The organism is Ensifer sp. 1H6, from assembly GCF_001976035.1.
Taxonomy (GTDB): domain Bacteria; phylum Pseudomonadota; class Alphaproteobacteria; order Rhizobiales; family Rhizobiaceae; genus Ensifer; species Ensifer canadensis.
Genome location: NZ_MOAI01000030.1, coordinates 1 through 85,373, shown reverse-complemented (window position 1 = coordinate 85,373; position 85,373 = coordinate 1). Strand labels below are relative to the sequence as shown.

General features: G+C 62.3%; 71 protein-coding genes, 1 tRNA gene and 3 pseudogenes. 38 read left to right on the top strand and 37 right to left on the bottom strand.

The genetic code is table 11. The features are described from left to right. Together BKP54_RS35440 and xylA are read right to left on the bottom strand one after the other, a co-directional pair. Positions 1 to 139, bottom strand: a pseudogene (locus BKP54_RS35440) (sugar phosphate isomerase/epimerase); the annotation flags it as partial. A gap of 314 nt (positions 140 to 453) precedes the next feature. Next, a complete protein-coding gene (gene xylA / locus BKP54_RS27745; RefSeq protein WP_025424906.1) occupies positions 454 to 1,764 on the bottom strand; it encodes a xylose isomerase in 1,311 nt (436 codons plus the stop codon). Between the two features lie 137 nt (positions 1,765 to 1,901). On the opposite strand from xylA, the gene BKP54_RS27740 reads away from it, so the two are divergent. After that, complete coding sequence (locus BKP54_RS27740; protein WP_025424907.1) at positions 1,902 to 2,261, top strand: nuclear transport factor 2 family protein; 360 nt, start codon at positions 1,902 to 1,904, stop codon at positions 2,259 to 2,261. Positions 2,262 to 2,302: 41 nt separating this feature from the next. Here the strand turns inward: BKP54_RS27740 and xylB are convergent, their stop codons facing one another. The 5 genes and pseudogenes from xylB to BKP54_RS27715 all read right to left on the bottom strand — a co-directional run bounded on the left by xylB (position 2,303) and on the right by BKP54_RS27715 (position 9,066). Continuing rightward, positions 2,303 to 3,757, bottom strand: a complete 1,455-nt coding sequence (gene xylB / locus BKP54_RS27735) for a xylulokinase (RefSeq protein WP_025424908.1) — start codon at positions 3,755 to 3,757, stop codon at positions 2,303 to 2,305. A 73-nt stretch (positions 3,758 to 3,830) separates the two neighbouring features. Then, complete coding sequence (locus BKP54_RS27730; protein ID WP_057225132.1) at positions 3,831 to 4,868, bottom strand: LacI family DNA-binding transcriptional regulator; 1,038 nt, start codon at positions 4,866 to 4,868, stop codon at positions 3,831 to 3,833. 88 nt (positions 4,869 to 4,956) lie between these two features. Continuing rightward, on the bottom strand, positions 4,957 to 5,985 hold the full coding sequence (locus tag BKP54_RS27725; protein WP_162174738.1) for a metallophosphoesterase: 1,029 nt from the start codon (positions 5,983 to 5,985) through the stop codon (positions 4,957 to 4,959). Between the two features lie 203 nt (positions 5,986 to 6,188). Next, entirely contained in the window at positions 6,189 to 7,778 is a 1,590-nt protein-coding gene (locus BKP54_RS27720; RefSeq protein WP_025424911.1) for a DHA2 family efflux MFS transporter permease subunit, read from the bottom strand. Positions 7,779 to 7,847: 69 nt separating this feature from the next. Further along, positions 7,848 to 9,066, bottom strand: a pseudogene (locus BKP54_RS27715) (HlyD family secretion protein). Positions 9,067 to 9,223: 157 nt separating this feature from the next. Here BKP54_RS27715 and BKP54_RS27710 point away from each other — a divergent pair. From BKP54_RS27710 to BKP54_RS27700, 3 genes are all read left to right on the top strand, one after another. Then, the gene (locus tag BKP54_RS27710; RefSeq protein WP_025424913.1) at positions 9,224 to 9,931 is read left to right on the top strand and encodes a TetR/AcrR family transcriptional regulator; all 708 of its coding nucleotides are present in this window, start codon (positions 9,224 to 9,226) and stop codon (positions 9,929 to 9,931) included. Between the two features lie 111 nt (positions 9,932 to 10,042). After that, positions 10,043 to 10,882, top strand: coding sequence for an AraC family transcriptional regulator (locus BKP54_RS27705; RefSeq protein ID WP_025424914.1), 840 nt, complete (start codon positions 10,043 to 10,045; stop codon positions 10,880 to 10,882). Positions 10,883 to 10,995: 113 nt separating this feature from the next. Continuing rightward, on the top strand, positions 10,996 to 11,751 hold the full coding sequence (locus tag BKP54_RS27700) for a TerC family protein (protein ID WP_025424915.1): 756 nt from the start codon (positions 10,996 to 10,998) through the stop codon (positions 11,749 to 11,751). A 363-nt stretch (positions 11,752 to 12,114) separates the two neighbouring features. Here the strand turns inward: BKP54_RS27700 and BKP54_RS27695 are convergent, their stop codons facing one another. Both BKP54_RS27695 and BKP54_RS27690 read right to left on the bottom strand, forming a co-directional pair. Next, positions 12,115 to 12,495, bottom strand: a complete 381-nt coding sequence (locus BKP54_RS27695) for a VOC family protein (protein ID WP_025424916.1) — start codon at positions 12,493 to 12,495, stop codon at positions 12,115 to 12,117. 234 nt (positions 12,496 to 12,729) lie between these two features. Continuing rightward, entirely contained in the window at positions 12,730 to 13,077 is a 348-nt protein-coding gene (locus BKP54_RS27690) for a metalloregulator ArsR/SmtB family transcription factor (protein WP_025424917.1), read from the bottom strand. Between the two features lie 256 nt (positions 13,078 to 13,333). Between BKP54_RS27690 and gltX the strand changes: the two genes are divergently transcribed. Both gltX and lysS read left to right on the top strand, forming a co-directional pair. Then, positions 13,334 to 14,791, top strand: a complete 1,458-nt coding sequence (gltX, locus tag BKP54_RS27685; protein WP_057210080.1) for a glutamate--tRNA ligase — start codon at positions 13,334 to 13,336, stop codon at positions 14,789 to 14,791. A 10-nt stretch (positions 14,792 to 14,801) separates the two neighbouring features. Then, positions 14,802 to 16,298, top strand: a complete 1,497-nt coding sequence (gene lysS, locus BKP54_RS27680; RefSeq protein WP_057225134.1) for a lysine--tRNA ligase — start codon at positions 14,802 to 14,804, stop codon at positions 16,296 to 16,298. 99 nt (positions 16,299 to 16,397) lie between these two features. Here lysS and BKP54_RS27675 read toward each other — a convergent pair whose 3' ends face one another. Then, positions 16,398 to 17,051, bottom strand: a complete 654-nt coding sequence (locus tag BKP54_RS27675) for a hypothetical protein (RefSeq protein ID WP_025424920.1) — start codon at positions 17,049 to 17,051, stop codon at positions 16,398 to 16,400. A gap of 255 nt (positions 17,052 to 17,306) precedes the next feature. On the opposite strand from BKP54_RS27675, the gene BKP54_RS27670 reads away from it, so the two are divergent. From BKP54_RS27670 to mnhG, 11 genes are all read left to right on the top strand, one after another. Then, positions 17,307 to 18,260 carry a nucleoside hydrolase gene (locus tag BKP54_RS27670; RefSeq protein WP_025424921.1) on the top strand — a complete coding sequence of 318 codons (954 nt, stop codon included), beginning with the start codon at positions 17,307 to 17,309 and terminating at the stop codon, positions 18,258 to 18,260. 91 nt (positions 18,261 to 18,351) lie between these two features. After that, positions 18,352 to 19,362 carry a ligase-associated DNA damage response exonuclease gene (locus BKP54_RS27665; protein ID WP_038576510.1) on the top strand — a complete coding sequence of 337 codons (1,011 nt, stop codon included), beginning with the start codon at positions 18,352 to 18,354 and terminating at the stop codon, positions 19,360 to 19,362. A gap of 3 nt (positions 19,363 to 19,365) precedes the next feature. Then, complete coding sequence (locus tag BKP54_RS27660) at positions 19,366 to 20,979, top strand: cisplatin damage response ATP-dependent DNA ligase (protein WP_057210084.1); 1,614 nt, start codon at positions 19,366 to 19,368, stop codon at positions 20,977 to 20,979. Between the two features lie 172 nt (positions 20,980 to 21,151). Further along, positions 21,152 to 21,340, top strand: coding sequence for a DUF3008 family protein (locus BKP54_RS27655; protein WP_025424924.1), 189 nt, complete (start codon positions 21,152 to 21,154; stop codon positions 21,338 to 21,340). A gap of 103 nt (positions 21,341 to 21,443) precedes the next feature. After that, on the top strand, positions 21,444 to 24,113 hold the full coding sequence (locus BKP54_RS27650) for an EAL domain-containing protein (RefSeq protein WP_245317912.1): 2,670 nt from the start codon (positions 21,444 to 21,446) through the stop codon (positions 24,111 to 24,113). A 239-nt stretch (positions 24,114 to 24,352) separates the two neighbouring features. Then, positions 24,353 to 27,280, top strand: a complete 2,928-nt coding sequence (locus BKP54_RS27645; RefSeq protein ID WP_337797751.1) for a monovalent cation/H+ antiporter subunit A — start codon at positions 24,353 to 24,355, stop codon at positions 27,278 to 27,280. Next, entirely contained in the window at positions 27,280 to 27,627 is a 348-nt protein-coding gene (locus BKP54_RS27640) for a Na+/H+ antiporter subunit C (protein WP_025428214.1), read from the top strand. Before BKP54_RS27645 ends, BKP54_RS27640 begins: the two co-directional genes overlap by 1 nt. Next, complete coding sequence (locus BKP54_RS27635) at positions 27,596 to 29,239, top strand: monovalent cation/H+ antiporter subunit D (RefSeq protein ID WP_025424927.1); 1,644 nt, start codon at positions 27,596 to 27,598, stop codon at positions 29,237 to 29,239. The genes BKP54_RS27640 and BKP54_RS27635 overlap by 32 nt, the downstream gene beginning before the upstream one ends. A 3-nt stretch (positions 29,240 to 29,242) precedes the next feature. Further along, positions 29,243 to 29,728 (top strand): Na+/H+ antiporter subunit E, encoded by a 486-nt coding sequence (locus tag BKP54_RS27630; RefSeq protein ID WP_025424928.1) that lies wholly within the window; start codon positions 29,243 to 29,245, stop codon positions 29,726 to 29,728. Continuing rightward, positions 29,725 to 30,006: a K+/H+ antiporter subunit F gene (locus tag BKP54_RS27625; protein WP_025424929.1), complete on the top strand. Its 282-nt coding sequence runs from the start codon at positions 29,725 to 29,727 to the stop codon at positions 30,004 to 30,006. Before BKP54_RS27630 ends, BKP54_RS27625 begins: the two co-directional genes overlap by 4 nt. Then, positions 30,003 to 30,374: a monovalent cation/H(+) antiporter subunit G gene (mnhG, locus tag BKP54_RS27620; RefSeq protein WP_025424930.1), complete on the top strand. Its 372-nt coding sequence runs from the start codon at positions 30,003 to 30,005 to the stop codon at positions 30,372 to 30,374. The genes BKP54_RS27625 and mnhG overlap by 4 nt, the downstream gene beginning before the upstream one ends. A gap of 2 nt (positions 30,375 to 30,376) precedes the next feature. Here mnhG and cobM read toward each other — a convergent pair whose 3' ends face one another. Further along, positions 30,377 to 31,135, bottom strand: a complete 759-nt coding sequence (cobM, locus tag BKP54_RS27615) for a precorrin-4 C(11)-methyltransferase (RefSeq protein ID WP_025424931.1) — start codon at positions 31,133 to 31,135, stop codon at positions 30,377 to 30,379. A gap of 164 nt (positions 31,136 to 31,299) precedes the next feature. Next, on the bottom strand, positions 31,300 to 32,541 hold the full coding sequence (gene cbiE, locus BKP54_RS27610; protein ID WP_107028392.1) for a precorrin-6y C5,15-methyltransferase (decarboxylating) subunit CbiE: 1,242 nt from the start codon (positions 32,539 to 32,541) through the stop codon (positions 31,300 to 31,302). Here cbiE and BKP54_RS27605 point away from each other — a divergent pair. After that, positions 32,510 to 33,294: pseudogene (locus BKP54_RS27605) on the top strand (cobalt-precorrin-6A reductase). The gene cbiE and the pseudogene BKP54_RS27605 sit on opposite strands and share 32 nt — an antisense overlap. Here the strand turns inward: BKP54_RS27605 and BKP54_RS27600 are convergent. The 6 genes from BKP54_RS27600 to ung form a co-directional block, all read right to left on the bottom strand. Then, on the bottom strand, positions 33,273 to 34,037 hold the full coding sequence (locus BKP54_RS27600; RefSeq protein WP_025424933.1) for a precorrin-3B C(17)-methyltransferase: 765 nt from the start codon (positions 34,035 to 34,037) through the stop codon (positions 33,273 to 33,275). The pseudogene BKP54_RS27605 and the gene BKP54_RS27600 sit on opposite strands and share 22 nt — an antisense overlap. Further along, complete coding sequence (locus BKP54_RS27595) at positions 34,034 to 34,771, bottom strand: precorrin-2 C(20)-methyltransferase (protein WP_084815202.1); 738 nt, start codon at positions 34,769 to 34,771, stop codon at positions 34,034 to 34,036. Before BKP54_RS27595 ends, BKP54_RS27600 begins: the two co-directional genes overlap by 4 nt. Then, positions 34,768 to 35,400: a precorrin-8X methylmutase gene (locus BKP54_RS27590; protein ID WP_025424935.1), complete on the bottom strand. Its 633-nt coding sequence runs from the start codon at positions 35,398 to 35,400 to the stop codon at positions 34,768 to 34,770. Before BKP54_RS27590 ends, BKP54_RS27595 begins: the two co-directional genes overlap by 4 nt. Before the next feature lie 2 nt (positions 35,401 to 35,402). After that, complete coding sequence (cobG, locus tag BKP54_RS27585; protein ID WP_025424936.1) at positions 35,403 to 36,776, bottom strand: precorrin-3B synthase; 1,374 nt, start codon at positions 36,774 to 36,776, stop codon at positions 35,403 to 35,405. Between the two features lie 135 nt (positions 36,777 to 36,911). Further along, positions 36,912 to 37,682: a precorrin-6A synthase (deacetylating) gene (gene cobF, locus BKP54_RS27580; RefSeq protein WP_025424937.1), complete on the bottom strand. Its 771-nt coding sequence runs from the start codon at positions 37,680 to 37,682 to the stop codon at positions 36,912 to 36,914. A 128-nt stretch (positions 37,683 to 37,810) separates the two neighbouring features. Beyond that, positions 37,811 to 38,509 (bottom strand): uracil-DNA glycosylase, encoded by a 699-nt coding sequence (gene ung / locus BKP54_RS27575; protein WP_025424938.1) that lies wholly within the window; start codon positions 38,507 to 38,509, stop codon positions 37,811 to 37,813. Positions 38,510 to 38,718: 209 nt separating this feature from the next. Here ung and modA point away from each other — a divergent pair, with 209 nt between their 5' ends. From modA to modC, 3 genes are all read left to right on the top strand, one after another. Then, positions 38,719 to 39,510: a molybdate ABC transporter substrate-binding protein gene (gene modA / locus BKP54_RS27570; RefSeq protein ID WP_025424939.1), complete on the top strand. Its 792-nt coding sequence runs from the start codon at positions 38,719 to 38,721 to the stop codon at positions 39,508 to 39,510. Between the two features lie 101 nt (positions 39,511 to 39,611). Continuing rightward, positions 39,612 to 40,313 carry a molybdate ABC transporter permease subunit gene (modB, locus tag BKP54_RS27565; RefSeq protein ID WP_025424940.1) on the top strand — a complete coding sequence of 234 codons (702 nt, stop codon included), beginning with the start codon at positions 39,612 to 39,614 and terminating at the stop codon, positions 40,311 to 40,313. Next, on the top strand, positions 40,310 to 41,383 hold the full coding sequence (gene modC, locus BKP54_RS27560) for a molybdenum ABC transporter ATP-binding protein (protein ID WP_025424941.1): 1,074 nt from the start codon (positions 40,310 to 40,312) through the stop codon (positions 41,381 to 41,383). The genes modB and modC overlap by 4 nt, the downstream gene beginning before the upstream one ends. On the opposite strand, the gene BKP54_RS27555 is transcribed toward modC, so the two are convergent. Then, a complete protein-coding gene (locus BKP54_RS27555) occupies positions 41,358 to 41,756 on the bottom strand; it encodes a winged helix-turn-helix domain-containing protein (protein WP_025424942.1) in 399 nt (132 codons plus the stop codon). The two genes, modC and BKP54_RS27555, sit on opposite strands and share 26 nt — an antisense overlap. A gap of 186 nt (positions 41,757 to 41,942) precedes the next feature. On the opposite strand from BKP54_RS27555, the gene BKP54_RS27550 reads away from it, so the two are divergent. The 5 genes from BKP54_RS27550 to lpdA all read left to right on the top strand — a co-directional run bounded on the left by BKP54_RS27550 (position 41,943) and on the right by lpdA (position 48,540). After that, complete coding sequence (locus tag BKP54_RS27550) at positions 41,943 to 43,274, top strand: FAD-binding oxidoreductase (RefSeq protein ID WP_057225139.1); 1,332 nt, start codon at positions 41,943 to 41,945, stop codon at positions 43,272 to 43,274. Positions 43,275 to 43,604: 330 nt separating this feature from the next. Next, on the top strand, positions 43,605 to 44,837 hold the full coding sequence (locus tag BKP54_RS27545) for a 3-methyl-2-oxobutanoate dehydrogenase (2-methylpropanoyl-transferring) subunit alpha (protein WP_025424944.1): 1,233 nt from the start codon (positions 43,605 to 43,607) through the stop codon (positions 44,835 to 44,837). Position 44,838: 1 nt separating this feature from the next. After that, positions 44,839 to 45,852: an alpha-ketoacid dehydrogenase subunit beta gene (locus BKP54_RS27540; RefSeq protein WP_025424945.1), complete on the top strand. Its 1,014-nt coding sequence runs from the start codon at positions 44,839 to 44,841 to the stop codon at positions 45,850 to 45,852. Positions 45,853 to 45,854: 2 nt separating this feature from the next. Further along, on the top strand, positions 45,855 to 47,138 hold the full coding sequence (locus BKP54_RS27535) for a dihydrolipoamide acetyltransferase family protein (protein WP_025424946.1): 1,284 nt from the start codon (positions 45,855 to 45,857) through the stop codon (positions 47,136 to 47,138). 7 nt (positions 47,139 to 47,145) lie between these two features. After that, entirely contained in the window at positions 47,146 to 48,540 is a 1,395-nt protein-coding gene (gene lpdA, locus BKP54_RS27530) for a dihydrolipoyl dehydrogenase (RefSeq protein ID WP_025424947.1), read from the top strand. Between the two features lie 194 nt (positions 48,541 to 48,734). Here the strand turns inward: lpdA and BKP54_RS27525 are convergent, their stop codons facing one another. The 6 genes from BKP54_RS27525 to hmgA all read right to left on the bottom strand — a co-directional run bounded on the left by BKP54_RS27525 (position 48,735) and on the right by hmgA (position 55,060). Further along, positions 48,735 to 49,916, bottom strand: coding sequence for an acetyl-CoA C-acyltransferase (locus tag BKP54_RS27525; protein WP_025424948.1), 1,182 nt, complete (start codon positions 49,914 to 49,916; stop codon positions 48,735 to 48,737). Positions 49,917 to 50,076: 160 nt separating this feature from the next. Continuing rightward, positions 50,077 to 50,961 carry a formyltetrahydrofolate deformylase gene (gene purU, locus BKP54_RS27520; protein WP_025424949.1) on the bottom strand — a complete coding sequence of 295 codons (885 nt, stop codon included), beginning with the start codon at positions 50,959 to 50,961 and terminating at the stop codon, positions 50,077 to 50,079. A gap of 165 nt (positions 50,962 to 51,126) precedes the next feature. Next, the gene (gene maiA, locus BKP54_RS27515; RefSeq protein ID WP_025424950.1) at positions 51,127 to 51,765 is read right to left on the bottom strand and encodes a maleylacetoacetate isomerase; all 639 of its coding nucleotides are present in this window, start codon (positions 51,763 to 51,765) and stop codon (positions 51,127 to 51,129) included. A 32-nt stretch (positions 51,766 to 51,797) separates the two neighbouring features. Then, a complete protein-coding gene (locus tag BKP54_RS27510) occupies positions 51,798 to 52,814 on the bottom strand; it encodes a fumarylacetoacetate hydrolase family protein (RefSeq protein ID WP_057221593.1) in 1,017 nt (338 codons plus the stop codon). 12 nt (positions 52,815 to 52,826) lie between these two features. Continuing rightward, on the bottom strand, positions 52,827 to 53,696 hold the full coding sequence (locus BKP54_RS27505; RefSeq protein ID WP_025424952.1) for an MBL fold metallo-hydrolase: 870 nt from the start codon (positions 53,694 to 53,696) through the stop codon (positions 52,827 to 52,829). Then, on the bottom strand, positions 53,693 to 55,060 hold the full coding sequence (gene hmgA / locus BKP54_RS27500) for a homogentisate 1,2-dioxygenase (RefSeq protein ID WP_025424953.1): 1,368 nt from the start codon (positions 55,058 to 55,060) through the stop codon (positions 53,693 to 53,695). Before hmgA ends, BKP54_RS27505 begins: the two co-directional genes overlap by 4 nt. A 175-nt stretch (positions 55,061 to 55,235) precedes the next feature. Between hmgA and BKP54_RS27495 the strand changes: the two genes are divergently transcribed. Continuing rightward, positions 55,236 to 55,703 carry a MarR family transcriptional regulator gene (locus tag BKP54_RS27495; protein ID WP_025424954.1) on the top strand — a complete coding sequence of 156 codons (468 nt, stop codon included), beginning with the start codon at positions 55,236 to 55,238 and terminating at the stop codon, positions 55,701 to 55,703. 24 nt (positions 55,704 to 55,727) lie between these two features. On the opposite strand, the gene BKP54_RS27490 is transcribed toward BKP54_RS27495, so the two are convergent. After that, positions 55,728 to 56,207, bottom strand: coding sequence for an Lrp/AsnC family transcriptional regulator (locus tag BKP54_RS27490; protein WP_025424955.1), 480 nt, complete (start codon positions 56,205 to 56,207; stop codon positions 55,728 to 55,730). 150 nt (positions 56,208 to 56,357) lie between these two features. On the opposite strand from BKP54_RS27490, the gene hppD reads away from it, so the two are divergent. Next, positions 56,358 to 57,470 carry a 4-hydroxyphenylpyruvate dioxygenase gene (gene hppD, locus BKP54_RS27485; RefSeq protein ID WP_025424956.1) on the top strand — a complete coding sequence of 371 codons (1,113 nt, stop codon included), beginning with the start codon at positions 56,358 to 56,360 and terminating at the stop codon, positions 57,468 to 57,470. Between the two features lie 104 nt (positions 57,471 to 57,574). On the opposite strand, the gene BKP54_RS27480 is transcribed toward hppD, so the two are convergent. The 6 genes from BKP54_RS27480 to BKP54_RS27455 form a co-directional block, all read right to left on the bottom strand. Then, entirely contained in the window at positions 57,575 to 58,543 is a 969-nt protein-coding gene (locus BKP54_RS27480; RefSeq protein ID WP_025424957.1) for a glycosyl hydrolase, read from the bottom strand. 1 nt (position 58,544) lies between these two features. Further along, on the bottom strand, positions 58,545 to 59,069 hold the full coding sequence (locus BKP54_RS27475; protein ID WP_244497483.1) for a DUF995 domain-containing protein: 525 nt from the start codon (positions 59,067 to 59,069) through the stop codon (positions 58,545 to 58,547). A gap of 70 nt (positions 59,070 to 59,139) precedes the next feature. Then, positions 59,140 to 61,020, bottom strand: coding sequence for a glycosyltransferase family 2 protein (locus BKP54_RS27470; protein ID WP_113569557.1), 1,881 nt, complete (start codon positions 61,018 to 61,020; stop codon positions 59,140 to 59,142). Positions 61,021 to 61,094: 74 nt separating this feature from the next. Beyond that, complete coding sequence (galE, locus tag BKP54_RS27465) at positions 61,095 to 62,078, bottom strand: UDP-glucose 4-epimerase GalE (protein WP_025424960.1); 984 nt, start codon at positions 62,076 to 62,078, stop codon at positions 61,095 to 61,097. 1 nt (position 62,079) lies between these two features. Beyond that, positions 62,080 to 63,120 carry a UDP-glucuronic acid decarboxylase family protein gene (locus BKP54_RS27460; RefSeq protein WP_025424961.1) on the bottom strand — a complete coding sequence of 347 codons (1,041 nt, stop codon included), beginning with the start codon at positions 63,118 to 63,120 and terminating at the stop codon, positions 62,080 to 62,082. Between the two features lie 622 nt (positions 63,121 to 63,742). Continuing rightward, positions 63,743 to 64,543: a response regulator transcription factor gene (locus tag BKP54_RS27455; RefSeq protein ID WP_025424962.1), complete on the bottom strand. Its 801-nt coding sequence runs from the start codon at positions 64,541 to 64,543 to the stop codon at positions 63,743 to 63,745. A 989-nt stretch (positions 64,544 to 65,532) separates the two neighbouring features. Here BKP54_RS27455 and BKP54_RS27450 point away from each other — a divergent pair. The 6 genes from BKP54_RS27450 to BKP54_RS27425 all read left to right on the top strand — a co-directional run bounded on the left by BKP54_RS27450 (position 65,533) and on the right by BKP54_RS27425 (position 75,227). Beyond that, on the top strand, positions 65,533 to 66,519 hold the full coding sequence (locus BKP54_RS27450; protein ID WP_057225143.1) for a hypothetical protein: 987 nt from the start codon (positions 65,533 to 65,535) through the stop codon (positions 66,517 to 66,519). A gap of 161 nt (positions 66,520 to 66,680) precedes the next feature. Beyond that, a complete protein-coding gene (locus BKP54_RS27445; RefSeq protein ID WP_025424964.1) occupies positions 66,681 to 68,843 on the top strand; it encodes a hypothetical protein in 2,163 nt (720 codons plus the stop codon). A 224-nt stretch (positions 68,844 to 69,067) separates the two neighbouring features. Next, positions 69,068 to 71,284 carry a type I secretion system permease/ATPase gene (locus BKP54_RS27440; protein ID WP_162174740.1) on the top strand — a complete coding sequence of 739 codons (2,217 nt, stop codon included), beginning with the start codon at positions 69,068 to 69,070 and terminating at the stop codon, positions 71,282 to 71,284. Between the two features lie 2 nt (positions 71,285 to 71,286). Beyond that, positions 71,287 to 72,636 (top strand): HlyD family type I secretion periplasmic adaptor subunit, encoded by a 1,350-nt coding sequence (locus BKP54_RS27435; protein ID WP_025424966.1) that lies wholly within the window; start codon positions 71,287 to 71,289, stop codon positions 72,634 to 72,636. A gap of 169 nt (positions 72,637 to 72,805) precedes the next feature. Then, on the top strand, positions 72,806 to 73,300 hold the full coding sequence (locus BKP54_RS27430) for a hypothetical protein (protein ID WP_025424967.1): 495 nt from the start codon (positions 72,806 to 72,808) through the stop codon (positions 73,298 to 73,300). Positions 73,301 to 73,457: 157 nt separating this feature from the next. Continuing rightward, positions 73,458 to 75,227: a GNAT family N-acetyltransferase gene (locus BKP54_RS27425; protein WP_025424968.1), complete on the top strand. Its 1,770-nt coding sequence runs from the start codon at positions 73,458 to 73,460 to the stop codon at positions 75,225 to 75,227. A 28-nt stretch (positions 75,228 to 75,255) separates the two neighbouring features. Here BKP54_RS27425 and BKP54_RS27420 read toward each other — a convergent pair whose 3' ends face one another. After that, on the bottom strand, positions 75,256 to 75,549 hold the full coding sequence (locus BKP54_RS27420; RefSeq protein ID WP_057221597.1) for a DUF2218 domain-containing protein: 294 nt from the start codon (positions 75,547 to 75,549) through the stop codon (positions 75,256 to 75,258). 93 nt (positions 75,550 to 75,642) lie between these two features. Next, positions 75,643 to 76,566, bottom strand: coding sequence for a siderophore ABC transporter substrate-binding protein (locus BKP54_RS27415; protein WP_025424970.1), 924 nt, complete (start codon positions 76,564 to 76,566; stop codon positions 75,643 to 75,645). A gap of 403 nt (positions 76,567 to 76,969) precedes the next feature. Between BKP54_RS27415 and BKP54_RS27410 the strand changes: the two genes are divergently transcribed. From BKP54_RS27410 to BKP54_RS27400, 3 genes are read left to right on the top strand one after another with little or no spacing between them, the layout of a single operon-like run. Next, positions 76,970 to 77,920, top strand: coding sequence for an iron chelate uptake ABC transporter family permease subunit (locus tag BKP54_RS27410; RefSeq protein ID WP_025424971.1), 951 nt, complete (start codon positions 76,970 to 76,972; stop codon positions 77,918 to 77,920). Further along, a complete protein-coding gene (locus BKP54_RS27405; RefSeq protein ID WP_025424972.1) occupies positions 77,910 to 78,878 on the top strand; it encodes an iron chelate uptake ABC transporter family permease subunit in 969 nt (322 codons plus the stop codon). Before BKP54_RS27410 ends, BKP54_RS27405 begins: the two co-directional genes overlap by 11 nt. After that, positions 78,875 to 79,633, top strand: coding sequence for an ATP-binding cassette domain-containing protein (locus tag BKP54_RS27400; RefSeq protein ID WP_025424973.1), 759 nt, complete (start codon positions 78,875 to 78,877; stop codon positions 79,631 to 79,633). Before BKP54_RS27405 ends, BKP54_RS27400 begins: the two co-directional genes overlap by 4 nt. A gap of 10 nt (positions 79,634 to 79,643) precedes the next feature. On the opposite strand, the gene BKP54_RS27395 is transcribed toward BKP54_RS27400, so the two are convergent. Both BKP54_RS27395 and BKP54_RS27390 read right to left on the bottom strand, forming a co-directional pair. Continuing rightward, complete coding sequence (locus tag BKP54_RS27395) at positions 79,644 to 82,742, bottom strand: efflux RND transporter permease subunit (protein ID WP_057225145.1); 3,099 nt, start codon at positions 82,740 to 82,742, stop codon at positions 79,644 to 79,646. Then, on the bottom strand, positions 82,739 to 83,896 hold the full coding sequence (locus tag BKP54_RS27390; RefSeq protein ID WP_025424975.1) for an efflux RND transporter periplasmic adaptor subunit: 1,158 nt from the start codon (positions 83,894 to 83,896) through the stop codon (positions 82,739 to 82,741). Before BKP54_RS27390 ends, BKP54_RS27395 begins: the two co-directional genes overlap by 4 nt. 284 nt (positions 83,897 to 84,180) lie before the next feature. Here BKP54_RS27390 and BKP54_RS27385 point away from each other — a divergent pair, with 284 nt between their 5' ends. Continuing rightward, the gene (locus BKP54_RS27385) at positions 84,181 to 84,780 is read left to right on the top strand and encodes a TetR/AcrR family transcriptional regulator (protein WP_025424976.1); all 600 of its coding nucleotides are present in this window, start codon (positions 84,181 to 84,183) and stop codon (positions 84,778 to 84,780) included. A 473-nt stretch (positions 84,781 to 85,253) separates the two neighbouring features. Here BKP54_RS27385 and BKP54_RS27380 read toward each other — a convergent pair. Further along, positions 85,254 to 85,330 (bottom strand) — tRNA-Met (locus tag BKP54_RS27380). Positions 85,331 to 85,373 lie beyond the last annotated feature (43 nt).

Below are 85,373 nucleotides of genomic sequence, written 5' to 3'. Positions count from 1 at the left end.
TGGTATCCCAGGTCGGCACCTGCACGCCCTTGTAGCCGCAATCGGCAGCCCACTTGGTGATCGCCGCAAACGAGTTGAACGGCGCCGCATCCCCGGCAAACTGCGCAAGAAACAGACCGGGGCCCTTAATCGTTTTCATCGCAAACATCCTCCTGATGATATGGCTACCGGCAGAGCCGGCCGGTTCAGCCAACGACAGGAAGAAGCGGACGAAAGCTTCATTTTCGCTGCAGCTGAAGCACCTGAAACGTTGCAGGCGCCGAAGCTAGCAGATTTTCTGTATGGAGCAACCGGTTGGGACGAGAATTTCGGGAGGCGTCCTCCTGCGTTCACAGGCGCCGAAATGCCAATCCGGAAACTGACTGCGGTGCGCCTCACCGGCACGACGAGGCACCAGTAAAAAAACCGGCCGCAGCGGCGGCCGGTTCTTCAATCAGCGTTGATCGCAGCCGCTCAGACGTAGCGGTTGACGACATTCTCCAGCAGCTCCTGCTTGCCGGACTTCGGTTGCGGGTTGAGGTCGGACTTCAGCACCCAAGCTTCGATCTCTTCCAGCGAGAAGCCACCCTCGAGCATCTTCTTGGCTTCCGGCACCTGCCAACCGGCGTAGCGCTGATCAAGCGGAGCCGACAGCGCCTTGTCTTCGATCATCTGGGCGGCCGCCTTGATGCCGCGGGCGCAGCAATCCATGCCGCCGATATGGCCGATCAAGAGGTCCTCGGGGTCGAGCGACTGGCGCCGCAGCTTCGCGTCGAAGTTGGTGCCGCCCGACTTGAAACCGCCGCCTGCCAGCACCTGATAGTAGGCGAGCGCCATTTCCGGCACGTTGTTGGGGAACTGGTCCGTATCCCAACCCGACTGGTAGTCGTTGCGGTTCATGTCGATCGAACCGAAGATGCCAAGCGCATTGGCAAGAGCCAGTTCGTGCTCGAAGGAATGGCCGGCGAGGATCGCATGGCCCTGCTCGATATTGACCTGGACTTCCTTCTCCAGACCGTACCTCTTGAGGAAGCCGTAGACCGTGGCGACGTCATAGTCATACTGGTGCTTGGTCGGCTCCTGCGGCTTCGGCTCGATCAGGATCGCGCCCTTGAAGCCGATCTTGTGCTTGTAGTCGACCACCAGATTGACGAAGCGGCCGAGCTGGTCGAGTTCTCGCGAAAGGTCGGTGTTGAGCAGCGTCTCGTAACCTTCGCGCCCGCCCCACAGCACGTAGTTCTCACCGCCGAGACGCTGGGTGGCATCTAGGCAGGTCTTTACCGTCGCGGCTGCAAAGGCAAACACATCCGGATCCGGATTGGTGGCGGCACCCGACATATAGCGGCGATTGGAGAAGAGATTGGCGGTGCCCCAGAGCAGCTTGACGCCGGTGTCGGCCTGCTTCTTTGCGAAATAGTCGACGATCTCGTTGAGGTTCTTGGTGTTTTCGACGAAGTTCCGGCCCTCGGGGCGCACGTCGGCATCGTGGAAGCAGTAGTAGGGAACGCCGAGCAGCTGGAAGAATTCGAACGCAACATCCGCCTTCAGCTTGGCCGCATCCATCGTGTCCTTGAACCATGGGCGCTCGAACGTCTGGCCGCCAAAGGGGTCTCCGCCCGGCCAGACGAAGGTGTGCCAATAGGCGACCGCGAAGCGCAGGTGATCTTCCATGCGCTTGCCGAAAACGACCTCGTCCTTGTTGTAGTGGCGGAAGGCGAGCGGATTGCTGCTCTCCGGTCCCTCATACTTGATCTTAGCGATATCGCCGAAAAATCCCGTGCTCACGGTCTGGCTCCTCTCAAGGCTGGTGTGCCGGCGCCGCGACTGCAAAACGCCCGGTCATTACGTGGAAGGTAATTGGTTTCATTCCCTCGTGCGGCGATACCTGCGGCATCGAAACGCCAAGCCAAAGGAATAGTCAGATGAACGATTTCAACCGGATCGCCGAGGCCTACATCGCCGCCTGGAACGCAGAGGTCGGCAGCCGCAGCGTGTTGATCGAAGCGGCCTTTACCGTCGACGTCGCCTATCGCGACCCGATCATGCAGGGTGACGGGCATGCGGGCATCGGCGGCTTGATCGCCGGCGTTCAGGGCCAGTTTCCTGGTTTTCGCTTCACGCTCAAGGGCACGCCGGACGGCTTTGCCGACACGATCCGCTTCTCCTGGGCGCTTGGCCCAGATGGCGACGAATCCGTGATCGAGGGCACCGACGTCGGCCTCATCGAGAACGGCCGGCTGAAACAGGTCACCGGCTTTATCGACAAGGTGCCGGCGCAATAGGCCCGGTCGATCGAAAACAGCCATGGAGGGGCGCGGTGCGGTCACGTCGTCGCGCCCTTGATGGCGGGATAGAGACGCCGATAGCTCTGGTAGGCTTCGTCGTAGGCCGCCACAAAAGCCGCTTCGGGCGCGATCGTTTCCGCCGTTTTCGGTGCATGGCAAATCGCGACTGGGTCGGCGCCGGTCGCCGCGATCAGGCCGAGACGCGCAGCACCGAAGGCGGCGCCGAAATCGCCATCAGCAGGCAGATCGACCGGCAGGTCGAGCGCGGTCGCGATCGACTTCAGCCAGTAGCGCGAACGCGATCCACCACCGATCGCCGTCACCCGCGAAAGCGTCGTGCCGGCGGCACGCAAAGCTTCGAGGCTGTCACGGATGGCGAAGGAAACGCCTTCCATGACCGCCTGCGTCAGCACTACCCGGCTGCTCTCGTGGCCGAGCCCGGCAAATGCGCCGCGGATCGTTGCATCATTGTGGGGCGTGCGCTCGCCGGAGAGATAGGGAAGGAAGGTCACGCCGCTTGGCGCCTTCAGCGTATCGCCGAGCTCGGTGCTGAGGTCGGCGGCGCTGCGACCGGCGATTCCGGAATACCAGTTGAGCGCATCGGTCGCCGACAGAATGACACCCATCTGATGCCAGGTATTCGGCAGAGCGTGGCAGAAGGCGTGAACGGCGCTTTCCGGATTGGGCAGGTAGCTTGCATTGGCGGCAAACAGCACACCCGACGTGCCCAATGAAACGAAAGCATGGCCTTCGCCGACGGTGCCCATACCGCAGGCAGACGCCGCATTGTCGCCCGCCCCCCCGGCAACGACGACGCCGGCATCCATGCCCCAGCGTGACGCCAGCTCGGGCCGGAGCCCGCCCGCCCGATCCGTGCCTTCGACGAGATCCGGCATCTGCCGTTCCTCCATGCCGGTGGCCGAAAGCAGGCTTTCTGACCAGCGGCGCTTGGCCGTATCGAGCCAAGCCGTGCCGGCCGAATCCGACATCTCGGACATATGCTCACCCGTCAGCCACAGGCGCAGATAGTCCTTCGGCAACAGCACCCACCGCACCTTGGCAAAGAGATCCGGCTCGTTTTCACGCACCCATGCGAGTTTCGGCGCGGTGAATCCGGGGAAGACGATGTTGCCGGTGATGGCGCGGAATTGCGGCTCGGCATCGAGCGCCGCTGCCTCGCGAAAACTGCGGGTGTCGTTCCAGAGGATGCAGGGCCGCAGCACCTTGTCGTCGGCGTCAAGCAGCGTCGCGCCATGCATCTGGCCGGAAAGGCCGATGCCGCGCACGGCGGCAAGGGCTGAAGGATGTGCCGCCTTCAGGCCTGATATCGCCTCCTCGGTAGCCCTGATCCAAGCGGCCGGGTCCTGCTCCGACCAACCGGGATGCGGCCGCGAGACGTCGAGTGCGCCGGATGCCGAACCGACAATACGCTGATCGCCATCCATCAGCATCGCCTTGACGCCCGACGTGCCGAGATCCAGTCCAAGATACATGCGTGCCTCCATTGGGCAATTCCGGGGAAAGCGTGCAACGGTTTTCCGTCAGGAATTGTGTAAATTCAAAGCATTACACCGGTTCGACCGGCAGGTTGTCTTTGAGGAAAATGTCGATGCGGATGCGTTCCTGCGCCTCTATCATCGAGAGCCCATCGGCGCGGGCCTTCAGCACGCGAATGGCGCTGCGCACCTCGTGACCGGCATCCTGGTTGAGCAGCGCATCGATGGTACCCGAAACGAGTGCAGCACGACTGTACGGCGTCAATTCGTGCGCGATCGCGCAGATCTCGGACTGACGTCCGGCCTTCTCCAGCGCCGCGATCAGGCCGCGGTTGCCGGCGCCGAGGCTGTAGATGCCGCTAAGGTTCGGATGCGCGGCGAGCAGATCCTGCACCAGATTTTCGACTTCCGACGGGTCATCGTGGCCCTCGACCACGGGCAAAAGCTGCCGCTTGGCGGCACCTTCATTGACGGCAGCGCTGAAACCCTCAAGCCGATCCCGATGGTCTCGCACCAGCATCGATCCGGCGACGATGGCAACGGGCCCGTCGCGGCCGCCGACAAAACGCCGCATCAGACTGCCGGCCGTGCGTCCGGCGGCAATATTGTCGACGCCGGCGAAATGCTCGCGCTCGGAGCCGGTCAGGTCGGACACGAGGGTGACGACGGCAATGCCGTCCTCGCGAAGCCGCCCAACGGCCGCAACCACTTCAGGCGCTTCGACGGCAACGACGGCAACGCCGGCCGGTCCGCGTCGGCGCGCTTCGTCGAGCGCATCGGCCAGCGCCGATGCATCGAAGGCGGGAACGGAGAGGATGCTGACATCGGTCCGCTCGACGGCGGAGCGGGCCATTGCGGACTGGACCTCGGCCTCGAGCCCGCGCATGAAGGCGTTTTCGCCTTCGGGCAAAATGAAGATCAGCGGATAGCTGCGGCTCTTGGCAAGGTTGGCCGCCGCCACGTCCCTGATATAACCGAGCGTCGCGATCGCGCGCTCGACCTTGTCGCGCGTGACCGTCCGCACACCCGGGCGATTGTTCAAAACCCGGTCGACGGTCGCAAGGCTGACGCCTGCTTCTGCAGCGATGTCGTGGACTGTAGGGCGCATCATTTCCTCCCGCAAACTGCCTTAGAGGAATTTTTGATGTACGTAAATCAAAAACACGCAAGGAAAGACCGGCCGCTGTTTTCGCTGGCTAAAAACGCTTGCTGAATGCTTGCGTGAAAGTGACCTCGCCGTGGCCCTTCCCGGCCTCGGCAAGCACCACATCCATGAAGCCGTCGGTCACGCGCACGAGCGCGAAACCGCCCATATAGGCCGCCTTCGGCTTGAACAGATCCAGCCCTTCGCGGCGATAGATCATCGCGGTTTCGTGCTGATGGCCGTGAAAGAGACCGATGACATTATAGCCCTTGACGGCATCAACGAGCGCCTGCCGCTCGCCAGGACTCCACCAATGCGGCGGGCCATTGCCCTGGTCGTCGAAGGTCCTGGCGGCAGCGTCCCAGACCTCCGTCGAGAAGGCATCCCAGCCATAGTGCTGGAACAGGATCACCGGTCGGCCGTCAGCGGCATAGGTTGCCAGATCCTGCTTCAGCCACGGCAGCGCATCCACCGCACCCTTGCTGACGTCGCCACCGAAGCGTTGGAGCTGAACGAGATGCAGCCCGCCCCAATCCCAGGAATAGCAATCCGACAGCGGGTCGTAGTTCGTCACCGGCACCGGAGGCTTGTAGAACACCGACTGCCGATGATTGAGCTCGACATAGTCGCGCAGTTCGCGGCGATACCAGTCGACATGCGGCGGCGGCCCGTCCTGGTCGAGGTCATGGTTGCCGAGCCCGACATAGACGGGGAAGTGCACGCGGTCGGCACCCGGTCCTTCCTGATAGCGGCTCGAAAACTGCTGCAGCTGCCGTCCCTCACGCGGCTGGCGCACCTGTCCGCCGCCGTCATCGGTCACGTCGCCACCGAGCACAAGACCGAGCGGCCGGCCGATCCGCCGGCCGGTGCTGCCGAGCCCGCTTGACTGACCGCCGACGGTTTCCGGCCAGTGCATCGCCGGCAGGGCATTGAGCGCTGCCACGTGGCGAAGCAGATTCGCGTCGGTCTTGCCTTCGGCCGCACAGTTCGGCGCAAGGCCCTCGGTCGAGACGAGGCAGGCGTGGATATCGTTCGAAAACAGGAAGGTAGCATCGATGGGCGGGCGTCCGGCTGCGCGCATGGGCGTGGCCAACAGTGTCGCGCCGATGCCGGCGGCGGCGGCAAGGAAGGAGCGCCTGGAGATGCCGAAGTGTTGGTATGCCCGCATGAACGGCCCCGTTTCCAACCCGGCCAGGTGCCGGATCGTCGATCAGGGTTCGGCCGGACGTTGCTTTCCGGCCGGATTGTGCCGCAACACGAAGACGGCGTAAACCGCGCGTGGGCCTAGTGCCCGCCGCCGCTGGGTCCGACGCCCTGCGGTTTCTTGATCATCATCACACCCAGGATCAGCGACAGGAACAGCACGGTCAGGATGACGAAGATATCGCCGAACGACAGGATCATCGCCTGCTTCTGGGCCATCGCCGCAAGCTGCTTGATGGCGATCGAAGCACCATCGAGACCATGGGCGTTGAAGGTGGCGGCCATGTTGTTGAACCGCTCCATCGCCTCGGGGTTGCCCCACTGGATGTGTTCGGAGAGCCGGGCATAGTGCAGATCCTGGCGCTGGGTCAGGATGGTGTTGATCACCGCCAGGCCAACAGCGCCGCCAAGGTTGCGCGTCAGGTTGAAGAGGCCGGATGCGCCGCGCATGCGTGCCGGCGGCATGGTGCCGAGCGCGATGTTGTTGATCGGCACCATGCACAGCATCAGCCCGACGCCGCGCAGGATCTGCGGAATGAACAGCTCGTAGAAGTCCCAGTCAGCCGTCAGATGTCCCATGATCCAGGTGCCGCTGGCAAAGCTGGCAAAGCCGATGGTCATCAGCACGCGCGGATCGAGTTTGCCCGACAGGAAGCCGGCGACCGGCGCCGTGAAGAACATGGCTAGACCCGAGACAAACATCGTCTCGCCGATCATCAGTGAATCGTAGCCGCGGATGCGCCCGAGATAGAGCGGGTAGAGATAGGTGAGACCATAGAGCCCGATGCCCATGACAAAGGAGAACATCGAACCGAAGGCGAAATTTCGGTTTGAAAACGCCCTGAGGTCGACCACCGGGAATTCCACCTTGAAGGCCCGGTAGAAGAAAATCACCGCGGCGATCACGGTGGCGACGGCACCCATGACGATATGCTCGTCGTTGAACCAGTCGTTGGCGTTGCCTTCTTCCAGGACATATTCGAGCGAGCCGAGGAAGATCGCCATCGAGGCGAGCCCCCACCAGTCGAACTTCTTGAACAGACCAAGCTCCGGCTTGTCGAAATCGATGAAGGTCCAGGTCAGCGTCGCAACGATGATGCCGGGAATGACATTGACCAGGAACAGCCAGTGCCAGGAGAAGGCGTGGCTGAGGTAGCCGCCGACGGTCGGGCCGATGGTCGGCGCGAGCGTGGCGATCAGACCGATGATCGGCGAAACGATGTTGCGCTTCGACGGCGGAAAAATGGTGAAGGCAGCCGCAAAGACTGACGGAATCATGCCGCCACCGATGAAGCCCTGGATCGCCCGGTAGACGATCATCTGGTCGATATTGGTGGCTGTGGCGGCGAGCGCGCTTGCCGCGGTGAAACCCGCAGCCGATACCGAAAACAATACCCGCGTCGAGACGATACGCGCCAGCGTGCCCGAAAGCGGGATCATGATGACTTCGGCAATGAGGTAGGAGGTCTGCACCCAGCCGATTTCGTCGGAGCCGGCCGACAGGCCGGCCTGGATTTCGGCAAGCGATGCCGAAACGATCTGGATGTCGAGGATCGCCATGAACATGCCGACGACCATGGCGAAGAAGGCGATCAGCCTTCTCGGGTCCATATGTTCTTCGACCTTCGGTGCGGCTGCCGCCACCGAGCCTGCTGTTGCCGTTGCGGCCATCTGAGCCACTCCCTGCGTGTAAAGGCGCATCGGCGCGTTCAAAAGAACACGCCGGCGCGTCAGGCCCGATTACTTCGTGGCGGCGACCTTGGTCTCGTCGGGCGCCGTGCGCGTGTCGACATCGACGACGACGCTCAAGCCCGCCCGCAGATGGCCTTCCGCCAGCACATCGGCCGGCAGCGTGATGCGCACCGGCACACGCTGGATCACCTTGGTGAAGTTGCCGGTGGCGTTTTCCGCCGGCAGCAGCGAGAACACCGAGCCGGATGCCGGCGCGATCGAGGCAACCGTGCCTTCGACCGCGTGCTCGTCATAGGCGTCGATATGGACCTTGACCTTCGAGCCGGGGACCAGATGGGCGATCTGCGTCTCCTTGAAGTTGGCGTCGATATAGAGCTGGTCGACAGGCACGAGCGCGGCCAGTCGCTGGCCAGCGGAAACGAGGTCACCGACCTGGACGGCGACGTTGCCGATGACGCCGTCATAGGGCGCCTTCAAGACGGTGAAGCCGAGGTCGCGGTTGGCCTTGTCACGGGCAAGTTCGAGCGAGCGGATCTGGCTTTCCGCCTCTGAGCGCTGCGCCTGCAGCACGGTGATGTTGGCGTTCGCAGCCGCGATGTTGGCATCGGCGCCGGCAAGGTTCGCCCGAGCCTGATCCAGAGCCACGTCGGCATTGTCGCGCGAAGCAACGGTGCCGACGTCCTTGGACTGGAGGTCGCTCGCGCGCTTCTGCGCGAGTTCGGCGCCGCGCACCGTTGCTTCGAGAGCGTTCTTCTGGGCTTCGGCCTGGGCAAGGCTCGCCATCGCCCCTGCGATCTGCGCGTCGAAACGGCTGAGCGCCAGCTTCTGGGTGGCGATCTGGGCTTCGGTCTGCTCGGCCGCGATACGGTAGTCGCCGTCATCGAGCGTGACCATGGGATCGCCGGCCTTCACCTTCTGGTTGGCGACGACGTCGACCTTGGCGACATAGCCCGACACTTTCGGAGAGATCGTGGCAATGTCGCCTTCGATATAGGCGTCATCAGTCGAAACCATGAAGCGGCCATTGGTCCACCAGTCATAGCCATACCAGCCGGCGCCAGCGAGCGCGACAAGGCCGAGAACCGGCAAGATCGGGCTGCGCTTCTTCTTTTTCGAAGCGGCCTCGACAGCAGGCTCTTGCACCGCTGCCGGCGCTCTCGGCAGTCGCCCCCTTGGCCTCGGGCTCGGCCTCATGGGTCTGCGGAACTTCAAAATCCTCGCCGACAGGGCGAACGCGAGCGGCGCTGGACGTTTTGGATGCGGACATGGATACCGGCCTGGTTAATGAGGGGTGACTGAACTGAACCGTTCGGTTCGATCGAAGCTTGACTTAGTCGCTTTGACGTCGCATATCAAGAGGGAATCGAACCGGGTAGTTCGATGGACGAGAATTAATGCGAACGGGACGGGTGCAGACGGCAATCATGGAACCAGCAAAGACCGAGCAAAACGAGACCTTCCGGCCTGATAACGGCGCGGACGACCAGCTTGGTCCCGGCAGCGGACGCCATGCGGCGGGTGAAGACCCTGCCAAGCGCCAACAGATTCTCGAGGGCGCGCGGCGGGTCTTCATGAGCCAGGGCTTCGACGCCGCCAGCATGAACGATATCACCCGCGAGGCCGGCGTCTCGAAGGGCACGCTCTACGTCTACTTCGAAAACAAGGAAGACCTGTTCAAGGCGCTGATCATCCAGGGCAAGACCCTGGTGATCCAGACCGCCAAGCATGCACTCAACGACCACGAAGACGTCGAGGAGGCGCTCTACGATTTCGGCGTCACCCTGACGAGCAGCATCACCTCCGAGGCCACGATCCGCTCCATGCGCATGGTGATCGGCGTGATCGACCGGATGCCGCATCTGGCGGAACGCTTCTTCAGCGAGGCGCCCGAAAACGGCTATACGGTCCTCAAGACCTATCTCGACCGGCAGGTTCCAACAGGCACGCTCGACATCGACAACACGGAAGTAGCGGCCAGGCAGTTCATCGAGATGGCCCAGGCCGGGCTGTTCAAGCACCGCCTGTTCGGCGGAATGTGCTCGGCGCCGCCGCGAGAGCAGATCGAGGGCACGGTTGCCGCGGCCGTCCGCGTCTTCATGGCCGCCTATGGACCGAAGAAGAAGACGGACTGAGCCAAGCCAAGGGGCTCATTCGTTCGGGCTAGCCTTCAATCCAGCAATTGCGATCAAGCACGCCTTGCGGCAAGACCCTATGAGCATGGGCTGTCTGCCACGGGAGTGAACATGAGTGCTATCGGAAGGGCGATCTGGTTCATCGAGAGCCATTTCGCCAGGGATATATCGCTGGAGGAGATCGCCGAGGCTGCCGGCCTTTCGCGCTTTCACCTGTCGCGCGTCTTCGGACTGGTGACCGGTCGCTCCATCAGCGCCTATATCCGTGCGCGGCGGCTGAGCGGCGCCGCACGAAACCTTGCCGACGGCTCGTCCAGCATTCTCGCGGTGGCCCTCGAAGCGGGCTACGGCTCGCACGAGGCTTTCACCCGTGCCTTTCGCGAGCAGTTCGGCGTCACGCCGGAGACCGTGCGCAAGCAAGGGCACCTCAGCAACATCGCACTGACGGAGCCTATCAGAATGGACGACACCCGCCTCCTCAAACTGGACCCACCGCGCTTCGAAGACAGCCCGCCTTTGCTTTTGGCCGGCCTTGCCGAAACCTACGCCTATGGCCGCACCGAAGGCATTCCCTCGCTGTGGCAGCGCTTCAATACCCACTTCGGCAACATCCCCGGACAGAAGGGCAACGTCGCCTACGGCGTCTGCAGCCAGAGCGATGGCGAAGCCGGGACATTTCGCTATATGGCGGCAGCAGAAGTCGACGACGCCGGCGCCCTGCCCGCCGGCTTTACCACCATGAAGCTGCCGAAGCAGCGTTACGCCGTGTTCCTGCACCGCGGCCATATCTCATCGATCGCCACGACGGCGCACCATATCTTCGGCACCTGGCTGCCGGAGTCCGGTCTTCAGCATGGCCAAACGCCTGATCTCATCGAGCGTTATGATGATCGTTTCGACCCGCATTCGGGCATGGGGGTGGTCGAAATGTGGATTCCGATCCAAGCGTAAACGGTAAAGCGCCGCCGCAAATGGCCGGCGGCGCTTGTCACTTTCGCAATGTTGCTTAAATACTGCCGCGATTCTTGCGCGACGACGCGCCACCGAAAAAGGAAAGATCGCCGATGCAGGGGATAATGTCGCTTGCCCAGGACCCAGCCGCCTGGGTCGCCCTCATAACACTGGTTGTCATGGAGGTGGTTCTCGGCATCGACAACCTGATCTTCATCTCCATCCTCACCAACAAGCTGCCGGCCGAACACCGCGAGAGGGCCCGCCGCATCGGCATTACCCTGGCGCTCGTCATGCGCCTCGCCCTGCTCGGCACCGTCGCCTGGATCGTCAAGCTGACCACGCCGGTGTTCGAGGTCTTCGGACACGGCTTCTCGTGGAAGGACATGATCCTGATCGCCGGCGGTCTTTTCCTCGTCTGGAAGGCGACCAAGGAAATCCACCATAGCGTCGATCCGAGCGACCACGGCGAAGACTTCATCGCTTCTTCGGCGATCAACAGCTTCGGCGCGGCGATCGGCCAGATCCTGCTGCTCGACCTCGTCTTCTCGGTCGACAGCATCATTACCGCCGTCGGCATGACGCCGCATCTGCCGATCATGGTCGTCGCCGTCCTAGCCGCCGTCACCGTGATGCTCGTTGCCGCGACGCCGCTTGCCAACTTCATCGAGAAGAACCCGACGATCGTCATGCTGGCGCTCGCCTTCCTCTTGATGATCGGCACGACGCTGATCGCCGAAGGCATGGGCCTGCACGTGCCGAAGGGCTACATCTACGCCGCCATGGCCTTCTCGGCGCTGGTGGAGGTTCTCAACATGGTGGCGCGCAATGCGCGGCTGCGAAAGAAGGCCGCCGGCAAGCTGCACTGAGGCGTTGCCACGAACAAAACTGGAAAGGCGGGGCCACCAGCCCCGCCTTTTCGTTGCGCCGAAAAAAGACCTGCATCACAGGGGATGCAGGCCATCTTGCTGCGGGCGTTTGTGAGAACGCTACAGCGCCGCGCGTCTTACGAGACGCGCAAAGGTCGCTGTCGCGCTTTGTATTGCTGCATGTTTTGATCCTTATATCGAATAGCATTTAAGGAAACATGCAGTGGCGCTCGACTGCCGTTTCGTTGGCCACGGGAAGAAATCGGAAAAATTCCCGTGTTCTCCGCCTTCGTCATGTCCGATTGGCACAGCCCGCGCCTCTCGAACGGATAACGCCTCATCCGGTAAATCGTTCCGGTTGCTTCAGGCGTCGGGACGTTGCCCAATCTCCACGAGGATGTTGCCGGGTATGACCATATAGAAGACATAGGCGCCATGCCGCTCTTCCGGTTCGGTGATGCGGATGCCGCTCGGCAGGATGCGCCGATAGGCATCCTCGACTGCCAATCGCTCGGGCAGCAGGAAGCCGATATGGTAGGTCTGAAGACCGAGGCTGACCTGGTCGCCACCGCCAAGCTTGGCGATCGGCGGGCTGATCACCAGCACCATGCCGGCATCGTCTGCCAGGCGATAAAAGGCATCCTTGCCGCGCGTTTCGACAAGCGTGAAGCCAAGATGTTCGATGAAGAATGTCGCCGTTTCGGTAACGACGGGGCTGTGAAGGTCGAGATGGTTCAGTCGCATATGCAGTCTCCGTGTTTTGAGAAACGCGGCGGACTGCGTCTGATCTGGATACACCCCGCCGCGGACCGATGCGGATGCATCGGAACCACGCCGCGGGTTCGAACGATCAGGTTCGAGCAGAGCTTCGCAACCGCTCGTACGGTGACGAAGGGACCGGGCTTACCATATCCGGTCCTGCCTTTTTCGACACGGGATGTGTAGCGCAGCCAAGCTGCGCCAGCAAGATCGCTGAGATCAGTTTTTCCCGGCGTCCGGATCCACCTTCTGCAACTCCTGCAGATAGGCGTCGAGACGATCAAACTTCTCTTCCCAGAAGCGGCGGTAGCTGTCGAGCCAGCTGTTGACGTCGCGCAAGGGTGCCGCTTCGAGCCGGCAGGGGCGCCATTGCGCCTCGCGGCCGCGGCTGATCAGCCCGGCGCGCTCGAGAACTTTCAGATGTTTTGAAACCGCCGGCAGGCTCATCTCGAACGGCTCCGCCAGTTCGCCGACAGAAGCCTCGCCGAGAGAGAGCCGGGCGAGAATCGCCCGGCGCGTGGGGTCGGCAAGGGCTGAGAGCGTGGTCGACAGGCGATCTTCCGGCATTTCCTAAAAAACCTTTCAGTTAAATAACCTCACGGTTCAATATAACCAGCCATCGGCAGTGTCAACAAAAACCGGCGTGATCCACTTTCCGTTGACATGCTCCATGTTCTATGGTCTCACGCGAGCCGACTGGAATAGCCCGCCGATACCGCTGGTGCGGCACCCCTACGGGCCTTTCCTTCCCATAAAATGCGCGCCCGGCGGCCGGACTTGTCTTCCGGCAAGGGGCGAGAAGCACGTCAAACGGGCAAAGACCATGGCAGATTCAGCAGTTCGGGTACGCATCGCACCCTCCCCCACCGGCGAGCCGCATGTCGGCACCGCCTATATCGCACTGTTCAACTATCTCTTCGCAAAGAAGCACGGCGGCACCTTCATCCTTCGTATCGAGGATACCGACGCCACACGCTCGACGCCGGAGTTTGAGCAGAAGGTTCTGGATGCGCTGAAATGGTGCGGGCTCGAATGGTCGGAAGGCCCTGACGTCGGCGGCCCCTATGGCCCCTACCGCCAGAGCGACCGCAAGGACATCTATCTCGACTACGTTCGCCAGATCGAGAACAACGGCCACGGCTTCCGCTGTTTCTGCACACCGGAACGGCTCGAACAGATGCGCGAGGGCCAGCGCGCCGCCGGCAAGCAGCCGAAATATGACGGCCACTGCCTGAGCCTGACAGCCGAAGAAGTGACCCGCCGCGTCGATGCCGGCGAGCCGCATGTCGTGCGCATGAAGATCCCGACCGAGGGCTCCTGCAAGTTCACCGACGGCGTCTATGGCGACGTCGAGATCCCGTGGGATTCGGTCGACATGCAGGTGCTGCTCAAGGCCGACGGCATGCCGACCTACCACATGGCGAACGTCGTCGACGACTACCTGATGAAGATCACCCACGTCGCGCGCGGCGAGGAGTGGCTGGCCTCCGTGCCGAAGCACATCCTGATCTATCAGTATCTCGGCCTGACGCCGCCGGTGTTCATGCACCTGTCGCTGATGCGCAATGCCGACAAATCGAAGCTGTCGAAGCGCAAGAACCCGACGTCGATCTCCTACTACTCGGCGCTCGGCTACCTGCCGGAAGCGCTGATGAATTTCCTCGGCCTGTTCTTCATCCAGATCGCCGAAGGCGAGGAACTGATGACGATGGCCGAGCTTGCCGAAAAGTTCGACCCCGACAACCTGTCGAAGTCGGGCGCGATCTTCGACATCCAGAAGCTCGACTGGCTGAACGGCCGCTGGATCCGCGAGAAGCTGAGCGACGACGAATTCCTCGGCCGGGTGCTTGCCTGGGCGTCCGAGAACGATCGCCTGAAGCAGGGCCTGAAGCTGTCGCAGTCGCGCATCTCCAAGCTCGGCGAACTGCCGGCCCTTGCCGACTTCCTGTTGAAGTCCGACCTCGGCCTCGAGCCGGCGGCCTTCGCCAAGATCAAGTCGAGCCCGGAAGAACTGGTCGAGATCTTCAACACGGTACAGCCGGATCTGGAAAAGATCCTCGAATGGAACAAGGAAACGATCGAAGCGGAACTACGCGCGATCGCCGACCGCATGGGCAAGAAGCTCAAGGTCGTGCTGGCACCGCTGTTCGTGGCGGTTTCCGGTTCGTCGCGGTCGCTGCCGCTCTTCGACAGCATGGAACTGCTCGGCCGCTCGGTCGTGCGCCAGCGGTTGAAGATTGCAGGCCAGGTCGCCGCCTCGATGGCCGGCAGCGGAAAGTAAGGACAGGACGATGAACGACAAGACCGAAACAACAGCCCTCTCCTCCGATGTGACGGAAGTGCGCGCGCAGAAGCTGAAGCTGCTCCGCGAACAGATCGGCGACGTCTATCCGGCGCATTTCCACCGCACGATGGCCAATGCCGAACTTGCGGCGAAGTACGAGAACCTGGAGCTGGACACCGAGACGCAGGACGTCGTCACCGTCGCCGGCCGCGTCTACTCGTCGCGCAACTCCGGCATGTTCATGGATATCCATGATGCCTCCGGCAAGATCCAGATCTTCAGCCACAAGGACACCACGCCTGAAGACGCACGCGCACTGCTGCCGATGATCGACATCGGCGACATCATCGGTGTCACCGGCGTCGTGCGCCGCACCAAGCGCGGCGAACTGACGATCAACGCGCAGACGATCACCATGCTGACGAAGTCGCTGCTGCCGATGCCCGAAAAATGGCATGGCTTGTCGGATATCGAGCTGCGCTACCGCAAGCGCCACCTCGACATCATGACCAACGAGGAATCGAAGCTGCGCTTCCAGCAGCGCAGCAAGATCGTTTCCGGCATCCGCCGCTTCATGGAAGACGACGGCTTCATGGAAGTCGAAACGCCGATGCTGCATTCGGTCTATGGCGGTGCGACGGCCGAGCCGTTCAAGACTCACCACAACACGCTGAAGCTCGACATGTTCCTGCGCATTGCGCCGGAACTGTATCTGAAGCGCACGCTGGTATCTGGCCTGACCGACAAGGTGTTCGAGATCAACCGCAACTTCCGCAACGAAGGCGTCTCGACCCGGCACAATCCCGAATTCACCATGATGGAATGCTACTGGGCCTATGCCGACTACGAGGACATCATGGACCTCGTCGAGCGGCTGTTTACCAAGCTCGCTCTGTCGATCCACGGCTCGACCGAATTCATGTTCGGCGACAAGGAAATCTCCTTCAAGGGTCCGTTCCGCCGCGTGCCGATGCCGGATGCCGTCAAGGAAGCGACCGGTATCGACTTCCTGGCGATGAAGACCGACGAGGAAGCCCGTGCGGCCGCCAAGGCTGCCGGGTTCGAAGTCGAGAAGGACTGGACCTGGGGCGAGTGCCTCGCCTTCATCTTCGAAGAAAAGGTCGAGCCGACGCTGATCCAGCCGGCCCACGTCACGCATTTCCCGAAGGACATCTCGCCTTTCGCCAAGGAAGTGCCGGGCGAGCCGCGCCTCGTCGAGCGTTTCGAGACCTATTGCAACACCTGGGAACTCGGCAACGCCTTCTCGGAGCTCAACGATCCGGAAGAGCAGCGCGCCCGCATGGTCGAGCAGCTGGAGCAGGCCCATGCCCGCGGCGAAAAGGCAAAGCAGCTCGATGACGAGTTCCTTGATGCCATCGACCAGGGCATGCCGCCGGCAGGCGGCCTCGGCATCGGCGTCGACCGCCTGATCATGCTTTTGACCAACGCGCCGTCGATCCGCGACATCATCCTGTTCCCGGCGCGCCGCAACAAGGCCGACTGATCAAAGTCATAACGGCACAAGACAAAGCCCGGCGCGATTGCGGCGGGCTTTTTTCATTTTCAATGATGGAGTGACAGCGCGCTGCGCGAGAACGGCGCTTCAGTGGCCTGCAGGCGCTTCGGCGCTCTCGACCTTGTGCTCTTGCGCCGTGGCGTCCGGTGCCGCCTCGCCCTCGACGGCGACAGCATTCGGATCGATGCAGGGCGACCGATCGTCCATGCCGGCCATCATGCCGCGGATGTCACCCACGGAAAGATCGATGGTGTTGCCATGAAAGAAGCCGGCCGAGTTTGCCGTGCCGTCATTGTAGGACGCGCGGAACGGTTCATCCATACCGGGCACGCTCTGCGGGCCCGGTGCAAAGAGAACTTGCGCGCCGATCGCCGCACCCCGAACCTGGGCGCGCTCTTCCGGTCCGGCCGCATCGAGAACGACCACCTGGTAAAGCTCGGCATTTTCCGTCTTGGAGAGAGCACCGACCACGCGAAGCGCCGTGCGCATGCGCGCTTCGCCGTCGGCACGATCCGTCTTGATGTGCATGCGGACCCAGCGCTGACCGTGATGGCCGAGCTTGATGGTTCTGACCAGGGTGCATTCGAGGCCGGAGGTGGCGGGCTTGGAAATCCGCTCCATCAATGCGTCGCGGCCGACATAGACGGCGGCAGCACCTGAGGCAGCCGACACGCCGAACGCCGCGGCGAGGATGACGACCAGCCTCTTCGATGGGCGCAGGTTGCCGAGAATAGCCTTCACGAGAATGGCTCCGCTGTCATTTCAGGAACTGTAACAAAAGCCCGAAGGCGCCTTGCAAGGATAGGCGCTGCACCTTTCAGAAAGTTTAAGCGCCGCGCGCCATAGACGAACGGGAAGAACAGAGGAGCTCGCCCAAAAGACATCTTCAGCTTCGACATCGGGCGTGTTCGATAGGGATCGAAGGGTGATTGACTTTCGCAGGCATCTTGCCTCCATTGCGACCCGTCAAACGCAAGAAAAAGAAAAGAAGAACACATGCACAAGGTTATCTTTGATACGGATCCGGGCATCGACGATGCGATGGCCCTCCTCTTCCTCCACCGCCACCCGGATATCGACCTCATCGGCATTACGACGGTCTTCGGCAACGCCTCGGTCGAAACGACGACGCGCAATGCGCTGTTCCTGAAGCGCGAGTGGGGCATTAAGGCACCGGTCGCAAAAGGTCTCGACAAGACCTTCAATCCGGATCGGCCGCATGTCGGCTGGCCGACCTTTATTCATGGCGATGACGGCCTCGGCAACATCGACGTGCCCGAGACCATCGACCTGCCCGTCGATCCCCGCCCGGCGCACCGCTTCATCATCGACACCGTCCGCGCCAATCCCGGCGAAGTGACGCTGATTGCCGTCGGTCGCATGACCAACCTGGCGCTGGCACTGCGCGAAGATCCGGATTTTGCGCCGCTGGTGCGCGAAGTGGTGATCATGGGCGGCGCCTTCGACGTCAACGGCAACATCACGCCGGCCGCCGAAGCCAATATCCATGGCGACCCCGAGGCAGCCGACGTCGTCATGACGGCGCCGTGGCCGGTTACGGTCGTCGGTCTCGATGTCACCACCAAGACGGTGATGACCAAGGCCATGCTCGCCGACATCGCCGCACGCGGCGGAGCGCCGGCACAGCTGCTCTCCGACATCTCGCAGTTCTACATCACCTTCTACGAGCAGCATGTGCCTGACGGTATGGTGGTGCATGACAGCTGCGCCTGTGCCTATGTCGTGGCGCCGGACCTGTTCAAGGTGCGCAGCGGCGTCATCCGCGTCGTCTGCGGCGGCCTTGCCGATGGCCAGACGATCCAGAAGCCCGACAGCCGGCTGTTCCCGCCGAGCCCGTGGGACAACCTGCCGAGCCAGAAAGCTTGCATCGACATCGATGCAGCGAAAACCCTGAAGTTGATCGGCGACACGCTGGCGCTGCACGACTGATGTCACCCCGAACGGACCGGCTTGTCCAACCGTTCGAAAAACTTTGCTGCGATAGCTGGCGGACATGCGTTCGCCGGCTATCTTTATGGCCATGAAACCGGACGCCCTGCTCTATCCAGCCCCGAAAGGTCTCTATTGTGAGATCGGGGATTTCTACATCGACCCGGTGCAGCCGGTCGATCGCGCCCTGATCACCCATGGCCATTCCGACCACGCTCGCGCCGGCCACGGTCAGGTGCTCGCCACCCGCGAAACGCTCGATATCATGCGCATCCGCTATGGCGACGGTTTCTGCGGCACGAGCCAGGCCGTTGCCCTGGGCGAGACGATGGTCGTCAACGGCGTCGAGGTGCGTTTTCACCCCGCAGGCCATGTGCTCGGCTCGGCGCAGATTTCGGTGATGGCGAAGGGCACGCGCATCGTCGTCTCGGGCGATTACAAACGACGCCGCGACCCGACCTGCCTGTCGTTCGAACCGGTTCCATGCGACGTCTTCATCACCGAGGCCACCTTCGGCCTGCCGGTCTTCCACCACCCGGACGACCGCACCGAGATGCAGAAGCTGCTGACGTCGCTGAAGCAGTTTCCCGAGCGCACCCATGTGGTCGGCGCCTATGCGCTCGGCAAGGCGCAGAGGGTGATCGCCCTTCTGCGCGAGCAGGGCTACGACCAGCCGATCTACATCCACGGCGCCTTGCAGAAGCTCTGTGATTATTATCGTGGCGAAGGCATAGATCTCGGTGAAATCCGCCCGGCGACGCTTGCCGCCGACGAGAAGCAGGATTTTTCCGGCACCGTCGTCATCGGCCCGCCCGCAGCCTTCGCCGACCGCTGGGCGCGGCGCTTCGTCGATCCCCTGGCGATCTTCGCTTCAGGCTGGATGATGATCCGGCAACGGGCCAAGCAGCGCGGCGTCGAGCTGCCGCTGGTGATCTCCGACCACTGCGACTGGCCAGAACTGACGCAAACGATCCGTGAGATCGGCCCGGCGGAAGTCTGGGTTACCCATGGCCGCGAGGAGGCGCTGGTGCGCTGGTGCGAGCTCGAAGGCATCGCCGCGCGACCGCTGCATCTCGTCGGCTATGACGACGAGGGAGAGTGAGCGATGAAGGCCTTCGCCGAACTGCTCGACCGCCTCGTGCTCACCCCGCAGCGCAACGCCAAGATCCGGCTGCTGGCGGATTATTTCCGCACTACATCTGATCCGAGCCGCGGCTATGCGCTCGCCGCGATCGCCGGCACGCTCTCGCTTGCAACCGTCAAGCCGGCGATGATCCGTGACCTTCTGCTCGAACGCATGGACGAGGTGCTGTTCCGCTATTCCTACGATTATGTCGGTGACCTTGCCGAGACCGTGTCGCTGGTCTGGGAGCCGCCTGCAGGCGTGGTGCCCGACGACATTCCGCTCGGCGACGCGATCGAAAAGCTGCAGGCGACCGGCCGCGCCAATGTGCGCAGTGTCGTTCGCGACATGCTCGACCGGCTCGACACATCGGCGCGCTTCGCCTTCCTGAAACTCGTGACCGGCGGCCTGCGCATCGGCGTCTCCGCCAAGCTCGCAAAGCAGGCTCTGGCCGAGATGGGTGGAAAGGACGTCAGCGAAATCGAAACTCTCTGGCACGGGCTCGCTCCGCCCTATCTGCCGCTCTTCCAATGGCTGGCGGGAGAGGCGGAAAGGCCGGTGCTTTCGACGCCCGCCGTCTTCCATTCGGTGATGCTTGCCACTCCTGTCGGCGAAGGCGACCTCGACGGGCTCGACCCGAAGGATTTTGCCGCCGAATGGAAGTGGGACGGCATCCGCGTGCAGCTCGCCAATATCGGTGGGACCACACGGCTCTACTCGCGCAGCGGCGACGAAATCTCCGGTGCCTTCCCTGATGTGCTGGAGGCGGCCGACTTTTCCGGCATCATCGACGGCGAACTGCTGGTCGGAGGCACCGCCCGCACCAACCGTGCCACCCGGACCTTTTCTGACCTGCAGCAACGGCTGAACCGCAAGTCCGTCAGCCGCAAGATGCTGGACGAATACCCCGCCTTCATCCGCGCCTACGACGTGCTCTTTGCGGGCGAAACCGACGTTCGGGCGGAGGGTTTCCTGGCACGACGGGCGATATTGAGCGACCTTGTCGAACGGGCCTCGCCGCAGCATTTCGACCTGTCCCCGCTCGTGCCGTTTTCCTCCTGGGAGGAACTCGACCAGCTCCGATCCGATCCGCCCGATCCCGTCATCGAAGGCATCATGCTGAAGCGGCTGGATTCGCCCTATACCGCCGGCCGCGCCAAGGGTCCCTGGTTCAAATGGAAGCGCGCGCCCTTTAACGTCGATGCGGTGCTGATGTATGCGCAGCGCGGCCACGGCAAGCGCTCCAGCTACTATTCCGATTTCACCTTCGGCGTCTGGACTAAGATCGACGGCACGGAAACGCTGGTGCCGGTGGGCAAGGCCTATTTCGGCTTTACCGATGCCGAACTGGAAATTCTCGACCGCTTCGTCCGGGATAATACCATCGAGCGCTTCGGCCCGGTCCGGGCCGTGCGGGCCGAACCCGATTTCGGCTTCGTCGTCGAGGTCGCCTTCGAGGGGCTGAACCGGTCGACCCGGCACAAGTCGGGCGTTGCCATGCGCTTTCCCCGTATTGCACGGCTGCGTCAGGACAAGCTCCCGCATGAGGCCGACCGGCTGGAGACCTTGCAGGCGATGATCGATGGCAGATCGTGATCGACTGCATAATTCCTTAAATCGGATCCGGTTTAAGGATAAAATTATGCAGCAAATTTAAAGCGTTACAGCGTCCTTCGCGCGTCTTATTTGACGCACGGCGCTGTAAAGCGCGGAACCGGCGCGATCGATCGGCGTTTGAGCTATTCGAACGCACGCAAGGAGATGCGACATGCCTGCAAAATCCAAGGCACAGCAAAAGGCGGCCGGTGCAGCCCTTGCCGCCAAACGCGGAGACATGAAGAAATCCGAACTCAAGGGCGCGTCACGCGAAATGGAAAAATCCATGACCGAAAGCGAGCTTGAAGAACTTGCGGAAACCAAGCGCAAGAAACTGCCCGAGCGGAAGACGGCAAAATGACCTCCCGGCAAGCATAAAAGCCGGAACTAAAACACAATTGTTAATACCAATTTGGGATCATCCCGGTCGTTTCGTATCATTCGCACACCGCCGGGGTGATCTTGTGCTTGCCAGACATATCTTCCACCTCGGGAAGAAGAAACTTTCCAGAGTTCTGACGCCGAACTACCTTCCCGCGATCATCGCCTCTTTCGTTGTTCTCGCGGCCGGCATTCTTGCGGACAATCAGAACCAGGTGGTCTCCGAAGCCCGCATGCGATCTCAAGTCGCCGACGAGCTCAACCCGATCCGCTCCAAACTCGAGGCCAGCATCAACGGCAATATCCAGCTCGTACGGGGCCTGATCGGCACCATCGTGACCGAACCGGGTATGGACCAGGAGCGTTTTGCAGCTCTTTCGCGCAGCATCTTCACAGAGCGCTCGCAGCTGCGCAGCATCGCCGCGGCGCCGAACCTCATCGTGCGCATGGCCTATCCCTTGCAGGGCAATGAAAGGGCGATCGGGCTCGATTACCGCAAGAACGATGCCCAGCGCGCCGCCGTCATGAAGGTAAGGGACACCGGCAAGATGGTTCTCGCCGGCCCGGTGGATCTCGTGCAGGGCGGGCGCGGACTGATTGGCCGCTTCCCGGTATCGATCGATGCCGGCGGAGGCAGCAATCGCTTCTGGGGCATCGTCTCTGCCGTCATCGATGTCGATCGTCTCTACAATGACAGCGGTCTCCTCTCTTCCAAGCTGGGCATTGATATCGCGATGACCGGCCGCGACGGGACGGGCAGCAGTGGAACGGCCTTCTTCGGCGACCCCAAGGTTTTTGGTCAGGCGCCGGTTGATATGACCGTCCTGCTTCCCGGCGGCTCCTGGCACATCGCCGCCGTTCCCAAAGGCGGCTGGCCGCACACGCCCCGCAATGCCTGGTTCATCCGCGCGCTGATCGTTGCCGGCGGCCTGATGATCATCCTGCCGATGCTGCTGACGGGCCGGCTGATGAGCGAGCGGCAGAACAATATTCGCGCCCTCAGGCACAGCAAGGCGCAATTGCAGGAACTGTCGCACCGCCTGAAGATCGCGCTCGACAGCTCGCAGATCGGCATCTGGGAACTCGACATCGCCAGCGGCAAGCTGCTCTGGGACGAGCGGATGAAGGAGCTCTACGGAAAGACCGGATCGGTGCGCAAGGCCTATGACGACTGGAAGACGACCTTGCATCCCGACGACATTGACCGCGCGGAAGAGGAGTTCGCCGAAGCCCTTGCGGCGGGCAGCGCCTACAATTCCGAGTTTCGAATCCGGCTACCGGATGACACCATCCGGCATATCCGCGCCATCGGCTCGACCTATGACGGCGCCGATGGGCGCAAGAAGATCGTCGGCGTCAACTGGGACGTGACCGCCGACATCAAGACCCGCGCAACCCTGTCGGAAGCCAAGCGCCAGGCCGAGGCGCACAGCGCCGAACTGGAGGCCGCGCGCTACCGCATGGAGTTCAATGCCCTGCACGATCCGCTGACCGGCCTGCCGAACCGGCGCTTCCTCGACCAGGTACTCGCAGACAGAAGCCATCACTTCGAAGCGGAGGCAAGGCTCAGCATCTTTCATATGGATCTCGATCGCTTCAAACAGATCAACGACACGCTGGGGCATGCGGCCGGTGACGAAATCCTGCGGCATGCAGCCGAACTGCTGCGCACCAACGCCAAGGAGAAGGACTTTGTCGCTCGCATCGGCGGCGACGAATTCGTCCTCGTCCGCCCGGAGGACAGCGCCGAGCCCGACGCCCGGCTGGCGTCATGCATCATCGAGGTAATGAGCGTTCCGGTTCGCTACAAGGACCAGGAATGCCGCATTGCCGTCAGCATCGGCATCGCGGCGCAGACCAAGCCGACCGACGACCTGGCGCAGATCCTCGTCAATGCCGACATCGCCCTTTACGAGGCCAAGCGCCGCGGCCGCAATCGGCACGAGACCTTCACCGGCGACCTGAAGACTGCCGTGTTCAAGACCAAGCAGACCGCCGACGAGATCCTTCGCGGTCTGGAACACAAGGAATTCATCGCGCATTTCCAGCCGCAGTTCTGCCCGAACACGCTTGAGGTCATCGGCGTCGAGGCGCTTGCACGTTGGGACCACCCGACCAAGGGATTGCTGGGTCCCCACACCTTTCTCAAGACCGCCGAAGACATCAACGTCGTCGCCTCCATCGACCAGGCGATCCTGGAGCAGGCGCTGTTCCAGATCTATCGCTGGGAGGCCAATGGCATCCACATCCCGAAGATCTCGGTCAACCTCTCCTATGCCCGCCTGCACGACGAGGGGCTGATCGGCCGTCTCGAACAGCTGCAGATCCCGCGCGGCCGCCTGTCCTTCGAGTTGCTGGAATCGATCTCCTTCGACGAGAGCGACGTCACGGTGCTGTCCAACATTCGCCGGATCAAGGAACTCGGCATCGATATCGAGATCGACGATTTCGGCACCGGCTATGCCTCCATCCTCAGCCTGCTGAAGCTGACCCCGCGGCGCCTGAAAATCGATCGCCAGCTGATTTTGCCGATCCTGAACTCGCCGGCCGAAAGGCGCCTCGTCGAATCGATCATCGATATCGGCACCTCGCTCGGCATCGAGGTGATCGCCGAGGGCGTCGAAACGCTCGAGCACGCCCGCATTCTGCAGGAGCTCGGCTGCCACGGCCTTCAGGGCTATGCCTTTGCCCGGCCGATGAGCGCCAACGATCTTGCGACCTTTGTTTTCGAGCGTAGGTGGCAGGCCGCCTGACGCCACCTTCGGTCGGCTGCGACAGTTCGGCGCGCGCTCGAGCTGGCCAAAAATGACGCGATCTCACATTTTTCCCGCCATCGAGGCTTGGCAGCCCCCGGGAAAATCGTCATAAAAACATACGGCTGTTACCGCTATGCGGACCATGACGGCGTCGTCTGCGACCGTTGCGTCAGCGATGGTCCTTGAGGGGCTTCGGCACCCAATCTCCAATATGCCCAAGAGAAGGGAACGATACGATCGAATACGCGGGGAAATTGCTTTCTGTCTTCATCCTAGCCCCGTTTGCGGGGAGCCTCATTGCAATCTTCTTTCCGTCCGATCAACGCGGCGCAACGGCCTGGTTCGCAGGCGCGATCGCGCTGCTCTGCTTCCTCGTTGCGGTTTGCCTCTACCCCTTCGTCACCTCCGGCGGCGTTCTTCGCTATGAACTTGCCTGGATGCCCGAGCTCGGCCTCAACTTCACCTTGAGAATGGACGGCTTTGCCTGGTTGTTCACGGTGCTGGTGACCGCAATCGGCGTGCTCGTCGTGCTCTACGCCCGCTACTACATGGCGGCAGAGGATCCGGTACCGCGCTTCTTTGCCCTGTTTCTCGCCTTCATGGGGTCGATGCTGGGCGTCGTTCTCTCCGGCAATCTGATCCTGCTTGCGGTCTTCTGGGAGCTGACGAGCATCGTCTCCTTCCTGCTGATCGGCTATTGGCACCACAATGCCCACGCCCGCGACGGTGCGCGCATGGCGCTGACGATGACCGGCATGGGCGGGCTCTGCATGCTTGTCGGGCTTTTGATCATGGGCCGCGTCGTCGGCAGCTACGACCTCGACGTCGTGCTTGCCTCCGGCGATACGATCCGCAACCACCCACTCTATGTCACGATGCTGGTCCTGATCCTGCTCGGGGCCTTGACCAAGAGCGCGCAGTTCCCGTTCCATTTCTGGCTGCCGCACGCGATGGCAGCACCAACCCCCGTCTCCGCCTATCTGCATTCGGCGACGATGGTGAAGGCAGGCGTGTTCCTGCTCGTCCGGTTCTGGCCTGTGATGGCCGGCACCGAGGCCTGGTTCTGGATCGTCGGGCTCGCCGGCCTGACGACACTACTGCTCGGCGCTTACTTCGCCATCTTCCAGCAGGATCTGAAGGGGCTTCTGGCCTATTCGACCATCAGCCACCTGGGCCTGATCACGGTGCTGCTCAGCCTCGGAAGTCCGCTCGCGGCGGTCGCCGCCGTCTTCCACATCGTCAATCACGCGACCTTCAAGGCATCACTGTTCATGGCGGCCGGCATCATCGACCATGAGACCGGAACGCGCGACATGCGCAAGCTCGGCGGGCTCATACGCTACATGCCGGGAACCGCAATGCTCGCCATGGTCGCCAGCGCCGCGATGGCCGGCGTGCCGCTGTTGAACGGTTTCATCTCCAAGGAAATGTTCTTCGCCGAAGCGATCGAGACGCACCAGGCCAATTTGCTCGATACGATGACGCCCTATGTCGCCACGCTCGCCGGCATGTTCGCGGTGACCTATTCGCTGCGCTTCATCCACAGCGTCTTCTTCGGCCCGACGCCGAGCGATCTGCCCAAGATCCCGCATGAGCCGCCGCGCTGGATGCGGGCGCCGATCGAGTTCCTGGTGCTGGCCTGCCTCGTCGTCGGCATTATCCCGGCCATCACCATCGGCCCGTTCCTGCACACAGCCGTCGTGTCTATCCTCGGTGCCAGCACCCCGCAGTACAACCTTTCGGTCTGGCACGGCTGGAACCTGCCGCTGATAATGAGCTTCGTGGCGCTTCTCGGTGGCATCGGCCTCTATTTCCTGATGGGGAACTATCTGGCGACCAGCACCGAAGGGCCGCCGGTCTTCCGCCTGCTGCACGGCCAGCGCATCTTCGAGCGGGTACTGGTGACCCTGTCGTGGAAGTGGGCGCGCTGGCTCGAACAGAGGCTCGGCACGCGCCGACTGCAGCCGCAGATGCGGTTCCTGGTCTTCGTCGCGATCGTCGCCGGCGCCCTGCCGCTGCTGCTCAATCATTTCGAACTGCCGCCGCTTCTGGTGCGCGGCATCGATCCGGCCTTCGCCCTGCTCTGGGCGATCGGCATCGCCTGCGCGGTTGGGGCCGCCTACCAGGCAAAGTTCCACCGGCTGGCGGCACTCGTGCTTCTCGGCGGCGCCGGTCTCGTCACCTGCATCACCTTCGTCTGGCTGTCGGCCCCCGATCTTGCGGTTACCCAGCTCCTCGTCGAGATCGTCACGACTGTGCTGATCCTGCTCGGCCTGCGCTGGCTGCCCAAGCGCATCGAGGACACGCAGGAATCAGAATTGCTGTCGCTGCGCGTCCGTCTGCGGCGCCTGCGCGACTTTCTGCTGGCCATTGTCGCAGGCGGCGGCGTGGCGCTGATCGCCTACACCGTGATGACCCGCCCAATGCCCGAAACCATCGCCAGCTATTTCCTCGAGCGTGCCCACAAGGAAGGCGGCGGCACCAATGTCGTCAACGTCATCCTCGTCGACTTCCGCGGCTTCGACACGCTCGGCGAAATCGCCGTGCTGGCGATCGTGGCCCTGACCGTCTTTGCACTGTTGCTGCGCTTCCGTCCTCAGGCAGACAGCCTTGAGGCGCCGGTACAGCAGCAGGTCCAAAATGCCTTCGACGACGATCATCCCGATCGCGCAAAGGGCGACAGCGTCGCCGAATATCTGTTCGTTCCATCTGTCATCATGCGCTGGATGTTCCCGGTCAGCGGCATGCTGGCCGCCTATCTCTTCCTGCGCGGCCACGACCTGCCGGGCGGCGGCTTTGCGGCCGGCATCGCCATGTCGATCGGCTTCATCCTGCAATACATGTCGGGCGGCACCCGCTGGGTCGAGGAGCGGCTGCGCATCCACCCGCTGCGCTGGATGAGTATCGGCATCATCGTCGCGGCGGCAACCGGCATCGGTTCGTGGCTGTTCGGCTATCCGTTCCTGACCTCGCACGCGCAATATGTCACCCTGCCGATCGTCGGCAAATTCCCGCTGGCAAGCGCAATCCTCTTCGACCTCGGCGTCTTCTCGCTGGTGGTCGGGGCAACCGTGCTCATCCTGATCGCGCTTGCGCACCAGTCGATCCGCGCTCCGCGTGCCCATGCCCGTGCCGTCCTTCGCGCCGGAAAGGAGGCGAAGTAATGGAGATCATCCTGTCTGCCGCCATCGGCGTCCTCACCGCCTCGGGCGTCTATCTCCTGCTCCGCCCACGCACCTACCAGGTGATCATCGGCCTGTCGCTGCTCTCCTATGCCGTCAATCTCTTCATCTTCAGCATGGGTCGGCTGCGCGTGAATGCGCCCCCCATTCTCGAGCCCGGCGGCGTCGGCGATCTCTCGCGCTACACCGATCCTGTGCCGCAGGCGCTGGTGCTGACCGCGATCGTCATCGGCTTTGCCATGACGGCGCTCTTCCTCGTCGTACTGCTCGCCTCGCGCGGCTTCACCGGCACCGACCATGTCGATGGAAGGGAGCAGCGCAGTGACTGATTGGCTGCACCACCTGATGATCCTGCCGATCCTCTTGCCGCTGATGGTCGGCGCGGCGATGATCCCGATCGACGAGCGCAACCGCATGGCCAAGGGCGTGATGGGCTTCGTCTCGACGCTCGCCCTCTTCGTGCTCTCGATGGTGCTGATGCGCGCTAGCGCCTCGACGGAAGGCTTTCTTGCGGGCACAAGCGTCTACCAGCTCGGCAACTGGCCGGCGCCGTTCGGCATCGTACTGGTGCTCGACCGGCTCTCCGCGCTGATGCTCTGCCTGACGAGCGGCCTGGCGCTCGCCGCCCAGGTCTATTCGATCGCCCGCTGGCACACCGCCGGCCATCACTTCCACTCGCTGTTCCAGCTGCTGATCGCCGGGCTCAACGGTGCCTTCCTGACGGGGGATCTGTTCAATCTCTTCGTCTTCTTCGAAATCATGCTCGCGGCCTCCTACGGCCTGCTGCTGCACGGCTCGGGCCCGCTGCGCGTCAAGGCCGGCCTGCATTATGTCGCGATCAACCTTGCCGCCTCGTCGCTGTTCCTGATCGGTGTCAGCCTGATCTATGGCGCGACCGGCACGCTCAACATGGCCGACCTCGCGGTCAAGCTTGCGACCATCTCGCCAGAGAACCGCCAGATGGTCGAAGTTGGCGCCGGCGTGCTCGGCGTCGCCTTTCTGGTCAAGGCCGGCATGTGGCCGTTGAGCTTCTGGTTGCCCACCGCCTATTCGGCGGCAACGCCACCGGTTGCGGCCGTCTTTGCGGTGCTGACCAAAGTCGGCATCTACGTCATCCTGCGGCTGTCGCTGCTCGTCTTTGGCGCCAATGCCGGGGTGTCCGCCGGCTTCGGCCAGACTCTGCTGGTGGTCGGCGGCATGCTGACCATCGCCTTCGGCGCCATCGGCGTACTCGCCTCGCAGGCGATGGCCCGGCTTGCCGCCTATTCGGTGCTCGTCTCTTCGGGCACGCTGATGGCGGCGATCGGCCTCGGGCATTCCAGCATGATTGCCGGTGCACTGTTCTACCTCGTCAGTTCGACGCTGACGATCTCGGCCTTCTTCCTGTTGATCGAACTGGTGGAGCGCGGCCGCGATGCCGGCGCCGACGTTCTGGCGGTGACGATGGAAGCCTATGGCGATGCCGACGAGGACGAGGAAGTCGATGAAGCGGGTGCCGCCATTCCCGGCACCATGGCCGTGCTCGGCCTCTGCTTCTGCCTCTGCGCGCTGCTGCTCGCCGGCCTGCCGCCGCTCTCGGGTTTCGTCGCCAAATTCGCGATCCTGAGCGGCCTCTTCGGCCTTTCCGGCCCCGAGGCCGCGCCGGCGATTTCTGCCGCCGACTGGACTTACGTCACATTGCTGATCCTGTCCGGCCTCTCCGCCATGATCGCCATGAACCGCGTCGGCATCCGCACCTTCTGGGCCTCGATCGAAAACACCGTGCCGCGCGTCTTCGTCATCGAGATTGCCCCCGTCGTCGTGCTGCTCGGCGCCTGCATCTTCCTGAGCCTGCAGGCCGGGCCGACGATGCACTACATGCAGGCAACGGCCGATTCCCTGCTCGACCCGTCGGGCTACACCCAGCGCGTCCTCAGGGCGCCACGTGCGGGAGGGCAGTAACCGATGCGCACCTGGTTCCCCTACCCGCTGCTGTCTGTCGGCCTGCTCATCATCTGGCTGCTTCTCAACCAGTCGGTCGCCCCCGGCACGATCGTCATGGGCACGATATTGAGCGTCGCGCTCGGCTGGGTGACGCTGAAGCTCAATCCCGCCCACTCGCATCCGCGCCGGATCCTGCGCACGCTGCGCTTCGGCGCCAGCGTCGTCGTCGACGTCATCCGCTCCAACATTGCCGTCATGCTAGTGATCCTGCGCGCCGGACGGCGGGCGCCGAACTCGGGCTTCCTGACGGTCGACCTCGATCTCGAAGACGAAAACGCGCTTGCTCTGCTCGCCTGCATCATGACGGCGACGCCGGGCACCGCGTGGCTCGAATACGACCGCCGCCGGAAGTCGCTGCTCTTCCACGTGCTCGACATGGAAAACGAGGAGATCTGGCTGCAGACGGTGAAGCGCTATGAGGCAGGTTTGAAGGAGATGTTCGGATGACTGAGCTTGCAATCATCTGGTCGATCCTGATCGCGCAGATCATGATCGGGCTTGCCATGGCCTTCGCGCTCTACCGCATGGTCAAGGGACCGCGGGCGCAGGATCGCATCCTCGGCCTCGATACGCTCTACATCAACGCCATGCTGATGCTGCTATCCTTCGGCATCCGCACCGCCAACAGCCTTTATTTCGAATCGGCGCTGATCGTCGCGCTGATCGGCTTCGTCTCGTCGATCGCCTTCGGCAAGTTCCTGATGCGCGGGGAGTTGATCGAATGAGCCATCTGACCGACCTTCCGACCTGGGCCGCCATTGTCGTCTGCGGGCTCGTTCTTCTCGGCGCGGCGATTGCGCTGATCGGCTCGCTCGGCCTGCTGAGGTTGCCGGATTTCTACACCCGCCTGCATGCGCCGACCCTTGCCACCAGCGGCGGCGTCATCCTCATCTGCACCGCCTCGATCATCTGTTTTGCCGTGCTGCAGAGCCGCTGGGTGTTCCACGAAGTGCTGATCATCGTCTTCGTCATCATGACCACGCCGGTGACGCTGATGCTGCTCGGCCAGGCAGCACTTTATCGCGACCGCGTCGAGCAACGCCGCGGCGTTCCGTTGAAACAGAAGCCGCTGCCCGAAGAGAGCGCAGAGTAGGCCTACTCGCGCCCGCGGAAGCGGCGCTGATAGGCGGGATCGTAGAGCGAGCTTTCGCGGAAATCCGACGCTTCCAGTCCCAGACCGACGAAGATCAGCGCGGTGCGCTCGATCGGCTCCTCGGCCACCTTGGCGGCGATGGTGCCAAGCGTGCCACGCACCACCCGTTCATCCGGCCACGACGCCTTGACGACGATCGCCACCGGGCATTCGGCGCCATAGAGCGGTGTCAGTTCCGCAACGACCTGGTCGAGCGCATGGATGGCGAGATGGATGGCAAGGGTCGAGCCGGTGGCGCCGAAGCCGGCAAGCGTCTCGGTGTTTGGCATCGGCGAGGCACGACCGGAAACCCGCGTCAGCACCAGGCTCTGGGCGACCGCCGGAATGGTCAGCTCGCGACCGAGCGTCGCGGCCGCGGCGGCAAAGGCCGGCACGCCGGGGGTCATGGTATAGCCGATGCCGTGCTTTTCCAGCCGGCGGATCTGCTCGGCAACCGCGCTCCAGACCGAGAGGTCCCCGGAATGAAGCCGGGCGACATCCTCGCCGACTTCCGCCGCGCGCACATATTCCGCCTCGATCTCGTCGAGCGACATCGGCGCGGTATCGACGATGCGGGCGCCGGGCGGACAATATTGCAGCAGTTCCGGCGAGACGATCGAGCCGGCATAAAGGCAGACCGGGCAGCGCCCGATCAGATCGCGGCCGCGAACCGTGATCAGGTCCGCCGCTCCCGGACCGGCGCCGATGAAGTGTACCGTCATGTGTCTCTCCGAATGTTTTGGAGCGTCCCCTTTGCACACAGCATCGTGGATCCACGCCATCTCATAATTGCGCAAGTCGGACGTAAAACGCTCCGCCCTTTTGCGCGAATGTTCTTTCGCGTGCCGTTGTCGCAAAACCGCGGTACACTTTTGCGCGACATGCTCTAGGCCTTGGTCCAGGACCATTGCGTCACCGGCATCGCCGGGCGCCATCCCGTCATGCCGCCGACCGGCGAGGCGCGGGCGATGTCGATGCGGATCAGCGATCCGCCGAGCCGCGCGTGGCGTTGAAGCAGCACCGCTTCCATTTCCGTCGTAACCGCGTTGGCGACAAGCCGGCCGCCGCTGCCAAGCGCCGCAACGGCTGCGTCCATGACGCCAGGCTCGCTGCCGCCACCGCCGATAAAGATTGCATCGGGACGCGACAGGCCTGAGAGAGCCGCCGGCGCCTTGCCTTCGACGACGGTAAGGCCGGGCACGCCGAATGCCTCGGCATTGCGGCCGACACGCGCCGCGCGCTCCGGCGAGGCCTCGATGGCGATCGCCCGCATGGCCGGATCGGCCAGCATCCATTCGATGCCGATCGAGCCGGAACCGGCGCCGATATCCCAGAGCAGCTCGCCCTTGCGCGGCGCCAGCGCCGAAAGGGTCAGCGCCCGCACCTCCCGCTTGGTGATCTGGCCGTCATGTTCGAACAGCGTGTCGTCGCGCCCGGCCGAAAGCGGCAGCACCCGTCCGCCCTGATCAGCGGCCACCTCGATGGCGCAGACGTTGAGCGGATGGACCAGACCCAGCATGAAGCGCGAGGCAATCTGCGTCGTCACGCGTTCGCCGGCGCCGCCAAGGGCCTCCAGAACCGTAAGCCTGGACTGACCGAAACCGCTTGTTGCGAGCAGCTCGGCGAGCGCCTTCGGTCCCGCCCCATCCGAGGTCAGAGCGAGCACCCTGTTGCCGGGCTGCAGGTGTGGCCGCACTAGATCGATCGGCCGGCCGTGCAGCGAAACGAGCGTTGCCTCCTGCAGTGCCCAGCCGAGACGTGAGGCGGCAAGGCTGAAGGAGGACGGTGCCGGAAGCGTGCGGATCTCAGGCGCGGCGACGCGGCGCGCAAGCGTGGCGCCGACGCCGAAGAAGAAGGGATCACCTGAGGCGAGCACGACCACCGGGCTGCCGCGACGCGCAACGATCTCCTCGACCGAGCGGCCGAACGGGCTTTGCCAGACGCGGCCCTCGCCCTTTATCAGCGAGTGCGTCAGCTCCATGTGGCGGGCACCGCCATAGACGACCGGCGCAGCGGCAATCAGCCGCTTGGCCTCGTCGCCGAGACCGGCTACACCATCCTCGCCTATGCCGATGATGGTCAACCAGGGGGAGACGATGGCCGGATCGCTGTTCGACACCTCAGCCATGGAAAAACCTCGCATTCTCATTCTTGGCGGGACGACCGAGGCCCGCGAACTGGCATCCCGCCTTGCCGGTGACATGCGTTACAACACCATGATCTCGCTTGCCGGCCGTACGGCGATCCGCGCCCGCAGCCAGTCAAGACCCGCATCGGCGGTTTTGGCGGCGCCGAGGGGCTCGCAGCCTTCCTCAACGCCGAACAGATCGCGCTGGTCGTCGACGCGACACACCCCTTCGCCGCCCGGATTTCCCAAAACGCCGCCGCGGCGGTAAAGGCTGCGCGGGTGCGCCTGCTCGCCCTGCAGCGCCCGCAGTGGCAAGCGGAAGCCGGCGACAACTGGACCGGCGTCGGCACCGTTGCGGAGGCGGTCGTGGCCCTTGGCGACGCCCCGCGCCGTGTCTTTCTCGCCATCGGCCGGCAGGAGGCCTTTCATTTCGAGACTGCGCCGCAGCACAGCTACGTCATCCGCAGCGTCGACCCGGTGACCCCGCCCCTGAAACTGCCGGACGCGACGGCGATCCTTGCCACCGGCCCATTTGCCGAAACGGACGAGATCGATCTGCTTAGGGCTCATCGCATCGACGTCATCGTCGCCAAGAACAGTGGCGGAGCCGCAACTTATGGAAAGATCGCGGCTGCGCGCAGGCTGGGGATCGCGGTGATCATGGTCGAGCGCCGCAAGCCCACCGACGTGCTGTCGGTGAGCGACTGCGATGCCGCGCTCGAACGCATCGATCAATGGCTGTCTCCCGCATAGAAACGCGGCGTATAGACCAGATCCGGCTTGCCTTCGCGCGCAACGATGCGCGTTTCCGACGAACCGATGATGACGCATGTCGCCATGTCGGCGCGGCTGGCGTCGGCCTCGCCGAGCGGCATGACGGCGATGCGCTCATCCGGCCGGCCGGCGGCGCGACCGAAGATCACCGGCACTGTTGCCGGCAGCACGCCGCGCAGGATTTCGAAGGCCTCGCCGAGCTGCCAGGGCCGTGCCTTGCTGATCGGATTGTAGAGCGCGATCACCAGCCCGGCTTCCGCCGTGAGCTTCAGCCGCTTGGTGATGACCTCCCAGGGCTTCAGGTTGTCGGACAGCGAGATGGCGCAGAAATCATGGCCAAGCGGCGCGCCGATGCGCGCGGCAACCGCCAGCATCGCGGTGACGCCGGGCGTCACCACGAGATCGACGGACTTCCATTCCGCCGGTCCCTTGTCAATCGCTTCGCAGACAGCAGCCGCCATGGCAAAGACGCCGGGGTCGCCGCCCGATACCATGCAGACCTTGGCGCCGGCAGCAGCGCGCGTCAGTGCCGCCTGTGCGCGATCAAGCTCCTCGCGATTGTCCGACGCGATGCGCATCTGGTCGGGCCTGAGGTTGAGGCGATCGAGATAGGGGATGTAGCCGAAGAATTCCTGCGCGTTTGAGACCGCCTGCGCCGTCTCCGGCGTCATCTGCTCGGCATTGCCGGGGCCCGTGCCGACGACATAGAGCGTGCCGGTCATGGCCTGTCCTTCCACCCGGGAACGAGCACGAGCGAGAAGTATGGCGCCTCGTCATCGGGCTTTTCGGCAAGTGCCGTCATCGCCGCGTTCTTCATCGTGCCACGCTCGACATAGACGGCCTGGTCGAGCCGGCCGGAGGCGGCAAGCGCCCGGCGGATTTTCGGCAGGTTGCGCCCGACCTTCATGATGACGGCGGCCTCGGTATCGGCAAGGCGTCGTCCAAGCTCACCTTCCGCCATGGTGCCCGGCAGGACCGACAGGACGTCGTCGCCCTGGACCAGCGGCAAGCCGGCAAGCGACCAGCAGCCGGACATGGCGGTGATACCGGGGATGACTTCGACCGGGAAGCGCCCGGCAAGCCGCACATGCAGATGCATGTAGGAACCATAGAACAGCGGATCGCCCTCGCTCAGCACCGCAACGGTCCGCCCGACCTCGAGATGCCTGGCGACTGCGTCAGCAGAAGCGTTGTAGAAATCGGTGATCTGGCTCTTGTAGGCGCCGTCGTCCTTGTCGATCTCGGTGGTCACGGGATAGTAGAGCGGCAATTCGATGAGACCGGGCTTCAACAGCCCCTCGACAACAGCGCGGCCATTGCTGCTGCGGCCTGCCTTGGCGAAATAGGCAAGCACATCCGCCTCGCCCAGCGCCTTGACGGCCTTGACCGTCAGCAGCTCCGGATCGCCGGGGCCTGTGCCGACGCCGATCAACCGGCCCATGCCTGCCCCGCTCACAGGCCCGGCCTCGCTAGCGAATTGAGTGCTGCAGCCGTCATGGCGCTGCCGCCGAGGCGACCGCGCACGATGGCGAAGGGCACGCCATAGGAATTCTCGGCAAGCGCATCCTTCGATTCCGCAGCACCTACGAAACCGACCGGCATGCCGATGATCGCAGCCGGCTTCGGCGCGCCATCGCGCAGCATTTCGAGCAGATAGAAGAGCGCCGTCGGCGCGTTGCCGATCGCGACGACCGCACCAGCCATGTGCTCACCCCAGAGCTTCAGTGCCGCAGCCGACCGGGTATTGCCGATCTCGGCTGCCAGTTCCGCGGTGCGCGGATCGCGAAGCGTACAGATCACCTCGTTGCCTGCAGGCAGGCGCGCCCGCGTTACGCCCCGCGCCACCATCTCGGCGTCGCAGAGGATCGGCGCGCCGTTCTTCAGGGCGCCGCGGGCAGCGGTGACGAAATCGGGAGAGAACACGAATTGCTTCGACGCCTCGACGAGGCCGCAGGCATGAACCATGCGCACCGCGAGATCGGCTTCCTCCTCGGAGAAGGCGGAAAGGTCGGCTTCTGCCCGAATGATGGCGAAGGAACGCTCATAGATGGCGTTGCCATCCCGGATGTAATCATACTCAGGCATTTCTATCCCTGTTCGAACGCAGCCGAGACGCGCGCGGCACCCAGCCGTGTAAGACAGGACCGCGCCGATTCGCCAGCGTCTTTGTTTTCCCGCACCAGGCCAGCCAGCCGTTCCAGCGCGGATTTCATTCCATTTTCATCGGTGTAGGCATTCGCGCCATCCTTCGCCGCCCCATTTACGACAAGCGCATATCCTGATGGCGCACCCACCAGCGTCAACGCCGACGCCTTCGGACGGGCGCAGCCCTTGACGCAACCGGAGAGGTGCACCGTCAGCGAGCCGTCGAGCAGATCCGGCGCCGTTTCCACCCATAGCCGCGCCATCGCCTTGGTGTCCATCCATGCGGAAGCGCAGCCGGTGCTGCCGGCGCAGGTGGCAATGTGGTTTCGCGGGTCATCCGCTGCAATACGAAAGCCCTGCGCCAGCGCCAGCCGCTGGACGATTTCGGCCGCTTCCGGCTCCAGACCCAGCATGAAGAAACTGTGGCCGGGCGCAAGCCGGATTTCTCGCGCCCCAAGCTCCGCGGCTTGCCGCAGAAGGGCGATGAGGCTGATAGCGTCGATTTGGGCGAAGGCGAGCCCAAGGCCAAGGACAGCACCAGTCGAGCCGAGATCGTGGATACCGACGACCGGAGACACCGACATCGGAGCCGGAACGATCTCGACAAAGTCGGCGCCCACCGGACAGAGCATCTGCACCGCATCGATCTCGAGATCCCGGCCACGCGCAGCCGGCCCGATGTCGGTCAGCGCTGCAAGAATCCGGATAACGATCGGCACGACCGCCTCGGTTCGAAGCGCGCAAATGGGCTTCGCCGTTGCAGCGGTTCCCGCAAGCGATAGGTTCCACCAGACGTCCCCGCCGCGCCCGACAGCCTGCAGACGGAGATCGGCAACCGTATCGCCGAGGTGGAACCGGCCGCCGCCATCGACGATGATGGCGAGCTTCGGCGCCAGCCGCAGTGCAGCGCCTCGTGCGGCGATCTCTTTGCGCAGCACGGCAGCGAGGATCCGTGGGTCGATGATCTCTTCCGGATCGATGCCGGCAAGCGGTGGCGTCTCGATGGCAACTCCATCGGGGACCACGATCGCCGCTTCGCCGATCGCTTGGGCAAGGCCGGGAACGGTCGATGCCGTCAGCCTGCGGACCTGCAGATTGCCGCGCGCGGTAATTTCCAGGATGCCATTGCCGAACTGCCGGGCGGCCTCAGCGACATCAGAGAACTGGGAAAGCGTCAGGCTGCCGTCGAGCGGCCGCAGCCGCACCAGCAGGCCATCGCCGGTCGGCATCGGTGCTGCAAGCGACGGGCACGCACCCCGGCGCATAGAGGCGGCGGCATCCATTGTTTGCGATGTCGGCACGGCGCAACTGCTCATAGTCTTGTCTCGGTCGCTCCCAGCGGTCGCCCTCTCGTTGGGCTTTTTTTTCACCAGACGCTATAGCACAGCCACCGACGTTGAGAGAGATCAAAGACGACGGGAAAAGCCTGGAGAAAGCAGGCACAACAGCGGCTATTCCTCGAAATCGGCACCCTTGCGCAAGAGGTAGATATCCATGATCCACCCCATGCGCTGGCGTTCCCTTGCGCGGGTCGCCAGGATCTCGTCCTTGACGTCGGCCAAGCGGCCGGAGATGACGATTTCGTCTGGCGTTCCGAGATAGGCGCCCCAGTAGATCTCGGCGTCCGGATCGTCGATCCGCTGGAATGCCTGCTCGCCATCGAGCATGACGACCGACGTCTGGCTGCGCTTCGGAAAACTTTCGGACAGGCGGCGCCCGGTGGTGATCTCGACCGGTTTGCCGACAAGGTTCAGCGGAATGCGGTGGCTGGCGCAAAGCGCCTGCAGGCTGGTGATGCCGGGAAGAACGTCATAGTCGAACGCGACCTTGCCACGCGCCTTCACCCGTTCGACGATGCGGATGGTGCTGTCATAGAGCATTGGGTCGCCCCAGACGAGAAAGGCGCCGGTTCCGTCTTCGGTCAGTTCGCCATCGATCAGGCGCTCGTAGATTTCGGCGATGCGGGCATGCCAGTCGTCGACGCTGCCATCATAGCTGACGCCCTCGGTGCGGCGGACCGGCACAGCGAATTCGACCGTGCGGCTGTCGGCGCGCGTGACGTAGCGCGCGCAGATCTCGCGGCGCACCTCCGCAAGCTCGGTCTTTTTCTCACCCTTGGTCGGGATGAACAGCACGTCGGCGCGGTTGAGCGCATTGATCGCCTGTACAGTCATATGCTCGGGGTTGCCGGAGCCGATGCCGATGATCAGAAGTTTTCGCACGCGGTCCTCGCCTTTGTTATCTGCAGCAGATCAAAGTGTTGCAGTGTCTTTGGCGGATTGCCGATTGAGACACAAGACCCGCCCGCGACACGCTCCCAGCCGTCGGCGTCATTGCTTGGCGCGCGCGCTTAAGGTGCCTCCGGATTTTCCGGCAGCGTCCAGTCGATCGGCTCAAAGCCTTTCGAGGCGAGGAAGGCATTGGCCTGGGAAAAGTGCCGGCAACCGAGAAAGCCGGAATGCGCCGAGAGCGGCGAGGGATGCGGCGCCCGCAAAACGAGATGGCGCGAGCGGTCGACGAAGGCGGCTTTCTTCTGCGCGTAGGAACCCCACAGCAGAAACACCACCGGGTGATCGGCCTCGTTGACGGCGCGGATGATCGCGTCGGTGAAGCGCTCCCAGCCCCGCCCTTGATGTGAAGCCGCCTGCCCGCGCTCGACCGTCAGCACGCTGTTGAGCAGCAACACGCCTTGTTTCGCCCAACTTTCGAGAAAGCCGTGACGAGCCGGTGGAATACCGAGGTCGGCGTTCAGTTCCTTGTAGATGTTGACGAGCGAAGGTGGCGTTCTGACGCCCGGACGCACGCTGAAGCAGAGCCCGTGCGCCTGGCCGTCACCGTGGTACGGGTCTTGCCCCAGGATGACGACGCGCACCTTGTCGAGCGGCGTCAGATCGAGCGCCCGAAAATATTCAGGTCCCCGCGGAAAGATCTGCCGTCCTTCGCTGCGCGCGCCGACCAGGAACTGCTTGAGTTCGCCCATATACGCGCTGGAAAATTCGGGCTCCAACGCCGCCTTCCAGCTTTCTTCGAGCTTCACTGCCGTTTCCATCACGCCTCCGGTCCGTTTCATCCGCTTGCCGCCCCGGAATTTAGAGCGATCACCCGCAGCCGCAAGCGCTAACCGCGCGACGAGCCGCTTGTTTCACGGCTTTTACTAGCGCTTTCGAGCAGCATTGTATTTCAATGGATACAACGCTAATCAGGATGAGATATCGTTATATCCTGAAAAATATCACGAACTTGATGGAGGCAAGACTGATGATGCAACGCAGACAATGGCTGAAGGGGCTGGTGCTCGCCCTTGGCGTCGCCTGGGCCGGCGCGACCTTCGCGCCAAGCGCCGCCATGGCCGAGGACAAGGTAACCGTTTTTGCTGCCGCGAGCCTGAAGAACGCGCTCGATGCGATCAATGCCGAATGGCAGAAAGAAAGCGGCAAGGAAACGACCGTCTCCTATGCGGCCAGCTCCGCGCTCGCCAAGCAGGTGGAACAGGGCGCACCGGCTGACGTCTTCATCTCCGCCGACCTCGCCTGGATGGACTATCTGGCCGAGAAGAAGCTGATCAAGGACGACACCCGTGCCAACCTGCTCGGCAACAGCATCGTTCTCATCTCGGGCAAGACAGACGCGCAGCCGGTCGACATCAAGCAGGGCTTCGATCTGGCAACGCTACTCGGTGACGGTCGCCTGGCGATGGGTGCAGTCGATTCCGTGCCGGCCGGCAAATACGGCAAGGCAGCGCTTGAAAAGCTCGGCGTCTGGTCGAGCGTCGAACAGAAGGTTGCGGGCGCCGAGAGCGTGCGCGCCGCACTGCTGCTCGTTTCGCGCGGGGAAGCGCCCTATGGCATTGTCTACCAGACCGACGCTGCAGCCGATCCGGGCGTCAAGATCGTCGGAACCTTCCCCGAGGACAGCCATCCGCCGATCATCTATCCGATCGCAGTCACCACGGACAGCAAGAACGCCGACGCGACCGCCTATGTCGACTTCATCAAGTCCGACAAGGCAGCGCCGCTCTTCGAAAAGCAGGGCTTTACTATCCTGAAATAGCGCGTGCGGCGCCTGTCCAGAAACGGGCGAAGCATCTATCTTTCTCCAGCGCGCGCGGACATCGCGCGGCGCTGGGCATTTCGACCGGGAGTGGGATGACTTTGGATTGGTTGGAGTTGAGCGAGGCGGAATGGACGGCGATCCTGCTGAGCCTGCGCGTGGCGACGGTTGCGATGGTCTGCAGCCTGCCGTTTGCGCTTGGGGTCGCCATGCTGCTTGCCCGCGGACGCTTCTGGGGCAAGACGGCGCTAAACGGCCTCGTTCACATGCCCCTGATCCTGCCCCCCGTCGTCACCGGCTTCCTGCTGCTGCTGCTGTTCGGCCGTCGCGGACCGATCGGCGCCTTTCTCGCCGAGAATTTCGGCCTCGTCTTTTCCTTCCGCTGGACCGGCGCGGCACTCGCCTGCGCCGTCATGGCCTTCCCCTTGATGGTTCGCAGTATCCGGCTGTCGATCGAGGCGGTCGACCGCAAGCTCGAGGATGCCGCAACCACGCTCGGCGCCGGGCCGGTCTGGGTGTTCTTCACCATCACGCTGCCCTTGATCCTGCCAGGCATCATCGCCGGCATGATCCTCGCTTTCGCCAAGGCGATGGGCGAATTCGGCGCGACCATCACCTTCGTCTCCAACATCCCCGGCGAAACGCAGACGCTGTCGTCTGCGATCTACACCTTCACCCAGGTGCCGGGCGGCGATGCCGGCGCCATGCGCCTGACGATCATCTCGGTGATCATCTCCATGGCGGCGCTGATGCTCTCGGAGCTGCTGGCAAACGCCGCCGCCAAGCGAACGGTTGCCGCATGAGCCTTCTCGTTGAAGCCCGCCATCGGCTCGGGGATTTCTCCGTCGACGCCACCTTCACCTCCGACGGCGGCGTCACCGCGCTGTTCGGCCGCTCGGGCTCGGGCAAGACCTCGCTGATCAACATCATCGCCGGACTGATGAAGCCGGAAAGCGGCCGCGTGGTGCTGGACGGCGACATCATCGCCGACAGCGAACGACGGATCTTCACGCCGGTGCATCGCCGCCGCTTCGGCTATGTCTTCCAGGAAGCTCGGCTGTTCCCGCACTTAAGCGTCGGCAGCAACCTTGCCTATGGCCGCTGGTTTGCCGGCAGGTCAGGAAAGGCGGCCGACATGGCGCGTGTCGTCGACATGCTCGGCATCGGCCATCTGCTCGAGCGCAACCCCTCGGCGCTCTCGGGCGGCGAGCGGCAGCGCGTCGCCATCGGCCGCGCTTTGCTTGCCGCCCCCCGCCTGCTGCTCATGGACGAGCCGCTTGCCGCGCTCGACGATGCGCGTAAGGCCGAGATCCTGCCTTATCTCGAGCGATTGCGCGACGATGCGGGCGTGCCGATCGTCTATGTCAGCCACTCCGTGAGTGAGGTCGCGCGCCTGGCGCAACGGGTCGTCGTGCTGGAGAACGGCCGCGTAAAGGCATCGGGCGCCGCCGCCGAAGTGTTGAGCGCGCCGGCGGCGGCACTGGCAACCGGCCGGCGCGAAGCGGGCGTGTTGCTCGAAGGCGTGGTCGAGATGCACGACGCCACCCACGATCTGACAACCGTCCGGGTCGGCGACCGGCTGATCCGGGTGCAAAGGATCGACGTGGCGCCGGGGCACGCGCTGCGCCTGCATATTGCCGCACGCGACGTCATGCTGGCGACGGTTCGTCCTGAAGGCATCAGCGCTCTAAACGTGCTGGAGGGAACGATCGTCGACCTGACAGTGGGCGAAAACGGCAGTGTCGATGTGCGGGTGGACTGCGGAAGCGCGACGATCGCCGCCCGCATCACCACCTTTTCACGCGATGCGCTCCAGCTTTATCAGGGCAAGCCGGTCCACGCGATCATCAAGTCCGTGGCGATCGATCACTGACAGGCGCACTCGCCTGCTCCCGATCGCGGACGGCCTCCAGCCAGGCGAGATCATCGGCGATGGCGGCCTTCGCCTTCGCCTCCATTTCGCGATAACGGCGGATCAGCGTTTCGCCGAACGGTGTCAGCATCGCACCACCACCCTGTTTGCCGCCACGCTGGCTTTCGACCGACGGTTCCCGGAACATCCGGTTCAGCGCATCGACCAAAAGCCACGCCCGGCGGTAGGACATGTCCATAGCGCGGCCGGCAGCCGAGATCGATCCGGTCTCGCGGATGAGTTCCAAAAGCATGATCTTGCCGCGCCCAAGTCGGTCCCCTGGCGGAAAGTCGATGCGCAGAATAGGGCGAAGGTCGTCGGGTCGGTCACTCATGCGCGAAACATAGAAGTTTGCGCGCCAAATCGAAAGTCGGTCTGAAGCCAGGCCCGGCCGATTTCACATCGGCCGAACCGGGCAAAACATCAAGGGTGCAGAAAGGCTAGAATCCGGGCCTTGATCTGGCGATGCCGGCATGTACCGATGGCGCGTCCGCAAAACCCCGCCTGAAAGCTTGCCCTCATGCCCGGTCCCCCTCTCGATGCCGTCGAAACCGATCAGATCCAACCGGCGAAAGCCGATGTCGTCATCATCGGTGGCGGCGTCATCGGTGCCAGCACCGCACTGTTTCTCGCCGAACGCGGCATCGATGTTGTGCTCTGCGAAAAGGGTGTGCCCGGAGCGGAACAGTCGAGCCGCAACTGGGGTTGGGTGCGCGTCATGGGCCGTGACGAACGGGAGATACCGCTGGCGATCGAAGCGCTGAAGATCTGGGATACGCTCGATGCCCGCGTTGCAGGCGAAACCGGCTTTCGCCGCAGCGGCATCCTCTACATCTCCGAAAACGATGCCGATATCGCCAACCGCGATGCGTGGCTTGCCATGGCAAGACCCTATGGCGTCGACAGCCGGCAGATCGGGGCCGAAGAAACACAAGACCTGATGCCGGGCGCAGGCATCCGCTACTGGGGCGCGCTGCACACGCCGAGCGACGGCAGGGCCGAACCGCAAAAGGCGGTACCGGCAATCGTTGCCGGAGCCAGGCGCGCCGGCGCCCGCGTTCTGTCCGGCTGTGCCGTCCGCGGTGTCGAGAGGACGGCCGGCCGGATCAGTGCCGTCGTCACCGAGAAGGGCCGGATCGAAACCGCGACCGTGGTCGTGGCCGGGGGCGCCTGGTCACGCCTCTTCCTCAAGGGGCTCGGCATCCGGCTGCCGCAACTGAAAGTGCGCAACACAGTGCTCCGGACCAGTGCGGTATCGGGCGGCCCCGAGGGCGCGGGCGCGACGGGCAGCTACGCCTATCGCAAACGCCTCGACGGCGGCTACACGATTGCCGACGGTGGCGCCAATCTGCACCCCGTTGTGCCTGATAGTGTCGCCTTTTTCCGCGATTTCCAACCGGCGCGGAAGGCCGAGGGCGATTCCGTCCAGGTCGGCCTCAGTGCCCAGAGCTGGCGCGAACTCTTCGAGATCGGTTCCGTTCCACTCAACCGCCCAGGCGCCTTCGAGCGGCACCGGGTGCTGGATCCGCAACCCGATCAGCATTCCGCGCTGCGCGCATTCGATGAAGCAAAAAAGGCATTGCCGTCCCTCCGCGACGCTCGCGTACAGCAGGTCTGGGCCGGCCTGATCGACGTCACGCCCGACGCCGTGCCGGTGATTTCTACGGTCGAAAGCCTGCCCGGCCTGGTCGTCGCCGCAGGATTTTCCGGCCATGGCTTCGGCATCGGCCCAGGGGCCGGACATCTGGTCGCCGACCTCGTTACCGGTCAAAAACCGATCGTCGACCCCACACCTTTTCGCCTCTCACGTTTCTCCGACGGCACCCCGATCACCATCGCTCCGCCGGTTTGATCATCCGAACGGCAAGTGGTCGCGCAAGAAAATTACGCGTGAGCCGGACCTGGAATCGCAGCCGCATCTGCCGCTGGCATGGCGATGGCAGGAATCTGTCTTTCTTCTGCTGCAAGCAGCCCGGGCGGCCGAAAGGCCTTCATAAGCCCCTGAACTCATGGCAGTCTGTGTGCATTCCCGTCGGGAGAACGGGCTGAGGAGGAAGGCGTGACGATCTGGGGCGGAGGAGCCCGCAGGTGGTCCCGCCCACTTTTGCCATGCGGCGACATCCCGTTTTCCCCGATGCTGACTGGTGCGCGTCGCGCACTCCGGAGGGAGGCCGGAAACCGCATGAGCGATCCCGATCGACTTAGCCTGCATGTCCCCGAACCGGCCGTCCGGCCGGGTGGCGAGCCGGACTTTTCCAACGTCAAGATTCCGAAGGCGGGCTCCGTTCCGAGGCCGGAAATCGATGTCGCCCCGGAAGAGATCCGCGACCTCGCCTATTCGATCATCCGCGTACTCAACCGCGACGGTGAGGCGGTCGGCCCCTGGGCCGGGCTGTTGTCGGACGACGAACTCTTGGCCGGCCTCAAGCACATGATGACGCTGCGCGCCTTCGATGCGCGCATGGTCATGGCGCAGCGGCAGGGCAAGACCTCGTTCTACATGCAGCATCTGGGCGAAGAGGCGGTCAGCTGCGCCTTCCGCAAGGCGCTGAACAAGGGCGACATGAACTTCCCGACCTATCGCCAGGCGGGCCTATTGATCGCCGACGAATACCCGATGGTCGAGATGATGAACCAGATCTTCTCGAACGAGAGCGATCCGTTGCGCGGCCGCCAGTTGCCGATCATGTATTCCTCCAAGGAACATGGCTTCTTCACCATCTCCGGCAACCTCGCCACGCAATATGTCCAGGCTGTCGGCTGGGCCATGGCCTCGGCGATCAAGAACGACACCAAGATCGCGGCCGCTTGGATCGGCGACGGCTCGACGGCGGAATCCGACTTCCACTCAGCGCTCGTCTTCGCCTCCACCTACAAGGCGCCTGTTATCCTCAACATCGTCAACAATCAGTGGGCGATCTCGACCTTCCAGGGCATCGCCCGCGGCGGCTCCGGCACCTTTGCCGCCCGCGGCCTCGGCTTCGGCATCCCGGCACTGCGCGTCGACGGCAACGACTATCTCGCCGTCTATGCGGTCGCCAAATGGGCGGCGGAGCGCGCCCGGCGCAACCTCGGCCCGACGGTGATCGAATATGTCACCTACCGGGTCGGAGCACATTCCACCTCCGACGATCCGAGCGCCTACCGGCCGAAGACGGAATCGGAAGCCTGGCCACTCGGCGACCCGGTCCTCCGGCTGAAAAAGCACCTGATCCTGCGTGGCGCCTGGTCGGAAGAGCGCCACACCCAGGCGGAAGCCGAGATCGTCGACGCGGTGATCCAGGCGCAAAAGCAGGCAGAAGGCCACGGCACCTTGCATGCCGGCGGCAAGCCATCGGTGCGCGACATCTTCGAAGGCGTCTACGCCGAGATGCCGCCACATATTCGCCGCCAGCGCCAGAAGGCAGGATACTGATATGGCCAGAATGACAATGATCGAGGCCGTGCGCAGCGCCATGGACGTCTCCATGGGGCGCGATGACAATGTCGTCGTCTTCGGCGAGGACGTCGGTTACTTCGGCGGCGTCTTCCGCTGCACGCAAGGGCTTCAGGCGAAATATGGCAAGACCCGCTGCTTCGACGCGCCGATCAGCGAAAGCGGCATCGTCGGCACGGCAATCGGCATGGCGGCCTACGGGCTGAAACCCTGCGTCGAGATCCAGTTTGCCGACTACATGTACCCCGCCTACGACCAGATCACCCAGGAAGCAGCCCGCATCCGCTATCGCTCCAACGGCGACTTCACCTGCCCGATCGTGCTGCGCATGCCGACCGGCGGCGGCATCTTCGGCGGCCAGACGCACAGCCAGAGCCCGGAAGCGCTGTTCACCCATGTCTGCGGCCTCAAGGTCGTGGTGCCGTCCAATCCCTATGACGCCAAGGGCCTGCTGATCGCCTCGATCGAAGACCCCGATCCGGTGATGTTCCTGGAGCCGAAGCGGCTCTATAACGGTCCCTTCGACGGCCATCACGACCGGCCCGTCATCCCCTGGTCGAAACACGATCTCGGCGAGGTGCCGGAGGGGCATTACACGATCCCGATCGGCAAGGCGGAAGTGCGTCGCAAGGGCTCGGCCGTCACCGTCGTCGCCTATGGCACCATGGTGCATGTGGCGCTGGCAGCAGTGGAAGAAACCGGCATCGACGCCGAGGTGATCGACCTGCGCAGCCTGCTGCCGCTCGATCTCGACGCCATCGTCCAGTCGGTCGAAAAGACCGGCCGCTGCGTCGTCGTGCATGAGGCGACGCTGACATCGGGCTTCGGCGGCGAAATCGCCTCCCTCGTCCAGGAGTATTGCTTCTACCATCTGGAAGCCCCCGTCGTGCGCGTCGCCGGCTGGGACACACCCTACCCGCATGCCCAGGAGTGGGACTATTTCCCCGGCCCGGCGCGCGTCGGACGCGCGCTCGTCGAAGTGATGGAGGCCTGAGCATGGGCGAATTCGTAATCAAGATGCCGGATGTCGGCGAAGGCGTGGCCGAGGCCGAACTGGTCGAATGGCATGTGAAACCCGGTGATCCCGTGCGCGAGGACATGATCCTCGCCGCCGTCATGACCGACAAGGCGACGGTCGAGATCCCCTCACCGGTCAACGGCACGGTGCTCTGGCTCGGTGCCGAGATCGGCGACACGGTGGCGGTCAAGGCCCCTCTCGTTCGCATCGAAATCGCCGGCGAAGGCACGGAGGCTCTTGCGGCCGAAGAAAAGCCAGCGGCCAAGGCGGAGGAAAAACCGGTGCCGAAGACCGAAGCCCCGGCCGCAACACCGAGCCAACCGGCAAAGGTCGAGGCGAAGACGGCGGCCCCGGCCAAGAACGGCGTGCATGTTTCATCCGAGCGCCTGGAGAAGGCACTGGCCTCCCCCGCCGTGCGCCTGCGCGCCCGCGAAAGCGGAGTCGACCTGCGCCAGGTGACCGGCACCGGGCCTGCCGGGCGCATCACCCATGATGATCTCGACCAGTTTCTTGCCCGTGGCGCGCAGCCGGTGGCAGTCCCTGCCGGGCTCGTGCGCAAGACCGCCATCGACGAGATCAAGGTGACCGGTCTACGCCGCCGCATCGCCGAGAAGATGACGCTGTCGACCTCGCGCATCCCCCACATCACCTATGTGGAGGAGGTCGACATGACAGCACTCGAAGACCTGCGCACCATGATGAACCGCGATCGCAAGCCGGATCAGCCGAAGCTGACGATCCTGCCCTATCTGATGCGCGCGCTTGTGCGGGCGATCGCCGATCTGCCGGGTGTGAACTCCACCTTCGACGATGGCGCCGGCATCATCAACCGTCACCACGCGGTACATATCGGCATCGCCACGCAGACGCCGGCGGGCCTGACCGTGCCGGTCGTGCGCCACGCCGAAGCGCGCGGCATCTGGGATTGCGCCGTCGAGCTCAACCGGCTGGCGGAAGCGGCCCGTACTGGCACCGCGACCCGCGACGAGCTCACCGGCTCGACCATCACCATCTCCTCGCTCGGCGCACTCGGCGGCATCGTCACGACCCCTGTTATCAACCACCCCGAGGTCGCGATCGTTGGCGTCAACAAGCTGGCGGTTCGCCCGGTCTGGGACGGTGCGCAATTCGTACCGCGCAAGATCATGAACCTGTCGTCGAGCTTCGACCATCGCGTCATCGATGGCTGGGATGCGGCCACCTTCGTGCAGCGGCTGAAGGCTCTGCTCGAAACGCCAGCGCTGATTTTCGTGGAGGCATGAGGCGATCATGAAGGAAATTTCCTGCAAGCTGCTCGTCATCGGTGCCGGCCCCGGCGGCTACATCTGCGCCATCCGCGCTGGCCAGCTCGGCGTCGACACCGTCATCGTCGAGAAGGCGAAGGCCGGCGGTACCTGCCTCAATGTCGGCTGCATCCCGTCCAAGGCGCTCATCCACGCCGCCGACGAATTCCATAAGTTGCGCTCGGCTGCCTCCGGCCGCAGTCCGCTCGGCCTGTCGCTCGCCAACCCGACGATCGATCTCGCCCGCACCGTTGCCTGGAAGGACGGCATCGTCGGCCGGCTGAACGGCGGTGTCACCGGCCTTCTGAAGAAGGCAGGCGTTAAGGCCGTCATCGGCGTCGCCCGTTTCGTCGACGGCAAGACGGTCGATGTCGAGACCGAGATCGGCCTGCAGCGCATTCGCGCCGACGCGATCGTGATTGCCACCGGCTCGGCGCCGATCGAGCTTCCCGACATGCCGTTCGGCGGCTCGATCATTTCGTCGACCGAGGCGCTGTCGTTGAAAAGCGTGCCGGCCAGCGTTGCCGTCATCGGTGGCGGTTACATCGGACTGGAACTCGGCACCGCCTTTGCCAAGCTCGGCGCTCACGTCACCGTGCTCGAGGCGCAGACGCGCATCCTGCCGCAATATGACGCCGATCTGTCGAAGCCGATTGCCAAGCGGCTCGGCGAACTCGGCATCGAAGTGTTCACCCAGACAGTTGCCAAGGGGCTCTCCGCCGACGGCAAGAGCCTGCTTGCCGAGCACAATGGTCGGCCGATCGAGGTACCGGCGGAAAAGGTTCTGGTGACGGTCGGCCGCAAACCCGTGACCGAAGGTTTTGGGCTTGAAGAAATCGATCTCGACCGCGCCGGAAAATTCATCCGCATCGACGACCAGTGCCGCACGTCGATGCGCGGCATCTATGCGATCGGCGACGTCACCGGCGAGCCGATGCTGGCCCACCGCGCCATGGCGCAAGGGGAAATGGTCGCGGAGATCGTCGCCGGCAACAAACGCGCCTGGGACAAGCGCTGCATTCCCGCCGTCTGCTTCACCGACCCGGAGATCGTGACATCAGGACTATCGCCGGAAGAAGCCCGTGCCAGCGGCATCGAGATCAAGATCGGCCAGTTTCCCTTCCAGGCGAACGGCCGCGCCATGACGACGCTGTCGGAGGACGGTTTCGTGCGCGTCGTCGCGCGCGCCGACAACCATCTGGTCCTCGGCATCCAGGCCGTTGGCCACGGCGTGTCCGAGCTTTCGGCAAGCTTCGGACTTGCGATTGAGATGGGCGCGCGCCTAGAAGACATCGCCGGCACGATCCATGCTCACCCAACGCAATCGGAAGCGTTCCAGGAGGCGGCCCTCAAGGCTTTGGGCCACGCGCTGCATATCTGAACGGCGAGAGACGATCTCCTCTCACCTCATCCCTGTGCTTGTCACAGGAATCCAGCTACGGCGCGTCGGCGCCGTGAATGAATCGTCATCGCGCATTCAGCTCTTCGGAGGAAAGAAGCCCTTCAGCGCCGCAGACGCGGCGCTGCTGGATTCCTGTGACAAGCACAGGAATGAGGGCGGCGACAATGCCCCCCTTACTGCAACAACTCCAGCCCCACCGCCGTCGCCTCGCCGCCGCCGATGCAGAGGGAGGCGATGCCGCGCCTGACGCCCTTGGCGCGCATCGCGTGCAGAAGCGTCACGATGATCCGGGCGCCGGAAGCGCCGATCGGGTGGCCGAGCGCGCAGGCGCCGCCGTGGATGTTGACGATGTCGTCGGAAAGGCCGAGGTCGCGGACCGCAGCCATGGCAACCACGGCGAAGGCTTCGTTGATTTCATAGAGCCCGACGCTGTTCTTTTCCCAATCGAGCTTTGACAGCAGCTTCTCAATGGCTCCGATCGGCGCGGTGGTGAACCAGGCTGGCTCCTGCGCATGACCGGCATGGCCGGCAACGATCGCAAGCGGCGTCAGCCCACGCTTCTCCGCCTCGCTTGCGCGCATCAGGATGAGCGCTGCCGCACCGTCTGAGATCGAGGAGGAGTTGGCGGCCGTCACGCTGCCGTTTTCACGGAACGCCGGCTTCAGCTTCGGGATTTTTGCCGGGTCCGCCTTTCCGGGCTGCTCATCGTGGTCAAGCGTTACGGTCTGTCGCTTGCCGGCGCCGTTGATCGCAACCGTCTCCTCGGCAAACGAACCATCCTCCAATGCCTTCACGGCGCGTTCCAGCGAACGCAGGGCAAAGGCATCCTGATCCTCGCGGGAGAACTGGTAGTGCTCGGCCGTATCTTCGGCATAGGTGCCCATCAGCCGACCGGAATAGGCATCCTCGAGACCGTCGAGGAACATGTGATCCTTGACTTCGCCGTGGCCGAGGCGAAAACCGCCGCGTGCCTTGGGCAGTAGATAGGGCGCATTGGTCATCGACTCCATGCCGCCGACCGCAAGCGCCGTGGCGCCGCCGGAAAGCAGCGTGTCATGGCCGAGCATCAGCGCCTTCATGCCCGAACCGCAAACTTTCGAAATCGTGGTCGACGGCGTTTCCATGCCGAGGCCGGCGCCGAGTGCCGCCTGGCGCGCCGGGTTCTGGCCGACGCCCGCGGGCAGTACATTGCCCATCAGCACTTCGTCGACGGCATCGAGGCCGGCGCGCGCAAGCGCCGCCTTCAGCGCGATGGCGCCGATCTCCGGCGCCGTCAAATCCTTGAGGCCGCCCTGAAAGGCGCCCATCGGTGTGCGTGCCGCCGAAACGATGACGACCGGGTCAAGCTTGTCCATTCTTCCTCCTGCACCGCCTCTCTCGCGGTTGGAAGCGACTATAGCGCAGCGATTGTGCAGTGCAACGCGACTTGTTGGCGCCAGCGACCGGATCGGATTTTCACGTGTTCCACCGCCGGGACAACGCCCGGCGATGGCAGGTCGGGCTGCCGGCCGGCAATCAGCCCATGCGCTCGGAAGCATAGCTGCCGGGGCTCGCCGGGAAGACGACGACGCGGTTGCCGTTGATGAAGCAGCGATGATGGATATGGGCGTGTACGGCGCGCGCCAGCACCTGACTTTCGACGTCGCGGCCGATCGAGACATAGTCCTCGGCGCTCTGGGCATGGGTGATGCGGGCGATGTCCTGCTCGATGATCGGACCCTCGTCGAGATCCGCGGTGACATAGTGCGCCGTCGCACCGATCAGCTTCACGCCGCGCTCATAGGCCTGCTTGTAGGGGTTCGCGCCCTTGAACGACGGCAGGAAGGAATGGTGGATATTGATGATCCGGCCGGACATCTTCTTGCAGAGTTGGTCGGACAGAACCTGCATGTAGCGGGCGAGCACGACCAGATCGGCGTCCGTCTGCTCGACGATCTCCAGCATGCGTGCTTCGGCCTGCGGCTTGTTCTCCTTGGTCACCTTGATGTGGTGGAAGGGGATGTCGTGGTTGACGACCACCTTCTGGTAATCGAAGTGGTTGGAGATGACGCCGACGATATCGATCGGCAAGGCGCCGATCTTCCAGCGGTAGAGCAGGTCGTTGAGGCAATGGCCGAAACGCGACACCATCAGCAGCACTTTCATGCGCTCTTCGCTGTCGCGGATCTCGCAGGTCATGTCGAACCGCTTGACAACAGGCGCAAAGCCTTCCTTCAGCTCGTCGAGCTTGACGCCGTCCTGGCTGATGAAGGTCAGGCGCATGAAGAACAGGCCCGTCTGCAGGTCGTCGAACTGCGAACTGTCGGTGATATAACAGCCTTTTTCCGCGAGATAACCGGTAATGGCGGCAACGATGCCGCGGGTGGACTTGCAGGTGACGGTCAGCACATAGCTTTTCATCGGTATCTGTCTCTCGCTCCAGAGGTTTTTCCGGCCCCCCTTATACGGCCAGTCACCGCGAAAACTAGCGCGGCCTTCGCCCGGCTGTCGATCCATTCGCGACATCGGCTGGACGGAACCGGCCAGCCGGCACCGGTGCGGCTTTGTGAATGGCGCCTGGATTGGCTAGCGCGGGGTGCGATCGGGATGGGCGCGGGCAAACGCGTCGATCTCGGCGCAGCGCTGGTCGATGGCGACAAGTTTCGGGCAGGCGGAAAGATCGACGTCCCAGCGACGGGCATTGTAGACCTGCGGCACCAGGCAGAAATCGGCCATGCCGGGGCTGTCGCCGTGGCAGAAGCTCCCGGTTGACGGGTGGTCGAGCAGGCGCTCGAACGCCGCCAAGCCCTCGCCGATGAACTTGCGCATCCAGTCGCGGCGCGCGGCCTCGCCGTCTGCAGCATTGGCCATGACGAAGGATACGACGCCGAGATTGCAGACGGGATGGATGTCCATCGCGATCGCGTAGGACAGCGCGCGCACGCGCTGCCGCCCCACCGCATCATCAGGCAGGAAGCCGGCCGCTTCCCGCGTTTCCGCCAGATACTCGATGATGGCGAGCGATTGCGTGAACCGCTCGCCATCGATGTCGAGCACGGGCAAGAGCCCCTGCGGATTGCGGTCGAGATGTTCCGCTTGCCGATGGCCCCTGGCAAGCAGGTCCACCGGCACCGATCGATAGGTCTCGCCGAGACTGTTCAGCGCGATGCGGACACGGTAGCTCGCCGAGGACCGCCAATAGTCATAGAGATCGGTCTCGGCCATGCTGCTATCCTCGTCGCGTGCGCTGCCCACAATCAGGCCTTTTCGTAAGGCCCGACCGACTGCTCGATCGCACCGAAGATCGAATGGCCCGCCTTGTCCTTCATCTCGATGCGCACGATGTCGCCGAAGCGCAGGAAGTGCGTCTTGGGCGCGCCGCCAACGATGGTCTCGATCATGCGCAGCTCGGCAATGCAGGAGTAGCCGGCGCCACCTTCGGAGACCGGTTTTCCGGGACCACGGTCGAGCTTGTTGGAGACGGTGCCCGAACCGATGATCGTGCCCGATGCAAGCGGCCGCGTCTTGGCCGCGTGCGCAATCAGTTGGCCGAAATCGAAGGTCATGTCGACGCCGGCGTCCGCGCGGCCGAAAGGCTTGCCGTTGAGGTCGACATGAAGCGGCAGATGCAGCTTGCCGCCATCCCAGGCGTCGCCCAATTCATCCGGCGTGACGGCGACCGGCGAGAAGGCAGACGACGGCTTCGACTGATAGAAACCGAAACCCTTGGCGAGTTCGGCCGGGATAAGACCGCGCAGCGACACGTCGTTGACCAGCATCACCAGCCGAATGGCGGCGCGCGCCTCTTCGATCGAGGCACCCATCGCCACGTCGTCGACGACGACGGCGATCTCGCCTTCCATGTCGACGCCCCAGCTTTCATCCGTCATCAGGATCGGATCGCGCGGCGCAATGAAGCTGTCCGAGCCGCCCTGGTAGATCAGCGGATCGGTCCAGAAGCTCGCCGGCATCTCGGCGTTGCGGGCTTTTCGCACCAGCTCGACGTGATTGACGTAGGCTGAACCGTCCGCCCACTGATAGGCGCGCGGCAACGGCGAAAGCGCATCGTGCTCGTGGAAGCGGACCGTTGGCTGCGCACCGGTTTCGATGCCTTCGGCAACGCGCTCGAGCCGCGGCCCTGTATGTGCCCAGTCGTCGAGTGCGGCCTGCATCGTGCGGGCAATGTGCCCGACCTCCGAGCAGCGGGTGAGATCGCGGGAGACGACCGCGAGTTTTCCGTCACGCGAGCCATCCTTGAGTGTCGCCAGTTTCATGCAATCCTCCCTCTACGCAGACGATTCGTCCGCAAGTTCCACAACAAGGCCGTCAGACGCGATCGTCAAGGCACCGGTCCAGCTTTTGCGCGTGGCAGCCGTCCAATGAGCGTGCGTGATTTCAGGATCGTCGGCCGGGATGAGATGATGCAGCACCAACCGCCCGACGCCGGCCGCCGTGGCAATCGCACCGGCCTCTCCGGCAAAACTGTGGCTTGCCAGCAGGTGCTCCTTCAGCCGCGCGCCGTTGCCGGTGCGCGCCACCAGCCGATCGACGCCCTCTGTCAGCATTGCCTCATGCACCAGAATGTCGGCACGATCAGCGAAATCGGCGAGCGGCGGGAAATAGGCCGTGTCGGCCGAAAATACCACGCTCGCCTCCGCATGGTCGAACCGCAGCGCGAAGCAATCGGTCACCGGCGGATGATCGACGCGCAGCGCCGACACCGCCAGGTCGCCTTCGGCCAGGACCGGGCCCTCGGCAAATTCGACGATGTCGACGAGTTGGCGCAGATCGGGCCGGCCCTCGTCGATGACGCGGATAACGATGTCGAATTTCATCGCCTGCAGAAAGCCGTGCCAGTAGTCGCGGGTTCCCGGCGGGCCGAAGACGCGCACGGTCGTTGCGAGACCGGCGGTCCAAGCGGTGTGGATCAAGGGCCCGAGCTCGAGCACGTGATCGGAATGCAGATGGGTGATGAAGATCAAATCCAGCGCTTTGAGGCTGACGCCGGCATCGGTGAGGCCGCGGGTGACGCCGAGGCCGCAGTCGACAACCACAGTGCGGCCGCCGATTTCAAGCAAGGACGAGGTCGGCGAAGGGCCGCCCGGACGGATTGCCGGGCCACCCTTGCTGCCGAGCAGAACCAGGCGTGCTCTCAAGACCAGTCGCCTTCCGGCGTGCCGTTGAAGCGCTTTTTCAGATCGGTCCAGCAATCGATGTAGTTGTCCTGCAACGTCTCCAGTTCGGCGGCGAAGCGGGTCAATTGCTGCGGAAAGCGGGTTTCGAACATGAAGGCCATCGTATGATCGAGCTTCACCGGTTTCAACTCGCTGTTTGTCGCCTTGTCGTAACCTGATGCGTCCGGCCCGTGGGCCAGCATCATGTTGTGCAGGCTCATGCCGCCGGGCACGAAGCCCTCCTCCTTGGCATCATAGCGACCATAGATCAGGCCCATGAACTCGCTCATGATGTTGCGGTGATACCAGGGCGGCCGGAAGGTGTGTTCGGCCACCAGCCAGCGCGGCGGGAAGATGACGAAATCGACATTCGCCGTTCCCTCCTCGCCCGACGGCGCGGTGAGCACGGTGAAGATCGACGGATCAGGATGATCGAACAGGATCGCTCCAACAGGCGAAAAGGTCCTGAGATCGTATTTATAGGGCGCGTAATTGCCATGCCAGGCGATGACGTCGAGTGGCGAATGGCCGATCTCGGTGACGTGGAAGGCGCCGCACCACTTCACATGCACGCGGCAGGGCGTTTCCTTTTCTTCATATGCAGCTACCGGCGTCTTGAAGTCGCGCGGATTGGCAAGGCAGTTGGCGCCGATCGGACCGCGATCCGGCAGTGTGAACTTGGCGCCGTAGTTTTCGCAGATGTAACCGCGCCAGACCTTTTCGTCGCCAAGCCTGGTCACCTTGAACATGGTGCCGCGCGGCACCAGGCAGATCTCCGAAGGCTCGACATCCATCTTGCCGAGTTCGGTGAACACCTGGATGGCGCCGCATTCCGGCACGATCAAAAGCTCGCCGTCGGCGTTGAAGAAATAGTCGTCGACCATATCGGCGTTGAAGGCATAGGCGTGGGCTGCCATGCCGCCCTGCGTCAGCGCGTCGCCGGCCGTCGTCATGGTGCGGATGCCTTCGAGGAAGTTCAATTTTTCCGACGGCGCCGGCAGCGGCCCCCAGCGCAACTGGCCAAGAGCCAGCGAATGATCGGCCACATGCGGCCCGGTCTTCCAGTACGGATAGTCGATTTTCTGGAACCGCCCGGTGTGACGCACGCTCGGGCGAATACGGTAGAGCCAGGAGCGCTCATTGGTGCCGCGCGGCGCGGTGAAGGGCGAACCGGAGAGCTGTTCGGCATAAAGACCGTAGGCGCATTTCTGCGGACTGTTCTGGCCCTGCGGCAAGGCGCCCGGCAGGCTTTCGGTCTCGAAATCGTTGCCGAACCCCGGCATGTAATCAAGCGACTGATCAGCAGTCGACCCGGCGCCCGCCTGCTTCTGTGCCTTGTCCAACATGACCTCAACCTCCTCCTCTGGTGCCTGCCCATCGAGGATCACGGCTGATCCCGGAAGTCCACGGCACGTTCTATACATATGGGCGCCGCCCCAAATCCGAATGGACGGTGGCGCGCTGCCGCCCTATTAGTTGCAATCGTAACTATCGATTTTGTAACTATCAAGGATGCCACAGATGGCGGCCGATGGCTTCGAGCTCAACGCATTCCTGCCCTACCGACTGAACCGCGCCGCCGAGTTCGTCGCCGTGCGCTTCGCAGCCGAATACAAGGCGCGCTATCAGTTGACGCGCCCCGAGTGGCGCACGCTGGCGGCGCTTGGAAGCTCGGCCCGTGCGATGACGGCGACGGAAGTCGGCACCCATTCGGCCATGCACAAGACCAAGGTCAGCCGCGCCGTCTCGGCGCTTGAGGAGCGGCGCTGGCTGAAGCGCAGCGAGGACGAAGACGACCGCCGGTTGGAACATCTGGAACTGACCAGGGCCGGCCGGCTGGCCTATGGCGAACTCACAGGACTTGCGAGCGTCTACCAGGCGCACCTCAACGAACTGATCGGCGCCGGCGGCTTGAAGGCGCTATGCGCCGGCCTTGAAGCGATCGAACGGGCGATCGACAGGGCCGAGAAGCGCCCTTCCCGCAAATGAGCCTTGTACCAGCCGGCGCTGATATCAGCCTTTCATGCGTTCCGGGATCGGCACGCCCTGGAAACTCTTCAAGGTGTCGAGCACGATCGACGTCTTGACGTGCTGCACGCTGTCATGCGGCAGCAGCACATCGTTGACGAAGCGCGAGAGGCCGGCGAGGTCCGGCGTCACCACCCGCAGGTGATAATCCATTTCGCCGGTCAGCGCGTAAGCCTCCAGAACCTCGGGCAGAGCCGAGATCAGCTTGCCGAAGCGCTTGGCGTTGTCGCGGTTGTGGGTGGCGAGCGTCACCGAAATCACCACCATCAGATCGAGTCCGAGCTTCTGCCGGTCGATCTGCGCCTGATAGCCCGTGATGAAGCCTTCCGCCTCCAGGCGGGTGCGGCGGCGCGAGCATTGCGAGGGCGAAAGGGCGATGCGCTCCGATAGCTCGTTGTTGGTGAGATGTCCGTCGCGCTGCAGTTCGCTGAGGATCTTGAGATCGAACCCGTCAAGCTGCTCCATTCATGCATCCTTATACAGTATTTCGCACGTTTTGTGCGGCATCCTGCTCAAAACGCACAAGAATACAAGCATCATGCATCGAATTTGCGTCATACTCCAGCAAAGTTTGGAGGCCAGAGAAATCTGGAGAACTTAAAGAGGAGACTTCCGATGGGCCCGTTCCCGCATGACGCCCCGCCCGCAACGATTACCGCGGAGAACCCGGCTGGTACGGATGGCTTCGAATTCGTCGAATTCGCCCATCCGGAGCCGGAGAAGCTCGCCGAGCTCTTTACCCGCATGGGCTACAGCCCTGTCGCGAGACACAAGAGCAAGAACATTACCGTCTGGCGACAGGGCGATATCAATTACATCCTGAATGCCGAGCCGGGCTCGCATGCCATGCGCTTCGTCGACGAGCACGGCCCCTGCGCCCCGTCGATGGCCTGGCGCGTCGTCGACGCCAAGCACACCTTCGACCACGCGGTCTCCAAGGGAGCCATCCCCTACGAAGGCACCGACAAATGTCTCGATGTTCCTGCGATCGTCGGCATCGGCGGGTCGCTGCTCTATTTCGTCGATACCTACGGCGCCAAGGGCTCGGCCTATGAGGCCGAATTCGAATGGACCGGCGAGCGCAATCCGAAGCCGGAAGGCGTCGGCTTCTATTATCTCGACCACCTGACGCACAACGTCTATCGCGGCAACATGGACAAGTGGTGGGCCTTCTACCGCGAGCTGTTCAACTTCACCCAGATCCATTTCTTCGACATCGACGGCCGCATCACCGGCCTCGTCAGCCGGGCGATCACCTCGCCCTGCGGCAAGATTCGCATTCCGCTGAACGAGTCCAAGGACGATACCAGCCAGATCGAGGAATATCTGCGCAAATACAAGGGCGAAGGCATCCAGCACATCGCCGTCGGCACCGAAGGCATCTACGACGCCACCGACAAGCTGGCGGACAATGGCCTGAAGTTCATGCCAGGCCCGCCGGAAACCTACTACGACATGTCGCATGACCGTGTACACGGCCATGACGAACCGATCGACCGGATGAAGAAGCACGGTATCCTGATCGATGGCGAAGGCGTGGTGAACGGCGGCATGACGAAGATCCTGCTGCAGATCTTCTCGAAGACCGTCATCGGACCGATCTTCTTCGAGTTCATCCAGCGTAAGGGTGACGAAGGTTTCGGCGAGGGCAATTTCCGCGCCCTGTTCGAATCGATCGAGGCCGACCAGATCCGCCGTGGCGAACTCGGGCCGCAGGCGGCCGAGTAGCACGGACAGCGCCTCCATTCTCTTGTGGTGGCGCTATTCTCGAGTCTTACAAGCCTCTCGCCCGCTGGCGAGGGGCTTTTTTGGTTCCGGCACTGTCGCCGCACTCAGTTCGTGGCGTCGTTGACCACGCGCCAGTTCGGCCGACCGAGTTCATGCGGCCATTCATGCACGTCCCGATCGTTGAAATAGACGACCTCGGCCAGGTTTGGGAAATCCGGGTCGGGCTGTGTGGCGGTGTCGATCCAGGACTGCATGTAGGGCGCGCCGCCCTGCCAACCGAGCTCGGCGACCCAGATCGGCTTGTTGTATTTGGCGACAAGACCGTAGCCGGGTTTCAGCGCCTGCTTGAAGGTGTGAGGCCCGCCGTATTCGATCGCGTCGAACTGTTCGAGACCGAACACCGAAAGACCGACGAGATCGACATAGTCGTCGCCCGGATAGTACTCGCCGAGGTTCGGCATGCCCTTGGGCGACCACATCAGCTGGACATTGGGTACTCGTTTGCGCACGATATCCATCGCGTGCTTGTAGGCTTTGACGTAGTCCTGCGGCGCCCATCCGGCCCAGGAGAACCGTCCCGATGTGTCCTCCATCTCCTGCCCCCAGCGCACGATGACCGGGCTCTTCAGCTCGGCAAGCATGCTGGCGATCGCTTCCATGTTGGCGTCGTAGTCGCCCCTGAGTGTCCGGTCGCGCAACTGGTCAGGCGTCAGCTTCCAGTCGAGCGACCATGACCACGGCTCGATGGTAACCAGCAGCTTGCGCTTGCGCTGAAGCGCGTAGGCGTCAGCCAGGCGCAACGATTCCAGATCCACGTCTTCCCATGGCAGGAACAGATGCTCTGTCGAGACATCGGTCTGGTCGCCGAAATCGCCATGCGGATCATAGGCACCGAGCCGCGTTCCGCCGGGGTGGATGACGGGGCGCTTGTCGGCCATTGTCTGTGTCTGACCTGCATTACCATTGGCGGCAAGATCGGCCTTCTCCTGTGCCAACGCTGATACCAGGCCCGCGCCGGACCCCAGATTGAAGGCGAGCGCAGTGCATAGGGCGAATGCCAATTTGCGTTTCATGTCATCCTCCTGTGGCGGTTCGACCGCTCTTCTTGACCAGGTATTGGTCCTTCAGGCGTAACGCCTTTTCCGTGATTGCGTCGGAAGCAACGAGTTTCCTGTATTCGTCGCCGGGCTTGGGCTTGGCATGTTTGAAGACGTACCACTCGCCATTCGGCACGCGCCGCTGATAAATCGTGTCGCCAATCTTGCTGTGCCCGAAACAGGTGCGGGCCGGACCGGAGCCATCGAGCGCCGTCCATTTCGCCTGCATGCACATCATACCGAGATCACTGACGTACCAGTTGCCTTCCGCAAACGAGCGTTTGCCCTTGTCGTTCACGAAGGCGACCAGCTTCCTGTCATGCGCGGTGAAGCGGGCGCCGCCCGTCGGCCATTGCCAGGTCTTGTTCCGGTAGAGAGAATAGACCTCGTAGGCGCTCAAGGGGATCGGCTTGATCTCCGTCTTCGCCCTGGCGGGTTGCGCGCCGGTATAGACCGCAAAGGCTGCGAGAGGCAGCAGAAGCGGCAAAAACAATACATTCATGGACCGTTTCATCATTTTTTCTCCTCGCTTGAGGGCCTTTTGCGGTGCGAGAGGCCTGCGGCACGCTGCGCTACAGCGATGCCTGAAGCCGCCCGACCTTGCCTGTCACCCTCGTCTCACGCACCTCCGGCAAGCCGGAGCCTTTCCGCAGCCCGTCTGTCGCGGACGACGAAAACCCTTTCCATTTCAGGCGAAAACGAACGACCCTGAGGTCCGATCCACCCTGCCCGGCACCGGCGACCGAAAACTTCGCTTCGGTGAGCCCGACGAAACCGAGTCCCTGCGAGAGCGCCTCGGTGGCCTCCGCGCCATGGCGGATGGCCGACTGTCCCGACAGCACCGAAATGACCACGAGACAGCCAGCGGTCAGCGCCGTCATGGCCGTACGGGGAACGAGGGCAAGGCGGTTCTCCCGCGCATGCTGGACGTGGATGGTGGCAGCCAGCCCGGCGTAAACAAGGGCATTGATGCCGGTAAAGATGTAGAAGCCGCGCGCCGTGCCGGCGTCGGAGACGAGCCAAAGCGCAAGCGCTGAGCCGAGCGATAGCAGGAGGTAGGGCATCATGACGCGCAGCGGCAGGGGGGCTGCCGGTCCTGCGCCCTTGGGCGTGATGCGGAAATCGACAAAGGAGCCGCTGACGTGATCGCGCACAGCCGCGGCGCAGCCGAGCAGCGACCAAGGCCAGCGGGCAAAGAGAAACAGCATGCCTTCCCAGCTGAGAACCCGCGCATCAAAAGGACGGAACGTGCCGGTCGAGCGCCAGAAATAGGCAAGCCCGATCAGAACCAGCGACAGCGGCGCGAAGTGCAGCAGGAAGTCGGGATAGGTGGCGGCGACGAAGCTCCGCCCCATGACCAGCGCCATGATCGGCATGACGAACATCAACGCCATGAACAGGGAAAACAGCGGGTACCAGAGCTGCGAGAAGACGAACTGGAACTTCAGCCGCATCGGCAGCCTGGGCACATAGACCGGCGAATATTTGAGCAGGATCGTTACCAGGCTGCGCGACCACTGGAATTCCTGGATAACGAGATCGGCAAAGGTCGCGGGCCCATCCCCATGGGCGATCGCATGCAGGGCATGCACGCCCTTCCAGCCGCCGGCGTTCATCAGGAGCGTGGTCGAATGATCTTCGGCAAGCTCTGGCCCGAGACCGCCGACCTCTCTCAGCGCCTTGGTGCGAACGGCATAATGCGAGCCGATGCAAAGCGGCGCCCAGCCGTTGTTGTAGCCCGCCTGCAACGAGCCGTGCAGGCTCGCTTCGGCGTGAAGGCGACCGCGCGCCGACCAGCTGCGCGCCGCATTGGCATCGCAGATGCTTGGCGCCGAGACGTAGCCGACCTTCGGGTCGTTGAACGGGCGCAGCACCTCGACGAGATAGGTCGGCTCCGGCACGTGATCGGCATCGAACTGGGCGACGAAATCATAGCGTTCATAGCCATAATGATCGTAGAAATAGGCGAGGTTTCCCTCCTTGCAGCGGGTGCGCCGCGGCCAGGTGGCGCGGTGGTAGTCAGCAACCCCCTTGCGCGTCGAAACGAGCACACCCTGCCGCGCGCACCAATCGATCGTCTCAGGCGACGGATCCTCGTCCGCCAGCCATACGTCGTAATCGCAGCCGATCTGATCGAGCATTGCCAGCAGCGTCTTGCGGACAACAGTGAAAGGTTCTGACGGCGCCTTGGTCACGACCATGGCGATCCGGCCGTTCGGGACGGCCCGGCCGTTCTTTCCCGCGACCTTGGCGCCTGCGAAGATGAAGATGAAATAGGCAGGCAGTAGTGTGATCCAGCCGACCACGATCGTAATCATGACGTAGGATGGCCAATGGGTGACATGGGCGGGATCAAGCCACCACGCCCAGAAGAACAGGAATGCGACAATCCAGGCTGCGATGCCGAAGCCGTTCGCAATCCGCATGCGTGTCGAAAAAAGCGCCACGAGCATCGCCGAAGCATCGCCGGCCGGCGCCGCCGTCAAGGCAGCGGACCTGGCGGATGGGGCGAATGACATCTTGCCTGTCATGACCGTACCTCCAGCCCGAAACCGGGGGCAGCCGTTCGGATGATGGTTTCGATATTGGACAGCGACGGCCGGAAGCCGAGCGTCCGGCGTGCCCAGGTGGTGTCGGCATACAGCACCGGCGGGTCGCCGGCGCGACGCGCCAGAAGCTGCACGGGAACCCGTCTGCGGGTCACCTGATGGATGGCGTCGATCACCTGCCGGACCGATGTGCCGTGGCCCGAACCGAGATTGGCCTTGAGCGGCTCGCCGCCGTTGCGCAGGTAGTCAACGGCGGCAACATGCGCCTCGGCCAGGTCCATGACGTGAATGTAGTCGCGGATGCAGGTGCCGTCGGGCGTATCGTAGTCGTCGCCGAAGACATCGAGCCTATCGAGGCGGCCGGCTGCGGCCATCAATGCCCGCGGGATCAGGTGGGTCTCGGGATCGTGCCGCTCGGTCAGCTGCCCATCGGGATCGGCGCCGGCGGCATTGAAATAACGCAATGCAACCGACCGGAACCCGTAGGCCCGGGCATAGTCGCCGAGCATCAATTCGATCATCAGCTTCGTGCGACCGTAAGGATTGACCGGAAGCTGGATCGTGTCCTCGGTGATCGGCAAACGCGGCGGCACGCCATAGGTCGCGCAGGTGCTGGAAAAGACGACACGCGCCAGCCCCGCTTGACGGCAGGCCTCGAGCAGCGAAACGCTGCCGGCGACATTGTTGCGATAATACTTTCCGGGATCCTCGACCGATTCTCCGACGTAGGCGGAGGCCGCGAAGTGGATCAGGCATTCGGGTTTGAAGGTCCGTATAGCCTCGACGATCCGATCCGTGTCTTCGAGCCCTCCTTCGACCAATGGTCCCCAGCGGACATTGGTCCGGTGCCCCGTCGACAGATTGTCGTAGACAACAGGCAGGAAGCCGGCCTCATCGAGGCGTTTGCAGGTATGGCTGCCTATGAAGCCGGCTCCGCCGGTGACAAGAACGACGCGCGACATATCATACCGCCTCTCCCGCCACGGCGAGATCTGACGCGCCCAGGCGGCGATCGAAATAGGCAATGGCGCGTTGAAGCCCTTCGCGTAGCGCGACCTTGGGCTCCCAGCCGAGCTCCGCCATGGCCTGGGAAATATCCGGCCGGCGCTGACGCGGATCGTCGACGGCTGCCGCACGGTGCACGATGCGCGAGCGTGAGCCGGTCATCGTGCGGATCATCTCGGCAAGTTCGAGAACCGTGAACTCGCCTGGGTTTCCAAGGTTGATCGGGCCGATGCAGCCGTCATCCGAGATCGATAACCGTATGAAGCCCTCGATGAGATCGTCGACATAGCAGAACGACCGCGTCTGATGGCCATCGCCATAGATTGTGAGGTCCTTGCCGAGCAGCGCCTGCACCACGAAATTCGAGATGACGCGTCCATCGTCGGGGCGCATCCGCGGCCCATAGGTGTTGAAGATCCGCGCGACCTTCGTCTTTACTCCGTAGGTGCGGTGATAGTCGAAGAACAATGTCTCGGCCGATCGCTTGCCCTCATCATAGCAGGCGCGCGGCCCGATCGGGTTGACGTTGCCGAAGTAGCTTTCGCGCTGCGGGCTGTGCAGCGGATCGCCGTAGACCTCCGATGTGGAGGATTGCACGACCGTGGCCCCGGTGGCGCGGGCGTTTTCCAGCGCATTCATGGCGCCGAGCACGTTGGTCATCAACGTTCCCACCGGGTCGGCCTGATAGTCCGGCGGAGATGCCGGTGAAGCAAAGTTGAAGATGACGTCCACGTCAAAAAGGAAAGGTTTGCGGACGTCGTGCTCGACGATCTGGAAGCGGCTTGTCTCGCTGAGATGAGAGAGGTTTTCTCGCCGACCGGTCGAGAAGTTGTCGAGGCAGACAACGCTGTGCCCCAGACAAAGAAGTCTTTCGCAAAGATGAGACCCGAGAAATCCGCCGCCTCCGGTCACCAGTATTCGCTTGGGTATGCCTGCTACCTTCTTCAGAAAATCCTGCCCGCCGACAACCGGCAGCTGACCACGACCGACCTGACGCATTACACACCTCCAATTATTATACACACCATTGCACCTGGTGATTGGAGACGAGACGTGACTGAAAGCTACAATAAGGAAATATTCTTTATCAAGAATTCAAAACACGACCCGACAATATAAAAATAATATCCAGAAGGACCACGAATCCTTCTTCAGTAATTTATTATGTTAGATGATTAGCAAATAATTAATACATAGTCAACACGGAACTAAAATAACAATATATGATGCCATACACAATAAAGTTACAATCACAAAACATGTACCTAATTTGAACAAAAAATCAGCAGACATCACAAATTATAAACAGATAGCGAGAAGATATAATTACATCCATCGAAATATCTTCGTATAACTACATAACTGAAGAATAATTACTCAACCATCCGGCATCAACGACATATCGGATCTACGCCATACGGCCACGCTTCCTCGCACCTCTGTCTGCGACACGCGATACTCGCCGCCACGACAAAGCATGCGATGCCCGCCTGGGCCACCGCAACAAACATCACAGACGACGTGAGAGTACTTGGGTTAAACCGCGCCCAACGCAAACCGTCCCTCAAAGTCGCCAATTGGCGATGAGCAACGGAAGCATCATCCCCGACGTCTCACGGCGTCAGTTCTTCCAGCGCGAAGAAAACGGTCCCGCCGCGTGCTCGGAATCCGCATCGGTGGTAAAATAGCGCGATGCTGCTTCCGTCCGGTTTCGCACATTCATCTTCTTGTAGATGTTGCGGACGTGAACCTTCACGGTGTTTTCCGACAACCCAAGGCGATCGGCGATAATCTTGTTCTGGGTTCCCATGCAGATCAAATCGAGAATCTGCACTTCGCGGGTTGTTAACCCACCCAGACTTGCCTCCCGCCGCCGCTTTCCGGCATTCGCATAGACAGCAGCATCGGACGCTTCCGCCTGCCGACCATAGAGCTTGGCCGAGTTAAAGGGGTCTACCGACAGCCGCCGCAACAGTGCAGCCGGGAAATGCTCGCCCCCCTTCATCAGCAGATCGATCGCCGCAAGGCAGACATCAAGGTGCAGGTTGAGAGGAAGGACACCATGGATCAACCGCTCTTCAACAAAACCGGCGATCGACGGATCGAGTTCTTCGGCATTGTCCACCACCAGTCCGATCGAGGCCTTGGGATGGAACTCGTGAATGGTCCGCAGGATTGTCGGAAATGTCTTGGCAGACATGCGGTATAGCATGATCAAAGAAACATCGACGAGATTGCCGTCGAGCAAATTGTCGGGGTCGGAAAGACTAACGACGTCATGTCCAGAAAACCGGGAGCCGACCGCCTGCATCAAGCACTCGGCAAACAGGTCGATCTTGGCAAGCATGACAATCTTTTTCTTTTGCGACAAAGCCTTGTTGTTATCTTCAAAATCGCCCACGTTATGGCCTTCAGGATGCATTACGCCCTCCTCGGGTTTTCCCATTTATTCTTATGGGTGCGCCAGCCTGACTCGGAGTTACGCCCATCTCAGCAAATTGATTCGTGACCAGTGGATAGCGCGAACCCTCTCCACAGACGGAAAATTCGCACTAGCTAATGTATCGTAAAGGTAGGAGGGGTGAAACAACCCAAAAGGATTAGATGCCCTCCAGAAAGCCCCTTAAATCGTTCTAATTAGAACCATCTTTGGGCTAATTCTTAACCAAAAGTATAACAAGATCGTATCCGAAGCGTCTGAATGGGCTTTCAGCCTAGGCTACTCAGCCATCCATATCATCCATTTCCATCCGCAGCGTCGGCCGCACACCGTCCGTGCGCCGGCTCTCGCCACCAGAAATAGCTTCTCTCCAGAGAGAACCTTAGGCATATACCTAATAATACTTCCTAGGAGCTATCTCTCGGGGTGAGCATTGCACTCCCCGTGATGGCTGACAAGACCTCTCTGCGCTCTAAAGCGCAACTTGCCCGCGAGCACCAGAGGTTGCGCCAGGTCGATTTTTGCAAAGATTAACAAACCCTTGCGATCCCTAAAACCCCAAAAAATCCCGAAAAAACGCCGATAATTCGCCCAAAAATGGCATGCTAGCTCCAATTGATGTCTATCGTCCCGTCGTATTCAGAGCCACACTCCTCTCATCGCACTTGAGTTTCGTGTGATCCGAGCCCGGTACCTGTGTGTGCGTTCTGGCTCGCGGCCCGTGTGAATGTGTAAGCGTAGTGAAGCGTAAATCAGTATTAAACCAAAGACATAATCACACGTAATGATTGAGTGCAGGAACTAACCTGCCGCAATTCGATACTTAAAACAACATTGAAATATATTGAGGCCCCACAGATGAATATCCCGCGGGAGCATCATCTGAAATTCAAAAAAGAGCCAGCTCCGGATAAAAACCTCATAAAGATGTAGGGGTTTCGGTGCTGGCTCCTTCTCAGGAGGAGAACCACATGTCCGCACTTCTCGACGATAGCATCAAGGCCGATGATGATCTGAAAGTCGGCGCTCTCGCCGATGGACTGGCAACCAGTGCTGCCAATGATCTGAACGTTGACGACGGGTCAACGAGCAACGTTGGCATCGCCAACGGCAATGACCGCAATAACTACAGCGACAGTTCGCAGGACAACGACACCCACATCAAGACGGATGTCGACACCGACATCAAGACCGAGGCCAATGAAAACGGCGACAACCGCAACAACTACTCCGACAGCTCGACCGACTACAATTACGACTACGATTACAAGGACAACAGCAGGGTCGAAACAGATATCGACCAGAAGGCCAACGGTGACAACCGCGACAATTCCTATGAATGGGATTATGACAGCAAGGTTACCACCAAGACAGACATCGATACCGACATCAAGACGGAAGCCAACGACAACGGCGACAATCGCAACAACTACTCGTCATCCGACAACGACATCATCACCAAATCGGACGACGACTTTGCAACGCTGAAGGACGTCAAGGACTTCGACAATCTCGGCATCGCCGGTGGGGACCTCACCTTCAATCTCGGCGACGACTTCTCGTTTAATCTGAACGTCGACCACATCCTCAACAACTCGCTCGAAGGCGCCGGCAACGATACCGGTTTCAGCGTGGTACAGGCCAACAACCTTGCCGATCAGGACCAGGCCTACGACGTCAGGATGAACAACTCGGACGCCAACAACGACCTGCGCGCCGACGGCGGGCACTCGGATGGCGGCGATGGTCTGAACTTCGACACCAAGTCGGATTGGGACCTCAAGGCCGGTGACGGCATCAACGGCAGCACGACCTCCGACTCGTCGGCGATCCTGGCAAATTCCGGCTTCCATCAGGAAATCGTCCAGGGCGCGAACCTTGTCAGCAACACCGTCGACTCCAGCGTCATCGGTGGCAATTCGCACACTACGGATGTCGGTCACGACACCGACAGCTGATCGATCCGTTTCACAAGAGAAGACTGCACCGGCCCCCCGCGCGGCCGGTGCAGTCGCGCAGATTTGATTTCGGATCGGTTCGTTTCTTTTTTACCGGGGCATTCCTGTCTAGGCCCACCGAAGTCTCCCTTTGATGCGGAAAAAAGGGAAGGATCGGGACAATGCATACGGAAAGAGTGAATGAAATCATTGCACATTTCATCGGCCTGTTCGAAGCCGATACCGATGAAGCACGGCTGAGGCAGAAGCAGCTCGAAGGCGGTGATCTGAAGGAAGTTGCGCAGCAGCTCGAAGACGGCGAAGCAAAGCCGTCCGACTTTACATCCTCATACCAGCTGGTCGACTATGATCCTGAAGTGCTTTATCGAGCGCCCTCCCATGACATTGCCGATGTGGACCTGTTCGGCCGGATCCGCGGCTTCGGCGATCATTTTGCCGATGCTGTCGCCCAATACGGCAATACCGTACCGGTGAAGCTGTTCGCCAACCTCGGCCAACCCGACGGGGCACCTGTCGAAGACAAGTTGATTGTCCACGACGGCCCCGGCTCGGTCATCGCCCATGTGGTCCAGGCCAATATGGTGCGCGACGACGACGCCCTGAACATGACGGATTCCGAGGTCGCCCCGCGCGACACGACCTACGTCAGCTACAAACTTGCCGAATTCAGCGCCGAGGCAGCCGAAGCCACTCCATTCGCGCACTACACCCGCGTCGACACCTTTGAAGGTCTCTCGAAAATCGCCGACGATCTGTCGGACTACGCCGCGGCAAACCGACTGCCGGAACCGCCAGCCTCAAGCAGCGAGCCCGCCCTCAACGCAGGCGCCGATGCTGGCACAACCATTGTACTCACCGAGCAACCCGCCACTACGGATCCGCTCGACGACGAAATCGACCTTCCCACGACCGTCTCTCCGGACGAATTGCCAAGGGATGACAACGGCAATTTCGCCTTGGCCGCCGACAGCATCGAGGGCGTCTACGTCAACGGCTGCCGCGTCGACGAAGCCCCGGTTCTTGCGGACTTCATGCCTGATCGTGGACTGGCGCAACCGGTTGCCGATCCGGAAGGCACCGACGGCCCGCTGCAGGAGGAAGACGACAAGAGCGGCAATTCCGTTTACGTCGAAGCCGGCGCCAACATCGTCGCCAATATCGTCAGCATCGTCGAGACCGGCGTCATCGCCCCCGTAACGGCGGTGATGGGCGGATACCATCAGATCGACATCATCTCGCAATCCTACGCCTATGCCGACAGTGACAGGCTGGATAGGGTTCTGAGTGAAAACTCGGCCGAATCTACGTCACGCACGGTTGCGATGAACATCGCCAATTTCGGCCGTGATGCCTATCATTCATCGTCTTCCGAGCAGGACGGCGATACGGCTCAATCGTCGATCTTCCCGAACGCCTGGCGCGTCAGCATGGTGGAGGGCGACGTTTCCTTCGTCCATTGGGTCGAGCAGTACAACTTCGTAAACGACAACGACACGGTGACCGTGACCACCACCGGCGTCCAGACAACGGCCCTGACCGGTGGCAACGTGGCGGTCAACCTCGCTTCCTTCCTCGGTTTGGGCGACCAGTACGACCTGGTGATCGTCGGCGGCAAGGTCCTGGACCTCAACATGATCACCCAGGTCGCCGTCTTCTACGACAACGACCACATCAGTGGCATTGCCGCCGGCAACGGCATGACCGTAAACGAGAGCGGCAACCTGATCTGGAACCAGGCGTCGATCCAGAACATCGGCGCGAATGACCGCTTCGAAGCGATCCCGGACTATATCCAGAAGGCCGTCGACAACATCAACGACCGCATTGACGAACTGCCCTCAGGCTTTTCGCATGACCTCAATTTCCAGGGCTATGAAGGCCTGAACATTCTTTACATCACCGGCAACCTGTATGACGTCAATGTCATCAAGCAGATCAGCATTCTCGGCGACGCCGATTCCGTCAGTTACGTCGCCAGCAAGATCCTCAGCGACAATCCGGATGCTGACATTACCATCCACACTGGTGCAAACGCCGTCGTCAACAGCGCTCAGATCATCGACTACGACAGTTTCGGCCACACGACCTATGTCGGCGGCCAGGTCTATTCCGATGCGATCCTGATCCAGGCCGGCCTTGTCGACCACGACACCGATACCCATGACGTGACGCCCAAGGGCGACCGGCTCGCCAACGAAGTCATCGCCTTCATCGGCGACGACGACGCACCGTCACATCCGACCGAAACAGTGATCGACGCCGGCAATGACTTGTCCTGGTCCAACGGCCAATGGAACGACGTCATGCACACGGTGCTGACCTAACAAGAACACGAACGGGGGAAGGCATGAACGATCTTTCTAAGTGGCGTGGCAGCGGCAGCAAGGCGCCTGCACGGGAAGAGCCGGCTCCGGAGGTCGTCGACGAACTCGAAGCAGCGTTGACCAACCGATGCATCGCCGCGATCAACGAGGCCGTTGAAGGCCTGCGAAAGGTCGGCCTGGATATCCGCACGACACGGAAAGGGCACGCGCCGGCACCGAAAGCGATGTCGGAACCCGCGAAACTCGCCGATGCCCCCGCCCCCCGCGACCAAGACGATTCCGACGCAGAGTTTCTCGCCCTCGCCCGCTCGATGGCAAACCCCATCCGCCATACCGAGAAGAAGCAGGCCAGTTATCACTTCGGCCCAAGGCGCGACGGCGCCCGGTGGCAAGACCGCGAAAGCGCACCGCTGGAGGAAGTTGAGCGTCAGGCAGCGCCGGTCGTCGCGGCAATCGCCGAGATGCCGATCGCAAAGGCGGCGCCGGCGGAACTGCCGGAAAACAGCTCGACTGCGCAGCAGCAAGCACATCGTCGTGGCAACGACAGCGACCCGGCCGATGAATTGAAGGGCCGACCGGGTCGCGCTCTCCCGCAGACGATCGACAACGATCCAGGCCCGCTGAAAGAGAATGACCGCCGTCCGGCCGTCCGCGACGGCGGCGGCGCCCCGACCGATGGCGGCGGTGGTGGTGGTGGCGACAAGCACACCTTCCACAAGCGCATGGGACCGGTCAATTTTGCCGCCAGCCTGCGCAACGGTATGGCCGTCGTCCGCCGCAACATGATGATCGTCATCGCGTTTACCATCGCGATCAACGTTCTGGTCCTTGCCATTCCGATCTACCTCTTCCAGATCTCCGATCGGGTGCTGACCAGCCGCTCGCAGGATACGCTGGTGATGCTGACGATCGCCGTGCTCGGTGCCATCGTCCTGCAGGTCATCCTCGATTCCATCCGCCGCTTCATCCTGATGCGCACTGCCGTCGAAATGGAGGTCCAGCTCGGCGCGCCTATCTTGAGTGCGGCCGCGAGAGCGTCACTGCACGGCAACGGTCGCGACTATCAGGTGTTGAGCGACCTCCAGCAACTGCGCTCCTTCATCGTCTCCGGCACCCTGATCTCGTTCCTCGACGCGCCGCTGATGCCGTTCTTCGTGGTGGTCGTCTATATGATCCAGCCGCAGCTCGGGTTGATCGTCATCATGTGCTGCGTGGTGCTGTTCGTGATCGCGTATCTCAATCAGAAGGCGACGTCGCAGCCCTTCAGCGAGGCCAACGCCTTCCTCAGCCGCGCCAATTTCCACCTGGATTCGATGTCGCGCAACTCACAGATCATCAACGCACTGGCGATGATCCCGGAAGCAGTAAAGATGTGGGGCCGCGAGACTGCCGGTTCGCTGAAATCGCAAGTCTATGCCCAGGACCGCAGCATCATCTTTACCGGGGCATCAAAGGCGGTGCGCATGTTCACCCAGGTCGCCCTGCTTGGCTGGGGCGCGCATCTGTCGATGGACGGGCACCTCACCGGCGGCATGGTCATTGCTGCCTCGATCATCTCGGGGCGGGCGCTTGCGCCGGTCGAAGGGGCAATCGAGGGTTGGAACCAGCTCAATCATTCACGTGCCGCCTATGGCCGGATCAAGCAGTTGCTGGTCAACTCGCCCTTGAACTTTCCGCGCCTGCGACTGCCGAACCCGGAGGGCCGGCTCGATGTCGAACGCATCCTCTTCGTGCCGCCGCCGCAGAAGCGCGTGATCCTCAACGGCATCTCCTTCTCGCTCAACAAGGGGGAGTCGCTTGCGGTTATCGGTAATTCCGGCTCCGGCAAGACGACGCTCGGCAAGATGCTCGTCGGTTCGATCGTGCCGACCTCAGGCAATGTCCGCCTCGATCTCATGGATTTGAGAAACTGGGACCAGCGGCAGTTCGGCGAAAGCATCGGCTATCTGCCGCAGGACGTGCAGCTGTTTCCCGGCACGATCAAGGCCAACATCTCGCGCATGCGCGACGATGTCGAAGACAGCGCGATCTTCGAAGCGGCCGTACTCGCCGACGTGCACGAGTTGATCGCGTCGTTCCCGCAGGGCTACGAGACGATCGTCGCTGCGGACGGTGCGCCGCTCTCGGGGGGCCAGAAGCAACGCATTGCGCTGGCACGCGCCTTCTTCGGCAACCCAAAATTCGTGGTGCTGGACGAGCCCAATTCCAATCTCGACACCAATGGTGAGGCAGCGCTTGCCCGCGCACTGGTGCATGCCAAGAAGCAGGGCATCACCACCGTGACCATCACCCAGCGTCCCTCCTTGCTGCAATGCGTCGACAAGATCATGCTTCTGAACGAGGGAACCGTTGCCATGTTCGGTGCGCGCAATGACGTGCTTGCAGCCATCGGCGCCAAGCCGAAGGACGAAAAGTCCGCACCCCGTATCGCCGGAGAATGACCATGAGCCGCGAGAAGAAGAATGCCGCCGAAGAACATGCCGTCGAGTGGTACTCGGAGGTGCCGCGATCGATCAAGCTGCACAGCATGGTCGGCCTCGCGTTGATCGTCGCTTCATTCGGCGGCTTCGGCTACTGGGCCTTCGCAGCCCCTCTGGCAGCGGCAATTATCGCCCAGGGCAGTTTCGTCGCCAACGGCAACAACAAGATCATTCAGCACCTCGAAGGCGGCATCATCGAGCAGATGCTGGTGGCCGAAGGCGACAAGGTCAAGACCGGCGATATCCTGGTCAAGCTCGACCAGACGCCGTCGCGCGCCAACGAGCGCGCCCTCAACCTCAAACGCCTGCGTCTCGAGGCGGTGGTCGCACGGCTGCGTGCCGAAGCCATGGGCAGCGATACATTCAAGATCCCCGACATCGTCAAGAACGAGGCCAGCGATCCGGATATCCACGCGATCATCGAGAGCCAGAACGTCAATTTTCACAGCAAGAAGATCAAGCTCGACGACCAGCTGAACCTCATCGACCAGAACATCAGGTCGCTGGAGTTCCGAGCCCAGGGCTACCAGCGCCAGCAGGAATCGTTCAACAAGCAGCTGGATATCCTCAACGAGGAGCGGGACGCCAAGAGCAAGCTTGTCCAAGGTGGACTGACCAAGAAATCCGAACTGATGGCGCTCGACCGCGCCGCGGCCGATGCGATGGGCGAGATCGGCAGGCTCGACGCCGAGGTCAAGGAGAGCCTGTCGCAGATCGACCGCTATCGCCAGGAGGCGGTCATTGCCGTCAACGCCAACAAGCAGGCGGCGCTCGATGGGCTTGAGGCCGCAGAAGCCGATCTCGATGGCGTGCGCGAGCAGTTGCGCGAGGCAAGCGAAGTTCTCGGCCGCGCCACCATCCGTTCGCCCGTCGACGGCACAGTGGTGCGCAGCTATTTCCATACCGCCGGAGGGGTGATCGCGACCGGCAAGCCGATCATGGAAATCCTGCCGGCCAATGTGCCGCTGATCATCGAAGCGCAGGTGCTGCGAACCTCGATCGATCAGTTGCGGGTGGGCGAGGATGCGACCATCCGTCTCTCGGCGCTCAACCGCCGCACGACTCCGGTGCTGAGCGGCAAGGTCTTCTACGTCTCGGCGGACTCGGTTGAAGAAGTGAGCGGCGGCCAGCAGCGCGATGTCTATATCGTCCGCGTCGAGGTTCCCGTCAGCGAGATCCACCGCATCCACGGCTTCCATCCGGTGCCGGGCATGCCGGCGGAAGTGTTGATCACGACGTCGGAGCGCACGTTCTTCGAGTATCTGACAAAGCCGATCACCGACAGCATGTCACGCGCCTTCAAGGAAACCTGAGGCGAAGTACGGGGGGTGGGGATGACGAAGGGGCTAAGCAGAATGGGGCGGCAGCTTTCGCTGTTTCACCAGCAATCTGCCAACGCCTTGAAGGCTCGGTCATTTCCGTCAAAATGGTTTGCGCCGGCAATGGCAGCGCGTCATCGATGGCGCACAGAGGAGACGTTCGATGGCAGCGATACACGAGGTGCTTCTGCTTGTCGGCCGCCTCAACTATGTCTGGACCAATACCGAAAGCCTGCTGATCTATATCATCGCCCACCTGTTGAATGTCGACAAGGAGCGGGCGATCGTGGTCTTTCTGACCTTGAACACGACGCGCGCCCGCATCGATCTGACCGAGCGCCTGGCCAAGCTGCCGGTCACGCCGGTCGACACGCGCGACAGCGTTCTTTCGATCATGGACCGGCTGAAACAGCAGTCGAAGATGCGCAACAAATACAATCACTGCATCTATTCCTTCGACGAGCAGGGCGAGATCTCCAGTACACAGCTGATGCGCCTGGTCGAGGGCGACAAGGACATTCGCTACGGCAAGGTCGAGCAACTGGACGCCCGGGAACTGGAGCGGCTCGAAGCCGCCATCCAGGAGATCACCGAAATCAGCAAGAGCCTCTGGGCCTTCATTCGCTCACGGCCGAACTTCGACGAGCGTTCGATCTAGACGAGATTGCCACAGCCGGCAGGCGACATCCTGCATTCGGATAATATCCTTGGTATATAATGGCTAAATATTGACTATAAGCTAAAGTTGTTTCGAAGAAATTCTGGCTTGAAATACGCTAAACTAAAAATACTTCTCAGTTGCGTAAGAGGGCGTTATGAAAATAGATATTATTGATACTTTAGAATATTTTGAGAAAGTTCGCGAAGATTGGGATCTGATCTACCTAGAAGACCCGGAAGCTCATCTATTTCTTTCCTGGGAGTGGCTGCAGAAATATCTGTCGCACCGACACCGCTGGTTCATTCTTGCCCTCAAGCAGGAAGACGATGGGCGGTATTGCGCCTTCCTGCCATTGAAAGTGTCGACCTACCAGGACGACACGACCAAGCTTTTCTGCGACGAGATCCGGATGGCCGGCAACTATGGCGCCGACTATACCGGCTTCCTGTGCCGGCCCGGCCTGGAGGATGCTGCGGCCGATACCTTTTCTGCCCACATCGGCAAGGAGAACTGGACGACCCTCACGTTCGATTATTTCTCTACGGCCTCTTCGCGGCTCGATCGTCTGCTCGGCGCCTTTCCCGAAGACCAGTTCGTCCAGACCAGCAACGAGCGCAGCAATCCCGACAATATCGACAATACGATCTGCCCCTATGTGAACCTGCCCGAAAGCTGGGAGGACTATCTCGCCACGCATATGAGCGCCCAGACGCGGCAGAAGCTGCGTCGCTTCATGCGGATGGTCGAGGCATCACCCGATTACCGCATTACCCACGCGACAAAAGACACGATCGAAAGAGACCTCGACACGCTGTTCCGGCTGTGGCGCATCAAATGGGCAGAGCGCAAAGGCAGCAAGGTCGATCGGCTAATCACGTTCACACGTGAGATGCTGCTGGACGCCTTTAACCAGGGCGCGCTCGATGTTCCCGTTCTGTGGTATCAGGACCAGCCGCTCGGCGTGCTTGCCAATCTGCTCGACCGGCAGAAGAAGACCGTCCTGTTCTACATCACCGGCCGCGACGAGACGTGGACGACCCCTTCCCCGGGGCTTCTGCTGCACGGCTTTGCCATTCGCAATGCGATCGCCTGGGGATATCGGGTCTACGATTTCCTGCGCGGCAACGAAGCCTACAAATATTCCTTCGGGGTTGAAGAGCGCCGCATTCGCAGCATGCGTGTCAAAACGCGATCAGGCCGCAATCTGCGCAACTGCCTCAACCCGCGCAGCATCGAACATGTCTACGAGCGCGCGGTGGAACTGCACAGCCAGGGGCGACTGGACAAGGCGGAACCCGGCTACCGGCAGGTCATCCACACCGTGCCGACACACACCCGGGCTCGCTACGGCCTCGCCCAGCTTTTCGACGACAAGGGCGAGCACGACGAGGCCGAATATCTTTACAGAAGCCTGCTTGCAACGATGCCGGGCGCTGGCAAGATCCAGCATCGGCTCGGCGACAGCCAGATGGCGCAAGGGCACTACGCTGAAGCGGCCGAGACCTTCGAGGCCCTGCTGGCCCGCCATCCGCTCGTAAGCCTCGTGCGCTACAAGCTCGGCGTCGCCCTCTGCGCGACGGGCCGAGGCGAAGAGGCCCTCAGCATCTTCAGCAGCTTCGAGGATATCCTTTCCGACGATCCGGATCATGTGCGCTGCAAGCTCAAGGCGCAGGAAGCCGTCATACGTCTGAAGGCAGCCCTGCAAACGCCGCAGCAGGACGAGGTTCCCGAACCGGAGCAAACGCCGGTATCGATCCCGCCGCCGCAGAGAGTGTTGGTGTCGCCGAAACGAGCGCTTGATGCATCCGTGCGCCTGCCGACCGCGCCACCCCTGCTTCAGCCGTCCCTGCCATCAGGCATATCGGCGCACCTGCAGTCGCGATCGAACAGGCCGGGCGAAACAGGTTCACGGATCAAGCATTAAATATATCGATTGCGAGGTGGCCGACCGCTCACTCGGCGGTTTCGGACCAGTCGAGCGACGTCAGCTCCTCGCGAAATGCGAAGCGGATGATGTGGCGTTCGATGACGTCCTTACATTCCGCCAGCGCCTCGGCATCCGGTGATTCCGCGACGAAAGATAGCTGATCGCCGCGCGCCGTCATGCGCGCGGTGCTCGCCCCTATCGTCGCCACAGAATCCGTCTCGGTATATTCGACCGTCGTCTTGTGGGCGAAATGCTTGGACAGCTGCTGCAGGTATTGCGACGCGCGCGCGGTGGTAATACCGCTCGTGGCTTTCAACATGTTCTTCTCCACACTGCATGGGGTCGGTGGGCAGGCCAATGAAAGAGAAAAGGCGCCATGATTGCTCCTACCGCCCTTATCGGAACCTCAAGCCTACTTCTTGCTCAGTGCTTCGGTGAGCTGATCGACGATATCCTGCTCGGACTTCAGGCCCGAACTCGTCAGGTAGAGCTTGGCGGAATCGAGATAGACGACCCGCTCGTTCTTCCAGGCCTTGGTCTGGCGCACCAGCTCGTTGTCGAGCAGCGCTGCGGCCGGCTGGCCTTCCTGGCCGATCGCCGCGTCGCGGTCGACGACGAAGATCCAGTCCGGATTGGTCTCGAGGATATATTCGTAGGAAACGGCCTGGCCATGCGTCGCGACCTGCAGCTTCGGATCAGCCGGTTCCACACCGAAGATGTCGTGGATTTCGCCGAACCGCGAACCCTTGCCATAGGCGCTGATCTTGCCGCCGGTCGTCAGCAGCACGAGGCCGGTGCCGGCACCCTTGGCAACACCCTGCAGCTTTTCGATCGAGGCGTCGAGTTTCTCCGAAGCTGCCTTGATCTCCGCTTCCTTGCCGAAGATGAGGCCGAGAATAGCGGCGTTCTTCTTGACGCTGCCGATCAGATCCTTGTCGTCGGAGGTGAGGTCGATGGTCGGCGCGAGCTTGGCAAGCTCGGCATATTTCGACTGCGAACGACCACCGACGATGATCAAATCCGGTTCGGCGGCATTGACCGCCTCGTAGTCGGGCTCGAACAGCGTGCCGATCTTCGGATAGGTGTCGGACTTGTATTTTTCGAGTGACGGCGGGATCGCAGAGCCGGGAACGCCCGCCACGGGAATGCCGAGCATGTCTAGCGTTTCCAGCATTCCGAAGTCATAAACCAGCACGGTCTTCGGATTCTTTTCGACATCCGTCGTACCGCTGCTGTGCTCGATCTTCAACGTTTCAGCGCTTGCGGCAGGCGCCAGAGCCAGGACGGCAGCGACTGCAACACTACGAAGACCATTAGAAAACAGAGATATATTCATGACTTTTTCCCTCATCTTTTCGATCGTCCTAGCGCGATTTTCCAAAGAGGGCAACAAGGCCGTTTGCCGTCCTTGCAAATGCCGTGCGCCAAACCGCGGCCCATGAACGTGTGCGAGCGCCACCAAAAATGTCCTGGACCGATCCACAGGCCAGCCTGCGCTGGCATCGGCGACGTCGAGCGAACTGCCGCAGCGGATGCGACGAAACTTGACTAGCCATGTCATATATATGAATGAAGCTCAGCTCCAATCCGGCGCTGGGCGGGGCAAGCTTTTAGCGGTGCCGGGAAAGACGCAAACAAAACCTGTCCCAAGCTGCTTGGAGGCGACGGAAGAATGAACGGCAACAAGTCGACAAAGAAGAGCCATTCACCAAAACGCCGGCGCGCCTAAAGACCGATCGATGAAACCACTTCTGATTGCCGTTCCCGTCATCTTTGTGCTTGCCGTCATCAGCGTCATGACCGGCGTCGGCAGCCTCGCTTCAGGACTTGAGAGCGATGGTCGCGGCTGGCTGTTAATCGTCGAAAGCCGGGTGCCGCGCACACTCGCACTGATGCTCGCCGGAACCGGTCTCGCCGTCGCCGGCACCATCATGCAGATGCTCGCCCGCAACCGCTTCGTCGAACCATCGACCGCAGGCACCGCCGAATCCGCCGCCCTTGGCATGCTGCTGACGATGATCTTTGCGCCCACTCTGCCGGTCGCCGCCAAGATGGGCGTCGCGGCGCTCACCGCGCTCGCCGGTACGGCGTTGTTTCTAAAAATCCTGCGCCAGATCCCGTTGCGCTCGGCGCTGATGGTGCCACTGGTCGGCATCATGCTCGGCGGCGTCATCAGCGCCGTCACCACCTTCGTTGCCTATCGCTACGACATGATGCAGTCGATGGGGGCGTGGATGTCAGGCGATTTCTCCGGCGTACTGCGCGGTCGTTACGAGTTGCTGTGGATCGCACTTGTTCTGACGTTGATCGCCTATGTCACCGCTGCCCGTTTTACCGTCATCGGCATGGGCGAGGAGATCGCCCGCAATGTCGGCCTCGACTTCAACAAGGTGGTGACGCTCGGCCTTGGCATCGTTTCGATGGTGACGGCCACGGTCGTTGCCACCGTCGGCATGGTGCCGTTCCTCGGACTGATTGTGCCGAACATCATCAGCCTCTTGGTCGGCGACAATCTCAGGCGCACCCTGCCGTTGATCGCCGCAACCGGGGCCGGGCTGGTGCTCGCCTGCGACATCGTCGGCCGCATCGTGATTGCGCCCTACGAGATCCCGGTCGGAACGGTCATGGGCGTCGTCGGCAGCGTCGTCTTCCTCTATCTGCTGCTTTCGAGGCGCGCCCATGCAGGCTGACATTAAAAGGGTTTCACCCTCCGGCATGCTGCTCGTCACAGCTATGCTCGCGCTCCTGTCGATGCTGGCCTTCATGACACTCGGTGCCAGGGGAAGCTGGGCCTTCATCCTCTCCTTCCGCGGCACCAAACTTGCGGGCATGGTTCTCGTCGCCTATGCGATCGCCGTCTCGACCATCCTGTTCCAGACGATCTCCGGCAACCGCATCCTGACGCCATCGATCATCGGCTTCGATGCGATGTATGCGCTGCTGCAGACGGTCATGGTGTTCTTCCTCGGAGCCGCCGGCGCCACCGCCGTCGACCCGCGGTTTCAGTTCATCATCGAAGCCGCGGCGATGGTCGGTTTTTCCGTACTCCTGTTCCGGGCGCTGTTTTCCGGAGGCACCCGCAGCCTGCATCTCCTGATGCTGGTCGGCATCATCCTCGGCGGGCTGTTTCGCAGCCTTTCGTCCTTCCTGCAGCGGATCCTCGATCCCAACGAATTCGTGGTGCTACAGGACCGGCTGTTTGCCAGCTTCAACACGGTCAACGCCGACCTTCTCGGCATTTCCGCCGTCGCCGTCGCAGCAGTTACCTTCGTTCTCTGGCGGCTGTTCCCAACCTTCGACGTGCTGTCACTCGGCCGCGAAAGCGCCATCGGGCTCGGTGTCGACCATCACCGCACCCTTACCATCCTGCTCGTGCTCATCGCCGTTCTCGTTTCCGTCTCCACCGCGCTTGTCGGCCCGGTGACGTTCTTCGGTCTTCTGGTCGCCAGCCTCGCCTGGCAGATCACCCCGACGGCCAGCCATCGCTTCGTGCTGCCGATTGCCGTGTGCCTGGCCATCGTCACGCTCGTCGGCGGCCAGGTGATCCTGGAGCGGCTGTTCGCTTTCAACACCGCGCTCAGCATCGTCATCGAATTTGTCGGTGGTCTTGTCTTCATCTTCCTGCTTGTTCGAGGCTCCGCCCGATGATCGAAATCCGCGACGTGACCAAATCCTATGGCAGCAATGCGGTCGTCGACCGGGTCTCGATGACCTTGCCGGCCGGCGGCCTCACTTCGATCATCGGCCCGAACGGCGCCGGCAAATCGACGCTGCTGTCGATCGTCAGCCGGCTGATACCAATGGATGAGGGACAGGTTCTGGTCGACGGGCTCGATGTCAGCAGGACCGCCGGCGACGTGCTCGCCCGGCGCCTGTCGATCATGCGCCAGGACAACCACATCACCGCGCGCCTCAGTGTGCGCGATCTCGTCGCCTTCGGCCGCTATCCCTATTCGAAGGGTCGCCTGACGGCGGTTGACGTCGAGCATATCGAGCGCTCGATCGCCTATGTTGGCCTGCACTTCCTGGAACACCGGTTCCTCGACGAGCTATCGGGCGGCCAGCGCCAGCGCGCCTTCATCGCCATGGTGCTCTGCCAGGATACCGATTACATGCTGTTCGACGAGCCGCTCAACAATCTCGACATGAAACATGCCGTCGAGACGATGAAGCTGCTGCGGCGCCTGGCCGACGATTTCGCCAAGACCGTTGTCGTCGTGCTGCACGACATCAACTTCGCCTCCGCCTATTCGGATCGCATCGTCGCCATGCGCGACGGCAAGCTCGCCTTCGAGGGCGCACCGAAGGAGATGATCGAGCCGTCGCGCCTGCAGGCGATCTTCGACGTCGACTGCCGCGTTCACGCCGTCGGCGAAACGCGGCTCGTCAACTATTTCGAATAGGCCGGTCGGCTCAATGGGAAGAGCCAGATGCGAGCGGGCGGCCTTTGCGCGCGGCATCAGCGATCTTGTCCTCATCTGTTACCGATGACAGCCGCTTCAGCCGGCGCCCCAGGCGAACGCTGACATCATCCATCACCGTGAACATCACCGGCACGAAGACGAGGCTCAGCATCGTCGATGTGATCAAGCCGCCGATCACGGCGATCGCCATCGGCGCGCGGAAGGCTGCATCCGCACCAACGCCGATCGCCGCCGGCACCATGCCGGCGACCATGGCGATCGTCGTCATGATGATCGGCCGTGCACGGGTCGTGCCCGCCGTCAGCAAGGCCGTTCGCCGGTCCGCCCCTTCCTTGCGGCAGACGATCGCATGGTCGACCAGCAGGATCGAGTTCTTGCAGACGATGCCCATCAGCATCAGGATACCGATGGTCGAGGACAGATCGAGCGCCGCCCCAAACAGGATGAGTGCCAGCGCAGCGCCGCCGATCGACAACGGCAGGGCAATCAGGATGGTGATCGGCTGCAGGAAGTCCTTGAATAGGAGCACGAGCACCGCGGTGACCATCAGGATGCCGGCAAGCAGAGCAAGCGCGAAATTGCGAAACATTTCCGACATGTATTCGGCTTCGCCGTAACTGGCCTGCGAAACCCCCGCCGGCATCTTGGTCATGGCCGGCAGGGCTGAAACTGCCTCGAATGCCGTGCCAAGCGTGATGCCGTTCAGATTGGCCTCCACCGCCATCAGGCGTTTGCGGTTGAGGCGTTCGACGCTGCCCTCCTCCGCGCCAAAGGAAATGTCAGCCACCGATGTCAGCGGCACCAGCTTGCCGGAGTTGGTGCCGACGCGCAAATTTCGCAACGTGTCGAAATCCGCCCGCGCGGTTTCGTCGAGCATCACCCGGATTGGCACCTGCCGGTTGCCGAGATTGAACCGTGCCGAATTGCTTTCGCTATCGCCCATCGTGGCAATGCGCGCGACCGTGCCGATCGACGTTACCGAGACGCCAAGCCGGGCAGCCTCGTCGAGGCGAGGCTTCACCAACAGCTCAGGCGACAGCAAGGGCTCGGTCGACTGGACGTTGACAAGGCCCGGCATCGCCCGCATCTCGTTTTCGAGCTGGCGCACGGCCTGGGTCAATGCCTCCGCGTCATCACTGGTCAGATAGATCGACAGATCCTTGGCGCCCTGGTCGGACGCAAAGGTCGCCTGGATATCCGGCGTCTCCGCAAGCAGCGGCCGCAAAGAAAGCTCGAACGCCTTGCGGCCGAGCGCACGCTCCTTGCGCGGACGAAGCTTGATCAGCAGGTCGACCCGGTTGAGGCTGTCGGCAGTCGCAAGCGCGCTGTCGACCTCCGGCCGCGCTTTGATCTTGCGCGTCAGCTCATCCGAAACACGCGCCGTTTCCTCGAGCCGCGTGCCCGGCGGCAGAGTGACCTTCAAGGTCGAGAGGTTGCTGTCGCTCCCCGGTATGAAGCCGGTCGGCAACATGGTCAGGAGCGCGATCGAACCGACGAAGATCAGGGCAACGATGGAAAGCGCCGTCTTGCGATGATCGAGCGTCCAGCCGAGCATCCGGACATAGGTATCGGCGATGCGCGAGCGCTTGACCTCATGGCCATGCCCCGCCTTCGGACGAAGCAGATAGGCCGCCATCAGCGGCGTCAGCAGGCGGGCGACCGCCAGCGAGAACAGGACAGCGATGGCGACCGTCAGGCCGAACTGCTTGAAATATTGTCCGACGGCGCCGCCGATGAAGCTGACGGGCGCAAACACCGCCACGATCGTCAGCGTCGTCGCCACGATCGCCAGCCCGATCGCATCGGCGGCATCGATCGCGGCAAGGAACGGCCGTTTGCCCATGTCCACGTGCCGCTCGATATTCTCGATCTCGACGATGGCGTCATCGACCAGAATGCCGATGACGAGCGTCAGCGCCAGCAGACTGATGCTGTTCAAGGTGAAGCCGAGCAGATCCATGACCATGAAGGTCGGCAGGATCGATAGCGGCATGGCCAGCGCCGAGATCAGTGTTGCCCGCCAATTGCGCAGGAACGCGAACACGACCACGACGGTCAGCGCCGCCCCTTCGAGCAGCGCCGTCACCGCCGCGTCGTAGCTGTCCTTGGTGTACTCGACCAGCGAGATCAACTCCTTGATCTCGACGCCGGGTGTACGCGCCTGGATTTCCACAAGCCGCGTGGCAACGCGATCGGCAACCACCGTGTCGCTCGCGCCCTTGCTGCGCGACACCGAGAAGCTGACGACCGGCTCGCCGTCGAGCCGGGCAAAATTGCGTGGTTCGGACGAGGTGTCCTCGATTTTCGCCACATCCGAAAGCTGGACCCAACGGCCGCCCGAAATCGGTATCGACAGGCGCGAAAGCTCCTCGACGGAGGTGGCGCTGCCAATCGTTCGGATCGACTGCTCGCGCCCGCCGATCTCGCCACGCCCGCTCGGGACATTGGTATTGAGCTCGCGCATCGCGGTGTTGACCTGGTCGGCCGTCACGCCAAGCGCCAGCAGGCGCTCCGGATCCAAGGAAACGCGAACTTCGCGGCTGACGCCACCGAGACGCTGAACCTTCTGGACGCCCGGAAGCGTCAGAAGCTCGCTGTTCAAGGTATCGTCCACGAACCACGACAGCTCGACCGCGGACATGTTGGGTGCGCGCACGGTGTAGTAGATGATGGCGCTGCCATCAACGTCGAGGCGCGAGACCACCGGTTCCTGGATCGACTGCGGCAGATCGGAGCGGATCTGGGCGACCGCTTCGCGCACGTCGTTGGCGGCACGGTCAGGGTCCGTGCCGATCTTGAACTCGACCGTCGTTGTCGAGACACCGTTGGTAACCGTCGAGCGAATGTGGTTGACGCCGACCAAGCCGGCGGCCACCCCCTCGACGCGCCGCGTGACCTGCGTCTCCATTTCCGCCGGCTGGGCGCTCGGCTGGGTGATTGTCACGGTGACGACGGGAAACGACACGCTCGGATTGGCGTTGACGGGCAGACGCAGGAACGAGGCGATGCCGACAAGGGTCAGAACAACGAACAGGACGAGCGTCGGTACGGGCTTTCGGATCGCCCAGGCGGATATATTGCTGGTCATTTCTGCGCGCCTGCCTGAGCGGGTTCAATGTCTTTGGTGGCAACGGCCTCACCCTCACGAAGAGAGACGCCGGCCTTGGCAACAACGCGTTCGCCGGTATTTAGCCCCGACACGATCTCCACCTTGCCGTTCTGGCGCATCCCGGCCTGGACGGTCTTGCGCTTGACCTTGCCGTCCTCGACAATGAACACTGAGGGCATTCCGTCCGGCGTGCCGTAAAGCAGCGCGGAATCGTCGACCATGATGGCCGGACGTTCCGCAACAACGATTTCCGCGCGGCCGAACGTTCCGGCATAGGGCGGCTTGTCGGTCATGAGCGCAATCTTGGCCGTGCCAAGTCGTGTCTCGCTATCGATCTTCGGATTGATCACCCGGACATGACCCTCGATCGTGTCCGTGCGTCCGGAAAGCTTGACCTTCACCTGCTGACCGACAGCAAGCAGGGGCAGCTCGCTTTCCGGTATTTCAGCGGCAAGCTCGATCTCGCCGTCACGGATCAGCCGCATCAGCGGTTCCGTTCCGGCCAATGCACCGGCGCGGGCAAGGCGCTCGGAAACGATGCCGGTGGAAGGGGCGACGATCACGGCGCGTTCGAGCTTGCGCCGCGCCTCCGCCTGGAGCGCCTGAGCCTGTGCGTCCTCGGCGCGGGCGACTTTGACCGCCTCGTGCGCGATGGCCACTGCCGAAACACGCTCTTCAAGGAAAGTCTCGGCTTTCAGGTGCCGCAGTTGGCGTGCACGGTCGAGCTTCTTTTCTTCCTGTCGAACGGTCTCTTCCTGTTGAGCAACCGCCGCACTGGTGCGGGCGACGCGCCCTTCGGCTTCCCGCAGGAGGTTTTCCAGCATCTCGGTTTCCAGTCGGGCAAGAACCTGGCCGGCGACCACTCGATCGCCGACCTCGACCTCGACCTTGGCGATCCGCTGCTCGGTCAACGTCGTGCCGACGGCGATTTCTTCGCGTGCGACGAAGATGCCGGCAAAGGACCGCATCCATTTCTGTGGCTGCCTGTCGGCCACAAGCGTCGAGACGGTGCGGGTTGCGGCTGCGACATCGGCGCCCACCGATGCGGCAGCCTCGTTGGCAAGCAGCTCGCCTGCAGTGGCAGCAAGCAGGAACGTGGCAATTGCTGCGCTCAGAACTGGGGAACGTCTCATTCTGGTTGGCTTTCGCTGACGGGAATGGATGTCGACCAATCCTCTTGAGGATCGCATCGCGTCGACAGGTCCCTGATTATCGCGTTCAGAAGGAATTATTTCTTCGATTAGTCAATCTACTAATTCCATCAGCTGAACACGTCAATAGTAAGGCGATCGCATGCAAGCATTGCCGGAACATGGCGCTCTTGGCACCAGACCGCTTCTATTGACTCTGCAAGACCCGCATCGCATATGAGATCGATCAGTCTATTAAAGAATGATGGCCACTGGGAGCAGGCACGATGCGCAAGATCGACCCGGAAAAACATGCCGCAAGGCGGCAAGTCATCCTCGACGCCGCAATCGTCTGTTTTGCCCGTAAGGGATTCCACGGCACTTCGACTGCGGAAATCTGCGCCGAGGCAGGCATGAGCCCGGGCAATCTCTTCCATTACTTTCCGACCAAACACGCCATCATCGCCGCGATCGTGGAGGTCGAACGTCAAGAAACGGCGGAGTTTTTCCGTGAACTCCATGAAGCGTCGGATCTTTTTGCCGCCCTTCTGGGTTTTATGGACGTTGTCCTGCGGCTGGCGGCCGATCCGGTCTTTTCCAGCCTGGCGCTGGAGATCGCCGCCGAGGCCACGCGCGACGAACGCATCGGCGAACTGGTGGCGGCGAATGACGCTGACCTGCGCACCGCCCTTGCCACTGTGATCAAAGCGGCGCATGAACGCGGACAGATCGATGCCGCCATCGATCCCGAGGGCGGCGCACGCTGGATTGCAGCGATCATCGACGGCATCTTCGGGCGCATCGCCGTCGATCCGGGTTTTAAGCCGCTGGAAGAGGCGCCGATGCTGCACCTGCTGCTGACGCGTTTTCTCTGTCCAACAGGCTGAGCGGTGCAAGATTTTACAGTGAGTTGATTTGTGCGGCCGCCGGTGCGTGGCCGCCGACGCCTTCAAGGCCGGGTCGCATCCTGGCTCATCAGAGCGACATCCCAGGGGGCTTCCGATTTAGACGGAACCGCGCAAACGCTCTATCTCTTTGTTTTACGCATTTCCTCACGGAAACCGCTTCGCACTTTTCCTAGAAATGCTCTATGCCGGATCCTCGCCATGTTACGGCGCCTGATGCGACCGTCAAAACCGTCAGAACCGACGCCCTCTTCCAAGACGATGCTGGTTCGAGCCTTTGCCGTTGACGCACGTGTATGCGGTTTACGCGTCTCGCATTCATTTGCCCTTGAAGGTCCGTGTTTTCCTGGACTTTGTTTTGGGCGAGTTTGGCGGTTAGCCGGTTTTGTTTTCTTTGCCCCTGAACGCCAAAAAGCCCGCGGACCTTTCGGTCTCGCGGGCTTTTTTTTTTGATTTGGTTGCGGGGGCAGGATTTGAACCTGCGGCCTTCAGGTTATGAGCCTGACGAGCTACCGGGCTGCTCCACCCCGCGCCATCTCGGTAAACCGCTATGCGGTTTATCCGGTGCGTAAACC

Coding starts and splice junctions, on each gene's coding strand:
- BKP54_RS27740 (WP_025424907.1), top strand. CDS start 1,902: ATGAACGATTTCAACCGGATCGCCGAGGCCTACATCGCCGCCTGGAAC.
- xylB (WP_025424908.1), bottom strand. CDS start 3,757: ATGTATCTTGGACTGGATCTCGGCACGTCGGGCGTCAAGGCGATGCTG.
- BKP54_RS27730 (WP_057225132.1), bottom strand. CDS start 4,868: ATGCGCCCTACAGTCCACGACATCGCTGCAGAAGCAGGCGTCAGCCTT.
- BKP54_RS27725 (WP_162174738.1), bottom strand. CDS start 5,985: ATGCGCGCAGCCGGACGCCCGCCCATCGATGCTACCTTCCTGTTTTCG.
- BKP54_RS27720 (WP_025424911.1), bottom strand. CDS start 7,778: ATGGCCGCAACGGCAACAGCAGGCTCGGTGGCGGCAGCCGCACCGAAG.
- BKP54_RS27710 (WP_025424913.1), top strand. CDS start 9,224: ATGGAACCAGCAAAGACCGAGCAAAACGAGACCTTCCGGCCTGATAAC.
- BKP54_RS27705 (WP_025424914.1), top strand. CDS start 10,043: ATGAGTGCTATCGGAAGGGCGATCTGGTTCATCGAGAGCCATTTCGCC.
- BKP54_RS27700 (WP_025424915.1), top strand. CDS start 10,996: ATGCAGGGGATAATGTCGCTTGCCCAGGACCCAGCCGCCTGGGTCGCC.
- BKP54_RS27695 (WP_025424916.1), bottom strand. CDS start 12,495: ATGCGACTGAACCATCTCGACCTTCACAGCCCCGTCGTTACCGAAACG.
- BKP54_RS27690 (WP_025424917.1), bottom strand. CDS start 13,077: ATGCCGGAAGATCGCCTGTCGACCACGCTCTCAGCCCTTGCCGACCCC.
- gltX (WP_057210080.1), top strand. CDS start 13,334: ATGGCAGATTCAGCAGTTCGGGTACGCATCGCACCCTCCCCCACCGGC.
- lysS (WP_057225134.1), top strand. CDS start 14,802: ATGAACGACAAGACCGAAACAACAGCCCTCTCCTCCGATGTGACGGAA.
- BKP54_RS27670 (WP_025424921.1), top strand. CDS start 17,307: ATGCACAAGGTTATCTTTGATACGGATCCGGGCATCGACGATGCGATG.
- BKP54_RS27665 (WP_038576510.1), top strand. CDS start 18,352: ATGAAACCGGACGCCCTGCTCTATCCAGCCCCGAAAGGTCTCTATTGT.
- BKP54_RS27660 (WP_057210084.1), top strand. CDS start 19,366: ATGAAGGCCTTCGCCGAACTGCTCGACCGCCTCGTGCTCACCCCGCAG.
- BKP54_RS27655 (WP_025424924.1), top strand. CDS start 21,152: ATGCCTGCAAAATCCAAGGCACAGCAAAAGGCGGCCGGTGCAGCCCTT.
- BKP54_RS27640 (WP_025428214.1), top strand. CDS start 27,280: ATGGAGATCATCCTGTCTGCCGCCATCGGCGTCCTCACCGCCTCGGGC.
- BKP54_RS27635 (WP_025424927.1), top strand. CDS start 27,596: ATGTCGATGGAAGGGAGCAGCGCAGTGACTGATTGGCTGCACCACCTG.
- BKP54_RS27630 (WP_025424928.1), top strand. CDS start 29,243: ATGCGCACCTGGTTCCCCTACCCGCTGCTGTCTGTCGGCCTGCTCATC.
- BKP54_RS27625 (WP_025424929.1), top strand. CDS start 29,725: ATGACTGAGCTTGCAATCATCTGGTCGATCCTGATCGCGCAGATCATG.
- mnhG (WP_025424930.1), top strand. CDS start 30,003: ATGAGCCATCTGACCGACCTTCCGACCTGGGCCGCCATTGTCGTCTGC.
- cobM (WP_025424931.1), bottom strand. CDS start 31,135: ATGACGGTACACTTCATCGGCGCCGGTCCGGGAGCGGCGGACCTGATC.
- cbiE (WP_107028392.1), bottom strand. CDS start 32,541: ATGGCTGAGGTGTCGAACAGCGATCCGGCCATCGTCTCCCCCTGGTTG.
- BKP54_RS27600 (WP_025424933.1), bottom strand. CDS start 34,037: ATGACCGGCACGCTCTATGTCGTCGGCACGGGCCCCGGCAATGCCGAG.
- BKP54_RS27590 (WP_025424935.1), bottom strand. CDS start 35,400: ATGCCTGAGTATGATTACATCCGGGATGGCAACGCCATCTATGAGCGT.
- cobG (WP_025424936.1), bottom strand. CDS start 36,776: ATGAGCAGTTGCGCCGTGCCGACATCGCAAACAATGGATGCCGCCGCC.
- ung (WP_025424938.1), bottom strand. CDS start 38,509: ATGGAAACGGCAGTGAAGCTCGAAGAAAGCTGGAAGGCGGCGTTGGAG.
- modA (WP_025424939.1), top strand. CDS start 38,719: ATGATGCAACGCAGACAATGGCTGAAGGGGCTGGTGCTCGCCCTTGGC.
- modC (WP_025424941.1), top strand. CDS start 40,310: ATGAGCCTTCTCGTTGAAGCCCGCCATCGGCTCGGGGATTTCTCCGTC.
- BKP54_RS27555 (WP_025424942.1), bottom strand. CDS start 41,756: ATGAGTGACCGACCCGACGACCTTCGCCCTATTCTGCGCATCGACTTT.
- BKP54_RS27550 (WP_057225139.1), top strand. CDS start 41,943: ATGCCCGGTCCCCCTCTCGATGCCGTCGAAACCGATCAGATCCAACCG.
- BKP54_RS27545 (WP_025424944.1), top strand. CDS start 43,605: ATGAGCGATCCCGATCGACTTAGCCTGCATGTCCCCGAACCGGCCGTC.
- BKP54_RS27540 (WP_025424945.1), top strand. CDS start 44,839: ATGGCCAGAATGACAATGATCGAGGCCGTGCGCAGCGCCATGGACGTC.
- BKP54_RS27535 (WP_025424946.1), top strand. CDS start 45,855: ATGGGCGAATTCGTAATCAAGATGCCGGATGTCGGCGAAGGCGTGGCC.
- lpdA (WP_025424947.1), top strand. CDS start 47,146: ATGAAGGAAATTTCCTGCAAGCTGCTCGTCATCGGTGCCGGCCCCGGC.
- BKP54_RS27525 (WP_025424948.1), bottom strand. CDS start 49,916: ATGGACAAGCTTGACCCGGTCGTCATCGTTTCGGCGGCACGCACACCG.
- purU (WP_025424949.1), bottom strand. CDS start 50,961: ATGAAAAGCTATGTGCTGACCGTCACCTGCAAGTCCACCCGCGGCATC.
- maiA (WP_025424950.1), bottom strand. CDS start 51,765: ATGGCCGAGACCGATCTCTATGACTATTGGCGGTCCTCGGCGAGCTAC.
- BKP54_RS27510 (WP_057221593.1), bottom strand. CDS start 52,814: ATGAAACTGGCGACACTCAAGGATGGCTCGCGTGACGGAAAACTCGCG.
- hmgA (WP_025424953.1), bottom strand. CDS start 55,060: ATGTTGGACAAGGCACAGAAGCAGGCGGGCGCCGGGTCGACTGCTGAT.
- BKP54_RS27495 (WP_025424954.1), top strand. CDS start 55,236: ATGGCGGCCGATGGCTTCGAGCTCAACGCATTCCTGCCCTACCGACTG.
- BKP54_RS27490 (WP_025424955.1), bottom strand. CDS start 56,207: ATGGAGCAGCTTGACGGGTTCGATCTCAAGATCCTCAGCGAACTGCAG.
- hppD (WP_025424956.1), top strand. CDS start 56,358: ATGGGCCCGTTCCCGCATGACGCCCCGCCCGCAACGATTACCGCGGAG.
- BKP54_RS27480 (WP_025424957.1), bottom strand. CDS start 58,543: ATGAAACGCAAATTGGCATTCGCCCTATGCACTGCGCTCGCCTTCAAT.
- BKP54_RS27475 (WP_244497483.1), bottom strand. CDS start 59,069: ATGAATGTATTGTTTTTGCCGCTTCTGCTGCCTCTCGCAGCCTTTGCG.
- BKP54_RS27470 (WP_113569557.1), bottom strand. CDS start 61,020: ATGCTCGTGGCGCTTTTTTCGACACGCATGCGGATTGCGAACGGCTTC.
- galE (WP_025424960.1), bottom strand. CDS start 62,078: ATGTCGCGCGTCGTTCTTGTCACCGGCGGAGCCGGCTTCATAGGCAGC.
- BKP54_RS27460 (WP_025424961.1), bottom strand. CDS start 63,120: ATGCGTCAGGTCGGTCGTGGTCAGCTGCCGGTTGTCGGCGGGCAGGAT.
- BKP54_RS27455 (WP_025424962.1), bottom strand. CDS start 64,543: ATGCATCCTGAAGGCCATAACGTGGGCGATTTTGAAGATAACAACAAG.
- BKP54_RS27450 (WP_057225143.1), top strand. CDS start 65,533: ATGTCCGCACTTCTCGACGATAGCATCAAGGCCGATGATGATCTGAAA.
- BKP54_RS27445 (WP_025424964.1), top strand. CDS start 66,681: ATGCATACGGAAAGAGTGAATGAAATCATTGCACATTTCATCGGCCTG.
- BKP54_RS27440 (WP_162174740.1), top strand. CDS start 69,068: ATGTCGGAACCCGCGAAACTCGCCGATGCCCCCGCCCCCCGCGACCAA.
- BKP54_RS27435 (WP_025424966.1), top strand. CDS start 71,287: ATGAGCCGCGAGAAGAAGAATGCCGCCGAAGAACATGCCGTCGAGTGG.
- BKP54_RS27430 (WP_025424967.1), top strand. CDS start 72,806: ATGGCAGCGATACACGAGGTGCTTCTGCTTGTCGGCCGCCTCAACTAT.
- BKP54_RS27425 (WP_025424968.1), top strand. CDS start 73,458: ATGAAAATAGATATTATTGATACTTTAGAATATTTTGAGAAAGTTCGC.
- BKP54_RS27420 (WP_057221597.1), bottom strand. CDS start 75,549: ATGTTGAAAGCCACGAGCGGTATTACCACCGCGCGCGCGTCGCAATAC.
- BKP54_RS27415 (WP_025424970.1), bottom strand. CDS start 76,566: ATGAATATATCTCTGTTTTCTAATGGTCTTCGTAGTGTTGCAGTCGCT.
- BKP54_RS27410 (WP_025424971.1), top strand. CDS start 76,970: ATGAAACCACTTCTGATTGCCGTTCCCGTCATCTTTGTGCTTGCCGTC.
- BKP54_RS27405 (WP_025424972.1), top strand. CDS start 77,910: ATGCAGGCTGACATTAAAAGGGTTTCACCCTCCGGCATGCTGCTCGTC.
- BKP54_RS27400 (WP_025424973.1), top strand. CDS start 78,875: ATGATCGAAATCCGCGACGTGACCAAATCCTATGGCAGCAATGCGGTC.
- BKP54_RS27395 (WP_057225145.1), bottom strand. CDS start 82,742: ATGACCAGCAATATATCCGCCTGGGCGATCCGAAAGCCCGTACCGACG.
- BKP54_RS27390 (WP_025424975.1), bottom strand. CDS start 83,896: ATGAGACGTTCCCCAGTTCTGAGCGCAGCAATTGCCACGTTCCTGCTT.
- BKP54_RS27385 (WP_025424976.1), top strand. CDS start 84,181: ATGCGCAAGATCGACCCGGAAAAACATGCCGCAAGGCGGCAAGTCATC.